The organism is Leptothrix cholodnii SP-6 (assembly GCF_000019785.1).
Lineage (GTDB): Bacteria > Pseudomonadota > Gammaproteobacteria > Burkholderiales > Burkholderiaceae_C > Sphaerotilus > Sphaerotilus cholodnii.
In genome coordinates, this window is sequence record NC_010524.1 from 4,101,699 (window position 1) to 4,217,041 (window position 115,343).

General features: G+C 69.7%; 92 protein-coding genes and 1 riboswitch (2 of these 93 cut by a window edge). Of the genes, 55 read left to right on the forward strand and 37 right to left on the reverse strand.

Features of this window, described 5'->3' with window-relative positions; translation table 11 throughout:
• The 10 genes from LCHO_RS18255 to ppk2 all read left to right on the forward strand — a co-directional run.
• Window positions 1-1,768: the 3' portion of a fibronectin type III domain-containing protein gene (locus LCHO_RS18255; protein ID WP_012348669.1), read on the forward strand. 743 nt of this gene lie to the left of the window's left edge; the window shows 1,768 of its 2,511 coding nt (coding positions 744-2,511); its start codon lies beyond the left edge, outside the window; it ends in the stop codon at window positions 1,766-1,768.
• A 196-nt stretch (window positions 1,769-1,964) separates the two neighbouring features.
• Complete coding sequence (locus LCHO_RS18260) at window positions 1,965-3,167, forward strand: 3-hydroxybenzoate 6-monooxygenase (RefSeq protein WP_012348670.1); 1,203 nt, start codon at window positions 1,965-1,967, stop codon at window positions 3,165-3,167.
• A 14-nt stretch (window positions 3,168-3,181) separates the two neighbouring features.
• Entirely contained in the window at window positions 3,182-4,219 is a 1,038-nt protein-coding gene (locus LCHO_RS18265; RefSeq protein WP_043704470.1) for a cupin domain-containing protein, read from the forward strand.
• A gap of 52 nt (window positions 4,220-4,271) precedes the next feature.
• Entirely contained in the window at window positions 4,272-4,979 is a 708-nt protein-coding gene (locus LCHO_RS18270) for a fumarylacetoacetate hydrolase family protein (RefSeq protein WP_012348672.1), read from the forward strand.
• A gap of 4 nt (window positions 4,980-4,983) precedes the next feature.
• Window positions 4,984-5,622, forward strand: a complete 639-nt coding sequence (gene maiA, locus LCHO_RS18275) for a maleylacetoacetate isomerase (protein ID WP_012348673.1) — start codon at window positions 4,984-4,986, stop codon at window positions 5,620-5,622.
• 184 nt (window positions 5,623-5,806) lie between these two features.
• Window positions 5,807-6,343: a TRAP transporter small permease gene (locus tag LCHO_RS18280; RefSeq protein ID WP_012348674.1), complete on the forward strand. Its 537-nt coding sequence runs from the start codon at window positions 5,807-5,809 to the stop codon at window positions 6,341-6,343.
• Window positions 6,340-7,671 carry a TRAP transporter large permease gene (locus LCHO_RS18285; RefSeq protein WP_012348675.1) on the forward strand — a complete coding sequence of 444 codons (1,332 nt, stop codon included), beginning with the start codon at window positions 6,340-6,342 and terminating at the stop codon, window positions 7,669-7,671. Before LCHO_RS18280 ends, LCHO_RS18285 begins: the two co-directional genes overlap by 4 nt.
• A 43-nt stretch (window positions 7,672-7,714) precedes the next feature.
• A complete protein-coding gene (locus LCHO_RS18290) occupies window positions 7,715-8,749 on the forward strand; it encodes a TRAP transporter substrate-binding protein (RefSeq protein ID WP_012348676.1) in 1,035 nt (344 codons plus the stop codon).
• A 185-nt stretch (window positions 8,750-8,934) separates the two neighbouring features.
• Window positions 8,935-9,159 (forward strand): hypothetical protein, encoded by a 225-nt coding sequence (locus LCHO_RS18295; protein WP_012348677.1) that lies wholly within the window; start codon window positions 8,935-8,937, stop codon window positions 9,157-9,159.
• A gap of 10 nt (window positions 9,160-9,169) precedes the next feature.
• Entirely contained in the window at window positions 9,170-9,994 is an 825-nt protein-coding gene (gene ppk2, locus LCHO_RS18300) for a polyphosphate kinase 2 (protein ID WP_012348678.1), read from the forward strand.
• Between the two features lie 12 nt (window positions 9,995-10,006).
• On the opposite strand, the gene LCHO_RS18305 is transcribed toward ppk2, so the two are convergent.
• The 3 genes from LCHO_RS18305 to LCHO_RS23770 form a co-directional block, all read right to left on the reverse strand.
• Window positions 10,007-11,734, reverse strand: a complete 1,728-nt coding sequence (locus tag LCHO_RS18305) for an ABC transporter ATP-binding protein/permease (RefSeq protein WP_012348679.1) — start codon at window positions 11,732-11,734, stop codon at window positions 10,007-10,009.
• A gap of 63 nt (window positions 11,735-11,797) precedes the next feature.
• Complete coding sequence (locus LCHO_RS18310; protein WP_012348680.1) at window positions 11,798-12,250, reverse strand: CBS domain-containing protein; 453 nt, start codon at window positions 12,248-12,250, stop codon at window positions 11,798-11,800.
• A gap of 126 nt (window positions 12,251-12,376) precedes the next feature.
• Window positions 12,377-12,937 (reverse strand): histidine phosphatase family protein, encoded by a 561-nt coding sequence (locus LCHO_RS23770; RefSeq protein WP_012348681.1) that lies wholly within the window; start codon window positions 12,935-12,937, stop codon window positions 12,377-12,379.
• A gap of 168 nt (window positions 12,938-13,105) precedes the next feature.
• Here LCHO_RS23770 and LCHO_RS23775 point away from each other — a divergent pair, with 168 nt between their 5' ends.
• Both LCHO_RS23775 and LCHO_RS18325 read left to right on the forward strand, forming a co-directional pair.
• The gene (locus LCHO_RS23775) at window positions 13,106-15,283 is read left to right on the forward strand and encodes a hypothetical protein (RefSeq protein WP_012348682.1); all 2,178 of its coding nucleotides are present in this window, start codon (window positions 13,106-13,108) and stop codon (window positions 15,281-15,283) included.
• Entirely contained in the window at window positions 15,283-16,632 is a 1,350-nt protein-coding gene (locus LCHO_RS18325; protein WP_012348683.1) for a metallophosphoesterase family protein, read from the forward strand. Before LCHO_RS23775 ends, LCHO_RS18325 begins: the two co-directional genes overlap by 1 nt.
• Before the next feature lie 18 nt (window positions 16,633-16,650).
• On the opposite strand, the gene LCHO_RS18330 is transcribed toward LCHO_RS18325, so the two are convergent.
• Window positions 16,651-18,402, reverse strand: coding sequence for an FAD-dependent oxidoreductase (locus tag LCHO_RS18330; RefSeq protein WP_012348684.1), 1,752 nt, complete (start codon window positions 18,400-18,402; stop codon window positions 16,651-16,653).
• A 177-nt stretch (window positions 18,403-18,579) separates the two neighbouring features.
• Window positions 18,580-19,344 (reverse strand): IclR family transcriptional regulator domain-containing protein, encoded by a 765-nt coding sequence (locus LCHO_RS18335; RefSeq protein WP_012348685.1) that lies wholly within the window; start codon window positions 19,342-19,344, stop codon window positions 18,580-18,582.
• 161 nt (window positions 19,345-19,505) lie between these two features.
• Between LCHO_RS18335 and LCHO_RS18340 the strand changes: the two genes are divergently transcribed.
• The 12 genes from LCHO_RS18340 (at window position 19,506) to LCHO_RS18395 (ending at window position 30,578) form a co-directional block, all read left to right on the forward strand.
• Entirely contained in the window at window positions 19,506-20,399 is an 894-nt protein-coding gene (locus LCHO_RS18340) for a shikimate dehydrogenase family protein (protein ID WP_012348686.1), read from the forward strand.
• A 66-nt stretch (window positions 20,400-20,465) separates the two neighbouring features.
• Complete coding sequence (locus LCHO_RS18345) at window positions 20,466-21,617, forward strand: ABC transporter substrate-binding protein (protein WP_012348687.1); 1,152 nt, start codon at window positions 20,466-20,468, stop codon at window positions 21,615-21,617.
• A 97-nt stretch (window positions 21,618-21,714) separates the two neighbouring features.
• The gene (locus tag LCHO_RS18350) at window positions 21,715-22,590 is read left to right on the forward strand and encodes a branched-chain amino acid ABC transporter permease (protein WP_012348688.1); all 876 of its coding nucleotides are present in this window, start codon (window positions 21,715-21,717) and stop codon (window positions 22,588-22,590) included.
• A 21-nt stretch (window positions 22,591-22,611) separates the two neighbouring features.
• On the forward strand, window positions 22,612-23,604 hold the full coding sequence (locus LCHO_RS18355; RefSeq protein ID WP_012348689.1) for a branched-chain amino acid ABC transporter permease: 993 nt from the start codon (window positions 22,612-22,614) through the stop codon (window positions 23,602-23,604).
• Window positions 23,601-24,359, forward strand: a complete 759-nt coding sequence (locus LCHO_RS18360; RefSeq protein ID WP_012348690.1) for an ABC transporter ATP-binding protein — start codon at window positions 23,601-23,603, stop codon at window positions 24,357-24,359. The genes LCHO_RS18355 and LCHO_RS18360 overlap by 4 nt, the downstream gene beginning before the upstream one ends.
• 1 nt (window position 24,360) lies before the next feature.
• Complete coding sequence (locus LCHO_RS18365) at window positions 24,361-25,110, forward strand: ABC transporter ATP-binding protein (protein ID WP_012348691.1); 750 nt, start codon at window positions 24,361-24,363, stop codon at window positions 25,108-25,110.
• A 152-nt stretch (window positions 25,111-25,262) separates the two neighbouring features.
• The gene (locus tag LCHO_RS18370) at window positions 25,263-26,150 is read left to right on the forward strand and encodes a VOC family protein (RefSeq protein ID WP_012348692.1); all 888 of its coding nucleotides are present in this window, start codon (window positions 25,263-25,265) and stop codon (window positions 26,148-26,150) included.
• A 13-nt stretch (window positions 26,151-26,163) separates the two neighbouring features.
• On the forward strand, window positions 26,164-27,081 hold the full coding sequence (locus tag LCHO_RS18375) for a sugar phosphate isomerase/epimerase family protein (RefSeq protein WP_012348693.1): 918 nt from the start codon (window positions 26,164-26,166) through the stop codon (window positions 27,079-27,081).
• Window positions 27,082-27,158: 77 nt separating this feature from the next.
• Complete coding sequence (locus LCHO_RS24335) at window positions 27,159-27,470, forward strand: hypothetical protein (RefSeq protein WP_012348694.1); 312 nt, start codon at window positions 27,159-27,161, stop codon at window positions 27,468-27,470.
• A gap of 79 nt (window positions 27,471-27,549) precedes the next feature.
• Window positions 27,550-28,797, forward strand: coding sequence for a nucleoside recognition domain-containing protein (locus LCHO_RS18385; protein WP_043705831.1), 1,248 nt, complete (start codon window positions 27,550-27,552; stop codon window positions 28,795-28,797).
• Window positions 28,798-28,860: 63 nt separating this feature from the next.
• Window positions 28,861-29,859, forward strand: coding sequence for an aldo/keto reductase (locus tag LCHO_RS18390; protein WP_012348696.1), 999 nt, complete (start codon window positions 28,861-28,863; stop codon window positions 29,857-29,859).
• Window positions 29,860-29,966: 107 nt separating this feature from the next.
• Window positions 29,967-30,578, forward strand: a complete 612-nt coding sequence (locus LCHO_RS18395; RefSeq protein WP_150105517.1) for a hypothetical protein — start codon at window positions 29,967-29,969, stop codon at window positions 30,576-30,578.
• Here the strand turns inward: LCHO_RS18395 and LCHO_RS18400 are convergent.
• A complete protein-coding gene (locus LCHO_RS18400; protein WP_012348698.1) occupies window positions 30,570-31,493 on the reverse strand; it encodes a LysR family transcriptional regulator in 924 nt (307 codons plus the stop codon). The two genes, LCHO_RS18395 and LCHO_RS18400, sit on opposite strands and share 9 nt — an antisense overlap.
• 119 nt (window positions 31,494-31,612) lie before the next feature.
• On the opposite strand from LCHO_RS18400, the gene LCHO_RS18405 reads away from it, so the two are divergent.
• The 4 genes from LCHO_RS18405 to LCHO_RS18420 all read left to right on the forward strand — a co-directional run bounded on the left by LCHO_RS18405 (window position 31,613) and on the right by LCHO_RS18420 (window position 35,640).
• Window positions 31,613-31,975, forward strand: coding sequence for a protocatechuate 4,5-dioxygenase subunit alpha (locus LCHO_RS18405; protein ID WP_012348699.1), 363 nt, complete (start codon window positions 31,613-31,615; stop codon window positions 31,973-31,975).
• A 4-nt stretch (window positions 31,976-31,979) separates the two neighbouring features.
• A complete protein-coding gene (locus LCHO_RS18410) occupies window positions 31,980-32,894 on the forward strand; it encodes a class III extradiol dioxygenase family protein (protein ID WP_012348700.1) in 915 nt (304 codons plus the stop codon).
• Between the two features lie 135 nt (window positions 32,895-33,029).
• On the forward strand, window positions 33,030-34,106 hold the full coding sequence (locus LCHO_RS18415) for an endonuclease/exonuclease/phosphatase family protein (RefSeq protein WP_012348701.1): 1,077 nt from the start codon (window positions 33,030-33,032) through the stop codon (window positions 34,104-34,106).
• Window positions 34,107-34,152: 46 nt separating this feature from the next.
• Window positions 34,153-35,640: an AMP nucleosidase gene (locus LCHO_RS18420; RefSeq protein WP_012348702.1), complete on the forward strand. Its 1,488-nt coding sequence runs from the start codon at window positions 34,153-34,155 to the stop codon at window positions 35,638-35,640.
• 36 nt (window positions 35,641-35,676) lie between these two features.
• On the opposite strand, the gene LCHO_RS18425 is transcribed toward LCHO_RS18420, so the two are convergent.
• From LCHO_RS18425 to LCHO_RS18440, 4 genes are all read right to left on the reverse strand, one after another.
• Window positions 35,677-38,268: a two-component system response regulator gene (locus LCHO_RS18425; protein WP_012348703.1), complete on the reverse strand. Its 2,592-nt coding sequence runs from the start codon at window positions 38,266-38,268 to the stop codon at window positions 35,677-35,679.
• Entirely contained in the window at window positions 38,265-41,330 is a 3,066-nt protein-coding gene (locus tag LCHO_RS18430) for a hybrid sensor histidine kinase/response regulator (protein WP_012348704.1), read from the reverse strand. The genes LCHO_RS18425 and LCHO_RS18430 overlap by 4 nt, the downstream gene beginning before the upstream one ends.
• A complete protein-coding gene (locus LCHO_RS18435; RefSeq protein WP_012348705.1) occupies window positions 41,327-42,232 on the reverse strand; it encodes a substrate-binding periplasmic protein in 906 nt (301 codons plus the stop codon). The genes LCHO_RS18430 and LCHO_RS18435 overlap by 4 nt, the downstream gene beginning before the upstream one ends.
• Before the next feature lie 137 nt (window positions 42,233-42,369).
• A complete protein-coding gene (locus LCHO_RS18440; RefSeq protein WP_012348706.1) occupies window positions 42,370-43,104 on the reverse strand; it encodes a M48 family metalloprotease in 735 nt (244 codons plus the stop codon).
• A 334-nt stretch (window positions 43,105-43,438) separates the two neighbouring features.
• Between LCHO_RS18440 and LCHO_RS18445 the strand changes: the two genes are divergently transcribed.
• From LCHO_RS18445 to LCHO_RS18460, 4 genes are read left to right on the forward strand one after another with little or no spacing between them, the layout of a single operon-like run.
• A complete protein-coding gene (locus LCHO_RS18445) occupies window positions 43,439-44,935 on the forward strand; it encodes an efflux transporter outer membrane subunit (RefSeq protein WP_012348707.1) in 1,497 nt (498 codons plus the stop codon).
• The gene (locus LCHO_RS18450; RefSeq protein WP_012348708.1) at window positions 44,932-46,245 is read left to right on the forward strand and encodes an efflux RND transporter periplasmic adaptor subunit; all 1,314 of its coding nucleotides are present in this window, start codon (window positions 44,932-44,934) and stop codon (window positions 46,243-46,245) included. Before LCHO_RS18445 ends, LCHO_RS18450 begins: the two co-directional genes overlap by 4 nt.
• Window positions 46,242-47,006, forward strand: a complete 765-nt coding sequence (locus LCHO_RS18455; RefSeq protein WP_012348709.1) for an ABC transporter ATP-binding protein — start codon at window positions 46,242-46,244, stop codon at window positions 47,004-47,006. Before LCHO_RS18450 ends, LCHO_RS18455 begins: the two co-directional genes overlap by 4 nt.
• Complete coding sequence (locus tag LCHO_RS18460; RefSeq protein WP_012348710.1) at window positions 47,006-48,217, forward strand: ABC transporter permease; 1,212 nt, start codon at window positions 47,006-47,008, stop codon at window positions 48,215-48,217. Before LCHO_RS18455 ends, LCHO_RS18460 begins: the two co-directional genes overlap by 1 nt.
• Before the next feature lie 63 nt (window positions 48,218-48,280).
• Here the strand turns inward: LCHO_RS18460 and LCHO_RS18465 are convergent, their stop codons facing one another.
• From LCHO_RS18465 to LCHO_RS18485, 5 genes are all read right to left on the reverse strand, one after another.
• A complete protein-coding gene (locus tag LCHO_RS18465) occupies window positions 48,281-49,219 on the reverse strand; it encodes a CsgG/HfaB family protein (RefSeq protein ID WP_012348711.1) in 939 nt (312 codons plus the stop codon).
• 166 nt (window positions 49,220-49,385) lie between these two features.
• A complete protein-coding gene (locus LCHO_RS18470) occupies window positions 49,386-49,973 on the reverse strand; it encodes a rhodanese-like domain-containing protein (protein ID WP_012348712.1) in 588 nt (195 codons plus the stop codon).
• Window positions 49,974-50,085: 112 nt separating this feature from the next.
• Window positions 50,086-51,522: an efflux transporter outer membrane subunit gene (locus LCHO_RS18475; protein WP_012348713.1), complete on the reverse strand. Its 1,437-nt coding sequence runs from the start codon at window positions 51,520-51,522 to the stop codon at window positions 50,086-50,088.
• Between the two features lie 2 nt (window positions 51,523-51,524).
• Window positions 51,525-54,701, reverse strand: coding sequence for an efflux RND transporter permease subunit (locus tag LCHO_RS18480; protein WP_012348714.1), 3,177 nt, complete (start codon window positions 54,699-54,701; stop codon window positions 51,525-51,527).
• Between the two features lie 10 nt (window positions 54,702-54,711).
• On the reverse strand, window positions 54,712-55,917 hold the full coding sequence (locus tag LCHO_RS18485; protein WP_223210467.1) for an efflux RND transporter periplasmic adaptor subunit: 1,206 nt from the start codon (window positions 55,915-55,917) through the stop codon (window positions 54,712-54,714).
• 234 nt (window positions 55,918-56,151) lie between these two features.
• On the opposite strand from LCHO_RS18485, the gene LCHO_RS18490 reads away from it, so the two are divergent.
• A complete protein-coding gene (locus tag LCHO_RS18490) occupies window positions 56,152-56,778 on the forward strand; it encodes a TetR family transcriptional regulator (RefSeq protein WP_012348716.1) in 627 nt (208 codons plus the stop codon).
• Between the two features lie 16 nt (window positions 56,779-56,794).
• Here LCHO_RS18490 and LCHO_RS18495 read toward each other — a convergent pair whose 3' ends face one another.
• The gene (locus LCHO_RS18495) at window positions 56,795-57,106 is read right to left on the reverse strand and encodes a YkvA family protein (protein WP_012348717.1); all 312 of its coding nucleotides are present in this window, start codon (window positions 57,104-57,106) and stop codon (window positions 56,795-56,797) included.
• A 189-nt stretch (window positions 57,107-57,295) separates the two neighbouring features.
• Here LCHO_RS18495 and LCHO_RS18500 point away from each other — a divergent pair, with 189 nt between their 5' ends.
• The 3 genes from LCHO_RS18500 (at window position 57,296) to fusA (ending at window position 60,419) form a co-directional block, all read left to right on the forward strand.
• Window positions 57,296-57,742, forward strand: coding sequence for an SRPBCC family protein (locus tag LCHO_RS18500; RefSeq protein ID WP_012348718.1), 447 nt, complete (start codon window positions 57,296-57,298; stop codon window positions 57,740-57,742).
• Between the two features lie 115 nt (window positions 57,743-57,857).
• Window positions 57,858-58,187 (forward strand): cupin domain-containing protein, encoded by a 330-nt coding sequence (locus tag LCHO_RS18505; protein WP_012348719.1) that lies wholly within the window; start codon window positions 57,858-57,860, stop codon window positions 58,185-58,187.
• 129 nt (window positions 58,188-58,316) lie between these two features.
• The gene (gene fusA, locus LCHO_RS18510) at window positions 58,317-60,419 is read left to right on the forward strand and encodes an elongation factor G (protein WP_012348720.1); all 2,103 of its coding nucleotides are present in this window, start codon (window positions 58,317-58,319) and stop codon (window positions 60,417-60,419) included.
• A gap of 45 nt (window positions 60,420-60,464) precedes the next feature.
• On the opposite strand, the gene LCHO_RS18515 is transcribed toward fusA, so the two are convergent.
• The 10 genes from LCHO_RS18515 to LCHO_RS18560 form a co-directional block, all read right to left on the reverse strand.
• Window positions 60,465-62,162 carry a magnesium transporter CorA family protein gene (locus tag LCHO_RS18515; protein WP_012348721.1) on the reverse strand — a complete coding sequence of 566 codons (1,698 nt, stop codon included), beginning with the start codon at window positions 62,160-62,162 and terminating at the stop codon, window positions 60,465-60,467.
• 21 nt (window positions 62,163-62,183) lie between these two features.
• A complete protein-coding gene (locus tag LCHO_RS18520) occupies window positions 62,184-63,287 on the reverse strand; it encodes a BMP family ABC transporter substrate-binding protein (protein ID WP_012348722.1) in 1,104 nt (367 codons plus the stop codon).
• Window positions 63,288-63,415: 128 nt separating this feature from the next.
• Window positions 63,416-63,679: a hypothetical protein gene (locus LCHO_RS18525; protein WP_012348723.1), complete on the reverse strand. Its 264-nt coding sequence runs from the start codon at window positions 63,677-63,679 to the stop codon at window positions 63,416-63,418.
• Between the two features lie 85 nt (window positions 63,680-63,764).
• Complete coding sequence (locus LCHO_RS18530; protein WP_012348724.1) at window positions 63,765-64,676, reverse strand: formate dehydrogenase accessory sulfurtransferase FdhD; 912 nt, start codon at window positions 64,674-64,676, stop codon at window positions 63,765-63,767.
• Between the two features lie 9 nt (window positions 64,677-64,685).
• Window positions 64,686-65,039 (reverse strand): hypothetical protein, encoded by a 354-nt coding sequence (locus LCHO_RS18535; RefSeq protein WP_012348725.1) that lies wholly within the window; start codon window positions 65,037-65,039, stop codon window positions 64,686-64,688.
• A gap of 26 nt (window positions 65,040-65,065) precedes the next feature.
• A complete protein-coding gene (locus LCHO_RS18540) occupies window positions 65,066-66,220 on the reverse strand; it encodes a formate dehydrogenase subunit gamma (RefSeq protein ID WP_012348726.1) in 1,155 nt (384 codons plus the stop codon).
• A gap of 25 nt (window positions 66,221-66,245) precedes the next feature.
• The gene (locus LCHO_RS18545) at window positions 66,246-66,458 is read right to left on the reverse strand and encodes a hypothetical protein (protein ID WP_223210468.1); all 213 of its coding nucleotides are present in this window, start codon (window positions 66,456-66,458) and stop codon (window positions 66,246-66,248) included.
• 17 nt (window positions 66,459-66,475) lie between these two features.
• Window positions 66,476-67,120 (reverse strand): formate dehydrogenase FDH3 subunit beta, encoded by a 645-nt coding sequence (gene fdh3B / locus LCHO_RS18550; protein WP_012348728.1) that lies wholly within the window; start codon window positions 67,118-67,120, stop codon window positions 66,476-66,478.
• A 109-nt stretch (window positions 67,121-67,229) separates the two neighbouring features.
• On the reverse strand, window positions 67,230-70,214 hold the full coding sequence (locus LCHO_RS18555; RefSeq protein ID WP_012348729.1) for a formate dehydrogenase subunit alpha: 2,985 nt from the start codon (window positions 70,212-70,214) through the stop codon (window positions 67,230-67,232).
• A gap of 28 nt (window positions 70,215-70,242) precedes the next feature.
• Entirely contained in the window at window positions 70,243-70,437 is a 195-nt protein-coding gene (locus tag LCHO_RS18560) for a hypothetical protein (RefSeq protein ID WP_043704476.1), read from the reverse strand.
• A 254-nt stretch (window positions 70,438-70,691) separates the two neighbouring features.
• On the opposite strand from LCHO_RS18560, the gene LCHO_RS18565 reads away from it, so the two are divergent.
• From LCHO_RS18565 to LCHO_RS18620, 12 genes are all read left to right on the forward strand, one after another.
• Window positions 70,692-71,171, forward strand: a complete 480-nt coding sequence (locus tag LCHO_RS18565; RefSeq protein ID WP_012348731.1) for a DUF3305 domain-containing protein — start codon at window positions 70,692-70,694, stop codon at window positions 71,169-71,171.
• A gap of 8 nt (window positions 71,172-71,179) precedes the next feature.
• Window positions 71,180-71,809, forward strand: a complete 630-nt coding sequence (locus LCHO_RS18570) for a DUF3306 domain-containing protein (protein ID WP_012348732.1) — start codon at window positions 71,180-71,182, stop codon at window positions 71,807-71,809.
• A complete protein-coding gene (locus LCHO_RS18575; RefSeq protein WP_012348733.1) occupies window positions 71,715-73,946 on the forward strand; it encodes a 4Fe-4S dicluster domain-containing protein in 2,232 nt (743 codons plus the stop codon). Before LCHO_RS18570 ends, LCHO_RS18575 begins: the two co-directional genes overlap by 95 nt.
• Window positions 73,947-73,961: 15 nt before the next feature.
• Window positions 73,962-74,606, forward strand: a complete 645-nt coding sequence (locus tag LCHO_RS18580; protein ID WP_012348734.1) for a TorD/DmsD family molecular chaperone — start codon at window positions 73,962-73,964, stop codon at window positions 74,604-74,606.
• The gene (mobA, locus tag LCHO_RS18585; RefSeq protein ID WP_012348735.1) at window positions 74,606-75,205 is read left to right on the forward strand and encodes a molybdenum cofactor guanylyltransferase MobA; all 600 of its coding nucleotides are present in this window, start codon (window positions 74,606-74,608) and stop codon (window positions 75,203-75,205) included. The genes LCHO_RS18580 and mobA overlap by 1 nt, the downstream gene beginning before the upstream one ends.
• On the forward strand, window positions 75,192-76,571 hold the full coding sequence (locus LCHO_RS18590; protein WP_012348736.1) for a sigma-54-dependent transcriptional regulator: 1,380 nt from the start codon (window positions 75,192-75,194) through the stop codon (window positions 76,569-76,571). Before mobA ends, LCHO_RS18590 begins: the two co-directional genes overlap by 14 nt.
• On the forward strand, window positions 76,556-78,598 hold the full coding sequence (locus tag LCHO_RS18595; RefSeq protein WP_223210469.1) for a sensor histidine kinase: 2,043 nt from the start codon (window positions 76,556-76,558) through the stop codon (window positions 78,596-78,598). Before LCHO_RS18590 ends, LCHO_RS18595 begins: the two co-directional genes overlap by 16 nt.
• Before the next feature lie 105 nt (window positions 78,599-78,703).
• Window positions 78,704-78,796: riboswitch (cyclic di-GMP riboswitch) on the forward strand.
• A gap of 195 nt (window positions 78,797-78,991) precedes the next feature.
• Window positions 78,992-80,482 (forward strand): TolC family protein, encoded by a 1,491-nt coding sequence (locus LCHO_RS18600; RefSeq protein ID WP_012348738.1) that lies wholly within the window; start codon window positions 78,992-78,994, stop codon window positions 80,480-80,482.
• Between the two features lie 49 nt (window positions 80,483-80,531).
• On the forward strand, window positions 80,532-81,329 hold the full coding sequence (locus LCHO_RS18605; RefSeq protein ID WP_012348739.1) for an efflux RND transporter periplasmic adaptor subunit: 798 nt from the start codon (window positions 80,532-80,534) through the stop codon (window positions 81,327-81,329).
• 101 nt (window positions 81,330-81,430) lie between these two features.
• Window positions 81,431-94,126, forward strand: a complete 12,696-nt coding sequence (locus LCHO_RS23515; protein ID WP_012348740.1) for a putative Ig domain-containing protein — start codon at window positions 81,431-81,433, stop codon at window positions 94,124-94,126.
• Window positions 94,127-94,208: 82 nt separating this feature from the next.
• A complete protein-coding gene (locus tag LCHO_RS18615) occupies window positions 94,209-95,534 on the forward strand; it encodes an efflux RND transporter periplasmic adaptor subunit (protein WP_012348741.1) in 1,326 nt (441 codons plus the stop codon).
• A gap of 1 nt (window position 95,535) precedes the next feature.
• Window positions 95,536-97,698, forward strand: coding sequence for a site-2 protease family protein (locus LCHO_RS18620; protein WP_012348742.1), 2,163 nt, complete (start codon window positions 95,536-95,538; stop codon window positions 97,696-97,698).
• 12 nt (window positions 97,699-97,710) lie between these two features.
• On the opposite strand, the gene LCHO_RS18625 is transcribed toward LCHO_RS18620, so the two are convergent.
• Entirely contained in the window at window positions 97,711-98,781 is a 1,071-nt protein-coding gene (locus LCHO_RS18625) for an adenosine deaminase (RefSeq protein ID WP_012348743.1), read from the reverse strand.
• Window positions 98,782-99,016: 235 nt separating this feature from the next.
• Between LCHO_RS18625 and LCHO_RS18630 the strand changes: the two genes are divergently transcribed.
• From LCHO_RS18630 to LCHO_RS18650, 5 genes are all read left to right on the forward strand, one after another.
• On the forward strand, window positions 99,017-100,141 hold the full coding sequence (locus LCHO_RS18630) for an efflux RND transporter periplasmic adaptor subunit (RefSeq protein WP_012348744.1): 1,125 nt from the start codon (window positions 99,017-99,019) through the stop codon (window positions 100,139-100,141).
• Between the two features lie 21 nt (window positions 100,142-100,162).
• Window positions 100,163-103,465, forward strand: a complete 3,303-nt coding sequence (locus LCHO_RS18635) for an efflux RND transporter permease subunit (protein WP_012348745.1) — start codon at window positions 100,163-100,165, stop codon at window positions 103,463-103,465.
• A 21-nt stretch (window positions 103,466-103,486) separates the two neighbouring features.
• The gene (locus LCHO_RS18640; RefSeq protein WP_012348746.1) at window positions 103,487-103,711 is read left to right on the forward strand and encodes a YgaP family membrane protein; all 225 of its coding nucleotides are present in this window, start codon (window positions 103,487-103,489) and stop codon (window positions 103,709-103,711) included.
• A 92-nt stretch (window positions 103,712-103,803) separates the two neighbouring features.
• Window positions 103,804-104,094: a metal-sensing transcriptional repressor gene (locus LCHO_RS18645; protein WP_012348747.1), complete on the forward strand. Its 291-nt coding sequence runs from the start codon at window positions 103,804-103,806 to the stop codon at window positions 104,092-104,094.
• A 50-nt stretch (window positions 104,095-104,144) separates the two neighbouring features.
• On the forward strand, window positions 104,145-104,591 hold the full coding sequence (locus LCHO_RS18650) for an OsmC family protein (protein WP_012348748.1): 447 nt from the start codon (window positions 104,145-104,147) through the stop codon (window positions 104,589-104,591).
• Window positions 104,592-104,616: 25 nt separating this feature from the next.
• Here the strand turns inward: LCHO_RS18650 and LCHO_RS18655 are convergent, their stop codons facing one another.
• The 9 genes from LCHO_RS18655 to rpe form a co-directional block, all read right to left on the reverse strand.
• A complete protein-coding gene (locus tag LCHO_RS18655; protein ID WP_012348749.1) occupies window positions 104,617-104,973 on the reverse strand; it encodes an ArsR/SmtB family transcription factor in 357 nt (118 codons plus the stop codon).
• A 76-nt stretch (window positions 104,974-105,049) separates the two neighbouring features.
• Window positions 105,050-105,406 carry a hypothetical protein gene (locus tag LCHO_RS18660; protein WP_012348750.1) on the reverse strand — a complete coding sequence of 119 codons (357 nt, stop codon included), beginning with the start codon at window positions 105,404-105,406 and terminating at the stop codon, window positions 105,050-105,052.
• A 47-nt stretch (window positions 105,407-105,453) separates the two neighbouring features.
• Window positions 105,454-106,203 carry an HAD-IA family hydrolase gene (locus tag LCHO_RS18665; RefSeq protein WP_012348751.1) on the reverse strand — a complete coding sequence of 250 codons (750 nt, stop codon included), beginning with the start codon at window positions 106,201-106,203 and terminating at the stop codon, window positions 105,454-105,456.
• Window positions 106,204-106,213: 10 nt separating this feature from the next.
• Window positions 106,214-107,251 carry a class II fructose-bisphosphate aldolase gene (gene fba / locus LCHO_RS18670; protein WP_012348752.1) on the reverse strand — a complete coding sequence of 346 codons (1,038 nt, stop codon included), beginning with the start codon at window positions 107,249-107,251 and terminating at the stop codon, window positions 106,214-106,216.
• 39 nt (window positions 107,252-107,290) lie between these two features.
• Complete coding sequence (locus LCHO_RS18675; RefSeq protein ID WP_012348753.1) at window positions 107,291-108,004, reverse strand: HAD-IA family hydrolase; 714 nt, start codon at window positions 108,002-108,004, stop codon at window positions 107,291-107,293.
• A 42-nt stretch (window positions 108,005-108,046) separates the two neighbouring features.
• Window positions 108,047-110,074, reverse strand: a complete 2,028-nt coding sequence (tkt, locus tag LCHO_RS18680; RefSeq protein WP_012348754.1) for a transketolase — start codon at window positions 110,072-110,074, stop codon at window positions 108,047-108,049.
• A 29-nt stretch (window positions 110,075-110,103) separates the two neighbouring features.
• Window positions 110,104-110,988, reverse strand: coding sequence for a phosphoribulokinase (locus LCHO_RS18685; RefSeq protein ID WP_012348755.1), 885 nt, complete (start codon window positions 110,986-110,988; stop codon window positions 110,104-110,106).
• A gap of 117 nt (window positions 110,989-111,105) precedes the next feature.
• On the reverse strand, window positions 111,106-112,203 hold the full coding sequence (locus LCHO_RS18690) for a class 1 fructose-bisphosphatase (protein ID WP_012348756.1): 1,098 nt from the start codon (window positions 112,201-112,203) through the stop codon (window positions 111,106-111,108).
• Between the two features lie 48 nt (window positions 112,204-112,251).
• Window positions 112,252-112,929 (reverse strand): ribulose-phosphate 3-epimerase, encoded by a 678-nt coding sequence (rpe, locus tag LCHO_RS18695; RefSeq protein WP_012348757.1) that lies wholly within the window; start codon window positions 112,927-112,929, stop codon window positions 112,252-112,254.
• A gap of 123 nt (window positions 112,930-113,052) precedes the next feature.
• On the opposite strand from rpe, the gene LCHO_RS18700 reads away from it, so the two are divergent.
• Window positions 113,053-114,003: a LysR family transcriptional regulator gene (locus tag LCHO_RS18700; protein ID WP_012348758.1), complete on the forward strand. Its 951-nt coding sequence runs from the start codon at window positions 113,053-113,055 to the stop codon at window positions 114,001-114,003.
• Here the strand turns inward: LCHO_RS18700 and LCHO_RS18705 are convergent, their stop codons facing one another.
• Window positions 114,004-115,053: a MerR family transcriptional regulator gene (locus tag LCHO_RS18705; RefSeq protein ID WP_012348759.1), complete on the reverse strand. Its 1,050-nt coding sequence runs from the start codon at window positions 115,051-115,053 to the stop codon at window positions 114,004-114,006.
• A 273-nt stretch (window positions 115,054-115,326) separates the two neighbouring features.
• Between LCHO_RS18705 and LCHO_RS18710 the strand changes: the two genes are divergently transcribed.
• Window positions 115,327-115,343 carry the 5' end (the start) of a DUF445 domain-containing protein gene (locus tag LCHO_RS18710; protein ID WP_012348760.1) on the forward strand. 1,246 nt of this gene lie beyond the right edge of the window, so only the first 17 of its 1,263 coding nucleotides appear in the window; the start codon lies at window positions 115,327-115,329; its stop codon lies off the right edge, out of view.

The window sequence follows — 115,343 nt, forward strand, 5'->3', positions numbered from 1 at the left end:
CATCCGCACCGACCTGTTCGTGGTGCAGGGCCAGCTGTTCGACGGCCGGGTGCAGACCCCGCTGGACGCCGACCGCGTGACCTACAGCCGCACGCCCGAGCGGGTCGGCCAGGTCGACGCCTTCGCCACCTCGGCGGCCACGGCCGCCGTGACGATCCAGGACAGCGCCGGCACGCCGGCCGCGTCGGCCCGCCTGGCCACGCCGACGCCGCTGACCGCCGACGGCAACGGCAAGTTCTTCACCAGCGAGGTGCTGGCCGACGCACCCGACACCACCGCCCTGCCCGGCGCGATCGACGTCAATGCGCTGGTCGCCGACGGCAACACCGACGCCACCCGGCTGGTGCGCGCGCTGGTCGACCAGGTCACCATCACCCAGGCCGACTACGACCTGTCGACCGGCCTGCTCAACATCGCCGCCAGCTCCAGCGACACCCGCGTGCCGCCGACGCTGACGGTGCAGGAATACCTGCGCCCGGTCGGCGCGCCGATCGCCACGGTGGCGCCGCCCTCGCACGTCACCGTGATGTCGTCGGCCGGCGGCTGGGACCGCGTGCCGGTGCGCACGCTGGCCGCACTCGACCAGTCAGAACCCCCGGCCGCGCCGGGCGCCATCGGTGCGGTGGCCGACTCGCCGACCCAGGTCACGCTCGGCTGGAGCGACAACGCCGACAACGAGGGCGGTTTCGAGATCCTGCGCAACGGCGTGCTGATCGCCACCACCGCGGCCGACGCGACCTCGTTCGTCGACACCGCCGCGCCGCAGGACAGCACGCTGACCTACCAGGTCGTGGCCGTCAACGCCGGCGGCCGCAGCGCCGCGGCCACCATCACGGTGAGCACCCCGGTGCTGCTGATCGCACCGAGCGCGCTGGCCACCACCGCCGTCACCGGCAACAGCGTCGCGCTGCGCTGGACCGACAACGCCGCCAACGAGGCCGGCTACCTGGTGCTGCGCAACGGCCTGGTGATCGCCACGCTGGCGGCCAACACGGCGGTCTACACCGACACCACCGTGGCGCCGAGCACGGCCTACACCTACCAGGTGCAGGCCACCCACGCGCGCGCCCCGGCGGCCGGCTCGAACGTCATCACCGTGACCACGCCGGCGCTGATCAGCATCGTCGCGCCGGCCAACCTGAGCGCCGTGCTCGGCACGGTGGCCAACAGCGCCCGGCTGAACTGGACCGACGCGTCGACCGGCGAAACCGGCTACCGCGTGCAGCGCGCCACGATCACCATCGCGGCCAACGGCACCGCCACCACGGGCGCCTTCGCGACGATCACCACGCCCAGCGGCAACCTGCCCGCCAACGCCACCACGGTGCAGAACACCGGCCTGGCCGCCAACGCGCTGTACGCCTACCGGGTCAACGCCGTGAACGGCGCCACCCAGGGCCCGACCACGCAGGTCGTCCGCCACAACGGCACCCTGCCGGTGCCGGCCGGGCTGCGCAGCAACGTCACCAACGGCCTGCTGGGCGTCGGTGCCACGCCGGTGGGCCGGGTGCCGCTGAGCTGGACCGCCAGCACCGTGGCGGCCGTGGCCGGCTACGAGCTCGAGCGCTGCGTCGGCGCGCTGACCGTCTGCAATGCAGCCGGCGCCACCTGGATCCCGGTGACACGCCTGAACGGCCGCGCCACCCGCACGTTCAACGTCGACGGCCTGCCCTCGCGCCAGGCCCAGTCGTTCCGCATCCGCAGCCACACCGGCACGGTCGGGCTGACCGGCGCCTGGTCGGCCGCGGTGGTCGGCACGCCGCGCTGATCGCACACGGCCATCAGGCTGATCGCAACGCCCCGGACGGCTCGCCGCCCGGGGCGTTTTTCATGCCGGATTCGACGCACTGCGTCAACCTCGGTGCACAAGATTCGGGTGAACCCTGATTTGATTCGGATCAGATCTTCATTAAACTAATCGTCAGCATGCACACTATCAGCATTCACAGCGCAAGGACTCGCACATGAACGCAACTGGACTTTCGGATCTCCCGGTGCTGGTCGCCGGTGGTGGCATCGGCGGCCTGGCCGCGGCGCTGGCGCTGGTGCGCCAGGGTTTCAAGGTCAAGGTGCTGGAGCAGGCACCCGAGATCGGCGAGATCGGCGCGGGCATCCAGCTCGGCCCCAACGCCTTCCACGCCTTCGACGCCCTGGGCGTGGGCGAGAAGGCGCGCGGCCGCGCGGTCTACACCGACTACATGGTGATGCACGACGCCATCGACGAATACCAGGTCGGCAAGATCCCCACCGGCGAGGCCTTCATCCAGCGCTTCGGCAACCCCTACGCGGTGATCCACCGCGTCGACGTGCACCTGTCGCTGCTCGAAGGTGCGCAGGAAACCGGCCGGATCGAGTTCTTGACCTCGACGCGCTGCGAGCGCATCGAGCAGGACGACACCGGTGTCACCGTCTACGACCAGCACGGCACCGCCCACCGCGGCGTGGCGCTGATCGGCGCCGACGGCGTCAAGTCGGTGGTGCGCCAGCAGTACGTCAACGACCCGGCGCGCGTGACCGGCCACGTGGTCTACCGCGCGGTGGTCGACAAGAAGGACTTCCCCGAAGACCTGCAGTGGAACGCCGCCAGCATCTGGGTCGGCCCCAACTGCCACCTGGTGCACTACCCGCTGCGGGGCGGCGAGCAGTACAACGTGGTCGTCACCTTCCACAGCCGCGAGCAGGAGGAATGGGGCGTGCGCGACGGCAGCAAGGAGGAGGTGCAGAGCTACTTCCAGGGCATCTGCCCGAAGGCGCGCCAGCTCATCGACCTGCCCAAGACCTGGAAACGCTGGGCCACCGCCGACCGCGAGCCGATCGGCCAATGGACCTACGGCCGCGCCACGCTGCTGGGCGACGCCGCCCACCCGACCACGCAGTACATGGCGCAAGGCGCCTGCATGGCGATCGAAGATGCCGTGACGCTGGGCGAGGCGCTGCGTGTCAACGGCAACGATTTCACCCAGGCCTTCGACCTGTACCAGCGCTCGCGCGTGGCGCGCACCGCGCGCATCGTGCTGTCCAGCCGCGAGATGGGTCGCATCTATCACGCCAAGGGCGTCGAGCGCCTGGTGCGCAACGACCTGTGGAAAGGCCGCACGCCCGAGCGTTTCTATGACGCGATGGAATGGCTGTACGGCTGGAACGTCGACAACTGTCTGGCGAAATGATTGGGGAACACACCATGCAAGAACTTGGACGCCTCGAAGACCTGCCCGCCGACTACGTGCAGGCACTGCGTGACCTGAACCTCGTGCCGCTGTGGCCGAGCCTGCGCGGCGTGCTGCCGCCGGGCAAGCCGCGGCCCAACACCCGCGCCACCGCCTGGGCCTACGAATCGATCAAGCCGCTGCTGCTGAAAGCCGGCGAACTGACGCCGATCGAGAAGGCCGAGCGCCGCGTGCTGGTGCTCGCCAACCCCGGCCACGGCCTGGAGAAGATGCAGGCCAGCGCCGCGATGTACCTCGGCATGCAGTTGCTGCTGCCGGGTGAGTGGGCGCCGTCGCACCGCCACACGCCCAACGCGGTGCGCATGATCGTCGAGGGTGAAGGCGCCTACACCACGGTCGACGGCGAGAAGTGCCCGATGTCGCGTGGCGACCTGATCCTGACACCCACCGGCCTGTGGCACGAACACGGCCACGACGGCAGCGAGCCGGTGGTCTGGCTCGACGTGCTCGATCTGCCGCTGGTCTATTACATGGAGGCCTCGTATCACATCAACGGCGAGCGCCAGACCGTCAAGCCCGGCCAGGGTGACCGCGCCTATGCACGCGGCGGCGTGGCGCCGACGGTGATGTTCGATCGCTCGGACAAGCGCTACCCGATGCTGCGCTACCCGTGGGTCGACGCACGCGCCGCGCTGGTGTCGCTGGCCGCCGACCGGCCGGATCTGGACGCGGTGCAGGTCACCTACGTCAACCCCGAGACCGGCGCCGACGTCGAGAACATCCTCGGTTTCTACGCGCTGATGCTGCGCCCGGGCCAGACGCTGCGCCTGCCGGTGCGCTCGCCGGCGATGGTGTTCCACGTCATCGAAGGTGGTGCCGAGGTGAAGGTCGAAGACCAGCGTTTCACGCTCACCGAGGCCGACACCTGCTGCGCGCCCGGCTACACCGAGGTGAGCCTCGTCAACCGCTCGGCCGACACGCCCACCTTCGTCTTCATCGCCGACGAATCGCCGCTGCACCGCAAGCTCGGCGTGTTCGAGAACCGCGGCTGAAAATCGGCCCGCCCCTTCTTTTTAGATCTGCTTTGAATCTTCAGGAAACCCCATGACCGAACCGACCTACCTCTGGAACCCGCCGCCCGTCTACTCTCTGCCGGTGCGCGGCAAGACCGAGCGCTTGGCCGTAAACCGCCTGTTCTTCGTCGGCCGCAACTACCACGCGCATGCGGTCGAGATGGGCAAGCCGGTCGACAAGAGCGTCGAGCGGCCGTTCTATTTCACCAAGGCGCCGTCGACGCTGGTCGAGTCGGGTGCCACCGTGGCCTATCCGCCCGAGACCAAGAACTACCACTTCGAGATGGAACTGGTGGTGGCGATCGGCGCGGCAGGTTTTCGCGTCAAGGCCGAAGACGCGCACACCGTCATCTACGGCTACGCCGTGGGCCTGGACATGACGCGCCGCGACCTGCAACTCGTCGCCCGCGACAAGGGCCGGCCGTGGACGCTGGGCAAGGACATCGAGCAAGGCTCGGTCTGCTCCGAGATCGTGCCGATGGCCGGCACGGTGATCGGCGAGGGCGAGATCGCGCTGGCCGTCAACGGCGTCACCAAGCAGCACTCGGACGTCAACAAGCTGATCTGGGACATCCGCGAAATCATCGCCGACCTGAGCCTGTTCTATCACCTGCAGCCCGGCGACCTGATCTACACCGGCACGCCCGAAGGCGTGGGCGCGGTGGTGGCGGGTGACCACATCACCGGCCACGTGGCCGGCGTGGCCGAGGTCGCGCTGACCATCGGCGCGGCTGAATAAACCCATGAAGCTGTACAACTTCTTTCGCAGCGGCACCTCGCATCGGCTGCGCATTGCCCTGAACCTCAAGGGCCTGACGACCGAGTACGTCGCGGTCGACCTGCGCACCGAGGCGCACCTGAAGGCCGAGTTCAAGGCCATCAACCCGCAAGGCCTGGTGCCGGCGCTGGCGCTCGACGACGGCCGGATGCTGATCCAGTCGCCGGCCATCATCGAGTGGCTGGAAGAGCGCCACCCGAGCCCGGCGCTGCTGCCCGCCGACCCGGAAGACCGCGCCCGCGTGCGTGCGCTGGCGGCGATCGTCGGCTGCGACATCCACCCGATCAACAACCGCCGCATCCTCGAGACGCTGCGCAAGCAGTTCGGCGCCGACGAGACCACGGTCAACGCCTGGTGCGCGGCCTGGATCGGCGACGGCTTCGATGCCATCGAGGCGCTGCTGGCGGCCGATGCCAAGCGCGGTGCGTTCTGCTTCGGCGACGCGCCGACGCTGGCCGACGTCTACCTGGTGCCGCAGGTGGAGAGCGCGCGGCGCTTCAAGGTCGACCTGACGCGCTGGCCGCTGATCGCGGCGGTGGATGCGGCTTGCGGCCAACTCGAAGCGTTCCGCCGCGCCGCGCCGGCGGCGCAGCCGGACGCCTGACCGGGCCCCCGAACCGGGGACGCTGCATCGGCGACTCGCCGGTCGTCCTCGGCCAAAGCATGCCAATTCAATCCAATCAGGGCTAACCCGATATACCCGATTGGCATAGCTGCTAGCGTGCATTCGCTCTGGCCCACCGTTTCGAGGGTAGGGAGAATGCACGCTCCCAAACTGGAGACTTTCCGTGCACGAACCCCTACCCCCTGACCTCGCGCCCGCCGTCGCGCCGGTCGAACACGGCGCCTACGGCCGCGCGCTGAGGGCGTGCGCACGGGTGCTGGCGCTGGCCGGCGGACTGGTCTTCATCGCCCTGGTCGGCATGTCGATCGTCTCGATCGTCGGCCGCAAGATCGCCTCGGCACCGGTGCCCGGCGACGTCGAGCTGCTGCAGATGTGCGCCGCGTTCGCGTCGGCGAGCTTCTTCGCCTGGTGTCACCTGAACCACGGCGACGTGCGGGTCGACTTCTTCACCCAGCACCTGCGCGAGATCACGGTGCGCCGGATGGACGGCGTGGGCTCGGTGCTGGTCGGCCTGTTCGGCGCGCTGATCGCCTGGCGCAGCTTCGCCGGTGCGATGAACCTGCGCGAGTTCGAGGAGACCTCGCCGATCCTCGGCCTGCCGCTGTGGATCGCCCAGGTGCTGATGGTGCCGGGCTTCGTGGTGCTCGCCCTGGCGGGCTTCTACATGGCCTCGCGGCTGTTGCGTGGAGAGAAGGCATGAGCGGCATTGCATCCGGAGGCCTGATCTTCGCCGCGCTGATGGCGATGCTGGTGGTGCGCGTGCCGATCGGCATCGCCATGTTCATGGCCGGTGCCGGCGGCTACTTCGCGTTGAGCGGCATGGACGCCACGCCGCTGCTGGCGTCGCTGAAGAACCTGGCCTATGCGCGGCTGTCCAACTACGACCTGGTGGTGATCCCGCTGTTCCTGCTGATGGGCCAGTTCGCCACCAACGGTGGCCTCAGCCGCAGCCTGTTCCGCTTCGTCAGCGCCTTCATGGGCCACTGGCGCGGCGGCATCGCGATGGCGTCGATCGGCGCCTGCGCCGGCTTCGGCGCGATCTGCGGTTCGTCGCTCGCCACGGCCGCGACGATGGGCCAGGTGGCGCTGCCCGAGCTCAAGCGCCACCGCTATTCCGGCGCGCTGGCCACCGGCTGCCTGGCTGCCGGGGGCACGCTGGGCATCATGATCCCGCCGTCGGTGCCGCTGGTGATCTACGCCATCCTGACGCAGGAGTCGATCGGCAAGCTGTTCATGGCCGCGGTGCTGCCGGGCCTGATCGCGATGGTCGGCTACATGGTCGTGGTGCAGATCATCGTGCGCCTCAAGCCCGACGCCGGCCCGGCCGGCGAGCCGGTGCCGTGGCCCGAGCGCCTGAAGGCGATGGCCGAGGTGCTGCCGGTGCTGGTGGTGTTCGCGGTGGTGATCGTGGGCATCTACGGCGGCTGGGCCAACCCGACCGAAGCGGCAGCGATCGGCGCGGCGGCCTGCGGCGCGCTGGCCGTGCTGCGCGGGGGCATGCGCTGGCCGGGCATCCTGGAGAGCGCGCTCGGCACCGCCAGCGCCACCGCGATGATCTTCCTGGTGCTGCTGGGCGCCGACATGCTCAACAGCGCGCTGGCGCTGTCGCAGATGCCGGCCGAACTGGCCGCCTGGGTGCAGGCCGCCGGTTTCCCGCCGCTGCTGGTGATGGTGGCGATCCTGCTCGTCTACCTGTTCCTCGGCTGCGTGATGGACAGCCTGGCGATGATCCTGCTGACCATTCCCATCTTCTACCCGGTGGTGATGGGGCTGGACTTCTGGGGCCTGTCGCAGGTCGACAAGAGCGTCTGGTTCGGCATCCTGGCGCTGATGGTGGTCGAGATCGGACTGGTGCACCCACCGGTGGGCATGAACGTCTACATCATCAACCGGCTGGCCCGCGACGTGCCGCTGACCGAGACCTTCAAGGGCGTGATGCCCTTCCTGGCCTCGGACCTGGTGCGCATCGTCGCGCTGCTGTTCTTCCCCTCGCTCTCGCTGGTGCTCGTGCGCACGTTCGGCAGTTGAACCTGCGGCGCCTTTTCATCCCTCCCACCCTGGAAAGCCCAACATGAAGATCCGTCATTCCCTGATCGCCGCGGCCGTCGCCGCGGTCTGCGCCACCCCGGCGATGGCCCAGCAGGTGGTGCTCAAGGTGCACCACTTCCTGCCGTCGACCTCGAACGTGCAGCTCAACCTGATCCAGCCCTGGTGCGACAAGATCGCCAAGGAATCGGCCGACAAGCTCAAGTGCCAGATCTACCCGGCCATGACGCTGGGCGGCACGCCGCCGCAGCTGTTCGACCAGGCCCGCGACGGCGTGGCCGACATCGTCTGGACGCTGCCGACCTACTCGGCCGGCCGCTTCGTCAAGAGCGAGGTCTTCGAGCTGCCGTTCTTCACCCGCAGCGCCAAGGGTTCGAGCCAGGCCTACTGGGCCTACGTGCAGAAGAACGCGCTCGACGAATACCGCGGCGTCAAGCCGCTGTGGCTGCACACCAATGACGGCTCGTCCTTCCACCTGGCCAACCCCAAGGGCGTGAGCAAGCTCGAAGACCTCAAGGGCCTGAAGATCCGCGCCGCCACGCGCCTGAACTCGCGCATGCTGGCTTCGCTGGGCGCCACGCCGGTGCAGATGCCGCTGCCGGCGGTGCCCGAGTCGATCAGCAAGGGCGTGATCGACGGCGCGATGGTGCCGTGGGAAGGCGTGCCGACCGTCAAGCTGCACGAGATCGCCAAGAGCCACCTCGACGTGCCGACCGGCCAGCTGAAGTTCGCCAACTCGCTGTTCGCCTTCGTGATGAACCAGGCCAAGTACAACAGCCTGGCCCCCGAACTCAAGAAGGTGATCGACGACAACAGCGGCCCGGCGACCTCGGCCTGGGCCGGCGAGAAGGGCTTCGACAGCGTCGTCGCCGGCAACCACAAGATGTCCGGCGACCGTGGCAACGCGCTGCTCAAGCTCGACGCCGCCGAATACCAGCGCTGGGTCAAGGCGAGCGAAAACGTCGACGACGAGTGGATCAAGGACGTCTCGGCCAAGGGCGCCAACGGCAAGGCGCTGCTGGAAGACGCCCGCGCGCTGATCAATCAGTACGACCGCTGAACCAGCGGTTGAACCGAACCCGTGACCACGCCCCAGGGGCGTGGTGCCACGCGATGCTGGCCGCCACCTGATCGACAGGTGCGCGGCCAGCGCTTTTTCGAGGGCACTTGACGTGTGCAGGGGCGGGTTGCCGCACACGCTGGCGTAGATTCCGGATCTGCTGCAACTCACATCGCCTCTCGACCATGCACGCCACCCTCCTTTTGCTGACCCTTGCCGCGGCCACCTTTCTTGGCGCCTGCTCATCGCGCATGGCCTACGAATCGGGCCAGGCCATGCAGCGCAACGCCTGCGACAAGATCATCGACATGCAGGAGCGCCAGCGCTGCATGGCGCGGGTCAACATGCCGTACGACAAGTACCAGCGCGAGGCCGACGAGGCACGCGGCGGGGCGGTCGAGTCCAGGTAAGGAGCAGACGATGGGCAAAGGCAACGACAAGGCCGACAAGCGCGTCGGCAACGGCAAGAACGGCGCCATGAGCCGCGCCGACTACGAGGCCGCGCTCGAGCCGATGCAGCTCGAGCTGATGCAGGTGGCGCGCTGGGTCAAGCACACCGGGCAGCGGCTGCTGATCGTGCTCGAGGGGCGCGACACCGCCGGCAAGACCGGCGTCATCAACGCCATCGAGCTGGGCCTGAACCCGCGGCTGTGCCAGGTGGTGGCGCTCGGCAAGCCCAATGACGAGGAGCGCAGCCAGTGGTATTTCCAGCGCTACGTGCCGCACCTGCCGGCGGCCGGGCGCATCACGCTGTTCGACCGCAGCTGGTACAACCGCGCCGGCGTCGAGCGGGTGATGGGCTTCTGCACCGAAGCGCAGGCGAAGGCGTTTCTCAGGCAGGTGCCCGACTTCGAGCGCGCGCTGGTGGAGGACGGCATCCTGCTGTTCAAGTACTGGCTCACGGTCGACCAGGCCGAGCAGGAAAAGCGCTTTGCCGAGCGGGTGCAAGACCCGCGCAAACGCTGGAAGCTGTCACCCATCGACCTGCAGGCGCGCCTCAAGTACCGCGAATACGGCGCCGCCCGCGACGCCATGCTCAAGGCCACCCACACCGAAGCGGCGCCGTGGACGCTGGTGGATTTCAACGACCAGCGGCGCGGCCGGCTGACGCTGATCCGCCATCTGCTCGACCGCCTGCCCGACGTGGCGGTGCCCGAGGAGGTGCTGGCGTTCGAGCCGCTGCCCGGCCCGCCGGGGCGCGAGAGCCTGCGCGGTGCCTTCAAGCCGCTGGCCGGCTGGCGCTGAGCCGGCCGTCCCTCAGCCCGGGCACCAGCCCTCGGCGGCCTGCAGCGTCCAGCTGCCGTCGCCGGGCAGATCCAGCACCTGCCGGTGGTAGCGCAGCACGGCCGGGTGGTGGCTGACGCTGATCGGCGTGATCGACAGGCCGGCGAGCTGCTGGTAGAGCAGCTCCTCGTTGACGCCGTCGAGCGCGCTGGTGGCTTCGTCGAGCAGCACGTAGCGCGGCTTGGCCAGCAGCGCACGCGCAAACGCCAGGCGCTGCTGCTCGCCCACCGACAGCACCTTGGCCCAGTCCAGCTCGGCGCCCAGCCCGCCGACCCGCTCGGCCAGCGCGGGCAGGTTGACGCGGTCGAGCCAGAGCAGCAGCTCGGCGTCGGAGATCTCGCGTTCGGTGTGCGGGTAGAGCAGCTGGCAGCGCAGGTCGCCCAGCGGCAGATACGGGTGCTGGGGCAGGAACAGCATCTCGCCCACGGCCGGGCGCCGCACGCGGCCCGAGCCGGTGTTCCACAGCCCCGCCAGCACGCGCAGCAGCGAGCTCTTGCCGCCGCCGCTGGGGCCGACGATCAGCAGCCCCTGGCCGGGCGGCACGGCCAGCGTGAGCTCGCGGATCAGCAGGTGCTCGCGCTGCGGCGTCAGCACCGTGAGCTGCTCGATGGCCAGCTCGGCAGCCGGCGCGGTGTGGATCTGGCCGACACCGTCGTCGTGCTCGCCGGCCGGCAACGTGGCCTGCTGGTCGAGGATGTCCGAGAAGCCGTAGAGCCGGTCGATGCTGGCGCCGAAGCGGCTCAGGGCCTCGAAGTGCTCGACGATCACGGTCAGCGCGCTCAGGATCGCCGCAAACGCGCCGGCGGCCTGGATGGCGCGGCCGACCTCGAGCTCGCCCGACAGCACGTCGCCGGCAATGATCACGCTCGGCAGCACGATGGTCAGGAACTTGTGCGCGTACTGGAACAGGTTGAGCTTGAACTGCCAGCGCAGCACGCGCTGGTAGTTGCGGAAGACGGCGTCGAAGACGCGCCGCAGCGTCGACATCTCGCGCGCATCGCCGCCGTAGAAGGCGATCGACTCGGCGTTCTCGCGCAGGCGGACCAGGTTGAAGCGGAAGTTGGCCTCGCGCTGCAGCTGCGCGAAGTTGAGCGCCACCAGCCGCGGCCCGAACACGGTGGCGGCGATGAAGCTGCTGACCAGCGCGTAGGCGATCAGGAAGTAGACCAGCGTCTGCGAGATCGACCACAGCACGCCCGAGAAGGCGATCAGCTCGATCAGCGCACCCAGCACGATCATCGTGAAGTAGAGCGACTGGCCGGTGAAGGCGTTGACGTCGTCGGCGATGCGCTGGTCGGGGTTGTCGATGCCGACGATGGCGTTGAGCCGGTAGTAGCCGCGGTGGGCGAAATAGCGATCCAGGAAGTGCTGCGTGAGCCACTGGCGCCAGCGCAGGCCGAGCGTGTCGCGCACGAAGTAGTAGGCCGCGTAGATCGGCACGCCGCCGATCAGGATCAGCGTGAAGCGCTCGATCGACGACCAGAAGCGGTCGGCGTCACGCGCCGCGAGCGCCGAGGTGAACTCGCCGCTCTCGTGGTTGAACATCACGTTGAAGCCGGTCTGGCCGAGCAGCAGCACGACCAGCAGCGCCAGCAGGCCGGCGGCACGCCAGCGCTCGTCGGAGCGGAAATACGGCGCCGCGATGGTGATGAAACGTCGCACCAGCCGGGCGTTGAACCCGGGTTGTTCCTGTGTCGTCATGGGGCTGCGGCGGCGTGCAACGGGCGCGCACCGGCCGCCATGATGTCAGTACCGACAGACCTGTCAGGCGCGCTGCTCGAACTCGCGGTCGCGTGCGCCGATCGCGCCGCGCGACAGATCGAGCAGCCCCTGCGCCAGCACGGCCAGCACGTCGTCGACGGTGGCGATGCCGACCAGCCGGCCGACGTCGTCGACCACGATGATGCGGTGCAGCCGGCGCTCGCGCATCAGCGCCACGGCGTCGAGCGCGTCCATCTCGGGGCGCGCCAGCACCAGGTCGGTCGACATGATGTCGCCCACCGTGAACAGCGCCGGGTCGAGCCCTTCGGCCATCAGGCCCAGCACCAGGTCGCGGTCGGTGACGATGCCCACCGGCCGCGTCTGCTCGGCCGCGTCGACCACCACCAGCGCGCCGACGTGGTGCTTGCGCATCAGCTGGGCGGCCACCAGGGCCTGGGTGTCGGGCTCGACCACCGCGACCATCCCCGTCGCGAAGTCTTTCAGGCAGGTGGGCATGGCGCGTTCCTTCGATCGGTGAGACCTTGTTTATGCGCCCGGCGCACGCGGCATCGGTTGACCAGAAGCAAGCGTGGCCCGGATGGACGGCCGCCAGGCCGAGGCGACCGGCGCAGGCCTTGCCGGTCAGGTGTCCGGCAGCTCACGCACCAGGAACTCGGCATTGCCGATGCGCGGGGCGATGAAGAACTCGGACTCGTCGAGGCCGTCGATCAGATGGCGCAAGGCCCGCACGACGAAGCCGTGCACCACCAGCAGCACGGTGTCGCCGGCGTGCACGGCGCGCAGTTCATCGAGGCACAGCGAGACCCGCTGCACCACCGCGCGGGTGGTCTCGCCGCCGGGCGGCGGCTGGTCCCAGGAGGTCAGCACGCCGCCGTGCCACAGCACCGGGAAACGCGCCGCCACCTCGTCGGGCGTCAGGCCGTCGAAGCGGCCGAAATGCTTTTCGCGCAGGCCGGCCATCGTGCGCACCGGCAGCCCGCGGGCACGGCCGACCGCCTGCGCGGTGTGCAGCGCGCGCAGCAGCGGCGAGGCCACGATGTGCGTGATGTCCGGCGGCAGCGCCGCGGCCAGCGCCTCGGCCTGCGCCAGGCCCCGCTCGTTGAGCAGCGCATTGCTGCGGCCCTGGTAGCGGTCGTCGATGTTGAGATCGGTCTCGCCGTGGCGAGCCAGATAGAGCTTCATGGCGTGGGTCGGAGTCGGAGGTCTGTGCGACCCGAGCATAGCCAAATCGATCCGATGGCCGATCGGGGGCGCCGGACCGGCACCGACCAACGTCACTGGCCGATCGCCCCGAACTGCGCAACACTGCGGCCACGACGGGCACGCATCCGTGCGCGGGGAGGCACCTCGATGATCGACGACTCGCTGCTGAAGATCCTGCTGAAAGCAGCCACCAGCATGCCGCTCGCGGCGCAGCTCGCGATGCTGGACGACCTGACACGCATCCACCCGCAGGGGGCTGCGTTCTGGCACCGCCTCGAAGCCTGGGCGCTGCAGCTGCTGGCGGCCTGGCGCGTCGGTCTGCTGGACGCCGAGGCCGGTGCGCGGGTGCTGGCACAGGTGCCGCTGCGCTCGGTCGGCGAGGCCCTCGGCACGCCCGTCGACGAGCCGGCGACATCTTCGGTCGACGAGCCGGCGGCGAGGGTGATCGACGAGCCTGCGGCGCTGAAGGTCGCCGACGTCGTGCCGTTCGAGTTTTCCCCCTCCCTGCAGCATCCGATCAAGTCGATGCCCAGCATCCGTTTCAAGCAGACCGGGCCGCCTTCCGTGCCCTCTGCCGTGCCATCTGCCGCGCCGCCACCGGCCGCCGCATCCGATGCGATGTTCGAGGCCGTGCCCGAGGCCGAGCCGCAGCAGGCCTTCCATTTCGTGCTGCGCGGCGAACAGGCCCGCGGCGCGGCGCTGCGGGTCGACAGCAGCGCGACCCTGAGCTTCAACTACGCGGTGCCGCCCGACGACGCGATGGCCACCGTCGCGCATGCGGCGCTCGACGCCGCCCGCCACGCCGACATCGACATCACCCTGCAGGCCACCGCCCGGGGCGGCCTCGCGATCAGCGGCGAGCGGATCGGCGTGGCGCAGTTTCGCGACGGCACGATGATCACGCCGGTCAACTTCCAGCTCACCGCCGGCGCCAGCTGCGACGCCCCGGGCCAGCCGACAAGCGGCGTGCACGTCGACTTTCTCGTCAAGGGCGAGAGCGTGCACCAGGTCGAGCTGACGATTCTGGTCGTGGCCAGCGCGGCCGAACTCGACGCCCTGCCCCCCACCGCCGCACCCGCCAACCAGGTGCCGCTGGCGCTGCTGGGCGATGCGCTGTCGGCGCCGCCGCCGCCCGAGCACCGGCTGCACGTCTCGCTGTCGTTCGACGGCGGCGATTTCTGCATCGAGCTGCGCCATCTGAGGGACGGCGAGGTCGAGTCGGAGGACCGTTTCGTCTCCGACGGCATCGACCGCGGCAAGCTCGAGGCGCTGATGAACGGCGTGCGCGGCGAGCTGGAGCCGTGTTACGAATCGAAGGTCTGGCGCACCTTCGACGGCCGCTTGCCCGCCCCGCCGACCGGGCCGGTGCCGGTGGCGCTGGGGCGCACGCTGGCCTGCGTGGCGGCGGCCGGCGCGCTGCTCAACGACAGCCTGCGCGAGGACGACGCACTGGCCCGCGCGCTCGACTACATCGAGGCCGCGCTGCCGCAGGGCAGCGTGATCACGATCGCCACCGACGACGTCTTCCTGCCGTGGGAGATCCTCTACCCGCGCGAGTGGTCGGCCGGCTGGACCGACGAGCAGAAGGCCGCGCACCCGCTCGACGCCAGCGCGTTCTGGGGCGCACGCTACGCGATCGAGACCGTGCAGCGCGGCAGCGGCTCGCTCGGCGGCCTGCGCAAGCTGCAGCTCGAATGCAGCCCTAAGGTGTCGGTCAACCTGAACCCGTCGATCGACATCGACGGCGTCGAGGCGGCCGACAAGCCGATCGCGGTGCAGCAGGCCTGGGCCGCGCGACTGGGCGAGCAGGGCCGGCTCGACGGCCTGCAGGCCGACTGCAAGGCGATGCGCCGGGTGCTGCAGAACGCCGCCAACGACGCCACGCTGATCTACATCTACTGCCACGGCAACGCCGCCAACCCGTTCGGCGGCAAGGACGAGCTGCTGCAGCTGGCCGAGGACTGCGGCCTCAAGCCCCGCGACCTGCAGGGCGACACCGCCTACCGCGCCGCGCCGATCGTGTTCCTGAACTCGTGCCAGTCGGGCGCGCATTCACCGCTGGCGTTCTCGACCTTCCTGAAGGAGTTCCGGCGCCGCGGCGCGCTCGGCATGATCGCCACCAGCCACGCGATCCCGATCGTCTTCGGCGCGCACTTCGGCGCCGAGGTGGTCGACTGCTACCTGCGCCGCAGCGGCTCGCTGGCGGTGGCGATGCACGGCCTGCGCCGCCACCATCTGCTCGAACGGGGCAACCCGGTTCCGCTGTTCTATTCGCTGCAATGCCAGCTCAGTTTTCCGCCCGTCCGGGCGGCAGGAGGTAGGTGATGTCCGACGACCGTGTGACCCTGATCGTGAGCGACCTGCATGTGGGCGGCGGCAGCGCCGACCCGGGCGACGACCACATCTACCAGGGCGGCCAGCTGGTGCGTTTTCTCGACCAGCAGGCGACGCAGACGCCCGAGGGCCTGCTGGGCCGCATCGAACTGATCTTCAACGGCGACTTCCTGGAGTTCGCGCAGGTCAACACGGCGGCGTATTCGCATCCGTCGGACCGCCACTGGTGCAGCGAGCGCGAATCGCTCGCCAAGCTCGACACCATCGTCGGCGGCCACCCCGAGATCTTCGCGGCGCTGGCGCGTTTCCAGGACAGCGGCAACCTCGTCACGATCGCCGCCGGCAACCACGACGTCGACCTCTGCTGGCCGGCGGTGCAGCAGCGCCTGCGCGAGGTGGCCGGCGCCGGCCTGCGCTTCGAGGTGGGCGCGACCTGGGTCGAGCGCCACGACGGCCGGCTGCAGATCGGCCACGGCCACATGGACGACCCGGCCAACCGCTTCGAGCACTGGGACGCACCGATCCGCCCGCTCGAAGGCGGCGGCGAACCGCGCCTGGAGATGTGCCCGGGCACGCTGTTCATGGTCAAGTTCGTCAACCGGCTAGAGAGCCGCTACCCGTTTGCCGACAACCTGCTGCCGGTGACCAAGCTGGCGTCGGTGCTGCTGCGCGACGACAAGGCCGGTCTGGCCTCGGTGGCGTGGACCTTCGTGAAGTTCGTCAGCGGCACCTCGCCGACCGTGCTGCAGTCGGGCACCACCGACGACATCGGCCTGCGGCTGCTCGAACGCGCGCGCGACGATGCCGGTTTCCGGGCCGCGGTCGAGGCGGCGCTGGTGCAGGCCGGGCTCACGCAATCGCTGGCGCGCTGGCGCGCCGGGCCGATCGATGCCGACACGCTGGCCGCGGTGATGCTCGGGCTGCTCGGCCAGGTCGACGAGGCGGCGTGGCAGGCGCTGTTCGAGACCCGCCACGACGGCGTCACGCTCGGCGCCAACGACGACGTGACGCTGTCGGCGCTGGTGCGTGGCGGCTTCGAGGACGGCAAGAAGAAGCTGCGCACGGCAGCCCAGGACCGCGTCGACGAAACCGGCGCGCGCGTGGTGGTGATGGGCCACACCCACCAGGTGGATCAGTTCGACCTCGACGGCGGCGGCGTCTACTTCAACCCCGGCTGCTGGACCCGCTACCTCGAGCTCAAGCCGGGCCAGAAGGTCACGCTCGACGACCTGCGCGACGAGAGCATCTACCCCTACGCGCTGAACTACGTGCGCGTGGCACCCGGCGCGGATGGCGCGCTGGAGGCCGAGCTGCGGTGCTTCGAGCGCAGCCCGGCGTGAACCGTCCGCCGTGAGGCGTCAGGCCGCCAGCGCCTCGCCGGCCAGCCGGCCGGCGGCGTCGGCGGCGGCGATGTGGGCGAACACCAGCGCCGGCCCGATCGTGATGCCGGGGCCCGGGTAGGTGCCGCCCATGATCGAGTTCATGTCGTTGCCGACCGCATAGAGGCCGTCGATCGGCTGCTGGTTGGCGCCCAGCACGCGGGCCTGCGCATCGGTCACGAGGCCGGCGCTGGCGCCGATGTCGCCCGGGTAGAGCTTGACCGCGTAATACGGCGCCTGCTGCAGCGCGCCCAGGTTCGGGTTGATGCCGCCGGCCGCGGCGTCGCCGATGTTGCGCTGGTAGGCGGTGCGGCCGCGCTGGAAGTCGGGATCCTCGCCACGCGCGGCGTGCTGGTTGAAGCGCGCCACGGTCTGCGCCAGCGCGGCGGCCGGCACGCCGAGCCGGCCGGCCAGTTCGGCGAGTGTCTGGCCGCTGACCACGTAGCCGTCCTTCAACGCGCCGGCCAGGCCCATGCCGCCGGGGCGCACCATGCCCAGGCCGTAGGTCTTGAGCGCGCGCGCGTCGGCGATCAGGTAGGCCGGGATGCAGGCGCTGCGCGCGTGTTCGGCCAGCATCGCCGCGCCGAAGCGGTGGTACGAGGTCGATTCGTTGACGAAACGCTGCCCCGCCTGATTGACCACCACCGTGCCGGGCTTGGCCCGGTCGAGCACGAAATGCGGAAACACCGCCGTGCTGCCGTCGGCCCGCCGGCGCACCGACACCGGCGCCCAGAAGGCGTTCTGCAGGTTCCTGTCGCCGATCTGCGCGCCCGCGCCCAGCGCCAGCGTGATCGCCTCGCCAGTGTGGCCGGGCGCACCGGGCGTGTAGTTGGCGGCTGCGGGCAGCAGCTGCGCGCGCAGTTGCGGGTGGCGGTTGAAGCCGCCCGACGCCAGCACCACGCCGGCGCGCGCGTGGAGGGCCTGGCGCTGCCCCTTGTGCATCAGGACGATGCCGGTGACACGCCCGCCCTCGGTGACGAGGCGCTCGACCTGCGCCTCGGTGCGGATCTCGACGCCGCGCTCGACCAGCGACTGCAGCAGCCGCGCGCACAGCGCGTTGCCCATCACCAGCCGGGTGCCACGCGGGTGCGTGAGCCGGTCGCGCGCCTGGCGCAGCACCAGCCGGGCGGCGTGCTTGAACGAGGCCCAGCGTTTCGTCATCGCCAGCAGGTGGTTGACGTCGGTGCGGTCGACCATCATGCCGCCGAGCACGGTGAACTCGGGGATCGGCGCTCGCAGCAGCGCGAAGTGCGCGCCGAGCTGGCGGCCGTCGAACGGCAACGGCTCCATCGCCCGGCCACGCAGCGTGGCACCGTCGAGATCCGACTCGTAATCCGGGTGCAGCGCGTAGGGCCGCAGCTTGACGTGCGACTCGCGCTCCAGCGTCGCCAGCGCCTGCGGGCCCTGCCGCAGAAAGGCCTCGCGCAGACGGCGGTCGGCGTGATCGCCCACGACCTGGTCGAGGTAGGTGGCGGCCTGCGCCACGCTGTCGCGCGCGCCCACCGTGACCGCGTGCGGCGTGTTGGGGATCCACACCGTGCCGGCCGAAAACGCGGTGGTGCCGCCGACGAACTCGGTGCGCTCGAGCAGCAGCACCTTGAGCCCGCGGATCGCCCCGAACAGCGCCGCCGCCATGCCCGCGCCCCCGGCGCCGATGACGATCAGATCGTGGGTCGCGCCCGCATCGGCAACGATCGAACGGGCGGGAGACGGGGTCGTGTCGGTGTGCATGAGGGCAGTTTATCGAACTGCGGTCAGTTTTGGAACTTAATTCCACTTTTTGAGATCACCGACCAATCCGCAACGAAGCGCCCGTCACGCGCAGTGCTCAAAAAACCGCCGGGCCGCCCCAAGGTTTTTTGCTCCCCCTCGGGGGGGCGGTCGCCGCAACGCGGCGGCCTTGGGGGCCTAAATCACCTGCCGCAGCGCCTGCGCGGTCTCCTGCAACAAGGGCAGCAGGCGGGCGATGGTGTCCTCGCGGCTCTGGTTCTGCATCGGCATGGTGGCGCCGATGGCGCCGCGGCAGACGCCCTTGCGGTCCTTCACCGCCAGCGCCATGCCGCGCAGGCCGATCTCGAGCTGCTGCTCGGTGACCCAGTACCCGAGCCGGCGCGCGCCGATCACGTCGGCGCGAAACACCGCCGCGTCGGTCACGGTGTTGGGCGCGAAGGCGGCAAAGTGGTGGTCGGCGATCCAGCGGTCGAGCGCCTCGTCGGGGTAGGTGGCCAGGATCACGGTCGACGGCGTGACCACGTGCGCCGGCACCCGCGCCCCGGCGTGGAAGCCGATCGAGATCACCCGCGGGCTGACGCTGCGCGCCAGGTAGACGATCTCGTGGCCGTCGAGCACGCTGAAGTTGACGGTCTCGCCGCACGACTGCGACAGGCGCTGGATGAAAGGCTGCACCAGCCGTGGCAGGCGCGCGGCGCCGAGGTAGCTCTGGCCCAGCCGCAGCACCTTGGGCAGCAGCCAGAAATGCTTGCCGTCGCTGTCGGCATAGCCGTAATGCACCAGGCTCAGCAGGTAGCGGCGCGCCGCGGTGCGGGTCAGGCCGGCCCGCTCGGCGGCCTCGCTCGGGCTCAGGCGCGGGTGGTCGTCGTCGAAGGACTCGATCACGCGCAGGCCCTTGCCGAGGCCTTCGATGATGTCTTTGCGGTCGATCGGCGTGTCCATGCAAGGCCTCGGGCGAAGGGTGGGCGGGTGGCTCGGGACTAACCCGCGAAGCGAGCGATCATCGCTCATCATGCGCGACTATCGCGCAAACAAGGGTCGACAACCTTGTTTGCGCCCCTCGGCCTGCCTATTGTTCGGCCCATCGCAGCCCGGCCCACGCCATGCACATCTCCGGCACCACCCGTGTTTTCCTCATCCTCGGCGACCCCGTGGCCCAGGTGCGTGCGCCCGAGGTCTTCAACGCGCTGTTCGCGCAGCACGGCGTCGACGCGGTGCTGGTGCCGGTGCACGTCGCCAGCGCCGACGTGGCCGCCTTCGTGCGCAGCAGCTTCAAGGCCCGCAACATCGACGGCCTGTGGGTAACGATCCCGCACAAGACCACGCTCGCGGGCGTGCTCGACCATTGCGACCTCAGCGGCAGCACCGCCGAGGCGGTCAACGCGGTGCGGCGCAATGCCGACGGCAGCGTCGAAGGCGCGCTGTTCGACGGCATCGGCTTCGCCAAGTCGCTCGACCATTTCGGCATCGCCTGCCGCGGCGCGCGGGTGCTGATCGTCGGCGCGGGCGGTGCGGGCGTGGCGATCGCCACCGCGCTGGTGCAGCGAGCGCTGGCCGAACTGGCGATCTTCGACACCGACCCGGCGCGCAGCACCGCTGCCGCCGAGCGCCTGCGCAGCGTCAGCGGCGTGCCGATCAGCACGCCGCACAGCGCCGACCCGGCCGGCCACGACATCGTCATCAACGCCACGCCGCTGGGCCTCGACGACAGCGACCCGCTGCCCTTCGACGTGCGGCGCCTCGACGGCAACGCCGCGGTGCTCGACATCCTGATGAAGAACCAGCCCACGCCGCTGCTGCGCGCCTGCGCGGCGCGCGGCATCACCGCGCACCCGGGCTACGAAATGATGATCCAGCAGGTGCCCGAGTACCTGCGCTTCTTCGGCCTCGACGAACTGGCGCGCACGGTGCAGGCCGACCTCGCGCCGGTGCGCGCCCTGATGAGCGACGGCGACGAAAAGATCGCCACCCCGACGCCCCTCGCGAACGCGGCCTGAGCCGCTCGCAGCCCACCCGTTTCAACCCGCCGGCGCGACGCGCCTCTCACACAGAAGGAGACCCGCATGAACTTCCCACGTCGCCACATCAGCCTGGCTGTTGCCGCACTCGCACTCGCCACCGGCGGCCTCGCGCAGGCGCAGAGCACGATCAAGATCGCCGGCCTCTACGAGCTGTCGGGCGCAGGCGCCAGCGCGGGCACCAACTTCAAGAACGGCGTCGACATGGCGATCAAGGAGATCAACGCCGCCGGTGGCATCCTGGGCAAGAAGATCGAGCACGGCATCAGCGACACGCAGTCCAACCCCGGCGTCGCCAAGGGCCTGGCCGCCAAGGCGATCGACGACGACGCGTTCGCGGTGTTCGGTCCGGTGTTCTCGGGCTCGATCATGGTCAGCATGGCCGAGACCCAGCGCGCCGAGGTGCCCAACTTCACCGGCGGCGAGGCCGCTGCGATCACGCAGAAGGGCAACCCGTACATCTTCCGCACCAGCTTCACGCAGACCACCGCGATGCCCAAGGTGGCGCGCTACATCGCCCAGGGCCTGAAGGCCAAGACGGTGGCGGTGCTGTTCGTCAACAACGACTTCGGCAAGGGCGGCCGTGACGCCATCACCAAGGCCCTCGAGGCCCAAGGCGTGAAGGTGGTGGCCGACATCTCGACCGACAGCGGCCAGATCGACTTCTCGGCCCCGGTGCTGAAAGCCAAGCAGGCCAACGCCGACGCGCTGTTCGTCTACACCAATGAAGAAGAGTCGGCGCGCGCGCTGCGCGAGCTGCGCAAGCAGGGCTACAACAAGCCGATTGTCGGCGAGACCACGCTGACCGGCCAGAAGGTGATCGAGCTCGCCGGTGACGCCGCCAACGGCGCCATCGCCCACGTCGGCCTGACGATCGACGCGCCGAACCCGCTGATGCTCAAGTTCAAGGCCAAGTTCTACCAGGACTACAAGTACTTCTCCGATCACAACGGCATCAAGGGCTACACCGGCGTGTACATCATGAAGGCGGCGATCGAGAAGGCCGGCAAGCTCGACCGCAAGGCGGTGGCCAGCGCGCTGCACGGCCTGAAGATCTCGGCGGCCAAGAACCCGGGCGTGATCATGGACGTGAGCGTCGACAACAACGGCGACCTCGACCGCGAGAGCTTCCTGGTCGAGGTCAAGGACGGCAAGCAGGTCGTCAAGGAAACGCTGCCGGCGCTGGGCGCCAAGTAAGGCCCGAGACGCGCCGAGCCGCGCACCGCGCGCTGCTGATCCGGCGCGTTTTTCCTCCCCCGAGCCGGGGGAGGCGATCCAACCCGAGGGGTCACCGATGACCGATTTCCTGCAGCTGCTGTTCTCCGGTGTCGCCACCGGCAGCATCTACGCGCTGGCCGCACTGGGCTTCACTCTGCTGTGGCAAGCCAGCGGCACCATCAACTTCGCCCAGGGCGAGTTCGTGATGCTGCCCGCCTTCATCATGCTGGGCTTCGCCGCGATGGGCCTGCCGCTGCTGGCCGCCTTTGCCGCGACCTGCTTCGTGTCGGTGTTCGTGCTCGGCTGGGCCTTCAAGCGCGGCATCGCCGACCCGCTGCTCAAGTTCGGCCTGATGCCGATCGTGGTGGCCACCATCGGCCTGGCGATCGCGATGCGCAACGGCATCCGCGCCGGCTACAGCGCCGAGGCCCACCCGTTCCCGAGCCTGTTCGCCGACAAGCTGTTCAACATCGGTGGCGTCACGATCACGCTGGCCGACGTCGGCACGCTGGCCTTCGCGCTGCTGCTGGTGCTGGCCACGCAGGCCTTCCTGAACAAGACCGTCACCGGCCGCGCGATGCAGGCCGTGGCGCAGAACACCGAGAGCGCCACGGTGCTGGGCATCAACGTGCCGCGCATGGTGTTCTACACCTTCGCGATCAACGCGCTGCTGGCCTGCGCGGCCGCGCTGCTGGTCACGCCGACGTACCTGGCCAAGTTCGACATGGGCGAGGGCCTGGGCAACAAGGCCTTCTTCGCCGCCATCATCGGCGGCTTCAACAACAGCCGCGGCGCGCTGCTGGGTGGCGTCATCGTCGGCGTGGCCGAGAACCTGGCCGCAGCCTACATCTCGCCGGCCTACAAGGACGCGGTGGCGCTGGTGCTGTTCATGGTCGTGATCCTGTTCAAGCCGCAAGGTTTGCTGGGAACCAAAGAGATGCGGAAAGTCTGAGGCCCGAGCCGGAGAACCCCCATGAAGACACTCCACAAGATCGGCCTGCTGGCCATCCTCGCGCTGCTGCTGGGCGCGCCGCCGATGCTCAAGAGCTACGGCGTCTACCTGTTCACCTACTGGGTGGTGTTCATCATCGCCACCATGGGCCTGAACCTGACGATCGGCTACGCCGGCCAGAAATCGCTCGGCCACGCCGCCTTCTTCGGCATCGGCGCCTACACGGTGGCGATCCTGATGCAGGCCGGCATCAGCTTCTGGATCGGCCTGCCGGTGGCGATGCTCGGCTGCTTCGTGATCGGCCTGATCGTCGGCTTCCCGGCGCTGCGGGTGCAGACCATCTACCTGGCGTTCGCGACGCTCGGCTTCAACACCGCCGTCTGGCTGGTGATGCGCAACGAGGAGTGGCTGACCGGCGGCACCTTCGGCATCAACAACATCGCGCGGCCGAGCCTGTTCGGCATCAGCCTCGACGGCAACCTGGCGTACTACTACTTCGTGCTGGCGGTGGCCGTCATCCTCGGCGCACTGCTGTTCGGCCTGCTGCGATCGCCGTGGGGCAAGGCCTTCACCGCCTTGCGCGACAACCCGATCCGCGCCGAGAGCCTGGGCATCAACGTGCAGAACTACACCCTGCTGGCGTTCGCGATCGGTGCGGTCTATGCCGGTGTGGCCGGTGCGCTGTTCGCCAGCCTGGTGCAGTTCATCGATCCGGCGCCGTTCACCGTGGGCGCCTCGATCATGATGTACCTGATGGTGGTGCTGGGCGGCCTGGGCTACTTCTTCGGCCCGGTGCTGGGCGCGGCGGTCGGCGTGCTGCTGCCCGAATGGATGCGCGACCTGAAGGACTGGTACCTGTTCGCCTTCGGCAGCGTGGTGATCCTGCTGATGCTGTGGCTGCCCGACGGGCTGCTCTCCATCCCCGACCGCATCCGCGCCCGCCGACTCTCGCGCGAGGCCTCGGCCGCACGCGCCGCTGCCGCCGCCACGGCGGTCGAAGGAACTCAGCCATGAGCCCCGTCCAAGGACCTGCCCTCCTCAAGGTCACCGACCTGAAAAAGTCCTACGGCGCGATCCGCGCGGTGGGCGGCGTGAGCTTCGACGTGCGTCCCGGCGAGATCTTCGGCGTGATCGGCCCGAACGGCTCGGGCAAGACCACGATGTTCAACAGCGTGCTCGGCCAGATCACGCCCGACGCCGGCCGCATCGAGCTCAACGGCCGCGACATCACGAATCTGAGCCCGCTCGAACTCAACCGCCGCGGCGTCGGCCGCACCTTCCAGACCCTGCAGGTATTCGGCAAGATGACGGTGCGCGACAACCTGATCGTCGCCGCGCAGGAGCACCAGGGCACGATGTTCAGCCGCATGTTCGCGCCGGGTGATTCGGGGCTGGGCGCCAAGGCCGACGAGCTGATCGACCTGTTCCGCATCCGCCACGTCGCGCACAAGAAGGCCGGCGAGCTGAGCTACGGCCAGCAGAAGCTGGTCGACATCGCGATGGCCTTCATGAGCGAGCCCGACCTGGTGCTGCTCGACGAGCCGTGTGCGGGTGTCAACCCGAGCCTGGTGGGCGGCATCAGCACGCTGCTCAAGCAGCTCAACCAGAAGCAGAAGGGCTCGTTCGTGGTGATCGAGCACAACATGGACTTCGTGATGGACCTGTGCCACCGCATCATGGTGATGGTCGAGGGCCAGGTGATGGCGATCGGCACGCCGGCCGAGATCCGCGCCAACAAGCAGGTGCTCGACGCCTACCTGGGGAATTGAGATGAGTGATCACGCGATCGAGTTCGAGAACGTGCTCGCCGGCTACGGCGATTTCATGATCCTCAACAACCTCTCGTTCAAGGCCAAACGCGGCGCGATCACGCTGCTGCTCGGCCCCAACGGCGCGGGCAAGTCGACGGTGCTCAAGACGCTGTTCGGCCTGCTGAAGGTGCGCGCGGGCCGCATCAGGCTCGACGGCCAGGACATCACCGGCTCGAGCGCCAAGGATCTGCTGGTGCAGCACGGCATCGCCTTCGTGCCGCAGGGCCGCAACCTGTTCGGCCAGCTGAGCGTCTACGAGAACCTGGAGCTGGGCGGCATCACGCTGGGCATGAAGACCACGCGCGAGCGCATCCCCGAAGTGCTGGCGCGTTTTCCGCGCGTCAAGGAGCGCATGCACAGCCAGGCCGCCGCGCTGTCGGGCGGCGAGCAGAAGCAGCTCGAGGTCGGCCGCGCGCTGCTGCTGCGGCCCAAGGTGCTGCTGATCGATGAGCCGTCGATCGGCCTGTCGCCGCTGGTGGTGGCCGACGTCTTCAAGCTGCTGCGCCAGCTGGCCGATCAAGGCACGACCGTGCTGATGGTCGAGCAGAACGTCAAGAGCGCGCTGAAGATCTCCGACGAGGCGATCGCGCTGGAGTCGGGCCGGCGCGTGCTGCAGAAGTCGGCCGACGAGCTGCTCAACGACCCGAACATCGAGCGGCTGTTCCTGGGTGGCGCGCACGCGGCCGCGCCGGCGGCGGCCAAGGCCTGAGCTCGGGGCCCGGGGCCGGCCTGATGCGCCGGGGCTGACGGTGGCGCGGGCCGGCAACGCCCCGCCCGGCTTGGGCGATCATCGCGGCTGAGAACCGCACCGACCGGCCCGCGCCGCCGGGTGCCGCACCATCTGCCATCAACGGAGGCCCCATGCTCAACACCTCGACCCTCGACCGCGAAGCCATCGGCGAGCTGCCCAACCCGCTGGGGCTGCAGGGCATCGAGTTCATCGAATACAGCACCAGCCGGCCGCAGGCGCTGGGCCAGGTGCTCGAACGCCTGGGCTTCGTGCCGGTGGCGCGGCATCGCTCGCGCGAGGTGCTGCTGTACCGCCAGGGCGACGTCAACATCATCGTCAACGCGCACCAGGGCGGCCTGTCCGGCCAGGCCGCGCCGACCGAGGCGCCCGCCATCGCGGCGGTCGCGCTGCGCGTGCGCGATGCCGCCGCGGCCTACCGGCGCGTGCTCGAACTCGGCGCCTGGGCGGTGCCGACGCAGGTCGAGGTGATGGAGCTCAACATTCCGGCGATCCACGGCGCGGGTTCGAGCCGGCTGTACTTCGTCGACCGATGGCGCGAGTTCTCGATCTACGACGTCGATTTCATCCCCATCCCCGGCGTCAACCCGCAGCCGCCGGCCGAGGGCGGCCTGCATCTGTTCGGCGTGGTGCAGTACATCGGCCTGGACCGCACCGACGACTGGACCGCCTTCTACGGCGAGCTGCTCGGTTTTGCCGAGCTGCCGCGCGAGCAGAGCTTCGGCGTGCTGACCAGCGGCAGCATCCTCGCCAGCCCCTGCGGCACCTTCTACTGGCAGCTGATCGAGCCCGAACCCGACGCGGCCGATTTCGAGCACGACGAGCTGCTGCAGCGGGTCGGCTTCGGTGTCGACGACGTCACCGCCAGCGTCGCCAGCCTGCGCGCGCGTGGCGTCGAGTTCGTCGAATCGACCCACGGCGTGCGCACCACCGAACGCGGTGCCCTGACGCGCCCGCAGATGGGCTCGCTGGTGTTCGAGCTCGTGCATGACCCGCGCTGAGCCGGAGGCCCCGATGACACGCGACCTCCTGGCCGCCACCGCGCGGCAGAACATCGCCGATTTCGGCATGGACACCATCTCGCTGGCCGGCCCGCTGGAGGCCCGGCTGGCGGCGGTCAAGGCCGCCGGCTTCAGCCAGATCATGCTGGCCGCGCGCGACATCGTCGGCCACCCGCAGGGCATCGACGCCGCGGTGGCCGCGGTGCGCGCCAGCGGCCTGCGCGTCACCGGCTTCCAGGTGCTGCGCGATTTCGAGGGCTTGAGCGGCCACCTGCACGGCTACAAGGTCGACATCGCCAAGCAGATGATCCTGATGGCGCGCGCGCTGGGTGCCGAGGTGCTGCTGGCCTGCTCGTCGACCTCGGAGCACGCCAGCGGCGAGGTCGACACCATCGCCCGCGACCTGCGCAAGCTCGCGATGCTGGCGCTGCCGCACGGCATCCGCATCGCCTTCGAGGCGCTGTCGTGGGGCCGCCACCTCAACGAATACACCCACGCCTGGCAGGTGGTCGAGCGGGCCGACTGCCCGAACCTCGGGCTGGCGATCGACTCGTACCACGTCTTCGCCACCGGCACGCCGCTCGACGCGCTGGAGCGGGTCGACCCGGCCAAGATCTACCTGGTGCAGCTGGCTGACTTCATGTGGCAGGAGCTGCGCACGCCGCAGGAGCGCATGGACACGGCGCGGCACTTCCGCGTCTTCCCGGGTGAAGGCGTGCATTCGCAGGCGCTGACCGCGCTGGTGCTCAAGCTCGACCAGCTCGGTTACCGCGGCGACTACAGCTTCGAGGTCTTCAACGACGACTACCAGCAGCTGCCGCTGCCCTACGTGGCCCAGCGCGCACGCGATTCGGCGCTGTGGCTGGCCGAGGGCGTGCTGCGCCGCTCGGTGCCGTTGCCGGGGCGGATGCGGCTGCGCCAGCAGGGCTGACGCAGTCGCCGGTCAACGCCCGGACGCACCGGCCGTTGAATGGAAGTCTGAAACCAACGGTCGAGCCGTCTGACCCCATGAAAACCCATCCCGTTCAAGCCCCTGTTGCCACTCCCGAGCCGGCCCCGCACGCCGGCTGGAAAAAGGCCGTGCTGGCACTGGTCGGCGGGGTCGTGCTGACCGCCACCTCGGGCTGCGTGATCGCGCCGTCGCCCTACTACGACCGCGAGCCGCAGCCGGTCTACGTCGAGCCGGCCTATCCTAGCCCGGGCATCGGCTGGGTCTGGATCTTCCAGCCGCGCATCGGCTGGGGCTGGCATCACCCGCGCCACGGCTGGGATGACCGCGGCCGTGGCCGCGGTCGTGGACGCGGCCACGGCCGGGATTGATCGCCTGAGCTGAGACCCGCCGGGCGGCCGCGCGCCGCCCCGCCGCAGGTCCGGCCCGCGGGCCGATATGCTCGCGGCCATGATTCTCAACGTCGTCTGGATCGGTTTCATCCTCGTCGGCTTCGCCGTCGCCCTGGCCAAGCTGGCACTGGGCGATCTCACGGTGTTCGCGCGGGTCATGACCGGCATCTTCGACACCGCCCGCACCGGTTTCGACATCTCGCTGGGCCTGGTCGGCGTGATGAGCCTGTGGCTGGGCATCATGAAGATCGGCGAGCAGGCCGGCGTGATCGGGCTGTTCGCGCGCGCGGTGGCGCCGTTCTTCCGGCGGCTGTTCCCCGACATCCCCGCCGGCCACCCGGCCGGCGGCAGCATCGTGATGAACTTCAGCGCCAACATGCTGGGGCTGGACAACGCCGCCACGCCGCTGGGCCTCAAAGCCATGCGCGAGCTGCAGGAGATCAACCCGGACAAGACCACCGCGAGCAATCCGATGATCATGTTCCTGGTGCTCAACACCGCCGGCATCACGCTGATCCCGAGCTCGGTGATCGCGATCCGGCAGAGCATCGCGGTCGAGCAGGGGCTGGTCGGCTTCAATGCGGCCGACATCTTCTTGCCCACGCTGATCGGCACCTTCATCTCGTTTGCTGCCGGGCTGCTGGCGGTGGCGGCGTATCAGCGCATCAACCTGCTGAGCGCGCCGGTGCTGCTGTTCTTCGGCGGCTTCATCGCCGCGATGGCCGGGCTCTACGGCGCGCTGCACAGCTACCCGCCCGATCAGATGGCGCAGATCACCGGCCTGCTCGGCAGCGGCGTGATCTTCTCGGTCATCGTGCTGTTCGTGGCGGTGGGCGCGCTGCGGCGCATCAACGTCTACGAGGCCTTCGTCGAGGGCGCGAAGGACGGCTTCGGCGTGGCGATCCAGATCGTGCCGTACCTGATCGCGATCCTGGTGGCGATCTCGGTGTTCCGCAGCACCGGCTGCATGGACTACGTCGTGGGCGCGATCGGCGCGGCGGTCGGCGCCGTGGGGCTGGACACCGACTTCGTGCCCGCGCTGCCGGTCGGCCTGATGAAGACGCTGTCGGGCAGCGGCGCGCGCGGGCTGATGATCGACGTGATGAAGACCTACGGCGTCGACTCCTTTGAGGGCAAGCTCGCCGCCATCATCCAGGGCTCGACCGAGACCACCTTCTACGTGCTGGCGGTCTACTTCGGCAGCGTCAACATCCGCCGCACCCGCTACGCGCTGACCTGCGGGCTGATCGCCGATGCGGTCGGCGTGGTCGGCGCGATCTGGGTCGGCTATCTTTTCTACCGTTGATCTTCTGCCGTTGTCGCTGCGCCGCGCGCATCGCTTCACCGACCTCCCGCCATCCTGAACACCATGACTCCTGCCCTGCCCCAGCGCCGCATCGGCGCCTTCGACGTCTCGGCCATCGGCCTGGGCTGCATGAACCTCAGCCACGCCTACGGCCAGCCGCCCGCGCGTGACGCCGCGCAGGCGCTGCTGCTGCGCGCGCTCGACCTCGGCGTGACGCTGTTCGACACCGCCGCGCTCTACGGCTTCGGCAGCAATGAAGAGCTGGTCGGCGAGGTGCTCGCGCCGCACCGCCATCGCTTCACGCTGGCGAGCAAGTGCGGCATGCAGGGCGTCGACGGCACCCGCGTGATCGACGGCCGCCCGGCCACGCTCAAGGCCACCTGCGAGGCCAGCCTGAAGCGCCTGCGCACCGACGTGATCGACCTCTACTACCTGCACCGCTGGGACCGCCAGGTGCCGATCGAGGACTCGGTGGGCGCACTCGCGGACTTGGTGCGCGAGGGCAAGATCCGCGCGATCGGCCTGAGCGAAGTCTCGGCCGCCACGCTGCGGCGGGCGCACGCGGTGCACCCGATCGCCGCGCTGCAGACCGAGTACTCGCTGTGGACCCGCAACCCCGAGATTGCCGTGCTCGAGGCCTGCCGCGAGCTGGGCACCACCTTCGTCGCCTTCAGCCCGGTCGGGCGCGGCTTCCTGCCCGGCACGTTGCGTGACGTGAGCGGCCTCGACGCGAAGGACATCCGACGCGCCATGCCGCGTTTTGCGCCGGTCAACTACGCCGCCAACCTGCGTCTGCTCGACGGCCTGGGCGAGGTGGCGCGCGAGGTCGGCTGCACGCTCGCCCAGCTCTCGCTCGCCTGGCTGCTGGCGCGCGACGAGCACATCGTGCCGATCCCCGGCACGACCCACATCGCCCACCTCGAAGAAGACCTCGGTGCCGTCGACGTGCGGCTGAACGCGGCGCAGATGGCGCGCCTGGACACGCTGATCCATCGCGGCAACGTGGCCGGCGCGCGCTACAACGCGGCCACGCAGACCGAGATCGATACCGAGGAGTTCTGAGACGCCGAACCGGTCTGGCAACGCAGGCATCCACCTTCGGAGGGATGCGTCGGCGCGCAAGGCGGGCCCAGAATCGGGTCAACCACATCACGCCACGGGGTCAGAGCATGTCGATGTCGCACGCATTCACCCGCCGCCTTGCTGTCTCGGCAATCGCCGTCCTGCTGGGCGCTTGCAGCACGACCGCTTCCGTGCGACACATCGAAAAACCCCAGGAGCCATTGAAGATCGAGGGCTTGCACGTCGCATTCCTTCAGCCGACCTTCCGGTTCGACACCACCGATCCCCGTTTCAGCAATGCACGGGTTGATGAGCAATTGGACGAACTGCGACAAGCCGTGCTCGAGCACGTGCCCGCGGGCATGGCACCGGCGGGAATCGAAACCCGTGCGCGTTCATTTGCCCTGGATGAGGACGGTCGCCCTCCGACGACTTTGAACACCTGGCTCAAGACCGAACAAAAGACCAACTGGCACCTGCTGACCGTCGTCCCCAGCGGTGCCCACGTCAATTGCTCGGGCGGCATCTGCAACCTGAAGACCAACGTGATGCTGGAAATCCGCGCCCCGTATTCGATGAGCAGACGCTGGGCGGTGGAGTTGACCGAATCGGCAATGACATCCGACCTGTCGATGTCCACCCAGGGTGCGTCGAACCACTACGCGCGGGAAATGGTCAAGGCGCTGCTCGCCGACGTGCGCGGCCCGAAATCACCCTGACAGCGCCGGCACGCCGGCCAGCACCTGCGCCGCCACCGCCTCCAGTTCGCCGCGCAGCCAGCGCTGCACCGGGTCGTCCTGGTGACGGCGGTGCCAGAGCATGTACATCGGCATCTCGGGGGCGTCGAGCGGCAGGGCGCACGTGGCCAGGCCGCGCAGAAGTTCGATGCCCAGCAGGCTCGGCAGCGTAGCCAGCAGCGCGCTGCCACGCACGAACGGCGCGATGCCCGAGAAGCCCGGCACGGTGACGACGATGCGCCGCGCCACGCCCTGGGCGGCGAGCCACTGGTCGATGTCGAGCGTGCGGCGGTCCTCGTAGAGCACGCTGACGTGTTCGGCGGCCTGGTAGGCGGCCAGATCGGCCGGCGCCGTGCGCTGGTCGGCGTCGTAGAAGACCTGGTAGCGATCGGCGAACAGGCGTTTCTGCAGCACGTCGGTGCTGTCGGGCGGGCGCGGCGAGATGACGAGCTGGCACTGTTCGTCACGCAGCAGCTCCAGGCTCGGCACGCGTGACGGGATCACCCGCAGCGTGAGGCCGGGTGCCTGCGCACGCAGGCGGCGCAGCAGCGCGGGCAGCAGCAGGTGGCACTGCAGGTCGTTGGCGGCGAGGGTGACGGTGCCGTGCAGCTGCGCCGGGTCGAAGTGATCCGGCGCCACGAACCGCTGCAGGCCGTCGAGCAGCTCACGCGCCTGCGCGGCCAGCGCGCGGGCCCGCTCGGTGGGCCGGATGCCGCGCCCGGCCTTGACGAACAGGGCGTCGCCGACGATGCCGCGCAGCCGCTCCAGGCCGTGGCTGACGGCCGATTGCGTCACGCCCAGGCGCTGCGCGGCGGCCGTCACCGAGCCTTCTTCGTAGACCGCCAGCAGCAGGTTCAGCAGCCGGCCGTCGAGGTCCAAATGATCGACTTCACTCATGGTTGGCATGAGTATCGGTGCGTTGATCCAGATCAGGCCTGCCGGAATACTCGCCTTCATCCTACGCAGCTGCACGCGACTTCCCGCAACCCCGAACCCCCGGCATCTGGAGACAAGCCATGAGCACCCCACTGCGCGAAAGCGGCCACATCGACATACCCGGCACGATCATCTTCGACGGCGCACAGGCCATGAAAGGCTATGCACTCAACAAGATGTGCTTCTCGTTCAACGACGCCGCCAACCGCACCGCCTTCCTGGCCGACGAAGACGGCTACTGCGCCCGCTACGGCCTCAACGGACAGCAGCGCGAGGCGATCCGCAACCGCAACGTGCTGCAGCTGCTGGCCGCCGGCGGCAACGCCTACTACCTGGCCAAGTTCGCGGGCATCTTCGGCCTCGACATGCAGGACATCGGCGCCCAGCAGACGGGCATGACCAAAGACGAATTCAAGGCCAGGTTGCTGGCCGCAAGGGGCTGAGACCATGGCCGACATCATCGGTGGCGTCGTCACCTCCCACGTTCCCGCGATCGGCCGCGCCATCGCCAAGAATCTCCAGGCCGATCCGTACTGGGCGCCGTTCTTCGAGGGCTACGCGCCGCTGCACCGCTGGATCGAGAAGTCCAAGCCCGACGTCGTGGTGGTGATCTACAACGACCACGGCCTGAACTTCTTCCTCGACAAGATGCCCACCTTCGCGGTCGGCGCCGCGCCCTCGTACACCAACTCCGACGAAGGCTGGGGCATCCCGGCGGTGCCGGCGTTCACCGGCCAGCAGGCGCTGTCGTGGCACATCATCAACGCGCTGATCGATGAAGAGTTCGACCTGACGACCTGCCAGGAGATGCTGGTCGACCATGCCTTCACGCTGCCGATGGCGCTGTGCTGGCCGGATCAGGCCACCGCCGAGCCGCCTCAAGGTGGCCTGCTCCCCTCGGGGGGCGGTCGCGAACAGCGGCCTGGGGGCGCCGATCGCTGGCCGGTGAAGGTGGTGCCGGTGTGCATCAACACGGCGCAGTTCCCGATGCCGTCGGCGGCGCGCTGCTACAAGCTGGGCGAGGCGATCGGCCGCGCCATCCGCAGCTGGAACAGCGACGAGCGCGTGATGGTGATGGGCACCGGCGGCCTGTCGCACCAGCTCGACGGCGAACGCGCCGGCTTCATCAACCGCGAGTTCGACCAGCAGTTCATGCAGAGCATGATCGACGACCCGAAGTGGGCGACGCAGTATTCGATCCCGCAGCTGGTCGAGAAGACCGGCACCCAGGGCGTCGAGCTGGTGATGTGGCTGGCCGCGCGCGGCGCGCTCGGCGAGCAGGTGAAGGAAGTGACGCGCAACTATCACATCCCGATCTCGAACACCGCCGCCGGGCTGATGGTGCTGGAGACGCAGGGCTGAGCCCGGGCTGCGGCCGGGGCGTGCAGTAGTTGACCGCGCCCCGCCGTGCGGGGCAGCTGAACGGCAGGGGCTTGGGGCCTTCGTGTAGGCTGCACGGCAATATGTCGCACCGGGCACTTCCGGCCCGGTGCCGTCTTGTCGGAGGTTCGCATCGCTGCCCGTCCATCCACCGTCCTGCAATCGCTCGGGCGGTTTCTCATCACCGTTTTCCTGCTCTGCGCGCTGGGGCTGGCGCTGACCGTGCGGCCCGGCACCGGCGACGCCTGGTGGATCGAGCTGCTGCGCTACGCGCCCTATCCGATCTACCTGGTGCCGACGCTGCTCGGGCTGCTGCTGTCGCTGACGCTGGGCTGGTTCTGGCGGATCATGGCGCTGGCCGGCGTGGCGCTGATCGCCATCCCGGTGATGGGCCTGGCCCACGGCACGCCCCAGACCGGCAGCGGCCACCTGCGGGTGATGACCTACAACATCAAGTCCTATCGGGCCGACGAGAAGCCCGGGGGTTATGCGCTGATCGCCGAGGAGGTGCTGCGCCACAACCCCGACGTGATCGTGATGCAGGACGCCAACCGCCTGACCGACGGCCATGCGCCGATGCCCGAGGCGATGAAGCGCGTGTTCGCGCCGCATCAGGTCTACATGCGCGGCCAGTACGTCGTCGCCAGCCGCCACCCGCTGCGCGGCTGCCGCGTCAATCCCTTGCCGGAGGCCGAGCACAACGCCCGCTACGTGCGCTGCACGGTGCGCGTGGGCACGCAGGCGGTCGACCTGGTGACGGTGCATTTCATCTCGCCGCGCGACGGGCTGAATGCCGCCCGCCACGAGCGCCTGGACGGCGTCGACGAGTGGAAGCAGAACTTCGCGGTGCGCCTGAAGCAGGCCCGCCAGCTCGTGCGCGACCTCACCGAAACGCCGCTGCTCGACAGCCGCGGCATGGCCCAGCCGCTGATCGTGGCCGGCGATCTCAACGCGCCCGAATCGTCGCCGGTGGTGCAGAGCCTGCTGGCGCTGGGCCTGCGCGATGCCTGGTCGAGCGCGGCCATCGGCTACGGCTACACCCACGGCCATTCGCTGCGGCCCAACATCGACCTGCTGCGCATCGATCACATCCTCGTGAGCCCGCAGGTGGGCGTGGAGCGCACCTTCGTCGGCGGCACCGAGGGCTCGGAACACCGGCCGGTGATCACCGACCTCTGGCTGTCGAGAATCTAGGCGCGCGGCGACGCCCAAACCGAAACGCTGCGGTGACAATGAACGCATGACGCGCACCCTCATCACCACCCAGTCCTACACCGACGCGAGCGCCGCGCTGGCGCACGCCAAGGCGATCTACGACAGCGGCATCGCCCACTTGCGCCGGGCTCTGAAAGAGTTCGTCGGCGGCAACGACTTCAGCGAGCGGGTGCGCGCCTGCTACCCCTTCGTGCGGGTCAAGATCGACACCGTCGCACGCGCCGACTCGCGCCTGGCCTACGGTTTCGTGGCCGGGCCGGGGGTCTACGAGACCACGCTGACGCGGCCGGACCTGTTCCGCCACTACTACCGCGAGCAGTTCGAGCTGCTGCTCAAGAACCACGGCGTCTGCCTCGAGGTGGGCCTGTCGAGCCAGCCGATCCCGGTGCATTTCAGCTTTGCCGAACACGACCACATCGAAGGCGCGATGCCGCCCGAGCGTCGCCAGCTGATGCGCGACCTGTTCGACCTGCCCGACCTGGCGGCGATGGACGACGGCATCGCCAACGGCAGCGACGACCCGAAACCCGGCCACGACGGCGTCGTGCGCCATCCGCTGTCGCTGTTCACCGCGCCGCGCGTGGACTACTCGCTGCACCGCCTGCGCCACTACACCGGCACCGCGCCCGAGCACTTCCAGAACTACGTGCTGTTCACGAACTACCAGTTCTACATCGACGAGTTCGTGCGGCTGGGCCATGAGCTGATGGCCGACGAGGCGAGCGAATACGTTGCCTTCGTCGAGCCCGGCAACGTGCTGACGCGCCGCGCCGGCCTGGCACCCGAACCCGGCGACCAGCTCGGCGCACCGCCGCCGCGGCTGCCGCAGATGCCGGCCTATCACCTCAAGCGCCACGGCCACAGCGGCATCACGATGGTCAACATCGGCGTCGGCCCGGCCAACGCCAAGAACATCACCGACCACATCGCCGTGCTGCGCCCGCACGCCTGGCTGATGCTCGGCCACTGCGCCGGCCTGCGCAACACCCAGCAGCTCGGCGACTACGTGCTGGCGCACGGCTATGTGCGCGAGGACCACGTGCTCGACGAGGAGCTGCCGCTGTGGGTGCCGATCCCGCCGCTGGCCGAGGTGCAGGTGGCGCTGGAGCAGGCGGTGGCCGACGTCACCCAGCTGTCGGGCTACGAGCTCAAGAAGATCATGCGCACCGGCACGGTGGCGAGCACCGACAACCGCAACTGGGAGCTGCTGCCGCACCCGGGTCCGGAGCGCCGCTTCAGCCAGAGCCGCGCGGTGGCACTGGACATGGAAAGCGCCACCATCGCCGCCAACGGCTTCCGTTTCCGCGTCCCCTACGGCACCTTGCTGTGTGTCAGCGACAAGCCGCTGCACGGCGAGATCAAGCTGCCCGGCATGGCCAACCAGTTCTACCGCGAGCGGGTCGACCAGCACCTGCGCATCGGCATCCGGGCGATCGAGATCCTGCGCCACCAGGGGCTCGACCACCTGCACAGCCGCAAGCTGAGAAGCTTTGCGGAGGTGGCGTTCCAGTAGCACCGGGCCGGTGGCCGCCAGCCGGCAGCCACCCGGTCAGGCCTGTGGCTTCAGGCCGCCGATCGCCAGGGTCTCGTCGACCGGGATCACGATCGGCTCGAACGACTCGAGCAGGCGCGTGATGTCGTCGACCGGCAGCGGCTTGCTGACCAGGTAACCCTGCATCACGTCGCATTGCAGCGCGAGCAGGTGCGCGGCCTGCTCGATCTCCTCGACGCCCTCGGCGATCACCTCCAGGCCGAGGCTGTGACCCATCGCGATCACCGCCTTGACGATCGAGGCATTGCCGCGGTTGCGCGTCATGTTGCGCACGAACGAGATGTCGATCTTGAGCTTGTGCACCTCGAGCTGCTGCAGGTAGGCCAGCGACGAGTAGCCGGTGCCGAAATCGTCGATCGACAGCTGCACCCCCAGCGCCCGCAGATCGGCCAGCAGCTTGAACGAACGTTCGCGCTCGAACATCACGAAGCTTTCGGTGATCTCGAGCTCGAGCCGGTCGGGCGCGATGCCGGTGGCCGCCAGGGTGCGGCGCACCGTGTCGAGCAGGCCCCCGCTGCTGATCTGCACCGCCGAGATGTTGACGGCGGTCTGCCGCGGCGCGACGCCGGCGTCCGACCAGTGCCGGATCTGCTCGCAGGCGGCGCGCAGCACCCAGTCGCCCAGCTCGATGATCAGGCCGCATTCCTCGGCCAGCGGGATGAAGGCGCCGGGCGCGATCCAGCCGCGCTGCGGGTGCCGCCAGCGCAGCAGCGCCTCGACACCGACGATGCGACCGCTGCGCAGGTCGACCTGCGGCTGGTAGTGCAAGGCCAGTTCGCCCTGCTGCAAGGCGCGGCGCAGGTCGGCTTCGAGCGACAGCCGCTCGCGGGCGCGGATGGTCAGTTCGGGCGAGAAGAAGCGCAGCACGTTGCGGCCCTGCGCCTTGGCGCGGTGCAGGGCGGCGTCGGCGCTGTTGAGCAGCGATTCGGCCGCCGGGCCGTCGGCCGGGTATTGCGCGATGCCGATGCACGCGCCGATGTAGGCCGACTGCGCGCCCAGCTGATACGAGTGCGACAGCGCATTGATGATGCGCTGCGCCACCAGGTCGATGCCCAGGCCGGCCACATCGTGCTCGACGATGACGTTGAACTCGTCGCCGCCCACCCGCGCCACCGCGTCGACGCCGGGCAGCAGCTCGCGCAGGCGCCGCGCCACCTCGATCAGCAGCTGGTCGCCGGCGCTGCGGCCGAGGCTTTCGTTGATGGTCTTGAAGCCGTCGAGGTTGATGAACAGCAGCGAGAACTCGCCGCGGCTGTGCGCCGCCTTCTGCACCGCCTGATCGAGGAACTCGGTGAACAGCGCCCGGTTGGGCAGGCCCGTGAGCGCATCGCGGTGGGTGACGTAGTCGAGCTGCTGCTCGGCCTGGCGGCGCTGCGTGATGTCGCCATACGAGCCGCGCAGCCCGAGCAGCTGGCCGGCCGGGCTGAACACCGGCTTGACCACGTGTTCGAGCCAGCGCTCGCCGCCGTCGCGGGTGCGGATGCGCAGCACCGTGGCCGAGGCTTCGCCCGGCACGGCGCGCGCCTGCTGCGCCGCCCACTGCGTGCGGTCGTCGGGATGGATGATCGACGCCATCAGCGCCGGATCGGCGAAGAAGTCGGCCGGGCTGTAGCCGGACACGTCGCCGCAGGCCGGCGAGACATACAGGTGGCTGCCGTCGGGGGCGACCCAGTATTCCCAGTTGGGCGAGTACTCGGCCAGGATGCGGTATTTCTCTTCGCTCTTCTCGAGCAGCGCGGTGCGCTGCGCCACCAGTTCCTCGAGGCAGCGCTGCAGCCGGCTGAGCTCGATGTGGGTGCGCACGCGGGCGCGCACCTCGTCGATGTCGAAGGGCTTGGTGATGTAGTCGGCCGCGCCCAGGCCGAAGCCCTGCACCTTCTTCTCGCTGGCGTCCACGACGGTGACGAAGATCACCGGCAGGCGCGGCCCCAGCGGCAGCGCCTTGATGCGCCGGCAGACCTCGTAGCCGTCCATGTCGGGCATCACGATGTCGAGCAGCACCAGGTCGGGCGGGTCGTCGCCCTGCACGATCTGCAGCGCCTTCGGCCCGGAGCTGGCCACCGTGATGCGGTATTCGTCGCGCAGCGCCTCGATCAGTTCGTGGATGTTGTCGGGCACGTCGTCGACCACCAGCAGCGTCGGCCGCCGCGTACCGGCGCGGGCGCAGGCGATCTCGGCCTGCAGCGGATGGCGGCGGTGGCGCCGCAGCTCGAGCTGGGTGGCGATGCGCAGGCGCAGCAGGTCGGGATTGACCGGCTTGGTGATGTAGTCGGCCACGCCGAGCTTGAGGCCGCGCGCCTCGTCGGCCGCCTCGGTCAGCGCGGTGACGAAGATCACGGGAATCGCCGCCGTGGCCGGGTCGGCCTTGAGGTGCGACAGCACCGAATAGCCGTCCATGCCCGGCATCTTGATGTCGAGCAGGATCATGTCGGGCTGCGGCTGGGCGCGCGCCAGCGCGAGGGCCTTTTCGCCGCTGGTGGCGGCCACGATGGCGTGATCGCTGCGCAGGATGTTCATCAGCGCGTGCAGGTTCTCCGGCACGTCGTCGACGATCAGGATGCGGGCACGTGGCGCGGCGGTGTCGGTCATGGCTCGGGCTGGGTCAAGGAGGGAGTGGACAGGCGCTCGCGCAAGGCATTGACCAGGGCCAGCGCCTCGTCGATCTCGAAGACATCGGCCTTGGCGGCGATCTCGCGGATGGCGGCCTCGTTCTCGTCGCCGGTCAGTGCGGCGCGCAATTCGGACAGCGGCTCGTCGGCATCGCCCAGGTCATGCGACAGGGCCTGCGCCAGGCGATCGAGCCGCTCGACGATCGCAGCCCGGCTCAAGGCCTGGTGCGGCGCCACCGGCACGCCCGCGCCGGGTTGCGCCAGCGCGTCGATGTCGGCGTGAACCTGCCGCAGCGCGGCCTCGAGCCGGTCGAGCATCGGCGCGTCGGGCCGGATCCGGCGCTTGAGCTGCGCATCGACCTCCACCAGCAGCTGGTGCAACGCCACCGCGCCGATGTTGCCGGCCACGCCGGTGAGCGCATGGCAGGCGGTCTCGGCGGCCACCTCGTCGTCGCGTTCGAGCAGCCGGCGCAGTTCGACGACCGCATCCGCGTGGTTTTCGCGGAAGCGGCGCAGCTGGCGGCGATAGGCCTCGACCTTGCCGCCGATGCGGCGCACGCCCTCGTGCGCGTCCAGGCTCGCCAGGGCGGCCAGATCGGCCGGCAAGGCCGGCGCGGATGCAGCGGCGGGCAGCGGCATGCGGCCGCGCCGCCCGGCCGGCAGCTGCACCCAGCGCGTCAGCACGCTCAGCAGGCGATCGGGCGCGATCGGCTTGGTGACATGGTCGTTCATGCCCGCCGCCCGGCTGCGCTGGGCGTCCTGCGCCATGGCAAGCGCCGTCATCGCGATGATCGGCAGGGTGGCCAGCCGCTCGTGGCCGGGCTGGGCGCCGAGCGCGCGGATGGCTCGCGCGGCCTCGAGTCCGTCCATCACCGGCATCTGGATGTCCATCAGCACGGCGTCGTAGGCCTGCTGCTGCACGCGCTCGAGCGCCTGCGCGCCGTCGACCGCCTCGTCGACCTCGATGCCTTCGCTGCGCAGGAACTCGCTGGCGAATTCGCGGTTGATGTCGTTGTCCTCGACCAGCAGCAGCTGCGCGCCGGCCAGCTGCCCCGCGCCGGCCGACGGCACCGCCGGCCCCGCCGCGTCGGTCGAGCCGAACAGGCGGCCGCGACCCAGCACCGACAGCAGGGTGTCGAGCAGGGTCGACGGCGAAACCGGCTTGATCAGGAACCCGTCCACGCCCGCCTGCTCGGCCAGCCGCACCACCTGCTCGCGGCCGTGCACCGTCACCATGACGACCTTGGGCTGCGAGCGGATCTGCGGGTCGACGTGCAGGCGCTGCGTGACCTCGTCGCCGTTCATGCCGGGCATGCGCCAGTCCATCAGCACCAGGTCGTAGGGATGCTCGGTCGCGGCCCGCAGTGCCGCCAGCGCCGCCTCGCCGCCCGCGGCGACGCCGACGTCGAGCTGGAAGTAGCGCAGCATCTCGGCCATGATCTCGCGCGAGACGTCGTTGTCGTCGACCACCAGCACCCGCACGCCCTTGAGCAGCGGCCCGACCTGCTCGACCCGGTCGAGCCGGTGTGCGCGGCTCTCGGCGGCGATGCGCAGCGGCAGGGTGAAGCACATCGTCGTGCCGCGGCCGGGCAGGGTGTCCTCGATCCAGATCCGCCCGCCCATCAGCTCGACCAGCTGCTTGCTGATCGCCAGGCCCAGGCCGGTGCCGCCGAAGCGGCGGGTGGTGCTCTGGTCGGCCTGGCTGAACTTCTCGAACAGCCGGTGCTGCACCTCGGGGGCGATGCCGATGCCGGTGTCGCGCACGTTGACCTGCACGGTGATCTCGCCGGGGCGGCTGGGCAGGGCCCGGAACGCCAGCTCGACCTCGCCGTGTTCGGTGAACTTGACGGCGTTGCCGCACAGGTTGAGCAGCACCTGGCCCAGCCGCAGCGGGTCGCCGATCAGGGCCGGCGGGATCGCCGGGTCGTAGCGGATCAGGAACTCGATGCCCTTGTGCGCCGCCTGGTGGCCGACCGCGTCGGTGAGCATTTCCAGCACGCCGTCGAGCCTGAACTCGACGCGTTCGATGTCGAGCTTGCCGGCCTCGATCTTCGACAGGTCGAGGATGTCGTTGATGACGCCCAGCAGCGCATGCGCCGCGTTCTGCGCCTTGCCGAGGTAGTTGCGCACCGACGGCGCCAGATCGCTCTTGAGCGCCAGGTACAGCATGCCCAGGATCGCGTTGATCGGGGTGCGGATCTCGTGGCTCATGTTGGCCAGGAACTCGCCCTTGGCCCGGCTCGCCGCCTCGGCCACGTCGGTGGCGCGCTGCAGCTCGACGGTGCGCTCGGCCACGCTGTGCTCGAGGTTCTGGTTGAGCGCATCGAGCCGGCGCATCGAGTCGTGCAGCCGCGCCTGGCTGTCGTTGAGCGCATCGACCAGCGCGCCGAGCTCGTCCGGATACGGATAGGCGATCGCCTCGACCGGCGTCGTCTCGTCCTTGCGGTAGCGCCAGCCCGCCACCGTCCGGGCCATGCGCGTGACCTCCTTGGACAGGCGGTGACGCACGGTCCACGAGAACATCAGCCACAGCCCGGTGGTGACGACGATCGAGTTCAGCAGCACCACCAGCAGGCCGTACTTGGTGCGGTCCCACAGCACCTGCGGGCCCGAATACAGGTGCAGGTGGCCGATCAGCCGCGCCGGGCGCGTCGACACGGCACGCGCCAGCGGCACCGTCTGCCAGGCGTGGGCGGCCGACACGCCGCCCGGACCGGCAGGCAAGGCCGCGGCGTCGGGCAGTTCGCCGTCGCTGACCAGCAGCGCGCCGTTGTCACTGCGCACCTGCACGGCGGTGACGATGGCGTTCTGCCGCACGCCGCGCGACAGCGCCGCCAGCCGCGGTATGTCGAGCTCCCAGACCGCGTCGGTGATGCCCGGCTCGACCGTGCGGCCCAGCGAGGCCAGATCGTCGACGATGGCCGCGCGCACCGTGACGGTCTGGATCGCCATCTGCACCCCGGTGACCGTCAGCGACAGCAGCAGGTACCACGGCAGCATCGAATAGAGCAGCCGGCGCGCCAGGGTCTGCCGGCCGGTCATGGGCGGTGGGTGCGCGCCGCCGCAGGCCACCACCACGAGGTGTCCGGGGCCGGTGATCCGGCGGGCAGGTTGGGGTTGTCGAGCGTGATGACCTGGCGCTTTTCCTTCTGCAGCGCGGCGATGTCGGCGGCGTGATGGGCCTCGAACAGCTTGCGGAACGAGCCGTCGGCCAGCGCCAGGCGCAAGCCGCGCTCGATGCGCCGGGCCAGTTCGGGCTGCGTCGGGTTGACCCAGAAATAGATCGGGAACGCAAAGAACAGCGCCTTGCTCGACTCGATCACCAGATCCGGGAACTGCGCGTGGCGTTCGGCCAGTTCGCGGCGGGCTTCGTTCAGGCCCCGCGGAAAGGCGTCGAAACGACCGGCCGAGAGCATCACGAACAGGTTCTCGTAACTCGACGACGTGGTCACCGAATAGCCGTTGGCCCGCATGATCGGCAGGTCGGCCCACTGGCTGTTGAGGCCGAACTCGAGCTGGCTGCGCAAGGCCTGCGCATCCATCGCGGCGATGCGCGGCTGATCGGCCGAGCGGATCACCAGCAGGCGGAAGCCGACGATGCCGCGCAGGATGTCGATCCGGATCGGCAGCAGCCGGGCCTCGCGCTCCGGGTTGGTGCCCAGCGCGATCACGTCGATCGCGCCGGCCTGCAGCAGCGTGACGGCGCGGTTCTGAGTGATCTCGTCCGCATACGGCTGCAATCGTGGCGGCACCTGGCCCGCCGCGGTCTGCGCCAGCGCAAGCTCCAGCAGCTTCCAGCGGTAGTCGTAGATCGGGCCGGCCGGAAAGGTGCGCAGCTCGGGTGGCGCCGCGGCGAGCGGGTCGCTGCCGAACAGGAGCAGAAACAGGAGCGCAACCGCCGCGAGAAACCGCCGGCAACGCCACGACTCTCTCGTCAACGTCATCGCGTGCCTTTCATCGGTCTGGGCGGTGGGTGCACCAAGGGGGGTTCGCCATGAAGGGGCGCTCAAGCGCCCGCCGGCATGCCGATTCACTTTACACCCGCCGCCAGCCGGTGCGCCCGCGGGCGACCGGCCCGGCGTCAGTCGACGTCCAGACCGGCGCTGCGCGATTCGGCCTCGCCGATCGTGCGCAGGTGCGCCAGGCGCTTGCGGGTGGCCGGGTGGGTCGAGGTGTCGCCCACGTTGGGCACCACCATCAGCGCGCCGCGCACGCTGCCCAGGCCCCAGCCCCGGGCGCGGATGCTGCGCCAGGCGAAGGCATCGGCGGCGTATTCGTGGCCATGCACCAGCGCGGACGCCTCGCGGCCCAGCTTCGGTGCGACGGCGTCGGTGACGTCGGGCGTCACTTCGGCCGGGATGTGGCGGGCATAGACCGCGCACAGCTCGGCCCAGTGGCCCATCTGCACATGCCCGAGTTCGTGCGCCAGGATGAACAGCCGCTCGCCCTCGTCGAGCACCGCCAGGCCGGCACTGATCACGATCACCCGGCCGGACAGCGTCTCGGCGTGCACCGGTCCGTCGACCACCAGCAGCTCGACATCCGGGCGCGGCGACTGGCGCGCCAGCAGGCCCTCGAAGTCCTGGCGCAGCAGCTCGGCGCGTGGGTCGCTGACGGCCTGGCGCTTCAGTTCGTCGAGCTTCTGGCGATGCGAACGCGCCAGCACCGACAGGATGCCCTCGGCCGAAACCGGCGCAGCCAGCACGATCGCCACCAGCAGCGCACCGGCCGACAGCCAGCCACCCCGGCCACGCCACGCGGTGCGCGCCCTCGCGCCGGAACCGGACAGACCGGGCTTGTTCATCGACTGCAACATGACGGTCCTTCGGTGGTCGAGAAATTGAGGTGCGGCGGCGGCAAGGCCCGCAACCTTGCCGGAATCGGGCCCGGGCGGCGGAACAACCACCCGTCAGACACGGACAAACTCCGGTCGGAACTCACTGTGCGGAGGGTTCGAACGCCGGCCGCCGCACCCGCCGCCTTGTCGCCGATGAACAGCAATCAGCGGGCCAGCCCGCACGGTGGCGTCGCACAACTTTACAAATCGGCCATCCGCGCAGCGGGTCGCGCTTGATACACCTCGGGGTGACGATCCACCGCGCACTCAGCAGGGTGACCCGCGCCACCGCAACCGATCCGCCAACCGAACCATGCACCGACCTCGATCCGATCCGACAAGCACCGGGCACACGTCGCCCGACACCACCGGCCCACGCCGCAGGGCCTGGGCGGTCTGGTGTTGCGGCGCCGCCCTGCTGGCCGGCTGTGCGACGCCGTTGCCATCCGAGCGCAGCGACGCGGCGCCACCGATCGCCGTGCCCGGGTCGTGGGCGGTTCGGCCCGCCGGCCACGCCGACGCCGACTCCGCGCCGATCGACGGCGCCGCCCTGGCCCGCTGGTGGCGCAGCTTCGACGATCCGCTGCTGGGCGAACTGGTCGAACGCGCGCTGGCGGCCAACACCGACCTGCAACTGGCGCGCAGCCGCGTCATCCAGGCGCGGGCGCTGCGTGATGTCAGCGCCGCCGCTGCCTCGCCCAACCTCGACCTCTCCGGCAGCGTCGGCACCAGCCAGTCCGGCCGCGGCAGCAGCGCGCTGCGCAGCAACAGCTGGCGCGCCGGGCTCGACGCCAGCTGGGAAATCGACGTCTGGGGCCGCCTCGGTGCCGGCACCCGCGCCGCCGAGCTGGACCTGGCCACCAGCCGCGCCGACCGCGCCACCACCGAAGCCGGCGTCGCCGCCGAGGTCGGCCTGGCCTACGTGCAACTGCGTGGCAGCCAGCGCCAGCTGCGCATCGCCCGCGACAACCTCGCCGCGCTCGAACAGACCGCCCAACTGACGCAATGGCGCGCCCAGGCCGGGCTGGTCAGCTCGCTCGACGCCGAACAGGCCCGCGCCAGCACCGCGCAGCAGCGCGCCTCGATCGGGCCGCTGCAGAACAGCGTCGTGCAGGCCGAACACCGCATCGCCGTGCTGCTGGGCCAGCCGCCCGGCACGCTGCGCGCGTTGCTCGGCAGCGCCGACGAGCGCATCACCCCGCCGATCCCGCTCGCCGCGCCGATGCCCGCCGGCGTGCCGGCACAGGTGCTGCGCCAGCGCCCCGACGTGCGCGCCGCCGAGCTGGCCATCGACGCCGAAAGCCAGCGCCTGGCCGCCAGCCGCGCCGCCGGTCGGCCGTCGTTCGCGATCAGCGGCACGCTGGCCTTGCAGGCCGCCACGCTCGGCGCGCTCGGCAACCCGGCCGCGACGCTCGCCACGCTGGGGGCGGCGGTGAACTGGCCGCTGTTCGACGGCGGCGCCCGCGCCGCGCAGATCCAGGCGCAGCAGGCAGTCCAGGCGCAGGCGCAGATCCGCTACCAGGCGGCGGTGCTGACGGCGCTGGAGGATGTCGAAAACGCCCTCGCCGACCAGATCTACACCCAAAGCCGCCTGGCCGCCTACGAGGCCGGCGTGGCCTCGGCGCGCAACGCCCTGCTGCTGGCGCGCCAGCGCTACCAGGCCGGGCTGGTCGACTTCTCGACCCTGCTCGAAGCCCAGCGCACCGCGCTCTCGCTCGACAACGGCCTGGTCGCCGCTCAGACCGATCTGAGCCTGGGCCGCATCCGACTCAACAAGGCGCTCGGCGGTGGCTGGGCGGAAGAAGAATGAAGACACTGCCGCCCTCCTCCGCAACCGCCGCCGCGCTGTCCGACCTGCTCGGCAACGATGCCGGCCCATCCCGCTGGCGCCGAAGCGTGCCCTGGCTGATCGGCACCGTGCTGATCGCCGCCGCCGGCGCGGGCCTGTGGTTCGCCTTCGGTCCGTCGCAGACCGCCCCGGTGCGCTACACCACCGAGCCGCTGGCGCGTGGCGACCTGGCGCTGACCGTCACCGCCAACGGCAAGATCCAGCCGACCCGCTCGGTCAGCATCGGCAGCGAGCTGTCGGGCATCGTCGCGCGGGTGCGGGTGGACGTGAACGACCGCGTCAAGAAGGGCCAGGTGCTGGTCGAGCTCGACACCGCCAAGCTGCTCGACCAGATCACCCGCACCCGCGCCAGCCTCGCCGCCGCGCAGGCCGGCGTGGCGCAGGCCGCCGCCGCCGCCAAGGAGTCGCGCGCCAACCTGGCGCGGCTCGAAGAAGTGCAGCGCCTGTCGGGCGGCCAGGTGCCGGCGCCGGCCGAGATGGACAGCGCGCGCGCCGCGCTCGACAAGGCGATCGCCGAGCAGGCCAGCGCCCAGGCCGCGGTGGCGCAGGCCCGCGCCACGCTCAGCACCGACGAGACCAACCTCGGCCGCGCCTCGATCCGCTCGCCGATCGACGGCGTGGTGCTGACGCGCTCGGTCGACCCCGGCAACGCGGTGGCAGCGTCGCTGCAGGCGGTCACGCTGTTCACGCTGGCGGAGGATCTGACGCAGCTGCAGCTGTCGGTCAACGTCGATGAAGCCGACGTGGCGCAGGTGCAGGACGGCCAGAGCGCCAGCTTCACCGTCAGCGCCTGGGCCGGGCGGCGTTATCCGGCGACGGTGACGCGGGTGGCCTACGGCTCGACGCTGACCGACAACGTCGTCACCTACACCACGCTGCTGAGCGTGGACAACGCCGACCTCAGCCTGCGCCCGGGCATGACCGCGGTGGCCACCATCGCCACCAACGAGCGCCGGCAGGTCTGGCTGGTGTCCAACCGGGCGCTGCGCTACAGCCCAGGCAACGGCACGGCATCGGCACCCAGCCGCAGCGTGGTCTCGCAACTGATGCCGCGCATCCCCGGCTCGAACCGGCCGCGCAGCGCCACCACCGCCGCGCCGGTGGCCGGCCAGGCCGGGCGCATCTGGGTGCAGGAAGGCAGCGCCGCGCCACGCGCCATCACCGTCAGCATCGGCCTGAGCAACGGCCGGCAGACCGAAGTGAGCGGCGAGGAACTGCGCGAAGGCCTGCAGGTGCTGACCGGTGAAACGAGCGCGGGGGCGCAGCCATGAGCCCCGCCGAACCCTTGATCCAGTTGCGCGGCATCACCAAGACCTACGGCAGCGGCACGGCCGCCTTCCTGGCGCTCAAGGGCATCGACCTCGACATCGCCGCCGGCGAATTCGTCGCGGTGATGGGGCCGAGCGGCTCGGGCAAGTCGACGGTGATGAACCTGATCGGCTGCCTGGACACGCCCACATCGGGCGAATACCGCTTCAGCGACGTGCCCGTGCACAGCCTGAACCGAGATCAACGCGCGCTGCTGCGGCGGCGCCACCTCGGTTTCGTCTTCCAGGGTTTCAACCTGCTGGCGCGCACCAGCGCGCAGGAGAACGTCGAGCTGCCACTGCTGTATCGCGGCCTGGGCCGCGCCGAGCGCCACGCCGCCGCACGCGCCGCGCTGGCCGAGGTCGGCCTGGCCGGCTGGGAGCACCACGGCCCGGCCGAACTGTCGGGCGGCCAGCAGCAGCGGGTGGCGATCGCCCGCGCCATCGTCTCGCGGCCGACCGTGCTGCTGGCCGACGAGCCGACCGGCAACCTCGACAGCGCGCGTGGCATCGAGATCATGGAACTGCTGACGCGCCTGAACACCGAGCAGGGCATCACCGTGCTGATGGTGACGCACGAGCCCGAGATGGCGGCGTTCGCGCGCCGCATCGTCAGGTTCCGCGACGGCCGCGTCGAGAGCGATCAGCGGCAGGCCGCCCACGCCGAGCCGCCGCTCGAAACCGGCCACGCGCCGGCCATCACCCCCTCGGCACAGGAGGCCTGATGCTCTGGAACACGTTCCTGCTGGCGCTGCGCGAGATCCGCCGCAACCTGCTGCGCGCCGGCCTCACCACGCTGGGCATCGTGATCGGCGTGGCCGCGGTGATCACGATGGTCACGCTCGGCAACGGCGCCACGCGCGCGGTCCAGGACCAGATCTCCAGCCTGGGCAGCAACCTGCTGATGGTGCGGCCCGGCCAGCGCCTGGGCCCCGGGCGCGACACCGCCGGCGCACCGGCCTTCAGCATGGCCGACATCGAAGCCATCGCCGCCCAGGTCGGCGGCCTGCGCGCGGTGGCACCCGAGGTGCGCAGCGGCGTCACCGTGGTGGCCGACGGCCGCAACTGGTCGACCACCGTCACCGGCACCACCAACGAGTACTTCAGCACCAGCAGCTGGGTGCTGGCCAGCGGGCGCAACTTCAGCGACGAGGAGCTGGCCGGCGGCGCGGCGGTCTGCGTGATCGGTGCCACCGTGCAGCGCGAGCTGTTCGGCGCCGGCAGCGATCCGCTCGGCCAGCGCGTGCGCATCAAGGCGTTTTCGTGCGAGGTGATCGGCACGCTGGTCTCCAAGGGCCAGGCCGCGATGGGCCAGGATCAGGACGACACCGTGCTGCTGCCGCTGCGCACCGCGCAGCGCCGCGTCACCGGCAGCACCCGCATCGGCACCGTGCTGGTGGGCATGCAGGACGGCGCCAGCAGCGCCACCGTCACCGCCGCGCTGCGCAGCCTGCTGCGTGAGCGCCGCAAGCTGGCCGACGGCACGGACGACAACTTCAACATCCTCGACACCCGCCAGATCGCCGACACGCTGTCGGGCACCACCCGGCTGATGACCTCGCTGCTCGGCGCAGTGGCGGCGGTGAGCCTGCTGGTGGGCGGCATCGGCATCATGAACATCATGCTGGTGAGCGTGACCGAACGTACCCGCGAGATCGGCGTGCGCCTGGCCATCGGCGCGCTCGAGCGCGAGGTGCTGCTGCAGTTCCTGATCGAGGCGGTGGTGCTGTCGGCGCTGGGCGGGCTGGTGGGCATCGCGCTGGCCACCGTGGCTTCGCTCGGGTTGTCGTCGCTGATGGACCTGCCGTACCTGTTCCAGCCCGGCATCAACCTGCTGGCCTTCGTGTTCTCGGCCGGCATCGGCGTGGTGTTCGGCTTCGTGCCGGCGCGGCGGGCGGCCAGGCTGGACCCGATCGAGGCCCTGCGGCACGAGTGAGCACGAATGAAAAAGGGCCTGCGATGCAGGCCCTTCGGATCACCGCGCGAGGCGGCGGATCGATCACTTGGTCGGCGTGACGGGCTTCTTGACCGGCGCCTTGGCCGGCGCCTTGACCGGTGCGGCCGGCGCGGGCTTGCTGGTCAGCTCCTTGGAGGCCGGCGTGGTGCCGCCGTCCACACCCAGGCGCCCGCCGGTGCCCAGGCCACCCTTGACGGTCTGCGCCTTGTAGCTGCGCAGCGACTTGACCATCTGGTTGTACGAGTCGGCAAACGCCGACACGATCACCTTGCCTTGCGGCGTCTTCGAGTAGCCGCCACCGCCGCCACCCAGGCCGCCGGTGAAGGCGGCGCCGAACAGACCGAAGTCGTAGTTGGAGCCGGTGCCCTCGGAGGCCGAGATCTGCACGCCCGAACGGTTGTCGATCAGCAGCAGCGTGGTCGACGCCTCGTTCTTGCCCATCTGGCCGGCCACCGCGCCGATCAGGCCGAGCGCGCCGCCGCCGAGGAAACCGCCACCGCCGCCGGTCTTGCCGCTGAACTGGATTTCCGGGCGCAGGGTGTAGTCGGCCGACACCATCTGGCCGCCGCCGAAGTTGCTGCCGCCGCGCATCTCGCCGGACTTCTCAAGGTTGCGCTCGGCCATCATGTTGTTCATGCCGGCGCCGCGCTCGACCACCACGAAGCAGTTGCTCTGCTGGATCATCAGGCGGATCACCGGCACGGTCGAACCCAGCTGGCGCTCGCGCAGCTGGAAGTACCAGGGCGCGTTGGTGTCCTCCTGGACCGCGATCGTGCCGAGCGATTCCTCGCACTTCTCGAGCTGGCTGTTGGCGTTTTCAGCCGTCTCGCCACCGGCCGCGCCGCTGACGGTGCCCTTGTTCTCGCCCAGCTTGGGCGCGGTCGACAGGCAGCCGGTCAACAACAAGGCGGTGGCGACGGCAAGGGCGGGAAGACCGCGACTCAGGGGTCGACCGACCGACGACTGCAGGGTGTTTTCCACGGGATCCTCCTGGGGTTGAACCGCATCACATCGCGGTTAAGCAGAACTGAACTCGTGGAAGTGTAGGACGCAACAACGCCGTCAGAAAGGTATCCGATTGTGCCGAAGTGGGCATGTCGCAGTCCCGCGGCATGCCCGTCGACGGAAAACACCGGCACCGGCCGGATCAGAAATCGCCCTTGATCACCGGGAAGCCCAGCGCCTCCCAGTCGAGCATGCCGCCGCGGTAGTAATAGATCTTGTCGGCCGGGAAACCGTCGCGCGTCATGGCCAGGATGGCGGTCGGGCTCTGCGGACAGACCGGGCCGTTGCAGAAGGCGTAGACCTTCTTGGCGCTGCTGCAGTCCCAGCCCTTGCCGGTCTTCTTGCAGCCCAGTTCGTCCATCCGGCCGGCCACCTCGGTGTAGGGGATGTGATACGAGTTGGGGATGGTGCCGTTGACGCGGTCCTGCGACTCGCGCATGTCGACCAGCATCGCGTCGCGGTCGTTGAGGGCATGCAGGATCTCGATCTCGCCGACCGGGTGCACCCCGGCCACCGGCACCAGCGGCTGCAGCCAGCCCTTGTTCTTGGCGCAGGGCGTCATCGTGCGGGTGATCTCCAGCGGGCCCTTGGCGGTCTGGACGATGAACTTCTTGTCCTCGCCGATGATGCGCAGCAACTCCGGTTCGGCGGCCTGGACAGGCGCCAGCGTGGCGAAGCTGGCGCCCAGGGTGGCACACAGGGCAAGGAGCAGGCGGGCGGGAGAGGTCATGGCGGGGTCCGGATCAAGGAGGTTGCGAATGCGCCAAATTATCAGCCATCACTGATATAAGCGCATCCAAATATTCCCTGATCGACCCCCAGCCTCGGTGCAATCGCCCGGATCAGCCGCCCAGCGCCTTCCACAGCCCGACCCGGTTCTGCTGCTCGGCCAGCCGGGTCTGGACCAGCGCCTGCTCGGCGGCATACAGGCTGCGCTGGGCGTCCAGGCGTTCGAGTTCGCTGGCTGCGCCGGCGCCGTAGCGCAGCTCGGTCAGGCGGGCGATCTCGCGCGCGCTGGCGAGCTGATCGGCCTGAGCCTGGCGCTGGTCGCGCCAGGTGGCAAGGCCGTTCAGCGCATCGGCGGTATCCTTGAAGGCGGCCTGCACCGCGCGCTCGTACTGCGCCACCGCGATGTCGCGGCCGACCTTGCTGGCGTTGACGTTGGCCTGGTTGCGGCCGGCGTCGAACAGCGTCATGAGCGCCTGCGCACCGAGCGTCCATGCGAAGTTGCCACCCTGGAACAGGCCGCTGAACTGGCTCGACGCCTGGCCGGCGCTGGCGGTCAGCGTGATGCGCGGGAACATCGCCGCCCGCGCCGCGCCGATGTTGGCGTTGGCGGCCTGCAGCTGCTGTTCGGCCTGCACCACGTCCGGACGGCGCAGCAGCACCTCGGAGCTCAAACCGACCGGCACCTCGGCCAGCAGCGCGGCCCAGGCCGCGTCGGCGCCGGCGTCGTCCGGTGCAGGTGCAGACGTGTCGCCGGCCGGATCGAGCACCGGCGGCTGCGGCACCGCGTCGTCGGGCACCGGCCCGCCGAGCAGCAGCGCCAGCGTGGCGAGGTCCTGGCTGCGCTGGCGCAGCGCCTGCTGGCGCGCCACGCGGGCCTGCGCCAGCAGCGTGACGGCGCTCTGCTCCTCCAGCTTCGAGGCCGCGCCCGCATCCGACTTGATGCGCGTGAGCTTGAAGGTGGCTTCGCGGCTGGCCAGGGTGCGCTCGGCCACGCCGAGCAGCTGCGCATCGGCCACCAGGTTCAGGTAGCTCGACAGCACCGCGCCCACCAGCGCCAGCTCGGCGCTGCGCCGGCCGGCTTCGGTGGCCAGCAGCTGCGAGCGGGCGGCGTCGTTCAGGTTGCCGATGCGGCCGAGGAAGTCGAGCTCCCAGCTCGCCATCTGCAGCCCGGCGGTGTAGCTCTGGGCCTGGTTGCCCGATTGCGTGTTGGGCGCGCTGTTGGCGGCGACGCCCACGCCGATCGTCGGATAACGATCGGCCAGCGAGACATCGAGCTGGGCGCGGGCGCGTTCGACGTTGAGCGCAGCCACCCGCAGGTCGCGGTTGTTGGCCAGCGCCAGCTCGACCAGCCGGCGCGGCGCCGGGTGGCGCACGAAGTCCTGCCAGGCCAGCGGCGCGGCGGGGGCCGCACTGGCCGATGCGGCTTCGGCCGCCGCGAGCGGCAACTGGGTCGGCACCGGCGCGGCCGGGCGCTCGTAGGTGGGCGCCAGGCTGCCGCAACCGGCCAGCAGCAGCGCGGCGGACAGCGTCAGGAGTGAAGGTTGGGACATGCTCATTTCTCCGTGCGGCCCAGCGCTTCGGCGGCCGCGGCATCGTTGGCAGCCGACGAGATCGTGCCGCCCAGATGCATCAGGTGGGTGCTCGGGAACAGGCGCCGGATGACGACGAAGAACACCGGCACCAGGAACACCGCCAGCACCGTGGCGGTGATCATGCCGCCCATCACGCCGGTGCCGATGGCACGCTGGCTGGCCGAGCCGGCACCGCTGGCGATCGCCAGCGGCAGCACGCCGAGGATGAAGGCGAACGAGGTCATGATGATCGGCCGAAAGCGCAGGTGGCAGGCTTCGAGCGTGGCTTCGAGCAGGCCCTTGCCTTCGGCCTGCAGGTCCTTGGCGAACTCGATGATCAGGATCGCGTTCTTGGCGGACAAGCCGATGATGGTGATCAGGCCGACCTTGAAGTAGACGTCGTTGGGCATGTCGCGCAGCCACACGCCCGACAGCGCCCCCAGGATGCCCAGCGGCACCACCAGCAGCACGGCCACCGGGATGCTCCAGCTCTCGTACAGCGCGGCCAGGCACAGGAACACCGCCAGCATCGAGAACGCCAGCAGGATCATGGCCTGCGAGCCCGAGAGCTTTTCCTCGCGCGACTGGCCGGTCCACTCGAAGCCGAAGCCCGGAGGCAGCTGGGCGGCGAGCCTTTCCATCTCGGCCATGGCGTCGCCGGTGCTGTAGCCCTTGGCGGTGTCGCCGCTGATCTTCATGGCCGGATAGCCGTTGTAGCGCACCGTCTGGATCGGGCCGACCACCCAGCGCGTGCTGGCGAAGGCCGACATCGGCACCTGCTGGCCGCGGTTGTTGGGCACGTAGAGCTTGAGCAGGTCCTCGGGCTGCATGCGCGCGCTGGCCTCGGCCTGCACCACCACCCGCTGCAGCCGGCCGGCGTTCGGGAAGTCGTTGATGTAGGCCGAACCGAACGAGGTGCCGAGCACGCTGGCGATGCTGTCGAAGCCGACGCCCATCGCGGCCGCGCGTTCGCGGTCGATGTCGAGCTGCAGCTGCGGCGCGTCTTCCAGGCCGTCCGGACGCACGCCGGCCAGCACCTTGCTCTGGCTCGCCATGCCCAGCAGCTGGTTGCGCGCGGCCAGCAGGGCGGCGCGGCCCTGGCCGGTGCGGTCCTGCAGCCGGAAGGTGAAGCCGGTGGCATTGCCCAGCTCGGGGATCGGCGGCGGGCTGAGCGGGAAGATGAACGCATCGCGGATGCCCATCAACGCGCCGAAGGCCCGCCCGGCCAGCGCCTGCGCCGACTGCGCCTGCCCCTTGCGCTCGCTCCAGTCCTTGAGCGGCACGAAGGCCAGCGCGGCGTTCTGGCCGGCGCCCGAGAAGCTGAAGCCCAGCACACCCACCACCTTGGCGACCTCGGGCTGCTTCAGGAAGAAGTCCTCGACCTGCGCCATCACCGCCTCGGTGCGCTCGATCGCCGCGCCCGGGGGCAGCTGCACGTTGACGATCAGGTAACCGGCGTCCTCGTTGGGCAGGAAGGAGGTCGGCAGCCGGGTGTACATGAAGCCCACCGCCGCCAGCACCACGCCGTAGATCACCAGATAGCGCCCGGCCTTGCGGATGATGCGGGCCACCAGCCCCTCGTAGCCATGCGTGGTGCGCTTGAAGGCGCGGTTGAACCAGCCGAAGAAACCCTTCTTCTCGTGATGGCCCGGGTCGATCGGCTTGAGCAGCGTGGCGCACAGCGCCGGCGTGAGCGTCAGCGCCATCAGCGCCGAGAACAGCATCGACGCCACCATCGACAGCGAGAACTGGCGGTAGATGTTGCCCACCGAACCGGCAAAGAACGCCATCGGCACGAACACGCTGACCAGCACCACCGTGATGCCGATGATGGCGCCGGTGATCTGGCCCATCGCCTTGCGGGTGGCCTCGACCGGGGAGAGGCCCTCCTCGGCCATGATGCGCTCGACGTTCTCGACCACCACGATGGCGTCGTCGACCAGGATGCCGATCGCCAGCACCATGCCGAAGAGTGTGAGCACGTTGATCGAGAAACCCAGCGTCAGCATCACCGCGAAGGTGCCCAGCAGCGCCACCGGCACCACGATGGTCGGGATCAGCGTGTAGCGGAAGTTCTGCAGGAACAGGAACATCACCAGGAACACCAGCGCGATCGCCTCGATCAGCGTCTTGACGACCTGCTCGATCGAGATGCTGACGAAGCGCGAGCTGTCGTAGGGCACGTCGTAGCTCACGCCCTCGGGCATGAACTGCTGCAGCTCGGCCAGGCGGGCCTTGATCGCCTGGGCGGTGGCCAGCGCGTTGCCGGTGGGCGCGAGCTGCACGCCGATGCCGGTGGCGGTGACGCCGTTCAGGCGGGCCGAGGTGGCGTAGGTCTGCGCGCCCAGCTCGATGCGGGCGACGTCTTTCAGGCGCACGCTGGAGCCGTCGGCGTTGCTGCGCAGCAGGATCTCGCCGAACTGCGCCACGCTGGCGAGCTGGCCGCTGACGGTCACGGTGGCGTAGGTCGACTGCGCCGCCACGCTGGGCAGACCGCCGATGCTGCCGGCCGAGACCTGGATGTTCTGGGCCCGGATCGCGGCGTTCACGTCGGCCGGCGTCAGGCCCAGGCCGACCAGCTTGGCCGGGTCGATCCAGATCCGCATCGCCCGCTCGGTGCCGAACAGCTGGGCCTGGCCCACGCCGGGCACCCGCAGCAGCTCGGGCTGGATGTTGCGCGCCGCGTAGTCACCCAGCGCGACCGGGTCGTAGGCCGGGTTCTTGGACGTCAGCATCACGAACAGCAGGAAGTTCGCGCGCGCCTTGTCGACCCGCACGCCCTGCTGCACCACCGACGAGGGCAGGCGCGGCGTGGCGCGGCTCAGGCGGTTCTGGATCTCGATCTGCGCGATCGACACGTCGGTGCCGGGCTCGAAGGTGGCGGTGATCTGGCCGCTGCCGTTGGCGTCGGCGCTCGACTCCATGTAGATCAGGCCCGGCGCGCCGTTGAGCTCCTGCTCGATCACGGCCAGCACGCTGTCTTCGAGCACCTGCGCCGAGGCGCCCGGATAGGCGGTGTTGATGACGATCGACGGCGGCGCCACCGTCGGGTACTGCGCCACCGGCAGCTTGGTGATGGCCGCACCGCCGAGGATCAGGATGAACAGCGCGATCACCCACGCGAAGATCGGGCGGTCGATGAAGAATTGCGAATTCATGCGTGCGCCCTCAGCGGCTGGCCGCCACGACGGCCGCGCTCGCAGCCGGCGGCGCCCACGGCACCGGCGTCACCGGCGTCTTGGGCCGGATCTTCTGGAAGCCGTCGACCACCACCTGCTCGCCCGGCTTCAGGCCGTCGAGCACCACCCACTGGTTGCCCAGCGCCGAGCCGATCTTGACCGTGCGCTGGCTGACCGAGTGGTCGGCCCCGACCACCAGCACCGTGTCGCCGGCCACGCCGCGGGTGACCGCCTGCTGCGGCAGCACCATGCCGTGATCGGCCTGCGCCTGCTCCAGCCGCACCTTGACGTACAGGCCGGGCAGCAGCAGGCCCTGCGGATTGGGCAGCTCGGCGCGCAGCGTCACCTGGCCGGAGGTGGCGTCCACGCTCAGGTCGGTGAACAGCAGCTTGCCGGGCAGCGGGTAGAGGCTGCCGTCGTCGAGCACCACGCGGATCGGCGCGGCCTGCCGACCACCGTCCTTGCCGAGCTTCTTGAGCGAGCCGCCCTCGATCGCGCGGCGCAGCCGCAGCACCTCGTTGGCCGACTGCGTGAAGTTGACGTAGAGCGGGTCGGTCTGCTGGATGGTGGCCATCAGCGTGGCCTCGCCCTGGCCGACCAGCGCGCCTTCGGTCACCAGCGCGCGGCCGATGTGGCCGCCGATCGGGGCGCGCACCGCGGCGTATTCGACATTCAGGCGGGCGGTCTGCACCGCGGCGCGGGCGGTGGCCAGATCGGCCTGGGCCTGCTTGAGCGCGGTCTGGTTGAGCACCCACTCCTGCTGGCTGATGACCTTGGCGGCGGCCAGCGGCTGGTTGCGGTCGAGCGTGGACTGCGCCTGCGCCAGGTTGGCCTCGGCCTTGGCCTGCACGGCCAGGGCGCTGTCGAGCTGGGCCTGGAAGCTGGCGGCGTCGAGCTGGAACAGCGACTGGCCGGCCTTGACGTCGCTGCCTTCGGTGAACAGGCGCTTCTGCACGATGCCGGCCACGCGGGACCGCACCTGCGCGGTGCGCCAGGCCTCGAGCCGGCCGGGCAGCTCGGTGGTCAGGCCGACCGACGCCGGCTGCACCGTGACCACGCCCACGCTCGGCGGCGGCGGCATGCCGCCGCCGCCCGGGCCGGCCGCGCCGGGCGCTGCCGTTCCACCGCCACACGCCACCAGCAACGCCGCGCTCAGCACGCTCAGCGCCAGGACCCAGCCGGTCGAAACCCGCATCGATCGATTCATACCCGCCATCACTCACCCCTCAGAACACAGAGCCGACCGTTGCGACCCGACAAAACCCGGGCTGGAACTTTTTGATTCAAGCCGGGTCAGGATCTTACATACAATCGTGCATGTATGTTAATCGACACCCTCGTAAACCCGGTGCCGCCGCACGGACAACGGTTGACGCTGCGCCGCCGTTATGAACACACCGCCTGACTGACGCATCACCCGAAGTACCCCATGGTCCGACGCACCAAAGAAGAAGCCGCTGCCACCCGCGAACACCTGCTCGACACCGCCGAGCAGGTGTTCCTGGCGCGTGGCGTGTCGCGCGCCAGCCTGCTCGACATCGCCGCCGCCGCCGGGCTGACCCGCGGGGCGATCTACTGGCACTTCAAGGACAAGGCCGAGCTGTTCCTGGCGATGCTCGACCGCATCATGCTGCCCTGCGAAGCGGCGTCTTGCGACCTGACGCTGCAGGCCGGCGGAGATTTCGAGCAAATGCTGCGCCAGGCGGTGCTGCAGCCGCTGCAGCGCCTGTGCGCCGACGAGCGCACGCGGCGGGTCTTCACCGTCATCATCCACCGCACCGAATACGGCGACGACATGCTCAGCGTGCGCACGCGCCACCTGCAGGCCATCGCCGACTGGACGGCCGGCATGGCGACCCTGCTGCGCAGCGCCCGCCAGCAGCGCCTGATCCACGCCGACGTCGACCCCGACCTGGCCGCCCGCGGCCTGTTCGCGCTGGTCGACGGCCTGCTCAGCCAGGCCACGCTGGCGTCCGACCCGGCCACGATGCTGGCGGCGGGCGAGCAGGCGGTGTCGATCTTCCTGGCAGGGCTGCGGGCCGATCGGACCGCCTGAGCGGTGCCGCGCGGCGTCAGCGCACGTCGATGACCTCGGCCTCGGCCGGGCGCTCGCCGCGCGAGCGGCGTTCGGCGGCGGCACGCACATGCGCCGGCAGGCGGCCGATCAGCCAGCGCATCACCAGCGGCACCAGCACCGCATCGTCGAGCCAGCCGACGATCGGCAGCATGTCGGGGATGAAGTCGACCGGCGACAGCACGTAGGCCACCAGCCCGATTGCCGCCCACTTCAGCCAGCCCGGCGCCTGCGGGTGCTGCAGGGCAAACCAGAGCAGCCGCACATCGTGCCTGACCACGGTCCACAAGACGGCGATGCGTTTCCACATGGCGGATACCTCCGAAGACGAGCGCGCGAAAGAAAGGCAGAGTGCCATCAACGGACCAGGCGCGCGCCGGGACGACAGATCCCGCTGCAGCCCCCGCCCGTTCGGCGTCGATCCGGTGAACGCTCGAACGTCGTGCAGCAGGTGCAGACTGTGCACCCCCTCGACCTGCCATTCGAAAGGAATCCCGACATGACCACAGGCACCGTTCGTTTCCACCGCGTCCTTCGTTCGAAGCCCGAGCGGGTCTACCGCGCCTTCCTGGACGCCGATGCCCTGTCGAAGTGGCTGCCGCCGTACGGGTTCACCTGCAAGGTGCACCACCTGGACGTGCAGGTCGGCGGCACCTACCGGATGTCGTTCACGAACTTCGCCAGCGGCAACGGGCATTCGTTCGGCGGCCAGTATGTCGAACTGGTTGCGGACGAGCGGATCGTCTACACCGACCGGTTCGACGATCCGAACCTGCCCGGCGAAATGCGCACGACCATCCGCTTGCGGCCGGTGTCGTGCGGCACCGAGATCACGATCGTCCAGGACGGGATCCCGGCGGTGGTCCCGGTCGAGATGTGCTACCTCGGCTGGCAAGAATCGCTGGAACAGCTGGCCAGGCTGGTCGAGCCCGAAATCGCGGACTGACCCCGGCGCCGTCGATCCTTGACGGCATCGGGGCTGTTGGAAGACAGTCGGGACACGGTGGCCGCGCATCACGGGCGGCCACGACAACGCCAGACAACCCGACAGGAGCCCTGCCATGGCCATCGCGCACTTGAGTTCAGGTGAATCGATCGACGTCCGTCCGCTGGGCGCGGGCATCCAGGGCGCGCAGACCCTCGCGCTGTTCAAGTCGGCCGATCTGGAGGTGATGCGGCTGGTGCTGCCCAAGGGCAAGGGCATGGCCTCGCACAGCGTGCAGGGCGACATCACGCTGCAGTGCATGGAGGGCGAGATCGAGGTGTCGGTGGACGGCCGCTCGAGCATGCTCGAGGCGGGACACCTGATGTACCTGTCGGGCCGGGTGCCGCACTCGCTCACGGCGAGGGTCGATGCGTCGGCGCTGCTGACGATCGCGCTGCGCAAGTAGGCGCCGGCGCGCTGCGCGCGGCCTGATCATTCGCCTTGTGCCCGCGCCCCCAAAGGCGTAGCCTGACTCCACGATCCACCCAGACAGTGCCCGACCCTGTCAGCGGCCGGGTGCGAAGGAGACTGCGACATGTCGAGCCTAGCCCCGAGCAGCGCCGTTGCCGCGCCCAGCGACGCTGCGTCCTCCCCCCGACCGATCCCGATCCGAACGCTCGCACTGGTGGGGCCGGCCGCCGCGGGCAAGACCAGTCTGGTCGAGGCGCTGCTGCAGCAGGCCGGCGTGATCGGCGCAGCCGGCAGCGTCGAGCGCGGTGGCACGGTGAGCGATTTCGATGCCATCGAGCGCCGCATGCAGCACTCGCTGACGACCAGCGTGATGCACCTGCAGCACCACGACACCCGCATCCACCTGCTCGACACCCCCGGCAGCGCCGACTTTCTCGGCCAGTCGCTGCCCGCGCTGGAGGCGGTCGAAACCGCCGCGATCGTGATCAACGCGACCACCGGCGTCGAGCCGATGGCGCTGCGCATGATGGCCTACGCCGCCGAGCGTGCGCTCGACCGCATCGTCATCGTCAACCGCATCGACGCCCCCGGGGTCAAGCTGGCCGATGTGCTGGCGCAGATCCAGGCCGCCTTCGGGCGCGAGTGCCTGCCGCTGAACCTGCCGGCCGCGGGCGGGCGCGAGGTGGTCGACTGCTGGTTCGCACCCGAGGCACAGCCGGGCCACGAGGCCGATTTCTCGTCGGTGGCCGCCGCGCACCGGGCGCTGGTGGAGCAGGTGGTCGAGGTCGACGGCGATTTCGTCGAGCGCTATCTCAACGACGGCGACGTGGCCACCAGCGAGCTGCATGCGCCGCTGGAGCAGGCGCTGCGCGAGGGGCACCTGATCCCGGTGCTGTTCGTCTCGGCCAGGACCGGCGCCGGCGTGGCGCAGCTGCTGGACGTGATCGAACAGCTGCTGCCCGATCCGAGCGAGGGCAACCTGCCCGATTTCTACCAGGGCGAGGGCGACGCCGCCCGCTTGATGCACGCGGCGGTCGACCCCGCGCAGCACGTGCTGGCGCATGTGTTCAAGGTGGCGATCGATCCCTACGTGGGCAAGATGGGGATCTTCCGCGTGCACCAGGGCACCGTCACCGCCAACAGCCAGCTGTACGTGGGCGACGGCCGCAAGCCGTTCAAGGTCGGCCACCTGTTCATGCTGCAGGGCAAGGACCACGTGGAGGTCAGCCGGGCGCTGCCGGGGGACATCGTGGCGGTGGCCAAGGTCGACGAGATCGCCTACGACGCGGTGCTGCACGACGCCGCCGAGGACGACCACATCCACCTCAAGCCCCTGAACTTTCCGCTGCCGGTGCACGGCCTGGCGCTCAAGCCCAGGCGGCATGGCGACGAGCAGCGGCTGGCCGAGGTGCTCGCCAAGCTGGCCGCCGAAGACCCCTGCCTGCGGGTCGAGCAGGTGGCGAGCACGCAGGAGACCGTCGTCTACGGCCTGGGCGAGCTGCACCTGCGCGTGCTGCTGGAGCGCCTGCGCGAGAACTACCGCGTCGAGGTCGACACCGCGCCGCCGCGCATCGCCTACCGCGAGACCATCACCACCTCGGCACAGGCGCAGTACCGCCACAAGAAGCAGAGCGGCGGCGCCGGCCAGTTCGGCGAGGTGCACCTGCAGGTCGAGCCGCTGCCACGCGGCGCGGGCTTCGAGTTCGTCGACGTGGTCAAGGGCGGCGCGATCCCCGGCCAGTACATCCCGGCGGTCGAAAAAGGCGTGCGGCTGGCGATGGACGCGGGCGTGATCGCCGGCCACCCGGTCGTCGACGTGCGGGTGACGGTGGTCGACGGCAAGCACCACAGCGTCGACAGCAAGGAGATCGCCTTCGTCACCGCCGGCAAGAAGGCCTTCATCGCGGCGATGCGCGAGGCCCAGCCGATCGTGCTGGAGCCGGTGGTGGACGTGGAGATCACCGCCACCGACGACCACATCGGCGACATCACCGGCGATCTGGCCTCGCGCCGCGGCGAGGTGCGCGGCACCGACCGCATGGCTTCGGGGCTGGCCAGCGTGCGCGCGCGCGCGCCGCTGTCGGAACTGTCGGGCTACCAGCTGCGGCTCAATGCGCTGACCCGCGGCGAGGGCCGCTACACGCTGGCGATGTCGCACTACGACGCGGTGCCGCCGAACGTGCAGGCCGAGATGGTCAAGGGCTATCAGCTGCGCGACGAGGACTGAGCGGACGAGGCGCGGGCGCGTCCACACGGGCGCCCCGCGCTGCGTTCAGTGCACGTCCTTGCGGAACACGGCCAGAAAGGCCCCGGCCTTGCGGCGCCAGCTGACCCGCTCGTCGGACAGCGCATCCAGAAAGTCCGACAGGCTCTTCGACTTGGCCACGGTGAACACCGTCAGCGCCACCGCACCGAAGGCGGTGAGGCCGAACACCAGCAGCCGCTGCGGCAGCGGCGCCTCGTCCATCGCCAGCAGATTCATGCCCAGCAGGCCGGTGGTGAGCGCGCCGATCAGGCCGGCGATCGTCACCACCGTCAGCCGCACCACCGTGTTGGCCTGGCGGCGCAGGCTGTCGGTGTCGAGGTAGCTGTTCATCTCGGTGACACGCTGGCGCACCTCGGCGTAGAGCGTGTCGAGTTCGAGGTGGTTCGCGCACAGGCGAAACAGCTCGCGGGTCTGCGCCTGCTCGGAGATCTCGTGGAACCAGTAGCGGTGCGTGAAGCGCAGGAAGTTCTCGAAGTTGCCACGCACCGCGCGCTTGAAGCGCTTGACCGAGCCGGCGTCGTCGATCGCAAGCTGGTCGAGCGCCACCACCATGCGGTCCGAGAACATCAGCAGCGCCGCCTTCTGGAAATGCGCGATCAGGAACAGCAGGAACTGCTGATGCCGGAACTGCGCCAGCACGCCGCGCTCGAGGTCGACGAAGAACGTCGACTTGGCGCTGCCCACCACCACCAGCGCCGGGCCGCAGCACATGTAGCGGGTGTGCGGCGCCACGCCGGCGCTGCACCAGAAGCGGTCGTAGCAGTAACGCGCCTCGAAGTCGGACAGGTGTTCGCTGGCATACGGCAGACCCGCGGGCAGACCCGGTGGCAGGCCGATGCCCGGCGCGGGCCCGGTGCCGACAGCCTGCTCGGCAGCAGGCGCCACGACACCCTGGCCGGACACCAGCCCCAGGCGCACGAAGTCGGCGCGGCTCAGCTCGCGCGGGTCGTCGAGCGCCAGGTAGGCGGTCACCGGCATGCGGTGGAACTCGATCTGGCGGTAGCGCAGCGCGCCGGGCAGATCGGCCTGATCGGGCACCAGCGGTTCGAGCAGCCAGCGCCAGTGCGCCGCCAGCCGCGGCGCACGGTGCGTGGCGACGTAGGACAGGAAGGCATCGCGCTGGTTCGCGTCGGTGCGCGCCAGCACCTCGCCCTGGTGGCCGATCCACATCGCGTCGGCCGGGCAATGCAGGCCGCGGCCCTGGGCGTCCCAGCCTGGCGGATAACCGCGGCCGAAGCGGTACAGCACCTCCTGCGCCACGTTCAGCGGCAGGTCGCGGGCGCTGACCTCGACGTTGAGCGCGATGACGTCGACGTCGTAGAAGAAATACAGGTCGACGTGCTCGACCTTCAGCTCGATCGGCTCGGCCGCTTCGGTCAACTGCAGGCGCACACGCGCCACGTCGTGGCGGCGCAGCACGTGCATCGACGAGGCCCCGCCGGTGCGCCCGCCGGCGCCCCGTTCGGCACCCTCGCCGTACAGGAAACGCTGCACGTACGGCAGGAAGGTGACGAACTCGTTGTAGTGGCGCTCGTGGAAGTCTTCCGGGTCGCCGGTGTACTCGTCGATCACCTCGCGCCACGGGCTGCCGGGCATGGCGTGCAGCAGATGCTTCCAAGGCCGCAGCGGGTCGGCCACGCCCTCGCGGGGCATGAGTTGCAAAGGCCAGAGCAGGCTCTGGCGAAACTGGCGGACGAGGGTCATGCGGCCGATTGAACCCCGCGATCAGGGCTTGGGCAAGCTGCCGACCACGCCTTGCACGAAGAAGTCCATGCGCGCGATGCCGGCGTCGGCCATCGAACCTCCGGACTGACGCACGCGGCCGTCCTGGTCGACCAGCTTGCCGCCGAACGGATGCAGCTTGCCCATCGCGATGGCACGCTCGCGTTCGCGGAACTGATGTTCGACGTCGGCCGGCACGGTCTTGGCGAGCGGCGCCATCTTGATCACGCCCTGGCGCAGCCCGGCCCAGTAGGGCTGCGGTTTCCAGCGCCCGGCCGCCACCGCCTGCGCCACCTGCGTGTAGCGCTCGCCCCAGACGTGCGTGACGCTGGTCAGCTGCGCGGTGGGCGCGATGTGGCGCATGTCGCTCTGGTAGCCCAGCAGCATCACGCCCTTCTCCTCGGCCAGCTGCGGGATGGCGGTCGAGCCGCTGTGGTGGGTCAGCGTGTCGGCACCCTGGCCGAGCAGCGCCAGCGCGGCGTCACGCTCCTTGGCCGGGTCGAACCAGGTGTTCAGCCACGTCACCTTGACCTGCGCCTTCGGGTTGGCCGCGCGCATGCCCAGCGTGTAGGCGTTGATGCCCTGGATCACCTCGGGGATCGGGAAGCCCGCCACGTAACCCGTCACGCCGGTCTTGCTCATGCGACCGGCCAGGTAGCCGGCGAGGTAGCGGCCCTCGTAGAAACGGGCGTTGTAGCTGTTGACGTTGGCGGCGGTCTTGTGGCCGCCCATGTGCTCGAAGGCGACCTTGGGGAACTCCTGCGCGACTTTCAGCGCCGGCTCGAGGTAGCCGAAGCTGGTGGCGAAGATCAGCTGGTAGCCCTGCCCGGCCAGGTCGCGCATCACGCGTTCGGAGTCGGGGCCTTCGGCGACGTTCTCGACGTAGGTGGTCTGCACCGCCGCGCCGAGCTTGCTCTCCATCGCCAGCCGGCCCATGTTGTGCTGGTAGGTCCAGCCGGCGGTGCCGACCGGGCTGACGTAGACGAAGGCGACCTTCAGCGGCGGCTTGGCCGCGGCGCCATCGGCAGCCAGGAGAGCGGGGGTGGTGAATGCGGCACCGGCGGCAATCAGCGTGGACACGCTGGCGCGCAGGAGGTTTTTGTACATGGTGTTCCTCGACATGGCCCGGATTGAAAGACAAACCGCCTGCGGGGGCACGCAGGCGGCTGGCGGGATTGTCGCAGAGCAGCACGAAGCCGGCGACGGACGAAAGCGCCCACCGGCGCCTGCGTGCGTCAGCCGGACAGGCCCTGGAACGAGGTGTCGGCGTCGGCCCGGCCCGACGACAGGTAGAGCCGCAGCACCGGGGCCTCGGCGTCGTGGTCCCACAGGCGCACCAGCACCTCGAACTGGCGCCCGCCGATGCGCAGAACGTCGCCGCGCACGGGCGGCACGGCGTGGCCGGCCCAGAACTGGGGCACGGTGACGTTGGCGTGGCGCATCCAGGTCCGGTCCTCGCGGCTGAAGACCAGATCGATGTTGAGGGGATGGGTGCTCATGACATGTCCTCCTGATGGGCGGACGTCAATCTACCTCGCCACGGGACACCCTGCCCAGGTGCAAATGCAACGCTTCGTCAACCGTTCAGCCTGACACCACCCGCATCGCGGGGCGCTGCGGTTCGGGCTCGGAATCGAAGCGCTCGAAGCCCGTGTAGCAGAGGAAATGCCGGTTCGCGGCGCGGCCGAACAGCGTCATGCCGAGCCGGCTGGCCATCTCGTGGCCCATCGCCGTCACGCCGTTGCGCGAGACGATGATCGGCACGCCGATCTGCGCCGCCTTCATCACCATCTCGCTGGTCAGCCGGCCGGTGGTGTAGAAGGTCTTGTCGCCACCCTCGACACCGTGCAGCGCCATCCAGCCGCTGATGGTGTCGATCGCGTTGTGGCGGCCGACGTCCTCGACGAACATCAGCATCTGCGCGCCGCAGAACAGCGCGCAGCCGTGCACCGAGCCGGCCTTGCGGTGGATGCTGTCCTGCTGGCGCATGGTCTCGAGCATGCGGTGCAGCGTGCCCTGGCGGATGCGCGCCACCGCCGGGTCGGGCAGCTTGAGCGACTCGATCTGGCTCATCATGTCGCCGTACACCGTGCCCTGGCCGCAACCGGTGGTGACGACGCGGCGCGCGGTGCGGGCGTCCAGATCCTTCAGCCCGCCGCGTGTGCTGACGCCGGCGGCGGCGACGTCCCAGTCGACCGTGATCGACTCGATCTGATCGACCCGTTCGACCAGCCGCTGGTTGAGCAGATAACCCAGCACCAGCAGCTCGGGGATCGCACCCAGCGTCATCAGCGTGACCAGCTCGCGCTTGTCGACGAACACCGTCAGCGGCCGCTCGGACGGGATCAGGATCGGCCGCTGTTCGCCGTATTCGTCGAGGATGCGAATCTCGCGCAGCAACTCGCCACGCGCCTGCGTCAGACGCGGCGCGCCGGGCACCGCCACCCACGCCGCAGGGGCGCACAGGGCCGACATCACTTCGCTGCTGGCCGACATGGCGGGCGCCTACTTCTTGTCCGCAGCCGGCGCGGCAGCGGTCACGGCAGGCGCGCTCGCCGCGGCCGCGACGGGCGCCGGCGGCGTGTAGACGAACGGGCCCGGATCGGCGCAGGGCGGCGTCGCCACCGGCGGCCTGACGTCCTTGCCGGCCTGCTTGGCCGACGCCAGGTAGGCCGCGGCCACCCGGTCCATCGACTTGCACAGCAGCCAGGCCTCGACCTTGCCGCCGTGCGCGGTCTTGGCCGCGGCTTCGGCGGCCTTGGCCTTGGCTTCGTCGCCGGGCGGCGGCAGCTTGGCGCTGACCGTGGCGGCGAACAAGGCGCCGACCAGGCCGGCGCTCAGGATGGCGTATCGGTTCATGGGGGACTCCGCTGATTCGGGATGCGTCAGGTGTGCGCGCCGGCCGCACCACCCGTCGGGGCCGATGCCGGGGCCGCGCCACCGGAGCGCTGCGCCGGGATGCGCCCGGCCTTGATGTCGTCGTACCAGAGCTCGTGGTGCTCCTGCGCCCAGGCCTCGTCGACCTGGCCGGTGCGCATGCCGTCGAGCGCACCCCGGGTGCCGATCGTGCCCATGTAGATGTGGCCGATGAACATCGCCATCATCAGCGCGGTGGCCACGCCGTGCACCATGTGCGCGATCTGCATCTGGCCACGGGTGTAGTCGAGCGAGGGCACCAGCTGGTCGAGCACCAGGCCCGATGCCACGACGATCAGGCCCAGCGCGAACACGCCACCCCAGAACACCAGCTTCTCGCCGGCGTTGAAGCGGTGCGACGGCACCTCGTGATCGCCGAACAGGCCGCCCATGCGCAGCATCCAGTTCAGATCACCCTTGCGCGGCAGGTTGTCGCGCACGAAGGTCACGATCACCACCAGCAGCGACACCGCGAACAGCGGGCCGGCGAAGTTGTGCAAGGTCTTGAGCACATAGGTCAGCCAGCCGAACACCAGCCCGCCCAGGATCGGCAGCAGGAAGAACTTGCCGAACGCCATCACGATGCCCGAGATCGCCAGCACCGTGAACGCCACCGCGTTGACCCCGTGCGCGGCGCGCTCGAACGGCGTGAAGCGCTCGACCTTGCGGCCGGTGTCGGGGATGTGACCGCCGAGTGCGCCGACGCGCCAGTAGAAGATCGCGATCGCCACCGCCACGATCAGCAGCAGCGCGCCGCCGTACGGAATGATCCAGTTGTTGCGCACCTGCCGCCAGGCTTCGCCCGCGGTGGCGTAGCGCGAGCCGGGGTACTGCACGAAGGACTGGATCAGCGTGCCGCGCTCGACGCCCGGCAGACTCGAATAACCCGCCTGCTCGCCGGACTCGCGCACCGAGCGCCAGAACGGCGCGTTGTTGCCGGGCTGGGTCTGGGCGCGCTGGGCATTGGTCTCGTCGGGCTTCGGTTCGGCCTGGACCACGAAACCGGCCGGCGCCGAAGCGCCCGCCGACACAGCCTGCTGGGCCAGCACCGGAGCGGCCAGGCCGCCTGCCAGCAGCACGGCAAGAACCACACTGCGCGTCAGGTGCCGAAGGATGTCTTGCATCGCTGCTCCTTTCGATGCGGCAGGCTCAGCGCGCCGCGCCGCCGGTGCGCAGGTACTCGTTCTGGTTCTGCGCACGGGCCTGCATCTGGCGCTCCCAGCTCTGCTCGTCGCCGGCTTTCCAGCCGGGCGCGATGAACTCGTTGGCCGCGCCCTGCCAGGCCGGCCCGCTGTCCTTCTTGCTGTGGGCGAGTTCCTGCGGGCGCTCGCCGCAGCCGGCCAGCACAAGAACCGGGAGCATCAGCAGCGCGGCGACTCTCATGACTTGCTGCCCTCGGGCTTGGCCGGCTGCGCGGCCGGGCCGGACGGGCCGCCGGGGGGCTTGCCGTAGGCGGTGCCCCAGCCCCAGACCTCGCTGCCCTTGTTGCGGGTGATGACGCGGGTGCGGAAGATGTCGGCCACCACGTCGCCGTCGCCGCCGAGCAGCGCCTTGGTGCTGCACATCTCGGCGCAGGCGGGCAGCTTGCCTTCGGCCAAGCGGTTGCGGCCGTACTTCTCGTTCTCGGCCTCGCTGCCGTTGGCCTCGGGGCCGCCGGCGCAGAAGGTGCACTTGTCCATCTTGCCACGCAGGCCGAAGGCACCGTTGCTCGGGAACTGCGGCGCGCCGAACGGGCAGGCGTAGCTGCAGTAGCCGCAGCCGATGCAGATGTCCTTGTCGTGCAGCACCACGCCGTCGTCGGTGCGGTAGAAGCAGTCGACCGGGCACACCGCCATGCACGGCGCATCGCTGCAATGCATGCAGGCCACCGAGATGCTCTTCTCGCCCGGCACGCCGTCATTGAGCGTGACCACACGGCGGCGATTGACGCCCCACGGCACGTCGTGTTCGGCCTTGCAGGCGGTGACGCAGCCGTTGCACTCGATGCAGCGCTCCGAGTCGCAGATGAATTTCATTCGGGCCATGGTGTCTCCAGGCGTCAATGTCTTCGGTTGGCGAGCGCCCGAGCCGCCGGGCCGCCCCAAGGCGAGGGCGAACCCTCTCGGGGGGTGGTCGCGCAGCGGCCGGGGGTGGTCATGCCACTTTTTCGATCTGGCAGAGAGTCGTCTTGGTCTCCTGCATCATCGTCACGCTGTCGTAGCCGTAGGTCGTGGCGACATTGACCGACTCGCCGCGCACCACCGGGTACGCGCCTTCCGGGTAATACGGCGCCAGGTCCACACCACCCCAGCGGCCCGAGAAGTGGAAGGGCAGGAACACCGTCTCCGAATCGACCCGCTCGGTGACGAGCGCCTTGACGCGCAGGCCCTTGAACTCGGGCATTGCGGCCATCGGCGGGGTCTTCACCCAGACGTAGTCGCCGTTGCGGATGCCACGGTCATTGGCCGCCTTCGGGTTGATCTCGACAAACATGTCCTGCTGCAACTCCGCCAGCCACGGGTTGGAGCGTGTCTCCTCGCCGCCGCCCTCGAACTCGACCAGGCGTCCGCTGGTCATGATCAGCGGAAAGGTCTTTCCGATGTCGCGGTTCTTCTGCTGCACGCTCTTGTAAAGCGTGGGCAGGCGCCAGAAGGCCTTCTTGTCGTCGTGGGTCGGGTACTTGTCGACCAGTTCCGGGCGGGTGCTGTAGAGCGGCTCACGGTGCTGCGGAATCGGATCGGGGAAGTTCCACACCACCGCGCGCGCCTTGGCATTGCCGAAGGGGTGGCAGCCGTGCACCTTCATCGCCACGCGGATGATGCCGCCCGACGGGTCGGTCTTCCAGTTCTTGCCTTCTGCGGCGGTCTTCTCGGCGTCGGTCAGGTCGTCCCACCAGCCGAGTTTCTTCAGCAGCAGGTGGTCGAACTCGGGATAGCCGGTGGTGAGATCGGCACCCAGAGAATGCGAGCCGTCACCGGCCAGCAGCGAGACACCGTCGCGCTCGACGCCGAAATTGGCGCGGAAGTTCCCGCCGCCATCCATCACGTGCTTGGAGGTGTCGTAGAGGTTGGGCGAACCCGGGTGCTTCATCTCCGGCGTGCCGTAGGACGGCCAGGGTAGGCCGAAGTAGTCGCCATCGAGCGAGTAGCCGGTTTCCTTGTCGATGCCGCCCTTGGCCTTGAGCGTGCGCACGTCGAACACGTGCATGTTGCGCATGTGGGCCTTCAGCCGCTCGGGGCTCTGGCCGGTGTAGCCGATGGTCCAGACGCTGCGGTTGATCTCGCGAAGGATCGACTCGGTCTCGGGCTCCTTGCCGCCCTTGCCGTCGACCATCTTGTAGTTCTTGACCAGCTCCGCGCCGAAGCCGAGCTTGTCGGCCAGCTGGTACATGATCATGTGGTCGGTGCGGCTTTCCCACAGCGGCTCGATGACCTTCTCGCGCCATTGGATCGAGCGGTTCGAGGCGGTGCACGAACCGCTGGTCTCGAACTGCGTCGTCGCCGGCAGCAGGTAGACCGCGCGGTTGGCGTTCTGGTCTTCGGGCTTGCCGGGCATCGCGGCCATGGCCGCGGTCGCACTCGGGAACGGGTCGACCACCACCAGCAGGTCGAGCTTGTCCATCGCTCGTTTCATCTCCAGGCCGCGGGTCTGCGAGTTCGGTGCGTGGCCCCAGAAGAACAGGCCGCGCAGATTGCTGTCCTGATCGATCAGCTCGTTCTTCTCGAGCACGCCGTCGACCCAGCGCGACACCGTCATGCCGGGCTTGGTCATCATGCCGGGCGCGTACTGCTTCTTGATCCATTCGAAGTCGGTGCCCCAGACCTTGGCGAAGTGTTTCCACGAGCCTTCGGCCAGGCCGTAATAGCCGGGCAATGAATCGGGATTGGGGCCGACGTCGGTGGCGCCCTGCACGTTGTCGTGGCCGCGGAAGATGTTGGTGCCGCCGCCGCTTTTTCCCACATTGCCCAATGCGAGCTGCAGGATGCACGACGCGCGCACCATCGCATTGCCGATCGTGTGCTGGGTCTGGCCCATGCACCAGACGATCGTGCTCGGCCGGTTCTCGGCCATCGTGCGCGCCACCTGCAGGCAGGTGGCTTCGTCGACGCCGCAGGCTTCGAGCACCTTGTCGGGTGTCCACTTGGCCAGCACGTCCTCGCGCACCTTCTCCATGCCGTAGACGCGATCTTCGAGGTACTTCTTGTCTTCCCAGCCGTTCTTGAAGATGTGGTGCAGCACGCCGAACAGGAAGGGGATGTCCGAGCCCGAGCGGATGCGCACGTACTGATCGGCCTTGGCCGCCGTGCGCGTGAAGCGCGGGTCGACCACGATCATCTTGCAGCCGTTCTCCTTGGCGTGCAGCACGTGCAGCATCGACACCGGATGCGCCTCGGCCGCATTGCTGCCGATGTAGAGCGCGGCGCGGGCGTTCTGCATGTCGTTGTAGGAGTTGGTCATCGCGCCATACCCCCACGTGTTGGCCACGCCGGCCACCGTGGTGGAGTGGCAGATGCGCGCCTGATGGTCGGTGTTGTTGGTGCCCCAGTACGACACCCATTTGCGCATCAGATAGGCCTGCTCGTTGTTGTGCTTGGACGAGCCGACGAAGAACAGCGCGTCGGGCCCGCTCTCCTTGCGTAGCGCGAGCATCTTCTGGCTGATCTCGTCGAGCGCCACGTCCCACGAGATGCGCTGGTACTTGCCGTTGACCAGCTTCATCGGGTACTTGAGACGGAACTCGCCGTGGCCGTTTTCGCGCACCGCCGCGCCCTTGGCGCAATGGGCACCGAGGTTGATGGGCGAATCGAACACCGGCTCCTGGCGCACCCACACGCCGTTCTCGACCACCGCGTCGATTGCACAGCCGACCGAGCAATGGCCGCAGACCGTGCGTTTGACTTCGATCTTCTTGCCGCCACCCGTCGCGGCCGCTGCGGTTTCTGCCGCGTCCACCTTCTTGACCAGCGTCAATTGAGAGGCCGCAATGCCGGCCCCCACGCCAAGGCCGGAGCGGCGCAGGAAGCTGCGGCGATCCATCGTCGGCACGGCGCGGGCCAGGCCTCGGGAGAGATTGGCGACCAGGCTCGAAGCCTGGGCGCCGGGCGTGCCGGGGGAGCCGGCTTTGCGGGTCAGCAGCATGGCGTCTCCTTCTTCTTGTCGGGCCGGCTCAGACCTTGGCGGTCTGGTAGTAGCGCTGCACGTGCTGCGTCAGCTGGTAGCGGCCATCGGGGTCGTCGGCGAGCTTCGGGGGGGCTGCGGCAGCCGTCGGCGCCGGCGTGGGCGACAGCGGCAACACCGCCGCCACAGCAGCCAGCGCGCCGGCCGTTCCGACGCCGGCAAAGACACGGCGACGTGTCAACAACTCGGTCCCTGGTCGGGACGGGGACGGCAATTGGGGCTTGTTCATCGCAACCTCCGGACGCAGACCATGCAAAGGCCTGCATATCGACATGTCATTACCCGCCAGTGCGCGGCCGGTTTCAATAGGGCCGCCCCCGATGTGCGAACGACAACTTGTCGCGACTCAATGTCCGGGTCCGAAACAGCGGCGCCGACCGCTCTCGACTCAGTCCTTACACCGAGAGCGCGGGTACGGGTCGCTGCATAGAATGAAGAATGACCGAGCGCCCCACACTGAATGTCGCGGTGCTCATCGAGCGCCAGAAGCAGCCTTCTCGCTGGGAGGACTGGCGATTGCGCATCGCCGACGTGCTGCTCGACGACGGCCGCTTCGGCAGCGAGCCGCGCACGCTGCGCGACGACGGCATCAACGCCCAGATCCTGCACCCGGGCCTGACCGTCACGCTGTACCGCGACGAGGGCGAGGGCTATCACCTCAACCTGACCTCGGGCGCGCCGGTCTGGTTCGTGATGTGGCGCATCGACGAGGCCGATCCGTCGCGCGCCTGGCCCGAGCTGGTCACGCTGTCGTACAACGAGGCTGGCCGCCTGCTCGACGCGCAGGAGCGGGTCGACAACACGCCACTGCCCGCCGACGTGCGCGAGTGGCTGCAGGCCTACACCGACGAAAACTATCGCCCCGAGGTCAAGCAGCGCAAGCGCCCGGCGTCGTTCAAGACGCCCGAACGGCGGTGAGGCACGAGATGCCCGACACCCTCGACAAACCGGCCGACGGCGGCGGCTTCTTCTCGCGCTGGTCGCAGCGCAAGGTGCAGGCGCGGGTGGGTGCGCCCCTGGCCGAGCCGGTCATGCCGACGACTCCGCCGCCCGCGCCACAACCTGCACCGTCAGCGGTCGACACCCAGCCGGCCGCCCATGTCGCCGCCCCCGCCACGACTGCGGAATCACCGGCCGCCGAGAAACCCGCGCCGCCCACGCTCGACGATGTCGCCGCGCTGACACACGAATCCGACTACGCCCGCTTCGTCGCCCGTGATGTCGACGCCCCGGTGCGCAACGCGGCGCTCAAGAAACTGTTCACTGACCCGCACTTCAACGTGATGGACGGCCTGGACACCTACATCGACGACTACGGCATCCCCGACCCGCTGCCCGAGGGCATGCTGCGGCAGATGGCGCAGTCGCAGTTCCTGGGCCTGTTCCGCGACGAGGACAAGGCCCGGGAAGACGCCCCCGATGCCGGCACGCTGCCGGCGCTCAACGACGACATCCCGCCCGATGAAGACCCTGATCTGCGACTGCAACCGCACGATGCCGCTGGACGGCCCGGCGCTGAACCGGGCGCTGGCGAACTCGCCCAACGCCAGCTCTGACGGCCTCGCCACCGTTCACAGCGTGCTGTGCCGGCGCGAGGCCCCGGCCTTCCAGCGCGCCGCCAAGGAAACCGCCGCCAGCGGCGAGCCGCTGCTGGTGGCCTGCACGCAGGAACAGCGGCTGTTCCTCGAACTCAATGCGCAGACCGAAGGCACCGCCCGCGTCGGCATCGAGGAGCGGCCGATCCGCTTCTTCAACATCCGCGAGACCGGCGGCTGGTCGCGTGACGCGCGCAACGCCACGCCCAAGATCGCCGCGCTGATCGCCGCGGCGCAATTGCCCGACCCCGAGCCGGTGCCGACGGTGAGCTACCGCTCGGCCGGCCGCTGCCTCGTGATCGGCAGCGCGGAAGCAGCCGAACGCGCCGGCGCGATGCTGGCCGACCGGCTCGACGTGACGCTGCTGGTCGACGGCGGTGCCTTGTCGCAGCAACGCGAGCGCGTCGTGCAGGCCGCACGGCTGACGAAGCTCACCGGCTGGCTGGGCGCCTTCCAGGCCGAGTGGGAAACCAGCAACCCGATCGACCTCGACCTCTGCACCCGCTGCAATGCCTGCATCGACGCCTGCCCCGAAGGCGCGATCGACTTCTCGTACCAGGTCGACCTGGCCGCGTGCAGGAGCCACCGCGACTGCGTGCGGGTCTGCGAGGCCGCCGGCGCGATCGACTTCGGCCGCGCGCCGCAGACTGCCGGCGACCGCTTCGACCTGGTGCTCGACCTGCGCACCGAGCCCGCGTTCACGATGCATCAGAAGCCGCAGGGCTACTTTCATGTCGGCCACGATGACCGTGCGCTGGCCAGCGCCGTGCTGGAGTTGCGCGACTCGGTGGGCGAGTTCGAGAAACCCAGGTTCTTCCGCTACCAGCCCAAGCTGTGCGCGCACAGCCGCAACGAGCAGATCGGCTGCAGCGCCTGCATCTACGTCTGCTCGGCGCGCGCGATCCGCAGCGATGCGTCGCAGAAGGGCAAGACGCAGGGCCGCGGCCCGCGCCCGGCCGGCGTGGCCGCCATGCCGGTGGCGGCGAGCGGCGGCGGCATCGTCGTCGAGCCGCACCTGTGCGTGGGCTGCGGCGCCTGCAGCACGGTGTGCCCGAGCGGCGCGCTGACGTTCGCCTACCCCGGCCCGGTCGACCAGGGCAAGCGGCTGCGCACGCTGCTCGCCACCTACGCGCAAGCCGGCGGGCGCGATGCTGCGCTGCTGCTGCACAGCGAGGGCGCGGGCGCGCGGCTGATCGGCGATCTGGGCCGCGCGGCCCGTGTCGACAAGTCGATGCGCGGCGTGCCGGCCCGCGTGCTGCCGGTGGCGCTGTGGCACACCGCCAGCGTCGGGCTCGACCTGTGGCTGGCGGCGCTGGCGCAAGGCGCGTCGCAGGTCTGGATCCTGTTGACCGACGAGGAGGCGCCCGAATACCGCGAGGCGCTCGCCGCACAGATCGCGGTGGCGCAGGCGATCGCCAGCGGGCTGGGTTATCGCGGCGAGCATTTCCGGCTGATCGAGGCCCGCGATGCACGCGACCTGAGCGCGCTCGACGCCGCCTTGTCCGCCGCACCCGCGCAAGGCGTGGCGCGCGCGGCGAGCTTTGCCGCGCAGGCCGACAAGCGCGTCACGCTCGACCTCGCGATCGACCACCTGCTGGCGCAGGCGCCGACCGCGGTCGGTGCCATCGAAGAGATCGCCTTGCCCGCGGCGGGCGCGCCGTTCGGCAGCCTGGTGATCGACACCCAGCGCTGCACGATGTGCCTGAGCTGCGTCGGCGCCTGCCCGGAAAGTGCGCTGGCCGACAACCCCGAGCGGCCGCAACTGCGTTTCATCGAGAAGAACTGCGTGCAGTGCGGCCTGTGCGCCAGCACCTGCCCGGAGGATGCGATCCAACTCCAGCCGCGCCTGCTGCTGGCCGACGGTGGCCGCGCCCGCAAGGCCAACCGCGTGCTGCACGAGATGGAGCCCTACCGCTGCGTGCGCTGCGGATCGCCTTTCGGCACGCTGCGTGCAATCGAGAACATGCGGGTCAAGCTGGCCGGCCACTCGGCCTTCCAGGGCGCCGCGGCCGAGCGGTTGAAGATGTGCGGCGACTGCCGCGTGATCGACATCCACAGCCATGCGAACGAAGTGCGCATCACCGACATCAAGCCTTGAGCCCCCATCCCCCACATGACTGAAGCCCCCGCCGCACCGATCCATTTCGCCGCCGTCCACGCGGGCGACGACAGCGACGAGCTCGCCCGCGCCGAGTTGTACGGCCTGCTCTCGCAGCTCTGGCTGGCGCCGCCGGACGCCACGCTGCTCGAACAGTTCCGCGTCGCCGTGACCGAGGCGCCGCAGGCCGGCGGCCTGCTCGAAGCGCCGTGGCAGGCGCTGGTGGCCGCGATGCGCGCCACCAGCGTCGAGGCCGCGGCGGCCGAGCACGAGGCGCTGTTCTACGGCGTCGGCAAGCCGGAGGTGTTCGTCTACGGCTCGTATTACCTCAGCGGTTTCCTGCACGAGCGCCCGCTCGCGGCGCTGCGCGAGTCGCTCGCCCAGCTCGGCCTGACACGCGATGCGCAGCGCGCCGAAACCGAAGACCACGTCGCCTACGTGCTGGAGGTGATGCGGTATCTGATTGCCGGTGACGACGCCGGCGTGTGCAACCTGGAACAGCAGCGGCGCTTCTTCCGGGCCCATGTGCAGAGCTGGGTCGAGGCGCTGTGCGAGGCGGTGCTGGCGCATCCACGTGCCGAGCTGTGGCGCGCCGTGGCCGGCTTCACGCAGGCTTTCGTGCAAGTGGAAACGCAGGCTTTCGACCTGCTGGAGACATGATGATCGACCCGAAACACATCACCGGCGTGGTGCTCGCCGGCGGCCGCGGCGCGCGCATGGGCGGCGTCGACAAGGGCCTGCAGAACCACCTCGGCATGCCGCTGGCGCTGCACGCGATGCTGCGCCTGGCGCCGCAGGTGGGCGAGATCATGATCAACGCCAACCGCAACCTGGGTGCCTACGAATCGATGGGCGTGCCGGTCTGGCCCGATGCGCTGGCCGACTACCCCGGCCCGCTCGCCGGCCTGCTGACCGGGCTGGAGCGGGCCGAGACGCCCTACCTGGTGTCGGTGCCGTGCGACACACCCAACTTCCCCGAGGACCTGGTCAGCAGGCTCGCCGCCGCGCTGGCCGAGGCCGACGCCGAGATCGCGATGGCCGCCACGCATGAAGACGGTGCGCTGCGCCGCCAGCCGGTGTTCTGCCTCGTCAAGACCGAGCTGCTCGACAGCCTGACGCGTTTCATGCAGACCGGCGAACGCAAGGTCGGCCTGTGGGCCGCCGGCCACCGCCTGGTGACGGTGCCTTTCGAGGCGGCCGCCTTCGTCAACGTCAACACCCTGGCCGAGTTGCAGCAGCTGCAAGATGAACGCCCCTGACCCGACGCTGTCGACGCATGCGGACGAGCACTGGCCACGCGCCAGCGTGCTGGTGGTCGACGACGAACCCGGCATGCGCCACTTCCTCGAAAAGGCGCTGGCGCCGCGCGTCGGCCAGGTCTTCACCGCCGGCTCGGCCGAAGAGGCCGAGCTGCTGCTGCAGCAGCACCGCATCGACCTGGTGCTGCTCGACATCGCGCTGCCCGGCAAGAACGGCATCGCGCTACTCAAGGACATGCGCGCCCAGGGCATCGGCGCCGAGGTGGTGCTGATCACGGCGTTCGCCGATCTGGAGACCGCCATCGAGGCGCTGCGTGCCGGGGCCGGCGACATGCTGCTGAAACCCTTCCGCGTCACGCAGGCGCTCGGCGCGGTGCGCCACGGCCTGGAGCGCGCCCAGCTGCGGCGCGAGAACTGGGTGCTGCGCCGCACGCTGAGCCAACGCACGCCGCCGGCCGACGGGCTGGTCGGGCAGTCGATCGTCGTCAAGGGCCTGCAGGCGGCGCTGCGCCGGGTGGCCACGGTCGACTCGACCGTGCTGCTGACGGGTGAATCGGGCACCGGCAAGGAGCTCGCGGCGCTGGCCTTGCATCACCTGAGCCCGCACGCGGCGGGGCCGTTCGTGCCGGTCAACTGCGCCACCACCGCGCCCGAGCAGCTCGAAGCCGAGCTGTTCGGCCACAGCGGCCGCGGGCCGGGGCGCGAGGGCCTGTTGATCGACGCACAAGGCGGCACGATCTTCTTCGACGAGGTGGCCGAGCTGCCGCTGGCGCTGCAGGCCACGCTGCTGCGCGTGCTCGAAGACCGCCGCGTGCGCCCGGTGGGCAGCGACCGCGCCATCCCGATCGACGTGCGCATCATCGCCGCCACCAACCGGCCGCTGATCGACGACGTGCGCTCGGGGCGCTTTCGCGCCGACCTGTTCTACCGCCTGCAGGTGGTCGAGATCAAGCTGCCGCCGCTGCGTGCGCACAAGGAAGACATCCCCGACCTGGTGGCGCATTTCATCGACACGCTGGCGCCGCGCCTGGGCGTGCCGCCGATCGAGGTCACGGCCGACGAGATGGGCTATCTGCGGCAGTACGACTGGCCGGGCAACGTGCGCGAGCTGCGCAACCTGCTGGAGCGCTCGCTGATCGTCGGCGCGCTCAACGTCTCGGCGCTCTACCAGAGCCTGCCGCGGCCGGCGCCGTCGCGGCCAGCGCCTGCGCCGGCTGCCGCGCCGACCGACCTGCACACGCTCGAAAAGCGCCACATCCTGGCGGTGCTCGAATCGGTCGGCGGCGACAAGACCCAGGCGGCGCAGCTCCTGGGCATCTCGCGGCGCACGCTGGAGCGGCGCGTGGCCGAGTGGTCGCAGGCCTGATGGCGTTCGCGCGGTTCCGGTCGCTGTCGATCCGCAACAAGCTGCTGGCGATGGTGCTGCTGCCGCTGGCCGGCGTGCTGCCGCTGCTCGGCCTGCTGCTGCTGTGGTGGGGCAACGAGGCGTTCGACCGGATGCTGATCACCAAGATCCGCGCCGATCTGGCGGTGGCCCAGGGCTACTTCGAGCGGGTGCAGGTCGAGGTGGGTGCCAGCACCGCCTCGGTGGCCGATTCGCACGCGCTGCACCTGGCGCTGGCGCAGCCCGGCGACGCCGCGATCGTGGCCCTGCTGCAGCACGCCAAGGTGCACGAGCGGCTCGACTTCATCAACCTGCGTGCAGCCGACGGCACGCTGCGAGCCTCCGACAGCGGCCCGGCCCGCGCGACGGAGCCCGCCTCACCGGCGCGGCGCTGGGCCGATGGCGGCACCGGCCACACCAGCGTCGAGATCCTGCAGGTCGCGCAGCTCGACGCCCTGGCCAGCGGCCTGCGCGAGCGGGTCGAGCTGCCGCTGCTGCCGACCCGCGACGCCGCACCGACCGAGCGAAAGCGCGAAGACCGCGCGATGGTGCTGCTGGCCACCCGCGCGGTGCGCGACAGCGACGGCCGCCTGCTCGGCCACGTGCAGGGCGGCCTGCTGCTCAACCGCAACCTGCCGTTCATCGACCACATCAACGGCATCGTCTACCCCGAGGGCTCGTTGCCCTTCGGCAGCCGCGGCACCGCCACGCTGTTTCTCGACGACGTGCGCATCAGCACCAACGTGCGGCTGTTCGGCCCGGCCAAGGACGAACGCGCGATCGGCACGCGGGTTTCGCAGGTGGTGCGCGACGCCGTGCTGGTGCGCGGCCAGACCTGGCTCGACCGCGCCTTCGTCGTCAACGACTGGTATGTCTCGGCCTACCAGCCGATCGCCAACGGCGCCGGCCAGCGCGTGGGCATGCTCTACGTCGGCTACACCGAGCGGCCCTTCACGCTGCTGAAGTACGCCGCGCTGGCGAGCATCGGCGTGATCTTCTTCGCGGTGATGATCGTGGCGGGCTTCGTATCGCTGCGCTGGGCACGCACGATCTTCCGGCCGATCGAGCAGATGGCGGACACCATGCGCGACGTCGAAGCCGGCCGGCTCGAAGCGCGCGTGGGTGCCGTGCGCAGCGGCGACGAACTCGGCCGGCTGGCCGGGCACCTCGACCGCCTGCTCGACGTCATCGACGACAAGACCCGCGCCCTGCAACGCTGGAACGCCGAGCTCGACGCCAAGGTGGCGCAGCGCACCGCCGCGCTCGAAGCGCGCACCCGCGAGCTGGCGGCGGCGCAGTCGCAACTGCTGCGCAGCGAAAAGCTCGCCGCGGTGGGCCAGCTCACCGCCAGCATCGCGCACGAAGTCAACAACCCGATCGCGGTGATCCAGGGCAACCTCGACGTGCTGCGCAGCCAGCTGCCCGCAGCCACCGCGGCCACCGTCCACACCGAACTGCGCCTGATCGACGAGCAGATCGAGCGCATGCGGCTGATCGTGACGCAGCTGCTGCAGTTCGCCAAACCGGCCGAATACGCCGGCTACATCGCGCCGGTCGACACCGCGCGAGTGCTCGACGACTGCCTGGTGCTGGTCGGCCACCTGCTGGCGCGCACCCGCATCACGGTGCAGCGCGATTTCACCGCCACGCGCCAGCCCGGCATCAACCGCAACGAGCTGCAGCAGGTGCTGGTGAACCTGCTGGTCAACGCCATCCACGCCATGCCCGAGGGCGGCGCGCTCGGCCTGGCCACCCGCGATGTCGAGCCCGACAGCGTGGCGATCTCGGTCACCGACAGCGGCGCCGGGCTCGACGTCGAGCTGATGGACCAGCTGTTCCAGCCGTTTGTCACGCGCAAGAAGGACGGCACCGGCCTGGGCCTGTGGATCAGCCGCAGTCTGGTCGAGCGCTACGGCGGCGACCTGCGCGCCGCCAACCGCAGCGACGGCGTGATCGGTGCGGAATTCACGGTCCTGCTGCGGCGCGAACCGGACACCGCCGGCAGCTGAGCCGGCGATTGGGGCAGGCGTCGCGGGGAACGCCGGGTCACGATCAGAAAACAGCTGGAAACACCGCTGTTTCCGATCGATTCACTCCCGAACTGAAACCTACGATCAATCACAAGGCAAACGGCGTGAAAGCGCCGGACGCAAAGCCACGGGCCCTCAGGCGATTCATCCGATCGCACGGGCAGCCGGGTTGCTTGCGGCACGCAGTACAGGTGCGAGGCGACAAGGGGCTCGTGGACGAGGCGTCAGCCAGACATTCCCTCGGAGCCTGCGGTCTGGCCACTGCATGCGATGTGATGGTTCCTTGGCTGCGCCGGACACGGCAGTCGAGTACCGACACCCGGGGACCGAACCACGGCCGCGCGCCCGCAGCGGGCGCACCCGGAGAGACCCTTGCCGCGCACTGCCCCTCATCGCCTGCTCACCCTGGTCGCCCCGGCGACGTTGGCCCTGCTCACCGCCTGCGCCCAGTTGCCGCCGCAGGCGCTCCAGGCCGATGAACACCAGGCCCAGACCCGCGCCGACAGCGAAGCGGCGCGCCGCGACGTGCCGCCGCTGGGCGCCCAGCTCGGCCTCGACGAGGCGATCGCCCGGGCCCTGAAATACAACCTCGACCGCCGCGCCCGCCTGATGGAGCAGGCCATGGCGCTGCAGCAGTACGACGCCAGCGCCTACGACAGCCTGCCCAAGCTGGTGGCCTCGGCCGGCTATTCGGCGCGTGACAGCGATCGGCTGGCGCGCAGCGTCAACGCCGCCACCGGCCAGCAGATCGGCGTCGATCCGTCGATCTCGCAGGAGCGCCAGCACACGCTGGTGCAGTTGGACATGACCTGGAGCCTGCTCGACTTCGGCCTGGCCAAGTACAACAGTCAGCAAGCTGGCGACCGCGTGCTGGCCGCCGCCGAGCGTCGCCGCAAGGCCACCCACCTGCTGGTGCAGGACGTGCGCGTGGCCTACTGGCGCGCCGCCAGCGCCCAGCGCCTGCACGGCGAGGTGCGCGCCGCACTCGCGCTGGCCGACGAGGCGATGGTCGACGCCCGCCGCGCCGAAGAAGAAAAGCTGCGCGCCCCGCTCGACTCGCTGCGCTACCAGCGTCAGCTGACCGAGAACATGCGCCTGCTCGAATCGATCGAACAGGAACTGGTGACCGCCCGCTACGACCTGGCCGGCCTGATCAACGCACCGGTGATGATGCAGGTCGAGTTCGACAGCGACAGCAAGCTCGGCCAGACCGACCTGCTCGCCACTTCGGCCGAGGCGATGGAAGAACAGGCCCTGGCGCAGAACGCCGACCTGCGCGAGCAGGCCTACCAGCGCCGCATTGCCGCCACCGAGGTGCACAAGGTGCTGGCGCGCATCTATCCCAATCTGAGCTTCAACCTCGGCGCCCGCTACGACACCGACAGCTACCTGGTCAACAAGAGCTGGAACGAGGCCGGCATGCAGGTCTCGTACAACCTGTGGAACCTGCTGTCGGTGCCAGCCCAGAAGCTGGCCGCCGAGGCCGGCGTGGCGCTGGCCGACCAGCGCCGCCTGGCCGCCCACGTGGCGGTGGTGACGCAGGTGCACGTGGCACGCGAGCAGCTGGCCAGTGCGCGCCTGCAGCTCAAGCGGGCCGACGCGCTGTGGACGCTCGACAGCAAGATCATGGAGCAGCTGATGCGCCGCGAGCAGGCCCAGGCCGGCTCCAAGCTCGAGCGCGTGGCCGCGCAGACCACCACCATCGTCAGCCTGCTGCGCCGCTACCAGGCGCTGGCCCAGGCCCACGCCGCCACCAGCCGCCTGCAGGCCACGCTGGGCATCGACCCGCTGCCCGACAGCAGCGACGACCTGAGCCTGGCGCAGATCCGCGAGCAGGTGCGCAGCCGCCTGCTCGGCAGCTGAGACCGGCACACCCGACTCGCCAGCGCGTCTCGATCAACGGACACACGCCATGAACACCCTCTCCCGAATCGCCGCGCTGGTCGGCGCCAGCCTGCTGGCCGGCCACACGCTGGCGCAAGCCCAGGTGCAGCGCACCAACCTGCCCGCCGCGCCAGCGGGCGCCATCAGCCTGCCGGCCGCCCCCGAGCCCGAGCTGCGCGCCCAGCTCACGCCGCGCCGCTACACCACGCTGGCGGCCGAGATCGGCGCGCGCATCGAGCACCTGGCGGTGACCGAAGGCGGCGTGATCCGCGCCGGCGAGGTGCTGCTGCGCTTCGACTGCAGCCTGCAGAAGGCCCAGCTCGACCGCGCCCGCGCCAGCCTCGGCGCGGCCGAGAAACAGCTCGCCACCCAGCGCCGCCTGGTCGAGCTCAACGCCACCGGCCGGCAGGAGGTCGACATGGCCGAGGCCGAGGTCGCCAAGACCCGCGCCGAAGCGGCGCAGATCGACGTCCAGCTCGGCAAGTGCACGGTGGTCGCGCCGTTCAGCGGCCGGGTGGCCGAGCAGAAGGTGCGCGAGCAGCAGTACGTGCAGCCCGGCCAGGCGCTGCTCGAAGTGCTCGACGACAGCGTGCTCGAAGTCGAATTCATCATGCCCTCGCGCTGGCTGCAGAGCGTGCGCGTGGGCAGCACGGTGCAGATCGCGGTCGACGAGACCGGCCGCAGCTACCCGGCCAAGGTGCAGCGCCTGGGCGCCCGGGTCGATCCGGTCAGCCAGTCGGTCAAGGTCATCGCCGCCATCGAAGGCCGCCGCGCCGAGCTGATGGCCGGCATGAGCGGGCGGGTGCTGGTCAAGCGCGGCCCGTGAACGCCGATAGCCCCTCGAGCCCGCCCTGAGCATCAGACAACGGCCCCGCCCGAGCGCGGGCCTTTTTTGCATTCAACGATTCCCCGAACCGCGAGTTGCCCATGTCTTCGACGCCGAACAACAAGTCCTGGAAGAAGCACCACACCGCCCCCGCGCCGCGCGCCTGGGCCCTGGAAGCGCGCCTGATGTTCGACGCCGCGGCGGTGGCCGATGCGGTGCATCAGCTGAGCGCCGAGACCGACACGCATGTGCTCGATCTGCAGGCCAGCAGCGCAGCGCAGACGACCACGGCGTCGGCCGTGGAAACCACGCCACACCCGATCGAGGGCCTGTTCCGCATCGCGACAGCCCCCGGCGATGTCGCACCGACGCTGCTCGCCAGTCAAGCCGAGGCGCAACGGCTGCTGCAGGAATTCGCGCAGCGCCCGGACGCACGCGAGCAGCTGTTCGCCCTGTTCAACGGCAACCAGGCCGAACCGTCGGCCGAGTGGACCCGGGCGGCCGACGCCTACCTGGCGGCCCTGCGCAGCGGCGAGGTGTCCATCGAGGTCCAGCTGCGCTCGGCGGCCGACCTGAAGGGCAACATGGGCGCCTTTTCGGTCGACGGCGCCGACGGCCAGCCCGTCATCTACCTGAACGCGGACTGGGTGGCGAGCGGCGTCGCCACCGACGCGCTGACCCGCGTGCTGGCGGAAGAATTCGGCCACGGCATCGACCACGCCCTCAACGGCAGCACCGATACCACCGGCGACGAAGGCGAAGCGTTTGCCGCCGTGGCCTTGAATCTCGGCCTCGACCCGACCCAACAGCAGCGCATCACGGCCGAGGACGACCACACCAGCCTCGTGCTGGACGGCCACGCCCTGACGGTGGAGCTGGCCGGCACCGCGGAAGTCTCGGTGCCGTTTTCGGAGGGCTACATCGGCACCGTCGGCACCAGCACGGGCAAGGCCAACAACATCCTGAATTTCTCGACCCTGGGCATCACCCGGGCGTCGTTCTTCCAGGACTCGACCACCGGCAGCTTCGGCGGCACCCAGGGCAACGACCTGTCGGGCGGCATCCGGCTCACGCTCGCCTCCGGGCAGGTCATCACCATCAACGGCGCCATCAACTGGCGCGACACCGCCGGCTCGACGCTCTACGCCTTCGGCTTCATCCCCGATCCGGCCACGCCGAACATCGCCATCAGCTACGGCAGCGGCCAGACCTACACGATCACCAGCAGCAGCAACTTCGGCCTCGAGACCATCGGGGTGACCTACAGCGTGGCCGACGGCAGCAACGTGTCGGGCAACGCGGCCACATCCGGCCTGCTGACCAGCCTGAACACCTACCTGGCAGAAGTCCAGGCCAGCGCCCCCGGCGGCCCGGTCACCGTCACCAGCCTGAGCACCAGCGACAGCACGCCGACACTCGGCGGCACCGCCACGCTCGGCGCCAACGAGACGCTCACCGTCATCGTCAACGGCACGACCTATACCACCAGCACCGGCCTGACGCTGGGCGCCGGCAGCACCTGGTCGCTGACGATTCCGGACGCCAAGCTGCTGGCCAACGCGACCTATGGCGTCACGGCCACGATCACCAACGCATCCGGCTACACGCTGACCGACACCACGAGCAGCGAGCTGATCGTCAACACCGCCTTGCCGAGCAACGTCGCGCCGACCGCCGATGCCGTCAGCACCAGCGGCACGGAAGACGCCGCGTCGATCACCGTGGCGCTGTCGGCCACCGACAGCGACGGCACGGTCGCCAGCTACACCATCGCCACCCTGCCCGCCAACGGCACGCTCTACACCGACGCGGCCCGCACCCAGGCGGTGCTGGCCGGCACGCCGTTCAGCACGTCGACGCTGTACTTCGTACCCACCGCCCACTGGAACGGCAGCACCAGCTTCGGCTACGTCGCCACCGACGACGGGGGCGCGAGTTCCACCAGCACCACGGCCAGCATCACGGTGAGCGCAGTCAACGACGCACCCGTGGTTCTGGACGATGCACAGACCACGGCGGAGAACACCGTTCTGCATGCGTCGGTCGTGCCGGCCACCGACGTCGACGCCCCGCCCGAGATCCAGGACACCGGCACGCTCGACTTCACCATCGCCAACCGCACCTTCTCGTTCTTCGGCCCGGAAACCGGCAGTAACGAGTTCAACGTCAACGTCGGCAGCGGACCGACCGGCTTCGGCAGTGCCGCGGCGATGGCGGCGGCTTTCCAGGCCCATCCCAACTACGCCCTGCTGCCGTACACGATCGGCGTCAACGCCGCGGGCGACGGCCTGCAGCTGGACTTCAAGGTCAGCGGCAACTACGGCGGGCGGGGTCTCGAGAAATGGGGCGACGGCCCCTCGTGGTTGACCACGCTGCGCGAAGGCCAGGACCTGGTCTACTCCGTCGTCACCGACGTGCCGGCCGGCCAGGGCACGCTGTCGTTCAACGCCGACGGCAGCTATGACTTCGATCCCGGCACCGCCTTCGACGACCTGGCGCCGGGTGCATCACGCAGCACCACGTTCACCTACACCGCCACCGACCCCGATGGCAGCGCCGCCGTTGCCAGGACCGTGACGATCACGGTGACCGGTGCCAACGACGCGCCCACGGTCGCAGCCAGTCTGGCCGATGCCGCCGCCACGCAGGGCACAGGCTTCTCGCACACCGTGCCGGCCGGCGCCTTCGCCGACGTCGACGTGGGCGACACCCGCAGCTACACCGCCACGCTGGCCGACGGATCGGCGCTGCCGGCCTGGCTGAGCTTCGACGCCGCCACCCGCACGTTCAGCGGCACACCGGCCAATGCCGACGTCGGCACGATCAGCGTCAAGGTCACGGCCTTCGACGGCAGCAGCGCCACCGCCGACGACACCTTCGACATCGTCGTGACCGACGTCAACGATGCGCCCTCCGTCGCCAATCCGATCGCCGACCAGGCCGCCACCGAGGACTCGCCGTTCTCGTTCACCGTGCCGGCGAACGCCTTCGCCGACGTCGATGTCGGCGACACCCGCAGCTACACCGCCACGCTGGCCGACGGCGCCGCCCTGCCGGCCTGGCTGAGCTTCGATCCGGCCACGCGCACCTTTTCCGGCACACCCGCCAACGCCGACGTGGGCACGATCAGCGTCAAGGTCACCGCCACCGACAGTGGCCAGGCCACCGCCGACGACACCTTCGACATCGTCGTGGCCAACGTCAACGACACACCGGTTCTGGCCGATACCCCCCTCGCGCTCACCGTGGCCGAAGACGCCGGCACACCCGTCGGCGCGGTGGGCTCGCTGATCGGCGCCTTCACCGGCGGCAGCAGCGACGCCGACACCGGCGCGGCCAAGGGCATTGCCATCACGGGTGCCGACACCAGCAAAGGCAGCTGGTACTACACGACGGACGGTGGCGCCAACTGGCAGGCGCTCGGCGCAGTGAGCGCAACCAGCGCGCGCGTCCTGGCCGACGACGGCAACACCCGGCTGTATTTCAAGCCGGCAGCCCATGCGAACGGCGACGTCACTGCAGGACTCACGTTCAAGGCCTGGGACCAGAACGGCGGACATGCCAATGGCACAGCGAATGTCGACACGTTGGGGGGGGCTGCGCTGATTGGCGGTTACAACACGCCTGGGACCTCCTTTGACGTGAAGCTTTCTGCCGACGGCACCAAGGCCTTCGTGGCGGACACTTCTGGTGGACTGCAGGTCATCGATGTCAGCAACCCGGCTGCCCCCACCGTGCTGGGAAGTTATGGCAATGCGTCCACCTACTTCCTGGCGCTCTCGGCCGACGGCACCAAGGCCTATCTGGGCAACGAAGCAAACGATTTCCTCATTGTCGACATCTCGAACCCGGCATCGCCGACCCTCCTGGGCACGCTAGTCACAACGGGGTATGCGTACGAAATCGCACTCTCGACGGATGGCACGAAGGCCTATCTGGCCGACAGCGCCAGCCTCAAGATCATTGACATCACCAATCCTGCGGCCCCTGCGCTCATCGGGAGCTTTGCGGAAGCGGGGGGGGGCGGGGCCTTCTTCGTCACGCTGTCGCCCGATGGCACCAAGGCCTTCGTGGGGAACACTTCCAGCGGTCTGCAGATCTTGGATGTCTCGACGCCGGCCGCTCCCACACTGCTGGGAACGTACGACACCCCAGGGACAGCCTACACAGTGACGCTCTCGGCAGATGGCACCAAAGCCTTCGTGGCTGACATGGCCAGCGGCTTGCAGATCATCGACGTCTCGAATCCTGCGGCGCCGACCCTTCTCGGCACCTACAACACGACTGGATCGGCCTGGGACGTGCGGCTATCGGCAGACGGCACCAAAGCCTATCTGGCTGATGCAAGCAGCGGCCTGCTGATCATCGACATCTCGAATCCTTCAGCCCCCACGCTGCTCGGCACCTACAACACAGCCGGAAGCGCCTATGGCCTGACGCTCTCTGCCGATGAAACCAAAGCCTATGTGGCCGACGGTGCGAGCGGGTTGCAGATCATCTCGTTGACCACGTCCCCCACCGAATTCTCCACGGCCACCGACACCATCGCCGTCGCCATCACCGCCGTCAACGACGCACCGGTGGCCACGGGCAACGCCACGCTGGCCGCCATCGCCGAAGACACCCCCAACCCCGCCGGCGCCACCGTGGCCAGCCTGTTCGGGGCCAACTTCAGCGACAGCACCGACCAGGTCAGCGGCGGCAGCAGCGCCCACACCCTGGCCGGCATCGCGATCACCGGCTACACGGTCGACGCGGCGCAAGGTGCCTGGCAGTACAGCACCGACAGCGGCGCCCACTGGACCAGCGTGCCGGGCATCGGCGCCGAAACCGGCGCCTTCACGCTGCAGGCCGCAACGCTGCTGCGCTTCCTGCCCGCGGCCGACTACAACGGCCCCGCGCCGACCCTCACCACCCGCCTGATCGACAGCAGCACGACCGTCGCCGATGCCGCCACGCTGGACGCCAGCACCCACGGTGGCAGCACGGCCTTGTCCGACGCCACCGTCGCCCTGAACAGCAGCGTCACGGCCGTCAATGACGCCCCGTTGCTCACCGGCGATCTGGCCGCCTCGGTCGCGGTCGGCAACCGCTACACGATCACCTCCGGCGACCTGGGCTACACCGATCCGGACGACGGCAATGCCGACATCACGTTCACCGTCAGCGCCCTGGGCAACGGCAGCATCGAAGTCGACGGCACGTCGGCCACCCAGTTCACCGGCACCCAGCTGGCGGCTGGCCAGGTTCGCTTCGTGCACGACGGCAGCAACACCACCAGCGCCTCGTTCAGCGTCCGTGTGGAAGACGGCAACGAAGACAGCTCGACACCCGCAGACAGCACCTTCAACCTGATCGTCACCCCTGTCAACGTGGCCCCGGTGATCACCAGCCACGGCGGCGACGCCACCGCCTCGGTGAACTACGCCGAAAACGGCAGCACAGCCGTCACCACGTTCACGGCCACCGACGCCGACAGCGGCGACACCCGCACTTTCAGCATCAGCGGGGGTGCCGATGCGGCCCTGTTCGACATCGGTGCCAGCACCGGCGCGCTGACCTTCAAGGCAAGCCCGGATTTCGAGGGAACCGGGGACAACAGCTACGACGTCACGGTCAAGGTCGCCGATGCGGCCGGTGCGTTCGATGAGCAGACGCTGACGGTTCAGGTCACGAACGTGAACGAGGCGCCCACGCTCGTGAATGCGATCGCCGACCAGGCCGCGACCGAGGACTCGCCGTTCTCGTTCACCGTGCCGGCCGATGCGTTTGCCGACGTCGATGTCGATGTCGGTGACACCCGCAGCTACGCGGCCACGCTGGCCGACGGCTCGGCGCTGCCCGCGTGGCTGAGCTTCGATGCGGCCACGCGCACGTTCAGCGGCACGCCGGCCAATGGCGACGTGGGCACGATCAGCGTCAAGGTCACGGCCACAGACGGCAGCAACGCCTCCGCCGATGACAGCTTCGACATCGTCGTCGCCAATGTCAACGACGCACCCACCGTCGCAAACCCGATCGCCGACCAGGCCGCTACCGAGGACTCGGCCTTCAGCTTCACCGTGCCAGCCGATGCGTTTGCCGATGTCGACGTCGGGGACACCCGCGCCTACACCGCCACGCTGGCCGACGGCTCAGCGCTGCCCGCCTGGCTCAGCTTCAATCCGGCCACGCGCACCTTCAGCGGCACGCCGGCCAACGCCGACGTCGGCACGCTCAGCGTCAAGGTCACGGCCACCGACGGTGCGCTGGCCTCCGCCGACGACAGCTTCGACATCGTCGTCGCCAACGTCAACGACGCGCCGACGCTCGCACATGCCATCGCCGACCAGGCCGCGACCGAGGACTCGGCCTTCAGCTTCACCGTGCCGGCCGATGCATTTGCCGATGTCGATGTCGGTGACTCCCGCAGCTACGCGGCCACGCTGGCCGACGGCTCGGCGCTGCCCGCGTGGCTGAGCTTCGATGCGGCCACGCGCACCTTCAGCGGCACGCCCGCCAACGCCGACGTCGGCACGATCAGCGTCAAGGTCACGGCCACCGACGGCAGCAACGCCTTCGCCGACGACAGCTTCGACATCGTCGTGGCCGACGTCAACGACGCACCCGCTGTCGCAAACCCGATCGCCGATCAGGCCGCGACCGAGGACTCGGCCTTCAGCTTCACCGTGCCGGCCGATGTGTTCGCCGATGTCGATGTCGGTGACACCCGCAGCTACGTGGCCACGCTGGCCGACGGCTCGGCGCTGCCGGCTTGGCTGAGCTTCAATCCGGCCACGCGCACGTTCAGCGGCACGCCGGCCAACGCCGATGTCGGCACGATCAGCGTCAAGGTCACGGCCACCGACGGCAGCAACGCCTCCGCCGATGACAGCTTCGACATCGTCGTGGCCGACGTCAACGACGCACCCGCTGTCGCAAACCCGATCGCCGACCAGGCCGCCACCGAGGACTCGCCGTTCTCGTTCACCGTGCCAGCCGATGCGTTTGCCGATGTCGACGTCGGTGACACCCGCAGCTACGCGGCCACGCTCGCCGACGGCTCGGCGCTGCCTGCGTGGCTGAGCTTCAACGCCGCCACGCGCACGTTCAGCGGCACGCCGGCCAACGCCGACGTCGGCACGATCAGCGTCAAGGTCACGGCCACCGACGGTGCGCTGGCCAGCGCCGACGACAGCTTCGACATCGTCGTGGCCAACGTCAACGACGCACCGACGCTCGTGAATGCGATCGCCGACCAGGCCGCCACCGAGGACTCGCCGTTCTCGTTGACCGTGCCAGCCGATGCGTTTGCCGATGTCGACGTCGGGGACTCCCGCGCCTACACCGCCACGCTCGCCGACGGCTCGGCGCTGCCCGCCTGGCTGAGCTTCGATGCCGCCACCCGCACCTTCAGCGGCACGCCGGCCAATAGCGACGTGGGCACGATCAGCGTCAAGCTCACAGCCTTCGACGGTGCGCTGGCCAGCGCCGACGACAGCTTCGACATCGTCGTCGCCGACGTCAACGACGCACCGACGCTCGTGAATGCGATCGCCGACCAGGCCGCGACCGAGGACTCGCCGTTCTCGTTCACCGTGCCGGTCGATGCATTTGCCGACGTCGATGTCGATGTCGGTGACACCCGCAGCTACGCGGCCACACTGGCCGACGGCTCGGCGCTGCCGGCGTGGCTGAGCTTCGATGCGACAACCCGCACCTTCAGCGGCACGCCGGCCAATGGCGACGTGGGCACGATCAGCGTCAAGGTCACGGCCACAGACGGCAGCAACGTCTCGGCCGATGACAGCTTCGACATCGTCGTCGCCAACGTCAACGACGCACCCACTGTCGCAAACCCGATCGCCGACCAGGTCGCAACCGAGGACAGCCTGTTCTCGTTCACCGTGCCGGCCGATGCGTTTGCCGATGTCGACGTCGGTGACTCCCGCAGCTACGCGGCCACGCTGGCCGACGGCTCGGCGCTGCCGGCCTGGCTGAGCTTCGATGCGACAACTCGCACCTTCAGCGGCACGCCGGCCAACGCCGATGTCGGCACGATCAGCGTCAAGCTCACGGCCTTCGACGGTGCGCTGGTCTCCGCCGACGACAGCTTCGACATCGTCGTCGCCAATGTCAACGACGCGCCGACGCTCGCACATGCCATCGCCGACCAGGCCGCGACCGAGGACTCGCCGTTCTCGTTGACCGTGCCGGCCGATGCATTTGCCGACGTCGATGTCGGTGACTCCCGCAGCTACGCGGCCACGCTGGCCGACGGCTCGGCGCTGCCGGCCTGGCTGAGCTTCGATGCCGCCACCCGAACGTTCAGCGGCACGCCGGCCAACGCCGACGTCGGCACGCTCAGCGTCAAGTTCACGGCCACCGACGACAGCAACGCCTCGGCCGACGACAGCTTCGACATCGTCGTGGCCAACGTCAACGACGCACCGACGCTCATGAATGAGATCGCCGACCAGGCCGCGACCGAGGACTCGCCGTTCTCGTTGACCGTGCCGGCCGATGCATTTGCCGACGTCGATGTCGGTGACTCCCGCAGCTACGCGGCCACGCTGGCCGACGGCTCGGCGCTGCCGGCCTGGCTGAGCTTCGATGCCGCCACGCGCACGTTCAGCGGCACGCCGGCCAATGGCGACGTGGGCACGATCAGCGTCAAGGTCACCGCCACCGACGGCAGCAACGTCTCCGCCGACGACAGCTTCGACATCGTCGTCGCCAACGTCAACGACGCGCCCACTGTCGCAAACCCGATCGCCGACCAGGCCGCGACCGAGGACTCGCCGTTCTCGTTCACCGTGCCGGCCGATGTGTTTGCCGATGTCGACGTCGGGGACACCCGCGCCTACACCGCCACGCTCGCCGACGGCTCGGCGCTGCCGGCCTGGCTGAGCTTCGATGCGACAACTCGCACCTTCAGCGGCACGCCGGCCAATGGCGACGTGGGCACGCTCAGCGTCAAGGTCACTGCCACCGACGGCAGCAACGCCTCCGCTGACGACAGCTTCGACATCGTCGTCGCCAATGTCAACGACGCACCGACGCTCATGAATGAGGTCGCCGACCAGGCCGCGACCGAGGACAGCCTGTTCTCGTTCACCGTGCCGGCCGATGCATTTGCCGATGTCGACGTCGGGGACACCCGCGCCTACACCGCCACGCTCGCCGACGGCTCGGCGCTGCCGGCCTGGCTGAGCTTCGATGCGACAACTCGCACCTTCAGCGGCACGCCGGCCAATGGCGACGTGGGCACGCTCAGCGTCAAGGTCACGGCCACCGACGGCAGCAACGCCTCCGCCGATGACAGCTTCGACATCGTCGTCGCCAACGTCAACGACGCGCCCACTGTCGCAAACCCGATCGCCGATCAGGCCGCGACCGAGGACTCGGCCTTCAGCTTCACCGTGCTGGCCGATGCATTTGCCGACGTCGATGTCGGGGACACCCGCGCCTACACCGCCACGCTCGCCGACGGCTCGGCGCTGCCGGCCTGGCTGAGCTTCGATGCCGCCACCCGCACCTTCAGCGGCACGCCGGCCAATGGCGACGTGGGCACGATCAGCGTCAAGGTCACGGCCACAGACGGCAGCAACGCCTCCGCCGATGACAGCTTCGACATCGTCGTCGCCAATGTCAACGACGCACCCACCGTCGCAAACCCGATCGCCGACCAGGCCGCTACCGAGGACTCGGCCTTCAGCTTCACCGTGCCAGCCGATGCGTTTGCCGATGTCGACGTCGGGGACACCCGCGCCTACACCGCCACGCTGGCCGACGGCTCAGCGCTGCCCGCCTGGCTCAGCTTCAATCCGGCCACGCGCACCTTCAGCGGCACGCCGGCCAACGCCGACGTCGGCACGCTCAGCGTCAAGGTCACGGCCACCGACGGTGCGCTGGCCTCCGCCGACGACAGCTTCGACATCGTCGTCGCCAACGTCAACGACGCGCCGACGCTCGCACATGCCATCGCCGACCAGGCCGCGACCGAGGACTCGGCCTTCAGCTTCACCGTGCCGGCCGATGTGTTTGCCGATGTCGACGTCGGGGACACCCGCGCCTACACCGCCACGCTCGCCGACGGCTCGGCGCTGCCGGCCTGGCTGAGCTTCGATGCGACAACTCGCACCTTCAGCGGCACGCCGGCCAATGGCGACGTGGGCACGATCAGCGTCAAGGTCACGGCCACCGACGGTGCGCTGGCCTCCGCCGACGACAGCTTCGACATCGTCGTCGCCAACGTCAACGACGCGCCGACGCTCGCACATGCCATCGCCGACCAGGCCGCGACCGAGGACTCGGCCTTCAGCTTCACCGTGCCGGCCGATGCATTTGCCGATGTCGATGTCGGTGACTCCCGCAGCTACGCGGCCACGCTGGCCGACGGCTCGGCGCTGCCCGCGTGGCTGAGCTTCGATGCGGCCACGCGCACCTTCAGCGGCACGCCGGCCAACGCCGACGTCGGCACGCTCAGCGTCAAGGTCACGGCCACCGACGGTGCGCTGGCCTCCGCCGACGACAGCTTCGACATCGTCGTCGCCAACGTCAACGACGCGCCGACGCTCGCACATGCCATCGCCGACCAGGCCGCGACCGAGGACTCGGCCTTCAGCTTCACCGTGCCGGCCGATGCATTTGCCGATGTCGATGTCGGTGACTCCCGCAGCTACGCGGCCACGCTGGCCGACGGCTCGGCGCTGCCCGCGTGGCTGAGCTTCGATGCGGCCACGCGCACCTTCAGCGGCACGCCCGCCAACGCCGACGTCGGCACGATCAGCGTCAAGGTCACGGCCACCGACGGCAGCAACGCCTTCGCCGACGACAGCTTCGACATCGTCGTGGCCGACGTCAACGACGCACCCGCTGTCGCAAACCCGATCGCCGATCAGGCCGCGACCGAGGACTCGGCCTTCAGCTTCACCGTGCCGGCCGATGTGTTCGCCGATGTCGATGTCGGTGACACCCGCAGCTACGTGGCCACGCTGGCCGACGGCTCGGCGCTGCCGGCTTGGCTGAGCTTCAATCCGGCCACGCGCACGTTCAGCGGCACGCCGGCCAACGCCGATGTCGGCACGATCAGCGTCAAGGTCACGGCCACCGACGGCAGCAACGCCTCCGCCGATGACAGCTTCGACATCGTCGTGGCCGACGTCAACGACGCACCCGCTGTCGCAAACCCGATCGCCGACCAGGCCGCCACCGAGGACTCGCCGTTCTCGTTCACCGTGCCAGCCGATGCGTTTGCCGATGTCGACGTCGGTGACACCCGCAGCTACGCGGCCACGCTCGCCGACGGCTCGGCGCTGCCTGCGTGGCTGAGCTTCAACGCCGCCACGCGCACGTTCAGCGGCACGCCGGCCAACGCCGACGTCGGCACGATCAGCGTCAAGTTCACGGCCACCGACGGCAGCAACGCCTCGGCCGACGACACCTTCGACATCGTCGTGGCCGACGTCAACGACGCGCCCACCTGGTCCGACGTCGACACGGCCGCAACGGCAGCGCTCACGGCGCAGGACACGGCCGTTACCGGTGTGCTGCCGGCCGCGGGCGATACCGAGGGCGACACCCTTTCGTACGGCAAAGCCGCCGATCCCGCGCATGGCAGCGTCACCGTCAGCGCCGACGGGCACTATGTCTACACGCCGTCTGCCGGTTTCCACGGCACCGATTCGTTCGAGGTCAGCGTCGACGACGGCCACGGCGGGCGCAGCACGCTGACGGTCCGTGTCACGGTGCTGCCGGCGCCCACGCTGGGCTTGCCGGCCGGGTCTGATCTCGGCAGTTCAAGCACCGACCGCATCACGTCGGCCGCGGTGATTACGCTCGACGGCGCAGCCGCGGCCGGCCAGACGCTGCGGCTCTACGGCCCGCAGGGTCAGCTGATCGCCACCGTGGCGACCGATGCGCAAGGTCGCTGGTCGGCGGACCGCATCGACCTGTCCGGCATGCAGGGGGATGACGCAGGCGCGGTCAAGGGTGCGGCAGGCCGCTACAGCTTCAGCGTGCGCATGGTGTTGCCGTCGGGCGTGGAAAGCGCGCCGACGCCGCTGACGGTGACACGCGAGATCCCGCTGGTGATCGAGGCCGCTGCGGCACCGGCGCCCGCGCCGATCCCCGAGGTTGCCGCGGCAGAACCGGCTGCAGCCCCGGCTGCGGCGCCACAACCGGCGTTCGACTCGGCGCTGGTGAGCACACCGGTCACCGCACCGGTTGCCTCGTCGACCGAAGCGCCGCGAGCGAGCACGCCGCCGGTCACGGGCCGCGATGAATCGGTTGCGCCGCCACAGACCCCGACGCAGCGTTCGTCCGCCGACGGCGACATCTACACCCGCTCGAGCGGCTTCCAGGTGATGGTCACGCCCTCGAGCGAGCCGAGCCTGAAGCTGTTCAACGGCGTGCAGGACCAGGTCGTGCCGATGAACCGGCTGCTGATCGTGCAGGTGCCGGCCGATGCCTTCGTGCACACGGTGCTGGCCGAGACGGTGACGCTGAGCGCCAGCCGCGCCGACGGCACGCCGCTGCCGGCGTGGCTGAGCTTCGACAGCAGGTCGGGCAAGTTCGTGGGCGAGCCGCCTGCAGGCCAGGCGCAGGACCTGGCCATCCGCATCACGGCACGCGACACCCAGGGCCGCGAGGCGACGACGATGTTCCGCGTCAAGGTCACCGAGGCAGCCGGCAACGGCGTCAGCGGCCGGGCCAGCTTCAATCAGCAACTGGCTCGCGGCGAGGCGCTGGTCTTCAAGCCCGGTCAGCGCGCCTGGCAGGCCCAGCCGCGACCGGCCGTGATGCGCCGGGGCTGAACGGGCGCGAACTGAAAGCAGAGTCGCAGCTCGGTATCAGTTCGAGCGATTGCGCCGTGCGCAATCGCTCTACGCTGTGGGCATGATTCCCGATGCCGATGCGCTGCTCGCGCTGTTGCAGACCACCCGCTCGGCGGCCACGCCGGCCGAGCGGCAGTTCGTGTTGCTCAACCGCACGCGCGAGGCCGTGCCCTATCACGCCGCCGTGTCGTGGCAGGCCCGATCGGGCCTGCTGCTGCACTCGGGCGTCAGCAGCGTCGACGGCCAGGGCCCCTACGGGCTGTGGCTGAAGCGGCTGGCGCGTGGGTTGGCACGCCGCCCGGCCGGGCTGGTCGACGCCGCCGATGTGGACGCCGCCGTGGCCGAGGAATGGCCGCAATGGTGGCCGCCGCACCTGCTGTGGCTGCCCGCCGGTGCGGCCGATGGCACCGACCTGCTGCTGGTGCGCGAGGTGGCCTGGCGCGAGGCCGAACAGCAGGGCCTGGCGCAATGGGCCGATCTGTGGCGGCTGGCCGACCAGGCGGCGGCCGGCTCGCGGCGGCGTCGGGTATTCGATCCCGGTGCGTTGTGGCTGGCCTTGCGCCGGCCCGGTCGCGCCGGCCGGATCGGCAGGAAGCGCTGGATCGCGCTCGCGCTGCTGTTGCTGACGCTGCTGCCGGTGCGCCAGAGCCTGCGCGCGCCGGGCGAGCTGGTGCCGCGTGAGCCGACCGTGGTGCGCGCGGCGATCGAAGGCACGGTGCGGCGCCTGGTGGTCGAACCGAATCAGGTCGTGCAGGCCGGCCAGGTGCTGGCCGAGCTGGACGACGACGCCTTCGCCAGCCGGCTGCAGGTGGCGCGGCAGGCGCTGGGCACGGCTGAAGCCGAGTGGCGCCAGACCCATCAGCAGGCGCTGGTCGATCCACGCGCCAAGGCGCAGCTGCCGATCGTGCAAGGCAAGCTCGGCGAGCGCCAGACCGAGCTGCGTTACCTCGAACAGCAGATGCAGCGCACCGCGCTGGTGGCGCCGCACGCTGGTGTGGTGCTGGTCGACGACGCCGGCAGCTGGGCCGGCCGCACGGTGCAGGCCGGCGAGGCGCTGCTGCGCCTGGCGCAGCCGCAGGACCAGGAGCTCGAAGCCTGGCTCGCGGTGGGCGACGCGATCGAGCTGGCCGACGGCAGCGCGATGAACCTGCACCTGTCGAGCCGACCGGCCGATCCGGTCGCGGCGACGTTGCGGCTCTACGCCTTCGAGGCCGAACACCGACCCGACGGCACGCTGGCCTACCGCCTGCGCGGCACCCTCGCCGCACCCGCCAGCGAGCGGCTGGGCGCGCGCGGCACGGTGCGCATCGACGGGCCGCAGGTGCCGCTGATCTACGCCGTGCTGCGCCGGCCGCTGGCTGCGCTGCGTGAAATGACGGGTTGGTGAGATGAGCACGCTGACCGCCCCGCCCGGCGCCACCTTCATGCTCGATGCGCCGCGCCCGCCCGCCGCGCCCGCCCCGTGGCCCGCGCTGCGCGACGATCTGCAACTGCATCACGGCCCGGCGCTGCCGGACGGCCAGCCGAGCTGGACGCTGCACGACCCCGTGCGGCATCGTTTCCTGCGCATCGACTGGCTGAGCCACGAGGTGCTGCGGCACTGGTGGCTGCGTGACGCGGCGCTGATCGCCGAGCAGATCAGCCAGCAGACCACGCTGGCGGTCGAGCCCGAACAGGTCAAGCAGGTGCTGACCTGGGCCGTGCGCGAGGAGCTGGTGCTGCCCGTCGCGCCGCCGCCTGCTGGCAGGTCGAGCGCCGACAACCCGCTCGGCGCCGTCGCCACCTGGCTGCTGCACCACTACCTGTTCTTCCGCATCCCGCTGTTCAACCCCGACCGCCTGCTGCAGCGTCTGCTGCCGTGGGTCAGCGGCCTGGGCTCGCGGCGCTTCGGCCAGTTGACGCTGGCGGCGCTGGCCTTCGGCCTGATCGGCCTGGCGCGCCATGCCGAGCAGTTGCAGGCGCAGTGGCTGGATCTGCTGTCGTGGCGCGGGCTGGCGCTCTACGGGCTGACGCTCACCCTCGTCAAGGTGGCGCACGAGTTCGGCCACGCGCTGGTCGCCAAGCACCACGGCCTGCGCGTGCCGACCATGGGCGCGGCCTTCATGGTGATGTGGCCGGTGGCCTACACCGACACCAGCGAGGCCTGGCGCCTGGCCGACCCGCGCGCCCGGCTGCAGATCGCCGCCGCCGGCGTGCGCACCGAGCTGACGCTGGCCGCCTGGGCCACGCTCGCCTGGGTGCTGCTGCCCGACGGCGGCTTGCGCACCGCCGCGTTCATCGTCGCGACGATGACGTGGGTGAGCACGCTGCTGATCAACACCAGCCCGTTCATGCGCTTCGACGGCTACTTCCTGCTGTGCGACCTGCTCGACATGCCCAACCTGCACGAGCGCTCGTTCGCGCTGGCGCGCTGGCAGCTGCGGCGCAGCGTGCTGGGCTGGCAGGCCGAGGCGCCCGAGGCGCTGACGCCCGGCTGGCAGCGCGCGCTGATCGCCTTCGCCTGGGCCACCTGGGCCTACCGGCTGGTGCTGTATCTGGGCATCGCCTGGATGGTCTACCACTTCGGTTTCCCGGCGCTCGGGCTGCTGCTGTTCGCGGTCGAGATGGGCTGGTTCATCGCCGCGCCGATCCAGCGCGAGCTGGGCCTGTGGCGACAGGGCTGGCCGCGCTGGCGCGGCGCCGTGCGCTGGATCTGGAGCCTGCTCGGCCTGCTGCTGATCGGCAGCCTGGCCGCCCTGCCCTGGCCGGTGCGCGAGACCGCCGGCGCCGTGCTGCGACCGGCGCAGGAGCTGGCGCTGCGCATGCCCGCCACCGCCACGCTGCGCGCGCTGCCGTTGCAGCCGGGCCAGCGCATCGCGGCCGGCACGCCGCTGCTGATGGCCGAGGTACCGATGCTGCAGCGCAAGCTCGATTCCAGCGCCGTGCGCATCCGCCAGCTCGGCCAGCAGGTCGCGTCGGCCAGCCTGAGCGGCGACCAGCAGGCGCAATGGCAATCGCTGCAAGCCGACCTGGCCACCGCCCGCGGCGAGGCCGCCGCGCTGCGCCAGGAGCTGGTGCGCTATCGGCCGGTGGCACCGTTCGATGCGCTCGTGGTCGAGGTCGACCCCAGCCTGCGCGCCGGCATGGTGGTCGGCCCCCAGCAGACGCTGATGCGGCTGGCCAGCGCCGGCCCGGGTCGCGTGCTGGCTTATGTGTCCGAGTCCGCGGCCAGCCGCCTGAAAGCGGGCGACCGCGCCACTTTCGGCGCCGACGCCAACCCGCTGGCGCGCTGGGACGCGCACATCGTCAACGTGGCGCCGCACGCGTCGGCAACGCTGGCCGAGCCGATGCTCGCGCGCAGCCACGGCGGCCCGATCGAGGCGCGCGAGCAGTCCGGCCGCTGGCTGCCGCTGCAGCCGCTGTACCGGGTCGAACTGCAGCTCGATGCCGACCCCGGCCTGAGCCCGCGCCACTGGCGCGGCCATGTGGTGATCGAGCTGCCCGGGCGCAGCCTGTGGGAACGCGGCTGGACCGCCGCGGCCGAGGTGCTGGCGCGCGAAGTGGGCTTCTGATCGGGCCGTCAATCAGGCGGACAGCACCGCCACCTCAAGCTGGTGCAGCCAATGCGCCTTCTGCTCGTCACTGACGAAACTCGCCTCGAAGCTGTTGGCGGCCAGCTGCCAGGCCTGCCGCGCACCCAGCTGCGGCAGCGCGGCGAAGGTCTCGACGAAGTTCTGGTTCAGATACCCGCCGAAGTAGGCCGGGTCGTCCGAATTGACCATCGCGCACAGGCCGACATCGAGCAGCGCAGGCAGGTTGTGCTCGGCCAGGGTCTTGAAGACGCACAGCTTGAGGTTCGACAGCGGGCAGACCGTCAGCGGCATGCGGCTCGCGGCCAGCCGCGCCACCAGGCCTGCGTCTTCGAGGCAGCGCACGCCGTGGTCGATGCGCTCGGTGTGCAGCAGGTCGAGCGCCTCGGTGATGTAGGCCGGCGGGCCTTCTTCGCCGGCGTGGGCGACGATGTGGAAACCGAGTTCGCGGGCGCGTGCAAACACGCGCTCGAACTTGGCCGGAGGAAAGCCCATCTCGCTGCTGTCGAGCCCGACGCCGATGAAGTGGTGGCGCCACGGCAAGGCAGCTTCGAGCGTCTTGAAGGCATCTTCTTCGCTCAGGTGGCGCAGGAAACACAGGATCAGCCTGGCGCTCACGCCCAGCTCGGTGTGGGCGCGGTGCACCGCGTGGTCGAGGCCGAGGATGACGGTCTCGAACGGCACGCCGCGCTCGGTGTGGGTCTGCGGGTCGAAGAAGATCTCGGCGTGCACGACGTTGTCGGCCGCGGCGCGCTCCAGGTAGGCCCAGGCCATCTCGAAGAAATCGGCCTCCTTCAGCAGCACGCTGGCGCCGGCGTAGTAGATGTCGAGAAAGCTCTGCAGATCGGTGAAGGCGTAGGCCGCGCGCAGCGCCTCGACGCTCGCATACGGCAGCGTCACGCCGTTGCGCTGCGCGAGCTTGAAGATCAGCTCGGGTTCCAGCGAGCCTTCGATGTGGATGTGCAGCTCGGCCTTGGGCATCAGGCGCAGCAGCGCCGGCAGGCGCTCGCGTGGCAGGGCGTCGAGGGCTCGGGCCACGGATTCGGACGGGGCGTAGGGGCTCATGGGGCGGGCTCCGGGTGGCAGGATGAGGACGGGCGCGGTGCAGCGCGTCGAGCATGTACTGTGCCCGATCCGGCATCCAGAAGGTTGACGCGCCGCAGCGCGGCGGGCCATCCTGGACGCACGGATCGGCCGATTCGCCCTACGCTCGAAGCACCGACGGGCGGTAGGGAATCTCGACCTCGCTTGATACCCTGCACCGTATATGTATACTTGCCAGGGTATCTGGAGGATCTGCATGTCGCGCCTTGTTTCTTCGTCGTCACCTCGTTTTCTGGCCAGCCGATGGGCGCGGGCCGTGCTGCTGGCGGCCGCGCTGAGTTCGGGCGCACAAGCCGCCGGCATCGAGGTCACCACGATCGTGGTCCAGCCCTCGCGCAGCAGCGCGGCGGTGGCGCTCGACGGCAGCGTGCAGGCGCTCAAGCAGGCGACGGTTGCGGCGCAGGTCGGCGGCAATGTGTTGAGCCTGGCGGTCAAGGCCGGAGACAAGGTGCGCGCCGGCCAGCTGCTCGCCCGCATCGACGAACGTGCCACCGCCGCTGGCTTGGCCGAAGGCGACGCCGCCGTGGCGCAGGCCGAAGCCGCGCTGCAGCGCGCCCGCACCGAACTCGACCGCACTCGCGAGCTGCTCAAGCAGGGTTACGTCAGCCAAGCCGCGTTCGACAACGCCGAAACCCAGCACCGCGCCACCCAGGCCGGCCTGCAGCAGGCTCAGGCCGCGCGCAGCCAGGCCGTGCTGGCGCGGGGTTTTGCGAGCGTGACGGCGCCGTTCGATGGCCTGGTGCTCGCCACCCATCTCGACGCCGGCGATCTGGCCAGCCCCGGCCGCCCGGTGCTGACGCTCTACGCGCCCGGCACGATGCGCGCGGTGGTGCAGCTGCCGGCGTCGCTGGCGGCGCAGGCCCGCAGCGCGCAGCAGATCGAGATCGAGCTGCCCGATGGCCGCATCGTCAGCCCGCAACGCCGCACCGAACTGCCCGGCGCCGACGCGGTGTCGCAGACGGTCGAATGGCGCCTCGACCTGGCGCCGGCCGACAGCGCCGGTCTGCTGCCCGGGCAGAGCGTGCGGGTGCGGTTTGCCGGTGCAGCCGATCGCAAGGCCGACGCGCCCACGTCAGGTTCTTCAGGTCCGGCGAGCCTGAGCGTGCCGGCGGGCGCGCTGCTGCACCGCGGCGAGCTGAGCGCGGTCTACGTCGCACAGGGCACGCAGTTCGTGCTGCGCGCGGTGCGCAGCGGCCCGGTGCAGCAAGGCCAGGTCAAGGTGCTGGCGGGGCTGAAGGCCGGCGAACGCGTCGCCGTCGATGCGATACGGGCCGGCCTGGCCCAAGCCCGCCCGGCGGGCAGCGCCAGCAGCGCGCCGTGATGCCACGCACCGGTCAATGACATGAGCAATCAACCCATTTCAACCTCGTCGGACAGCGCGCCGCTGGGCATCTCCGGCCGGCTGGCCGCGCTGTTCCAGGCCAACGCGATCACGCCGCTGCTGGCGCTGGTGGCGCTGCTGCTGGGCCTGTTCGCGGTGCTGGTGACGCCGCGCGAGGAAGAGCCGCAGATCAACGTCACGATGGCCAACGTGCTGATCCCCTTCCCCGGGGCCAGCAGCGCCGACGTGCAGAACATGGTGGCTCGCCCGGCCGAGCAGGCGCTGTCGCAGATCGCCGGCATCGAGCACACCTACTCGGTGGCGCGGCCCGGCGTGGCGGTGCTGACGGTGCAGTTCCAGGTCGGCGTGCCGCGCACCGAGGCGCTGGTGCGGCTCTACGACGTGCTCAACGCCAACCAGGACTGGCTGCCCGCAGGGCTCGGCGCGCTGGCGCCGATCGTCAAACCCAAGGGCATCGACGACGTGCCGGTGCTGGCCGTCACGCTCTGGAACCGCGACGGCAGCCCGGCGCTCGACATGGCGCGCGTGGCCCACGGCATCGAGGCCGAACTCAAGCGCGTACCCGGCAGCCGCGAGGTGCAAACCATCGGCGGCCCGGGCCAGGCGGTGCAGGTCAACCTCGACCCGAGCCGGCTGCGCGAGCGCGGCGTCGATGTGCTGCGCCTGCAGCAGACGCTCGCCGCCGCCAACCTGGCGATGCCCGCCGGCACGGTGATCAACGCCCGGTCGGCGCAGCCGCAGATGCTGGCCATCGAGACCGGCGAATTCCTGCGCTCGGCCGAGGATGTCGCCCAGCTGGTGGTCGGCACCCACGACGGCAAGCCGGTCTACCTGAGCGAGGTGGCGACCGTCGAGACCGGCGCGGCGCAGCCGCAGCGCTTCGTCTGGTTCACGCCGGGTTCGGCGCCGGCGGCCGAGGGTGCGGCCAGCGCCGCAGCGCCCGGTGGCGTCTACCCGGCGGTGACGCTCACCGTCACCAAGAAACCCGGCGCCAACGCGGTCGACGTGGCGCGCGCCGCACGCGATCGGCTCGACGAATTGCGCAACACGCTGGTGCCCGCCGGCGTGCAGATGAGCATCACGCGCGACTACGGCGAAACCGCCGCCGAGAAGGCCAACAAGCTGATCCAGAAGCTCGCCTTCGCGACCGGCTCGGTGATCCTGCTGGTCGGCTTTGCGCTCGGCCGGCGCGAGGCCGTGATCGTGGGCGCCGCGGTGATCCTGACGCTCACCGCCACGCTGTTCGCGAGCTGGGCCTGGGGTTTCACGCTCAACCGCGTCAGCCTGTTCGCGCTGATCTTCTCGATCGGCATCCTGGTCGACGACGCCATCGTGGTGGTCGAGAACATCCACCGCCATCAGCAACTGCACCCGGGCAAGCCGTTGCTCGAGATCATCCCCGGCGCGGTCGACGAGGTGGGCGGCCCGACCATCCTGGCCACGCTGACGGTGATCGCCGCGCTGCTGCCGATGGCCTTCGTCAGCGGCCTGATGGGGCCGTACATGGGCCCGATCCCGATCAACGCGAGCCTGGGCATGGCGATCTCGCTGGCGATCGCGTTCAGCGTCACGCCGTGGCTGGCGGCCAAGCTGATGAAGCCGCACGGTGCCGGCCACGCCGACGCACACGCCGCGCCCACCGGCATCGCCGCCAGGCTGCCGGCGCTGTTCACGCGCGTGCTGACGCCGTTTCTCGACAGCGCGCGCAAGCGCTGGCTGCTGCTGGCCGGCATCGTCGCGGCGCTGCTGTTGAGCGTGGGGCTGGCGGTGGTCCAGCTGGTGGTGCTCAAGATGCTGCCGTTCGACAACAAGAGCGAGTTCCAGGTGGTGGTCGAGATGCCCGCCGGCACGCCGCTCGAAGACACCGCCGCTGCGCTGCAGGATCTCGGCGCCTACCTGGCAAAGCAGCCCGAGGTGCGTGATCTGCAAGGCTACGCCGGCACCGCCAGCCCGATCACCTTCAACGGCCTGGTGCGCCAGTACTACCTGCGCGCCGACGCCGAACAGGGCGACCTGCAGGTCAGCCTGGTCGACAAGAGCCAACGCAGCGAAAAGAGCCACGCGATCGCGCAACGCCATCGCCCGGCGCTGGAGAAGATCGGCGCCGCGCACGGTGCACGCATCAAGGTGGTCGAAGTGCCGCCCGGCCCGCCGGTGATGAGCCCGCTGGTCGCGGAGGTCTACGGCCCCGACGAAGCCGGCCGCCAGCAGCTCGCCGCTCGCATCGCCGGTGCCTTCAGCGCCACGCCCGACATCGTCGGCATCGACAGCTCGCTCAAGGAGGACGCGCCGCGAGCCTTCCTGCGCGTGCAGCGCCAGCGCGCTGAGTCGCTCGGCATCCCGGTCGCCGCCGTGGCGCAGACGGTGCACGGCGCGCTGTCGGGTGTCGACGCGGCCTGGCTGCACGACGGCCAGAGCAAGTACCCGGTGCCGGTGCGGCTGCAGCTGCCGCGTGAATCGCAGGTCGGCCTCGACGCACTGCTGCAGTTGCCGATGCGCGCAGGCAATGGGCAACTCGTGCCGCTGTCCGAGCTGGTGCGGGTCGAAAAGGGCGTGATCGACAAGCCGCTGTTCACCAAGGATCTGCACGGCGTGAGCTACGTGTTCGGCGACATGGCGGGCCAGCTCGACTCGCCGCTGTACGGCCTGTTCGCGATCCGCCCCAAGCTGGCCGAGGCCGCGCTGCCGGGCACCGGCGAACTGGGCGAATACTGGATCCACCAGCCCAGCGACCCCTACCGCCAGTACGCCATCAAATGGGACGGCGAGTGGCAGATCACCTACGAGACCTTCCGCGACATGGGCGCGGCCTACGGCGTCGGCCTGATCCTGATCTACCTGCTGGTGGTGGCGCAGTTCCGCAGCTACCTGACGCCGCTGATCATCATGGCGCCGATCCCGCTGACGATGATCGGCGTGATGCCCGGCCACGCGCTGCTGGGCTCGCAGTTCACCGCCACCTCGATGATCGGGATGATCGCGCTGGCCGGCATCATCGTGCGCAACTCGATCCTGCTGGTCGACTTCATCGAGCTGCAGGTGGCGCAAGGCATGGCCTTCAAGACGGCGGTGATGAACTCGGCGGCGGTGCGCGCCCAGCCCATCGTGCTGACCGGCCTGGCCGCCACGATCGGGGCCTTCTTCATCCTCGACGACCCGATCTTCAACGGCCTGGCGATCTCGCTGATCTTCGGCATCCTGGTCTCCACGCTGCTCACGCTGGTGGTGATCCCGGTGCTCTATTACGCGCTCTATCGCCGCCGCTTCGAGGCGGGCGACACCCCCGCCATCCCGTCCCGCTGAATCAACCCAAGGAGTCTCACCATGACCGTCGACCGCCTGATCCGCATCTTTGCGGGCAGCTTCATCCTGATCTCGCTGGCGCTGGGCGTCGAAGGCAGCCCGCTGTTCGTCAGCAAGTGGGCACTGGCCTTCACCGCCTTCGTGGGCGCCAACCTGCTGCAGTTCGGTTTCACCAACGTCTGCCCGCTGGGCTGGATGCTGCGCAAGGCGGGGGTGCCGGACCAGGCCTCGGCCTGCGCCCGCTGACGGCACGGGTTCCCGCATCACGCTCGATGGAACACGGAGCAGGGACAATGCGTGCATCACCCAAACAGCCGCTACCGGCGGAGTGCTTCACCATGGCCCAGCTTCAGGACGAAACCGCGCGCACCGATCTGCTCAACCGACTCAAGCGCGCCGAAGGGCAGTTGCGCGGCATCCAGCGCATGGTCGAGACCGGTGAGTCCTGCATGGACATCGCCAGCCAGATGGCCGCCGTGCGCAAGGCGCTCGACAGCGCCTACGTGCGCATGACGGTGTGTTTCATGCAGCAGGAGATGCAGCAGCGTTTCGGCATCGAGGGCGAAAAAGCCACCGAACTCGACACCATGCTCGACGACGTCCAGACCCTGCTCGGCAAGGTCCGCTGAGCGCGTTTTTCACACCCCGCACGAGCCGCCCCGGGCGGCAGGAGAAACCCTTGTCCGACGCCCCCGCCACCGTCCGCCTGACCCAGCGCCACGACTACCACTTCGACGCCGATTTCGGCGCCGATCTGCCGCCGTTGCAGCTCGACGAACCGCCGCCGCTGGGCCAGGGCGAGGGGCCGTCGCCGCTGCAGCTGCTGGCCGCGGCGGTCGGCAACTGCCTGTCGGCGTCGCTGCTGTTCGCGCTGCGCAAGTACAAGCAGGCGCCCGAGCCGATCACCTGCGAGGTGCAGGCCCAGACAGGCCGCAATGCCGAGAACCGGCTGCGCGTGACGCAGATCCAGGCCCGGCTGACGCTGGGGGTGCCGGCAGCGTCACTCGAGCGGCTCGATCGCGTGCTCGATCAGTTCGAGGCCTTCTGCACCGTCACCGAGAGCATCCGCGCCGGCATCCCGGTCACGGTCGAGGTGTGGGATTCGACCGGAGCACGCCTGAAATGAACCCCGCGGCGACCGGGCCGCACGCTCAGCGCGCCGCCTTCGGCAGCAGGCGGTCGGCCACCGACAGCTCGGCCTGCTCGTCGAGTTCGATCGCCACCTGCGTGCAGACCGCGCGGCACAGCGTGGCGACGCGCTCGCTCTGCAGGCGGTAGTAGATCTGGGTGCTGTCGCGCCGCTTGCCGAGCACGCCGGCGCGGTAGAGCGTCGACAGGTGCTGCGACATGTTGGGCTGCGTGGTGTCGATCTCGTCGAGCAGCTGCGACACGTTCTTTTCGCCGTGGCACAGCGCGCTGATGATCTTCAGCCGGATCGGCGTCGACAGCAGGGAAAACAGCTCGGCCACCGAATCAAAGACGGTATCGGCCTCGGTATTCGTGTCCATGTGAAAGCTCGCAGTCAGATTGATCTGATCGCGATTCTATTCGCATGGACGAATGGATGCCCCTGCCGGCCCGGCGTCACTTGAAGCGGTAGTGATCGCGCTGCAGCACCGCGCCGACGGCGGTCACTTCCTCGGGGAACAGCTGCAGGTTGAGCTCGGTGCTGCAGTACTCGACCATGCCGCGCAGCGCACCGGGCGTCGAGATGCGGCCCTTGGGGTTGTAGATGCCGTGGCCGTTGCCGCCCACGCGGCGGATGTGGCAGGCGTCGCACTGGTTCTCGCGGATCAGTCGCTCGCCCAGCGCCAGGTCGGCGCCTTCGAATATCCCGTGTCCGGCCGACCACGCGGGGGCTGCTGCGCCCACGGCCGCCGCAGCAGCCAGCCACAGCGCGCCGTTGCGCAGCCGGCGCAGGCTCGAGGCAAATCGGATCATCGTGGGGTCTCCCGTCTTCACAGGAGACCACTGTGCCGCGCATCACGTCATCGGGCAAGCGCCGGCTGCCGATCCGACCACTGCGAGCGCAGCCATTGCGGATCGACCACACCCGCCGACGGGGCCGGCGCCTGATCCAGATCGGCACAGACCCGCCAGGCCGGCGTGTGCGCCGACGCATCGAAATAGACGCTCGGGCATTGCAGCGCGGCCACGCCCGCATCGGCGGCGGCGCGCACGCCGACGTCGCTGTCCTCCAGCGCCAGCGCGGCAGAGGCGTCACACCGCAAGGCCGTCAGCGCCTTCAGGTAGACCTCCGGATGCGGCTTCTTCTGCGCGACGTCCTCGCCGCACAGCACCGCCGCAAAGCCGTCGCGCCACTGCGCGCCGAGCAGTCGGCGCATCAGCGCGTCGACGTTGCTGCGGCTGGTGGTGGTGGCGATGGCCTGCTGCAGACCCGACTCGTGCGCCTGCCGCATCAGCCGCAGCACGCCCGGCCGGGCCACGATCAGGCCGGCCGCCACCCGCTCGGCATAGAACCCGTTCTTGCGCAGATGCAGCGCCCGCGCCAGCTGCTCGCGCTCGGCACCGGGTGGTGGCGCATCGGCGCGGCCGGCGAAATCGTGCAGCAGGCGCTCGCGCCCGCCCGTCACGCGCAGCAGGCTGCCGTAATGCGCCACGTCCCAGCGCCACGGCAGCCCGAAGGCCTCGAAGGCCTGGTTGAACGCCACCCGGTGGCCGTCGGCTTCGGTCTCGGCGATGGTGCCGTCGACATCCCAGATCAGCGCCCGCAGCATCGCGCGACCCTCAGCGATAACGCACCACCATGCGGTCGAGCGACACCGGCTTGATGCCCGCCGCCCGCCCCTCGCAGCCGAAGGCCTTGAAGCGCGCCTCGCAGATGCCGCGCGCCGCCTGGGTGGCCGCCGCCAGCGCCTTGCGCGGGTCGAACTCGCCGGGCTGGGTGGCGAACACCTGGCGCATCGCACCGGTCATCGCCAGGCGGATGTCGGTGTCGATGTTGACCTTGCGCACGCCGCTCCTGATGCCGCGCACGATCTCGTCGACCGGCACGCCGTAGGTCTGCTTGATGTCGCCGCCGTATTGCCGAATGATCGCCAGCCACTCCTGCGGCACGCTGCTGGATCCGTGCATCACGAGGTGGGTATCGGGCACCGCGGCGTGGATCCGGGCGATGCGGTCGATGGCGAGGATGTCGCCGGTCGGCTCGCGGGTGAACTTGTAGGCGCCGTGGCTGGTGCCGATCGCGATCGCCAGCGCGTCGACACCGGTGCGGGCGACAAAATCGCGCGCCTCGGCCGGGTCGGTCAGCATCTGGTCATGGCTGAGCTGGCCCACCGCGCCGACGCCGTCCTCCTCGCCGGCATCGCCGGTTTCCAGCGAACCCAGGCAGCCGAGCTCACCCTCGACCGACACGCCCACCGCATGCGCGATGCGGCAGACATCGGCCGTGACGCGCACGTTGTAGTCGTAGCTCGCAGGTGTCTTGGCGTCCTCCATCAGCGAACCGTCCATCATCACGCTCGAGAAACCCGAGCGGATCGCCTGCACACACACCGCCGCCGAGGCGCCGTGGTCCTGGTGCAGCACCACCGGGATGTCCGGGTGGCTCTCGATCGCGGCCAGCACCAGGTGGCGCAGATAGGCCTCGCCGGCGTATTTGCGCGCCCCCGCCGAGGCCTGCAGGATCACCGGGCTCATGGTGGCCTGGGCCGCCTCCATGATCGACTGGACCTGCTCCATGTTGTTGACGTTGAAGGCGGGCACGCCGTAGTCGTGTTCGGCGGCGTGGTCGAGCAGTTGACGCAATGAAATCAGGGCCATGGATCGCTCCGGAATTGAGGGAATGAATGCGTTCGGGATTCAGTGCAGCGCGCCGGCCGGCTGGTGCGCAGGCTCGCAGCCGCCGAGCACATGGCGGGCGACGTCGGCGATCTGCGCGAACAGCCGCTGCGGCTGCGCCAGCGCCACCGGCTCGCCGCCGTTGTAGCCGTAGGGCACGGCCCACGCCGCGACGCCGGCATTGCGGGCGGCCTCGATGTCGGTGCGCGAATCGCCCACATGCGCCAGCGCGCCGGGCTTGACCTTCAACAGCTGCGCGGTCGTGATCAGCACCGAGCGGTGCGGCTTCTTGTGCGCCAGCGTGTCGCCGGCCACCAGCACGTCGATCAGGTCGGACAGGCCGGCCGCATCGAGCACGCGCTGCGCGTGGCGGCCTTCCTTGTTGGTGACGCAGGCCAGCGGCAGGCCGGCGTCACGCAGTTGCTGCAGCGCCTCGCGCACGCCGGGATAGGCGCGCGCGGTGCTGCCGACCACCGCGGCGTAATGCGCGTCGAGCCGCGCCAGCAGCGCGTCGGTATCGAGCCACTCGACGCGCGCCGGCTGTTCCATCAGGATGCGCGCCAGCAGCTTGATCATCAGCGCGCGCAGGCCGTCGCCGATCAGCTGTTCGATCTCGGCCGGCGGGCGGGGCGCGAGGTCGAAATCGACCAGCGTCAGGTTGACGGCCCGCGCGATCTCGTCGGCGGTTTCGACCAGGGTGCCGTCGAGGTCGAAGCTGATGGCGAGGCAGGACATGGTGGTGCTTTCATCCGATGGACACGGTGGATCGGCGGGATGTCAGAGGCTGGCGGCGAGCGGCGCTCGCGCGGCATCGATCTCGCGTTCGACCAGGCTGGCCAGCGCCGCGGCCGTCAAGCCGAAGTGCTCGAACACCGCCGGCCCCGGGCCGGACTCGCCGAAGCGGTCGATGCCCAAGGCGGCGCAACAGCCGTACTGGCCCCACCAGCGCGACACCCCCGCCTCGACACCGATCCGCGGCAGGCCGCGGCCCAGCACCGCATCGCGCCAGGCGCGGTCCTGCCGGTCGAACAGCGTCGTGCACGGCAACGACACCACTCGCACGCTGATGCCACGGCCATCGAGCAACTGCTGCGCCGCCATCGCCAGGCCGACCTCGGAGCCGGTGGCCAGCAGCACCGCCTGCGGCTGCGGCCGGTCGCTCAGCACATAAGCACCGCGCCGGATCGCCACCAGCTGCTCGGGCTCGCGCAGCTGCGCCGGCAGGTTCTGGCGCGACAGCAGCAGCGCGCTCGGCCGCTGCGCCTGCTGCAGCGCGTGGGTCCAGGCGACCGCGGTTTCGGCCGCGTCGCACGGGCGCCAGACGTCGAGCCCCGGGATCAGCCGCAGGCTCGCCGCGTGTTCGACGGGCTGGTGCGTCGGGCCGTCTTCACCCAGGCCGACCGAGTCGTGCGTGAACACGTGCACCACGCGCAGCTTCATCAGCGCGGCCATGCGGACGGCGTTGCGGCTGTAGTCGCTGAAGGTCAGGAAGGTGCCGCCGTACGGGATGAAGCCGCCGTGCAGCGCGATGCCGTTCATGATCGCGGCCATGCCGAACTCGCGCACGCCGTAATGCACGTGGCGGCCGCCGAACTCGCCGCCGCGCACCGCGCCGCAGCCGGGGAAATCGGTCAGGTTCGAGCCCGTCAGGTCGGCCGATCCGCCGAGCAGTTCGGGCACACGCGGCGCAAGCGCGGCGAGCACCTGCTGCGAGGCCTTGCGGCTGGCCACGCTGTCGCGCGACTGGCCGAACTGCAGCATCGCGTTGAGCAGCGTCTCCTCGAAATCGGCCGGCAGATCACCGCGCACACGGCGCTCGAACTCCGCCGCCAGCGCCGGGTGTGCGGCGCGATAAGCCGTCAGGCGCTCGGCCCATTGCTGCTGCAGGGCAGCACCGCGCTCACGTGCATCCCAGGCCGCTCGCAGCGATTCGGGCACCTCGAACGGCGCATGCGGCCAGCCGATCGCCGCACGGGTGGCGGCGATCTCGGCGGCGCCGAGCGGCTCGCCGTGCGCGCGGGCGGTGTTGGCGCGATTCGGTGAACCGTGACCGAGGCGGGTGCGGCAGATGATCAGCGTCGGCCGCTCGCTGCTGTGCTGCGCCTGCGCGATCGCCTGGTCGACGGCGTCGACATCGTGGCCATCGAGCGTGCCGATCACGTTCCAGCCGCAGGCCTTGAAACGCAAGGCGGTGTCGTCGGCAAACCAGCCCTGCACCGGGCCGTCGATCGAGATGCCGTTGTCGTCGTACAGCGCCACCAGCTTGTTCAGACCCCACACGCCGGCCAGCGAGATCGCCTCCTGGCTGATGCCTTCCATCAGGCAGCCGTCACCGAGAAACACATAGGTCCGGTGATCGACGATGTCATGGCCCGGGCGATTGAATTCGCGCGCCAGCAGCTTCTCGGCCAAGGCAAAACCGACCGCATTCGTCAGGCCCTGGCCGAGCGGGCCGGTGGTGGTTTCGACACCCGGCGTCAAGCCGACTTCCGGGTGGCCCGGCGTGCGGCTGCGCAATTGACGAAAGGCCTTCAGGTCATCGATCGACAGGTCGTGGCCGCTCAGGTGCAGCAGCGCGTACAGCAGCATCGAGGCGTGGCCATTGCTCAGCACGAAACGGTCGCGGTCGGGCCAATGCGGATCGGCCGGGTTGATGCGCAGATGGCGGCCCCACAGCGCCACCGCCATCTCGGCCATGCCCATCGGCGCGCCGGGGTGGCCGGAGTTGGCCTTCTGCACCGCGTCCATCGCCAGTGCGCGCAATGAGTTGGCCATCTCGGTGGCCAGAGGAAGAGTCGTGTTCATCGGGTGATTCCTGGTTTTCTCGGATTGATTCAAAGCGCGCCGAGAGAACGCTTGCGCCTCTCCATCATTCGCCAGATGAACGGCGTGAAGATCAACTGCATCGCCAGCTCCATCTTTCCGCCCGGCACCACCACCGTGTTGGCGCGCGACATGAAGCTGCCGTTGATCATGTTGAGCAGGTACTGGAAGTCGATGCCCTTCGGGTTCGCGAAGCGGATCACCACCATGCTTTCGTCTGGCGACGGGATGTCGCGCGCAATGAACGGGTTGCTGGTATCGACCATCGGCACGCGCTGGAAATTGACATGCGTGTGCGCGAACTGCGGGCAGATGTAGTTCACGTAATCGGGCATGCGGCGCAGGATGGTGTCGGTCACCGCCTCGGTGCTGTAGCCGCGCATCTTCTTGTCGCGGTAGAGCTTCTGGATCCACTCGAGGTTGATCACCGGCACCACGCCAATCAGCAGGTCCGGGTGGCGGGCGATGTCGACCTCGGGCGTGACCACCGCGCCGTGCAGGCCTTCGTAGAACAGCAGGTCGGTGCCCTGCGGCACGTCTTCCCACGGCGTGAAGGTGCCGGGATCCTGCTTGTAGGGCGCGGCTTCTTCCGGGTCGTGCAGGTACTTGCGGCGCTTGCCGCTGCCGCATTCGCCGTAGCTGCGAAACAGGTCCTCGAGTTCGGCAAAGAGGTTGTTCTCGGGGCCGAAATGGCTGAAGTTGCGATTGCCGTTCTTCTCGGCGTCGGCCTGGCGGACCTTCATCTCCTTGCGGTCGTAGCGATGAAAGCTGTCGCCCTCGATGACCGCGGCGGTGATCTTCTCGCGCCGGAAGATGTTGTCGAAGGTGCGGGTCACCGAGGTGGTGCCCGCGCCCGATGAGCCGGTGATCGCGATGATGGGATGGCGTTCTGACATTTGAATCTCCGTCTTGTCTTGATGTCGGGTCAGCGCGGCAGGCCGAGCGCCGGGCCGCCCCAAGCCGGCCGGCATCCCCTCGGGGGATCGGCCGACGTATGCGTCGGACGAGGGGCGTCAGTCCCTGAACAGGCTGCGCTCGGCAAACAGCGGCGTCGCGAATTCGCGCGTCACGGGCTCGTGGTGGTAACGCTCGATGCGCTCGACCTCGTTCTTCGAGCCGAACACCAGGCCGATGCGCTGATGCAGCGACGTCGGCTTGACGCCCAGCATCGGCTGGCGCCCGGTGCTGGCACGTCCGCCGGCCTGCTCCATCAGCATGCCGATCGGGTTCGCCTCGTAGAGCAGGCGCAGGCGCCCGGGCTTGCTGGCGTCCTTGGTGTCGCGCGGGTACATGAACACGCCGCCGCGCATAAGGATGCGGTGCGCCTCGGCCACCATGCTGGCGATCCAGCGCATGTTGAAGTCCTTGCCACGCGGGCCCGTCGCGCCGGCCAGGCACTCGTCGACATAACGTTTCACCGGCGGCTCCCAGAAGCGCGCGTTGGAGGCGTTGATCGCGAACTCCCGCGTGTCGGCCGGCACCGTCACGTTCGCATGCGTGAGCATGAACTCGCCCAGCGTCGGGTTCAGCGTGAAGCCGGCCACGCCGTTGCCCACCGTCAGCATCAGCATCGTGGTCGGACCGTAGAGCGCATAACCGGCCGCCACCTGGGCCGCGCCGGGCTGCAGGAAATCGGCCTCGGTGACATCGCGGCCGCTGTCGATCACGTCCTGCGGTGCACGCAGGATCGAGAAGATGCTGCCCACCGACACGTTGACGTCGATGTTCGACGAGCCGTCGAGCGGGTCGAACACCAGCAGGTACTTGCCACGCGGGTACTGGCCGGGGATCTGGTACGGCGTCTCCATCTCTTCGGACGCCATGCCAGCCAATGAGCCCGACCATTCATTGCGACGGATGAAGACCTCGTTGCTCAGCACGTCGAGCTTCTTCTGCACCTCGCCCTGCACGTTGACGGCGCCGCCGGTGGGCATCGCCGCCGCGTCCCCGAGGGCATCGCCGAGTTCGCCGAACGCCACCGCGCGGGCGATCGCCTTGCAGGCGAGCGAGACGTCGAGGATCAGCGCATTGAGTTCGCCGCTGGCGCCGGGGAAACGGCGCCGTTCTTCGATCAGGTACTGGGTCAGCGTGGACCGGTTGGACAAGGGCATGGTGGGTCTCTCTGGAGTTGTCGGATTCGGTGAATCGGTGAATGCGGCTCAGCGGCCCAGCTCGGTGCGCATCGCGTCGATCACGCCGCGGTATTCGGCCTGGCTGAAGATCGCGCTGCCGGCCACGAAGGTGTCGGCGCCGGCGTCGGCGATGCGGCGGATGTTGTCGACCTTGACGCCGCCGTCGACCTCCAGGCGAATGTCGCGGCCGGTGGCCTCGATCAGCCGGCGGGCGCGTTCGATCTTGCGCAGCGCGCTGTCGATGAAGCTCTGGCCGCCGAAGCCGGGGTTGACGCTCATGATCAGGATCAGGTCGACGCGGTCGATCACGTACTCGAGCACGTCGAGGCTGCTGGCCGGGTTGAAGGCCAGGCCGGCCTGGCAGCCGGCGCCCTTGATCAGCTGCAGCGTGCGGTCGACGTGCGCGCTGGCTTCGGGGTGGAAGCTGATGAGGTCGGCACCGGCCTTGGCGAACGCCAGTGCCAGCTCGTCGACCGGCTGCACCATCAGGTGCACGTCGATCGGGCAGGCCCGGCCGTCGGGCTTGACGCTGTGTTTCTTGAGCGCCTGGCAGACCATCGGCCCGAAGGTCAGGTTGGGCACGTAATGGTTGTCCATCACGTCGAAATGGATCCAGTCGGCACCCGCGGCCAGCACGTTGCGAACTTCCTCGCCCAGGCGGGCAAAGTCGGCCGAAAGAATGCTGGGGGCGATGCGGTGCTGCATGACGGTCTGCCTCGTTTTTCAGGGGGTGCGCAAGCGGCCGACGGGCCGCCTTGACCTCAATTTAGGCGCGGCGTTCACTAAGGTAAATTCACCAATCTTTGGGTTGTGATTCAGGAACGCTGAATGAAAACCGTCACCTTCCGTCAGCTGCGGGTTTTCACCGAGGTGGCTCGCCACCTCAGCTTCGTGCGTGCCGCCGAGGCGCTGCACCTCACGCCGCCGGCCGTGACGATGCAGGTCAAGGAGCTCGAATCGGCCATCGAGCTGCCGCTGTTCGACCGCGAGGGCCGCAAGGTGTCGCTCACCACCGCGGGCGAATATTTCCTGGTCTATGCCAAGCGGCTGTTGTCGACGCTCAAGGAGGCCGACGACGCGATGGCGCGCTTTCGCAAGGTCGAGTCGGGCGTGCTGAGCGTGGGCATGGTGGGCACGGCCAAGTACTTCGTGCCGCAGTTGCTGGCGCGATTCCGCATCGAGCATCCGGGCATCGAGCTCAAGCTGCAGGTCGGCGCCAACCGCGAGCAGCTGGTGGCGCTGCTGCAGCAGGGCGAGGTGGACCTGGCGATCATGGGCCGCCCACCGCGCGAGATGGCCACCCGCGCCGAGCCGTTCGCGGCGCACCCGCACGTGTTCATCGCGCCGCCCGGCCACCCGGTGCTGGCCCAGGGCCGCACCACGCTGTCGGAGCTGGCGAGCTATCCGCTGATCGCGCGCGAGCCGGCCTCGGGCACCCGCGCGCTGATGGACCGCTTCTTCCAGGAGCACCGCGTCGAGCTGCGCATCGCGATGGAGATGCCCAGCAACGAGACCATCAAGCAGGCCGTGATGGCCGGCATGGGCTTGAGCTTCCTGTCGCTGCACACCATCGGGCTGGAGCTGCGCTGCGGCCTGCTCGAGCTGGTGCACGTCGAGAACGCGCCGATCGTGCGCACCTGGAACATCGTGCACATGCAGTCCCGGCTGCTGTCGCCGGCCGCCGAGGCGCTGCGCTATTTCATGCTCGAACACGGCGAGGCACACCTCGCCGAACACGACCGCCCGTGGCTGGGCGGGCGCATCGACCTGAACCGCTGATCAGGCCGACGGCGGCACCAGCCCCTCGATCACCGCCACCCGCTCCAGCGCTGACTCGAACAGCGAGCGTGCAGCCCCCGCCACCTGGCCCAGATAGGCGTGCAGCACGGCGTCGGCCGGGCTGCGGTCGCGGCACTGCGCGCTGTAGGCCTCGAAGTGCGACAGCTGCATCAGCAGCTCGGCCAGGTGGCGCGGGCATTCGCAGGCGATGGTCGACGACAGGCCGGCAAAGTCGGCCAGTTCGGCGTCGCTGTAGCGGCGCTCGGGCACCGGGCCGAGCGCCACCAGCCGGGGGTCGGTGACCGGCGCGGCGCAGTCGATCGGCTCGGCGGGCGCGGCCGGCGTCTGGGCCGCCTCGCCGCACAGGCCGCCCAGCCAGGCGCCGAGCGCGGCATCGTCACGCGGCTCGCGCAGCAGCGCCACGCCGGCGGCGGCAAACGCATCGCCGATGGCCGCGGACGCGAAGCCGTAGAACACCGCCAGGCGCGCGGCGCCGATCGCCCGAGCCGCCGCCTGCAGGTCGGCCAGGTCGCCTTCGTGCAGGCCGCTGGCGTGCACCAGCAGGACATCGACACGCGGGCCGGCCGGCGGCAGATCCAGCTCGGCCAGGTCATCGAGGTGAGCGACGCCGGCGACGATGTCGAGCGGGCGGCCGAGCCGGCGCTGCAGCGTGGGCCGCTGCAGCCGGCGCAGCAGCGCGCCCCCCGCCACCACCACCCGCCACGGCAGCACCGGGGCGGCCGCCGGCAGCGTGCGCGCGCCGGCAAGCGTGGTGGCGTGGGTCGCGGCCACCTGCCGCAGGCCCTCGGCATCGAGCCCGGCGATCGAGCCGATCGAATGGCCCAGCTCGGTCAGCTGCTTGACCAGCGCCAGCCGCTGCACGTCGGCGGCCGAATACAGGCGGTGGCCGGTCGGGCTGGTGGCCGGCGCGGCCACCTGGTAGCGGCGCTCCCAGATGCGCAGCGTCGCCACCGGCATGCGGATCATGCGGGCCACCGCGCCGCTGCGGTAACACGGCCGGGTTTCGTCGGCGGAGGTTGGATCGGGCATCGACATCGAATCAAGTTCGGTTGAATCGTTTATGAATCGGTTTTATGGATAAATCAAGGCAAAAGCCTGTTGAACGACGCCGATTTGAGCCTGAAACCGCGCTTCAGTTCCGGCAACCCGACTCAACACCCTGCCCCCCGTGTGGCCGCGACCCGGGTTCAGGCGTCGTCCGCTGCGGTGAGAGGAAGGCCGGCGCCTGAAGTTGCACGGCCGGCGCGGGTCACACTGGGCACCTGAACGGCCGCTGAGGGCCGCCCTGCCAGGAGGAGGCGGATGAACCGAGAAGACCG

Bases quoted from the DNA above. Each gene is read 5' to 3' on its own strand.
- LCHO_RS18260 (WP_012348670.1), top strand. From the start codon at position 1,965: ATGAACGCAACTGGACTTTCGGATCTCCCGGTGCTGGTCGCCGGTGGT.
- LCHO_RS18265 (WP_043704470.1), top strand. From the start codon at position 3,182: ATGCAAGAACTTGGACGCCTCGAAGACCTGCCCGCCGACTACGTGCAG.
- LCHO_RS18270 (WP_012348672.1), top strand. From the start codon at position 4,272: ATGACCGAACCGACCTACCTCTGGAACCCGCCGCCCGTCTACTCTCTG.
- maiA (WP_012348673.1), top strand. From the start codon at position 4,984: ATGAAGCTGTACAACTTCTTTCGCAGCGGCACCTCGCATCGGCTGCGC.
- LCHO_RS18285 (WP_012348675.1), top strand. From the start codon at position 6,340: ATGAGCGGCATTGCATCCGGAGGCCTGATCTTCGCCGCGCTGATGGCG.
- LCHO_RS18290 (WP_012348676.1), top strand. From the start codon at position 7,715: ATGAAGATCCGTCATTCCCTGATCGCCGCGGCCGTCGCCGCGGTCTGC.
- LCHO_RS18295 (WP_012348677.1), top strand. From the start codon at position 8,935: ATGCACGCCACCCTCCTTTTGCTGACCCTTGCCGCGGCCACCTTTCTT.
- ppk2 (WP_012348678.1), top strand. From the start codon at position 9,170: ATGGGCAAAGGCAACGACAAGGCCGACAAGCGCGTCGGCAACGGCAAG.
- LCHO_RS18305 (WP_012348679.1), bottom strand. From the start codon at position 11,734: ATGACGACACAGGAACAACCCGGGTTCAACGCCCGGCTGGTGCGACGT.
- LCHO_RS18310 (WP_012348680.1), bottom strand. From the start codon at position 12,250: ATGCCCACCTGCCTGAAAGACTTCGCGACGGGGATGGTCGCGGTGGTC.
- LCHO_RS23770 (WP_012348681.1), bottom strand. From the start codon at position 12,937: ATGAAGCTCTATCTGGCTCGCCACGGCGAGACCGATCTCAACATCGAC.
- LCHO_RS23775 (WP_012348682.1), top strand. From the start codon at position 13,106: ATGATCGACGACTCGCTGCTGAAGATCCTGCTGAAAGCAGCCACCAGC.
- LCHO_RS18325 (WP_012348683.1), top strand. From the start codon at position 15,283: ATGTCCGACGACCGTGTGACCCTGATCGTGAGCGACCTGCATGTGGGC.
- LCHO_RS18330 (WP_012348684.1), bottom strand. From the start codon at position 18,402: ATGCACACCGACACGACCCCGTCTCCCGCCCGTTCGATCGTTGCCGAT.
- LCHO_RS18335 (WP_012348685.1), bottom strand. From the start codon at position 19,344: ATGGACACGCCGATCGACCGCAAAGACATCATCGAAGGCCTCGGCAAG.
- LCHO_RS18340 (WP_012348686.1), top strand. From the start codon at position 19,506: ATGCACATCTCCGGCACCACCCGTGTTTTCCTCATCCTCGGCGACCCC.
- LCHO_RS18345 (WP_012348687.1), top strand. From the start codon at position 20,466: ATGAACTTCCCACGTCGCCACATCAGCCTGGCTGTTGCCGCACTCGCA.
- LCHO_RS18350 (WP_012348688.1), top strand. From the start codon at position 21,715: ATGACCGATTTCCTGCAGCTGCTGTTCTCCGGTGTCGCCACCGGCAGC.
- LCHO_RS18355 (WP_012348689.1), top strand. From the start codon at position 22,612: ATGAAGACACTCCACAAGATCGGCCTGCTGGCCATCCTCGCGCTGCTG.
- LCHO_RS18360 (WP_012348690.1), top strand. From the start codon at position 23,601: ATGAGCCCCGTCCAAGGACCTGCCCTCCTCAAGGTCACCGACCTGAAA.
- LCHO_RS18365 (WP_012348691.1), top strand. From the start codon at position 24,361: ATGAGTGATCACGCGATCGAGTTCGAGAACGTGCTCGCCGGCTACGGC.
- LCHO_RS18370 (WP_012348692.1), top strand. From the start codon at position 25,263: ATGCTCAACACCTCGACCCTCGACCGCGAAGCCATCGGCGAGCTGCCC.
- LCHO_RS18375 (WP_012348693.1), top strand. From the start codon at position 26,164: ATGACACGCGACCTCCTGGCCGCCACCGCGCGGCAGAACATCGCCGAT.
- LCHO_RS24335 (WP_012348694.1), top strand. From the start codon at position 27,159: ATGAAAACCCATCCCGTTCAAGCCCCTGTTGCCACTCCCGAGCCGGCC.
- LCHO_RS18385 (WP_043705831.1), top strand. From the start codon at position 27,550: ATGATTCTCAACGTCGTCTGGATCGGTTTCATCCTCGTCGGCTTCGCC.
- LCHO_RS18390 (WP_012348696.1), top strand. From the start codon at position 28,861: ATGACTCCTGCCCTGCCCCAGCGCCGCATCGGCGCCTTCGACGTCTCG.
- LCHO_RS18395 (WP_150105517.1), top strand. From the start codon at position 29,967: ATGTCGATGTCGCACGCATTCACCCGCCGCCTTGCTGTCTCGGCAATC.
- LCHO_RS18400 (WP_012348698.1), bottom strand. From the start codon at position 31,493: ATGAGTGAAGTCGATCATTTGGACCTCGACGGCCGGCTGCTGAACCTG.
- LCHO_RS18405 (WP_012348699.1), top strand. From the start codon at position 31,613: ATGAGCACCCCACTGCGCGAAAGCGGCCACATCGACATACCCGGCACG.
- LCHO_RS18410 (WP_012348700.1), top strand. From the start codon at position 31,980: ATGGCCGACATCATCGGTGGCGTCGTCACCTCCCACGTTCCCGCGATC.
- LCHO_RS18420 (WP_012348702.1), top strand. From the start codon at position 34,153: ATGACGCGCACCCTCATCACCACCCAGTCCTACACCGACGCGAGCGCC.
- LCHO_RS18425 (WP_012348703.1), bottom strand. From the start codon at position 38,268: ATGACCGACACCGCCGCGCCACGTGCCCGCATCCTGATCGTCGACGAC.
- LCHO_RS18430 (WP_012348704.1), bottom strand. From the start codon at position 41,330: ATGACCGGCCGGCAGACCCTGGCGCGCCGGCTGCTCTATTCGATGCTG.
- LCHO_RS18435 (WP_012348705.1), bottom strand. From the start codon at position 42,232: ATGACGTTGACGAGAGAGTCGTGGCGTTGCCGGCGGTTTCTCGCGGCG.
- LCHO_RS18440 (WP_012348706.1), bottom strand. From the start codon at position 43,104: ATGTTGCAGTCGATGAACAAGCCCGGTCTGTCCGGTTCCGGCGCGAGG.
- LCHO_RS18445 (WP_012348707.1), top strand. From the start codon at position 43,439: ATGCACCGACCTCGATCCGATCCGACAAGCACCGGGCACACGTCGCCC.
- LCHO_RS18450 (WP_012348708.1), top strand. From the start codon at position 44,932: ATGAAGACACTGCCGCCCTCCTCCGCAACCGCCGCCGCGCTGTCCGAC.
- LCHO_RS18455 (WP_012348709.1), top strand. From the start codon at position 46,242: ATGAGCCCCGCCGAACCCTTGATCCAGTTGCGCGGCATCACCAAGACC.
- LCHO_RS18460 (WP_012348710.1), top strand. From the start codon at position 47,006: ATGCTCTGGAACACGTTCCTGCTGGCGCTGCGCGAGATCCGCCGCAAC.
- LCHO_RS18470 (WP_012348712.1), bottom strand. From the start codon at position 49,973: ATGACCTCTCCCGCCCGCCTGCTCCTTGCCCTGTGTGCCACCCTGGGC.
- LCHO_RS18475 (WP_012348713.1), bottom strand. From the start codon at position 51,522: ATGTCCCAACCTTCACTCCTGACGCTGTCCGCCGCGCTGCTGCTGGCC.
- LCHO_RS18480 (WP_012348714.1), bottom strand. From the start codon at position 54,701: ATGAATTCGCAATTCTTCATCGACCGCCCGATCTTCGCGTGGGTGATC.
- LCHO_RS18485 (WP_223210467.1), bottom strand. From the start codon at position 55,917: ATGCGGGTTTCGACCGGCTGGGTCCTGGCGCTGAGCGTGCTGAGCGCG.
- LCHO_RS18490 (WP_012348716.1), top strand. From the start codon at position 56,152: ATGGTCCGACGCACCAAAGAAGAAGCCGCTGCCACCCGCGAACACCTG.
- LCHO_RS18495 (WP_012348717.1), bottom strand. From the start codon at position 57,106: ATGTGGAAACGCATCGCCGTCTTGTGGACCGTGGTCAGGCACGATGTG.
- LCHO_RS18500 (WP_012348718.1), top strand. From the start codon at position 57,296: ATGACCACAGGCACCGTTCGTTTCCACCGCGTCCTTCGTTCGAAGCCC.
- LCHO_RS18505 (WP_012348719.1), top strand. From the start codon at position 57,858: ATGGCCATCGCGCACTTGAGTTCAGGTGAATCGATCGACGTCCGTCCG.
- fusA (WP_012348720.1), top strand. From the start codon at position 58,317: ATGTCGAGCCTAGCCCCGAGCAGCGCCGTTGCCGCGCCCAGCGACGCT.
- LCHO_RS18515 (WP_012348721.1), bottom strand. From the start codon at position 62,162: ATGACCCTCGTCCGCCAGTTTCGCCAGAGCCTGCTCTGGCCTTTGCAA.
- LCHO_RS18520 (WP_012348722.1), bottom strand. From the start codon at position 63,287: ATGTACAAAAACCTCCTGCGCGCCAGCGTGTCCACGCTGATTGCCGCC.
- LCHO_RS18525 (WP_012348723.1), bottom strand. From the start codon at position 63,679: ATGAGCACCCATCCCCTCAACATCGATCTGGTCTTCAGCCGCGAGGAC.
- LCHO_RS18530 (WP_012348724.1), bottom strand. From the start codon at position 64,676: ATGTCGGCCAGCAGCGAAGTGATGTCGGCCCTGTGCGCCCCTGCGGCG.
- LCHO_RS18535 (WP_012348725.1), bottom strand. From the start codon at position 65,039: ATGAACCGATACGCCATCCTGAGCGCCGGCCTGGTCGGCGCCTTGTTC.
- LCHO_RS18540 (WP_012348726.1), bottom strand. From the start codon at position 66,220: ATGCAAGACATCCTTCGGCACCTGACGCGCAGTGTGGTTCTTGCCGTG.
- LCHO_RS18545 (WP_223210468.1), bottom strand. From the start codon at position 66,458: ATGCTCCCGGTTCTTGTGCTGGCCGGCTGCGGCGAGCGCCCGCAGGAA.
- fdh3B (WP_012348728.1), bottom strand. From the start codon at position 67,120: ATGGCCCGAATGAAATTCATCTGCGACTCGGAGCGCTGCATCGAGTGC.
- LCHO_RS18555 (WP_012348729.1), bottom strand. From the start codon at position 70,214: ATGCTGCTGACCCGCAAAGCCGGCTCCCCCGGCACGCCCGGCGCCCAG.
- LCHO_RS18565 (WP_012348731.1), top strand. From the start codon at position 70,692: ATGACCGAGCGCCCCACACTGAATGTCGCGGTGCTCATCGAGCGCCAG.
- LCHO_RS18570 (WP_012348732.1), top strand. From the start codon at position 71,180: ATGCCCGACACCCTCGACAAACCGGCCGACGGCGGCGGCTTCTTCTCG.
- LCHO_RS18575 (WP_012348733.1), top strand. From the start codon at position 71,715: ATGAAGACCCTGATCTGCGACTGCAACCGCACGATGCCGCTGGACGGC.
- LCHO_RS18580 (WP_012348734.1), top strand. From the start codon at position 73,962: ATGACTGAAGCCCCCGCCGCACCGATCCATTTCGCCGCCGTCCACGCG.
- mobA (WP_012348735.1), top strand. From the start codon at position 74,606: ATGATCGACCCGAAACACATCACCGGCGTGGTGCTCGCCGGCGGCCGC.
- LCHO_RS18590 (WP_012348736.1), top strand. From the start codon at position 75,192: ATGAACGCCCCTGACCCGACGCTGTCGACGCATGCGGACGAGCACTGG.
- LCHO_RS18605 (WP_012348739.1), top strand. From the start codon at position 80,532: ATGAACACCCTCTCCCGAATCGCCGCGCTGGTCGGCGCCAGCCTGCTG.
- LCHO_RS23515 (WP_012348740.1), top strand. From the start codon at position 81,431: ATGTCTTCGACGCCGAACAACAAGTCCTGGAAGAAGCACCACACCGCC.
- LCHO_RS18615 (WP_012348741.1), top strand. From the start codon at position 94,209: ATGATTCCCGATGCCGATGCGCTGCTCGCGCTGTTGCAGACCACCCGC.
- LCHO_RS18620 (WP_012348742.1), top strand. From the start codon at position 95,536: ATGAGCACGCTGACCGCCCCGCCCGGCGCCACCTTCATGCTCGATGCG.
- LCHO_RS18625 (WP_012348743.1), bottom strand. From the start codon at position 98,781: ATGAGCCCCTACGCCCCGTCCGAATCCGTGGCCCGAGCCCTCGACGCC.
- LCHO_RS18630 (WP_012348744.1), top strand. From the start codon at position 99,017: ATGTCGCGCCTTGTTTCTTCGTCGTCACCTCGTTTTCTGGCCAGCCGA.
- LCHO_RS18635 (WP_012348745.1), top strand. From the start codon at position 100,163: ATGAGCAATCAACCCATTTCAACCTCGTCGGACAGCGCGCCGCTGGGC.
- LCHO_RS18640 (WP_012348746.1), top strand. From the start codon at position 103,487: ATGACCGTCGACCGCCTGATCCGCATCTTTGCGGGCAGCTTCATCCTG.
- LCHO_RS18645 (WP_012348747.1), top strand. From the start codon at position 103,804: ATGGCCCAGCTTCAGGACGAAACCGCGCGCACCGATCTGCTCAACCGA.
- LCHO_RS18655 (WP_012348749.1), bottom strand. From the start codon at position 104,973: ATGGACACGAATACCGAGGCCGATACCGTCTTTGATTCGGTGGCCGAG.
- LCHO_RS18660 (WP_012348750.1), bottom strand. From the start codon at position 105,406: ATGATCCGATTTGCCTCGAGCCTGCGCCGGCTGCGCAACGGCGCGCTG.
- LCHO_RS18665 (WP_012348751.1), bottom strand. From the start codon at position 106,203: ATGCTGCGGGCGCTGATCTGGGATGTCGACGGCACCATCGCCGAGACC.
- fba (WP_012348752.1), bottom strand. From the start codon at position 107,251: ATGGCCCTGATTTCATTGCGTCAACTGCTCGACCACGCCGCCGAACAC.
- LCHO_RS18675 (WP_012348753.1), bottom strand. From the start codon at position 108,004: ATGTCCTGCCTCGCCATCAGCTTCGACCTCGACGGCACCCTGGTCGAA.
- tkt (WP_012348754.1), bottom strand. From the start codon at position 110,074: ATGAACACGACTCTTCCTCTGGCCACCGAGATGGCCAACTCATTGCGC.
- LCHO_RS18685 (WP_012348755.1), bottom strand. From the start codon at position 110,988: ATGTCAGAACGCCATCCCATCATCGCGATCACCGGCTCATCGGGCGCG.
- LCHO_RS18690 (WP_012348756.1), bottom strand. From the start codon at position 112,203: ATGCCCTTGTCCAACCGGTCCACGCTGACCCAGTACCTGATCGAAGAA.
- rpe (WP_012348757.1), bottom strand. From the start codon at position 112,929: ATGCAGCACCGCATCGCCCCCAGCATTCTTTCGGCCGACTTTGCCCGC.
- LCHO_RS18700 (WP_012348758.1), top strand. From the start codon at position 113,053: ATGAAAACCGTCACCTTCCGTCAGCTGCGGGTTTTCACCGAGGTGGCT.
- LCHO_RS18705 (WP_012348759.1), bottom strand. From the start codon at position 115,053: ATGCCCGATCCAACCTCCGCCGACGAAACCCGGCCGTGTTACCGCAGC.